Raw genomic sequence first — 114084 nt, 5'->3', positions numbered from 1 at the left:
AACCCCTGCCGGGCCAGGTCACGTAACCGTCCACTCGCGACGGTGACGTCCGGCAGCAACACACCCGGCCCGGGCGGCGGCAGCGCGCCGCGCGGCGGGCGTCCGGCGAACGGACGTCGCGGATCCGGCGTCGTCAACGGCGAGTCCGCGTACCAGAACGGTTCGGCGAGCCGTCCCGAGTCGACGTCGGCGTGGACACCCCCGGCCAGGACCCGGGCGCGGTGTTCGCGCCGGGCTTCGTCCTGGGGCACCAGGAAGTCCATCGTCGCCGTCGTCACCTCGGCGTTCTCCACGGCGGCCGCGTGCCGCTCGGTGTGGTAGCTCTCCAGCAGCTCCTCGCCCGCGTGCCCGCGCAGGACCCAGGCCAGCTTCCACGCGGCGTTCTCCGCGTCCGCGACCCCCGAGTTGAGCCCGCGGGCGCCGAACGGCGCGACCAGGTGCGCGCAGTCCCCCGCCAGCAGGACGCGCCCGACGCGCATCCGCTCGACCAGCCGCGTGTGGAACCGGTAGACCGACCGCCACACCACTTCGTACGGCCGGTCGCCGAGGATCGCCCGGATCCGCTTGTCCAGGGCGCCACCGGTTTCCTCGGCGGCGAGGTCGTAGTCGGCGGGGACCTGCCAGTCGACGCGGAACTGCGAGCCGGGGCACGGGTGGATCAGCACTTGGCGGCCCGGGTTCCACGGCGGGTCGAAGTAGAACCGCCGTTCCGCCGCCCAGCCCGGCAGGTCGGCCCGGATGTCGCAGATCAGGAACAGGTCCCGGAAGGACACCCCTTCGAGGCGCTGCCCGAGGGCGCGGCGCACCGCGTCACCGCGCGCACCGGTACACGCGATCGCGTAGTCGGCCTCGATCGTGCGTGGCCCGGCCGCGGTCTCGCAGCGGACTTCGACGCAAGCGCCCTGGGTCAGGCCGGTGACGCGGTGGCCGCGGCGGACGTCGATCAGCGGCTGCTCGGCGATCAGCCCGTCGAGGACCTCCTCGACGCGGGCCTGCGAGAGGTTGACGAACGGCGGCAGCGCGGACCCGCCGTCCGGCAGCTTCAGCGCGAACAGCTCGGTCTCGCGGTGGAAGGTCCGCGCGGTCGTCCAGGTCAGGCCTTCCTCGACGAGACAGCCGGCGCCGAGCGACGCCCAGACGTCAAGGGTGTCCCGTTGCTGGCAGATCGCCTTGGACCCGGCGGGATCGCGCACCGGGTGCTCGTCGAGGAGCACGACCGGCACGCCCCAGCGCGCGAGCAGCAGCGCGGCCGTCTGCCCGACCGGGCCGCTGCCGAGGACGGCGACGGTCATCGTCAGTCCTGCAGCTGGTCCCAGACTTCGCGGTCGCGTTCGGCGGTCCACACCACCGGCCGCTCGATCCCGCCCAGCTCGTCCCACAGGCGGGAGACGTCGAAGGGCAGGCAGTGCTCGAAGATCGGCCAGTGGCCGTACTGGTCTGCCAGCGCCGCGTGGGTGCGCTCGAAGGCCTGCTTGAGCGTGCCGCCGGCGTCGCGGACCGCGCCGACCTCGCGCAGCATCGTCGTCAGGAAGTGCCGGGTCTGCGCGATCGCGGCGTCGACGGCGTCCGCGCCGCGGCTCACCCCGCCGCGGCCACCGATCAGCGTCTCGGCCCCGAACTCGGCGACGCGGTCCAAAGTGGACGACGACCAGTCGCGGTGGAACGCGTCCCCGGTGTACAGCGCGGCTTCGGCCTCGACCAGGTCGCCGGCGTAGAGGATCTTCTGCCGCGGCAGCCAGGCCACGAGGTCGCCCTCGGTGTGGCCGCGGCCGCAGTACTGGAGCACGAGGTCGCCGCGGTCGCCGCCGAGGTCGATGGTGAGGCGGTCGGAGAAGGTGAGGGTCGGCCAGGTCAGCCCGGGCACCGATTCCGCGTTCTTCGCCAGCCGCGGCATCCGGCCGAACTCGCTCGCCCAGTCCTCCTTGCCGCGCTCGGCGACCAGGGCGCGGGTGTTCTCGTGCGCGACGATCACCTCGGCGTCGAACGCGGACGCGCCGAGCACGCGGACGGCGTGGTAGTGGCTCAACACGAGGTACCGCACGGGTTTGCCGGTGTGCTCACGCAGTTTCGCGAGCCATTCGCGCGCCGCGACGGGCGTCGCCAGCGCCTCGAAGCAGACGAGGAAGTCCTCGCCCTCGATCGCGCCGATGTTCGGGTCGCCCTCCGCGGTGAGCGCGTAGACGCCGTCCGCGAGGACCTCCAGGGTCTGCGCTTTCTCGGCCAGGTCCGCCGAGGAGGCAAAGGCTTTCTTCGTCACGACGAGCGCTCCTGTGATCAAAGGTTTGACCATCGGCCGCGGCCAGGCTAACCCGGCGGACGCCCGCGCGGAACCCCTCGTCGCCTAACCTGACCCGCATGACCGACCAGCCCGCCGACCTCGACTACCTCTCGTTCGTCGACTACGCGATCGGCAGGACGCAGGCCGAGCTGCCCTCGACGGACCCGGTCGCGATGCGCCTCGGCCTGACCCTGCACCGCCTGACGGGCGCGCTGGTCTACGACTGGGAGTCGACGGTCCATCGCCCCCGCGGCTTCAGCTGGGCGGGGTTCCGGGTGCTGTTCGTGCTCTGGCTGGCCGGCCCGCTGGAGTCACGCCACGTCGCCCGATTGGCCGGGATGAGCCGCGCGGCGGTGTCGGCGCTGGTCAAGACCCTGGAGCGGGACGGCCTGGTGACGCGCACCCAGGTCCCGCACGACCGCCGCGCGGTCAGCCTGGCGATCACGGAGAAGGGCCACTCGGCCGTCACCGACGCCTACCAGGCCCACAACGAACGCGAGCAGGCCTGGGCCGCCTCGCTGACGCCGGAGGAACGCACCGTCCTCATCGGACTGCTGGAAAAGCTCACCACCGGCCCCGCCGCGGCCAACGCCCCCCGCCTGACCTAGCCGAAGTCCGTGAATGCCACATTCACGGACACTATGTCCCTCGATGTGGCATTCACGGACTTCGGCAACCGGGTGCGCCGGGTCAGCTGGCGATGCCGGGCAGGCTGAGCGTGTGGCCGGTCTGCTCGGCTTTCGCGCGCAGGTACCGGACGTTGTTCTCCGTCGCGTACACCCCGGTCGCGATCTGGTCGCGCACCGCGATGCCGGCCGCGCGCAGCTGGGCGGCCTTGTCCGGGTTGTTCGACAGCAGGTCCACCCGGTCCACGCCCAGCGCGCCCAGCATCTGGGCGGCGACGGTGTAGTCGCGGGCGTCCTCGGGCAGGCCCAGCGCGGCGTTCGCGGCGTAGGTGTCGAGGCCGCCGTCCTGCAGCGCGTACGCGTCGAGCTTGTTGTACAGCCCGATCCCCCGGCCCTCCTGACGCAGGTACAGGAGGTACCCGCCGGCCTCGGCGATCCGCGCGACGGCCTCGGCCAGCTGCGGCCCGCAGTCGCAGCGCGCCGACCCGAAGACGTCGCCGGTGAGGCACTCGGAATGCGGCCGCACCAGCGGGACCTCGCCCGGCGTGCCCAGGACGAACGCGAGGTGCTCGCCGTCGTCGGCCAGGCCGCGGAACGTGACGGCCTCGGCGTCCACCGTGACGTCGCCGCCCAGCCGGAGCGGGATCCGCACCCGCGTCCGCACCTCAGCCGTCATGCTGTCTCCCCTGGAGTCGCCCACAAGATCGACCCTACACGAAGTTCAAATTCGAACAATCTTGATACCATGGACGCATGGGCGATCCCCGGTGGCTGACCGAGCGCGAGCTGAAGACGTGGCAGGGATTCCTGATGGCGGGCACGCTGCTGACCCGCAAGGTCGAGCAGCAGCTGCGTGACGACGCCGGGCTGTCGCACCCGCAGTACGAGGTCCTCGCCCGCCTGTCCGCCGCGGACGGCGAGCTGCGCATGACCGAACTGGCCGGCGCCGCGCTGACGTCGAAGAGCGGCCTGAGCTACCAGGTCGCCCAGCTGGAGAAGGCCGGCCTGGTCGGCCGCCGCTCCTGCCCCTCGGACGACCGAGGCGTCATCGCCTACCTCACCGAAGAGGGCCACGCCCGCCTGCGCGCGGCCGCCGAGGGCCACGCGGCCTTGGTCCGGACCCTGTTCGTCGACGGCTTGGCCCCGGAGCAGTTCACGGCACTGGCCGACGGCGTCGACGCCCTGTGCGGCCACCTCTGCACCGGGGAACCCTGCGTCGAAGCGAGCTGACTGGAGTCGTACATCGCGACGGATTGCTTTCCCTCGTGTTTCGAATACGAATCGAAGATGTCACCGACATCTGTCGCCGTAACGCTGTTCACATCTCGGGCGTCTCATCGCTCAGCCAGTGAACAGGAGACCGAACCATGACCGCAGACACCCCGCCACCTCAATCGCCACAGGCCGTCGGACGGAAACGCACAATCTGGCCATGGTTCGTGACTGGCGGACTTCTCTTCACCGGTCTGATCGTGGCCACCACTTATTTCGTCGTGACCAGCACAACCGCGAGCCCGTACAAGGCGGAGAGCACCACATCGACATCCACCTCTGCCTCCACGTCGACGCCGCCTGCCAGCGCATGGAGCAGCCCTGAGGGCTTACCCCGACAGTCTCTGCCCTCGATGCTGCGATCCCAGGTTCCGGCGGTCGCGACCGTTTCGGACGGCGGCTTGCTGAACCTCGCCGATTCCTACTGCTCCGCCTGGAATCGTGGCGCCGACGCGAAGACGATCTTCCAGAAAGGCATCGAGTCCGGGTTCAGCCAGGAAAACACGCAACTGCTGATGTCGATGGCAACCAGCGCGCTTTGTCCGCAGTACAACGACCACGTCACCTACGACGCTGTCGGCTGGCACCCCGGAACAACCGCGACGACCCCGACCGGACCCGCCACCAGTGTCGGCGAGGGCACCTACAAGGTCGGAGAAGACATGGAACCCGGGAGCTACAAGGCCACCTGTACCGGCCACGGTTACTGGGCGCGACTGCGTGACGATTCGGGCAACGACATCATCGCCAACGATCTCAAGACCAGCGGCGGGCCCATGCGATTCACGACGAAGAAGGGTGAGTACGTGGAGATCTCCGGCGGCTGCACCTTCACGAAGATCAAGTAGTCAGCCGAGCTGAAACCCGCTGGCGCCCGGCTCTATCCTCGGGTTCATGATCCCCGGTGCCACCGCCGCTTCGTTCCTGCTCGTCGTGATCCTGGGGGCGATGTCGCCCGGGCCCGACTTCGTCGTCGTCACGCGGTCTTCGCTCACCAGTGGGCGGCTGGCCGGGATCGCCGCGGGGGCCGGGATCGCGCTCGGCGTCTTCGCCTGGGTCGTCGCCATCGCGCTCGGCGTGGCGGCCGTGCTCACCGCGTCCGCGGTGGCCTTCACCGTCGTCAAGCTCGTCGGGGCCGTTTACCTGGTGGTGCTCGGGATCCGGGCGTGGCTGGCCGTGCGGCGCGGGGAGTACCGCGACCTCGGCGAGACGCCCGCCGTGAAGCCGAAGGGCGCCTGGGCGGCGTTCCGGCAGGGGCTGTTCACCAACCTGCTCAACCCGAAGGTCGCCGTGTACTTCCTGGCGCTGCTCCCCCAGTTCCTGCCCGCGGACGGCTCCACCCTGCAGACGCTCGAACTGGCCGCGATCGCCACCGCCGGCACCGTGCTGTGGTTCGTCACCCTGGCCGTCGTGGTCGGCGCGCTGCGGCGCTTCTTCAGCTCCGGCCGGGTGCGCCGCGGGCTGGACGCCGTGATGGGCACCGTGCTCGTCACGCTCGGGGTCCGGGTCGCCGTCGGCACCGCGTGACGCCGGGGGCCGCCGCCACGGCAGCCCCCGGCACCGCGGTCAGCCCAGCTTCTCGGCGGCCAGCTTCGTGCCTTCGACGCGGGCGGTGATCTTCGCGAACGCGATGTCGCGCGAGGTCGACGTGTCGTCGGCGAACGGCGAGAACCCGCAGTCGTCGCAGGTGCCGAGCCGGTCGGCCGGGATGTACTGCGCGGCGGCGAGCACCCGGTCGCGGACCTCTTCGGCCGTCTCGACGCGCGGGTCGATCGGGTCGATCACGCCGACGAACACCCGCTGCTCGGCCTTGCGGACGCCCTTGATCACCTCGAGCGCGTGCGACGGGTCGGCCTCGCTGGCGAGCTGGACGAAGAAGTTGCCCGCCTTGAGGTCGAACAGCGCCGGCAGCAGGCCCGCGTAGTCGACGTCGAGGCTGTGCACCGAGTCCTGGTCGCCACCCGGGCAGGTGTGGACGCCGATCTTCGCGCGCTCCTCGGCGGTGAACCGGTCGAGGACGGCGTTGTTCAGGTCGATGAACTGCCGCAGCAGCCCGCCGGACGGGTCGAGCTTCAGCGACAGCCGTCCCTCGGTGAAGTCGATCTGGACGCTGTCCGCGCCCGCGTCGAAGCTGCGGCGGATGTCCGCCTCGGCCTCGTTCACCAGGTCCGCGACGAACTGCTCCTGCGAGTAGCCCTCGATGCCGTCGCCCGGGTAGACGAGCGAGACCGCGGACGCGGCGATCACGGCCTGCTTGATCGGCTTGTCCGTCAGCGCCTTGGCCCGCGTCAGGTACTCGTCCGCGTGGGTCGCGTAGCGGAACGGCCCGGCGGTCAGCCGCGGCAGCTGCCGGGTGTGCCCGTCGGCGAACGGGATGACGACGCCGTCCGGCGCCAGGTCGGTGAGGCCGGCCAGCGGGTACGTCGCGAAGCTCGGCTTGCCCTGTTCGCCGTCGGTCAGCACGGGCGAGCCGGTCTCCTCGAACCGGCTGATCGTGTCGGCCAGCGCGCGGCCTTCCAGCTCGGCGAGCGCGGCGGCGTCGATCCGGCCGGCGGCGAAGTCCCCGAGCCCCGCAAGGAGGTAGCCGGGGCGGGGAATGCTGCCGATCGGTTCGGTGGGCAGGGTCATCAAAGGCCTCCAGCTGCTTGAGATGCCGGCCGGCCCCCGCCCGCACGACAGCAGGCAGCGGTCACCGCCCGCCCCCACGACCGCCCGTCTGCCGAGCGCCCCAGTCCGTCGTCCGGGCCGTGACCGGCCACGTTCGAAGGAAACCTAACGTGACCATGAGCCGTCACGGATCGGAGATCACCCGGTCGGCGCAACCAAAAGCACGAAATAAGACGTCGTTCGGCGGTTCGCCGGGAGGACGATTGGGTATCTGCTCTCCGGAACGGCGGGTTCGGCGCCGAAGGAGTACCCCGATGCTCAGTCACCACGAACGAACCGAGCTCGAGAAGATCGAGCGCAACCTCGAGCTCAGTGACCCCGACCTGGCCATCGCGTTGCGCGAAGGCCGGAGCCGGAAACCGCGCGCGCTCAAGACCGCGCTGCTGCTCGCCCTCGACGTCGCCGCCGTGCTGCTCCTGGTCGTCGGGCTGGTGCTGCCCGACCCGGGGGTCACCCTCTGCGGGATCCTCGCTCTGACCGGCGCGGTCTGGACCCACGTGGCGCGCCACCGCGTCTGAAGTCCTGAGGCAGACTGGGGCTGTGAAGTGGGTCCTGCACGTCGACCTCGACCAGTTCATCGCCGCGGTCGAGATCGCCCGGCGCCCGGAGCTGCGCGGGAAGCCGGTGGTCGTCGGCGGCTCCGGCGACCCGACCGAGCGCGCCGTGGTGGCGACCGCGTCCTACGAGGCCCGCGAGTTCGGCGTCCACTCCGGCATGCCGCTGCGGATCGCGGCGAAACGCTGCCCCGGCGCGGTCTTCCTGCCCTCCGATCCCCCGGCCTACCTCGAGGTCTCCGAGCACGTGATGACGACGCTGCGGGAGTTCCCGGTGGTCGTCGAGGTGATGGGCTGGGACGAGGCGTTCGTCGGCGCGACGGCCGACGACCCGGAGGCCTTGGCCGCGGACCTGCGCGCGGCGGTCCGGCGCGACACCGGGTTGTCGTGCGCGGTCGGGATCGGCGACAACAAGCTGCGCGCCAAGCTCGCCACCGGCTTCGGCAAGCCGGGCGGGATCTTCCGGCTGACGCAGGAGAACTGGTGGGAGGTCATGGCTTCCCGGCCGACCGACGCGCTGTGGGGCATCGGCGGCAAGACGACCAGGAAGCTCGCCGAGCTGGGCATCGAAACCGTCCTGGACCTGGCCGGCGCGGACGTCGCGGTGCTGGCGGCGCGGTTCGGCCCCAGGACGGGCCCGTGGCTGCGCCTGCTCGGCGGCGGCATCGGCGACGCCGAGGTGAGCGCGACGCCGTACGTGGCGCGCTCCCGCAGCCGCGAGACGACGTTCCAGCGCGACCTCACCGACCCCGCGGCGATGGCGGCGGAGGTGTCGGCGCTCGCGAAGCGCGTGGCCCAGGATGTCTTGGAGGAGGGCCGCCCGGCGGCGCGGGTCGCGGTGAAGGTCCGGTTCGTGCCGTTCACGACCCACACCCACAGCGTGACGCTGCCGTCGCCGACGTCCGACCCGGTCGAGCTGGACCGGGCGGCGCACGAGGTGCTGGGGATGTTCGAGCTGACCCGGGCGGTGCGCCTGCTCGGCGTCCGCGCGGAGTTCCTGCGCGAGGACTGACGCTCGTCGCGGCTTGTCGTGAGTGTTTAGGGCGGTTAGAACCGCCCTAAACACTCACGACAAGCCGTCCGGCAGGGGCAGCGGGCGCTCTGGGTCCAGTTCCACTCCGCCCGCCCGCAGCGTGTGGTCCAGCATCGCCCAGATCGTGCCCGTCAGCTGGGCGGTCAGCTGCGGCAGGCTCAGCGAGCCCGGGTGGTCGAGCCAGCGGGTCGTCGCCGATTCGACGTAGCCGACCAGGCCGAACGCGATCGTGTCCGCCGGGGCCGGGTCCAGGCCGAACGCGGCCAGGTAGCCGGTGAACAGGCGGCTGAGGTGCCGGGCGATCGCGCCGCGGACGTCGGTGCGGCCCGCCTCCGGCAGGCTCGGCAGCGTCCGGACCAGGTAGCGGTGCAGCTGGGCGTGCTCGGTCAGCCAGTGCAGGTGCGTCGAGATCGCCGCGTCGATCATCTCGCGCGGTGACCCCGACGGGTGCCAGAGCGGCTGCAGATCGGCCGTCACCAGCTCGGCCGCGCGCTGTGCGATCGCCCGCTGCAGGTCGGGGGCGCCGTCGAAGTGCCGGTACAGCCGGGTGCGGGCGACGCCGGCGCGTTCGGCGATCTGCTCGGTCGAGACGTCCGGGCCGTGCTCGGCGATGGCCTCCAGCGCGGCGTCGACGAACTCGGCGCGCCGCCGTTCCTGCTGGCCCGCCCAGCGCGCCGCCCGCCCGTCGACCTTGGTCACGGCGAAAGCCTACTCAGGACCCACCCGCCCGTGTACGCTGCCAAAATACCTAGTACATCGCGTACCCCCTACTTTCCGGAGGCCGCTATGGGCGTCGAGGCCCAGAACCGGGACATCACCGCGGCTCGCCTGCTCAAGAGCTCCGCGAAGAACTCCTACGACCCGTACGTGGACATCGACTGGGCCGCGCCGCTCGCCGAGGGCAAGGCGTACATGCCGCTCGAGCGCGTCTCCCTCTACGGCACCGACCTGTGGGCGAAGCTGACGCCGGAGCAGCGGATCGAGCTGTCCAAGCACGAGATCGCCAGCATCATGAGCGTCGGGCTGTGGTTCGAGATCGTGCTGATGCAACTGCTCGCCCGGTACGTCTTCGACCTCGACGCGCGCACCGAGCACGCGCAGTACGCGATGACCGAGATCGGCGACGAGACGCGGCACTCGGTGATGTTCGCCCGCACCGCCGAGCGGCTCGGCGTGCCGCGCTACGGCGTGCCGAACGCCGTGCACCGGGCGGCGAAGATCTTCGGCGCGACCGCGGCCGGGCCGTCGATGTTCGCCAGCGTGCTCGTCGCCGAGGAGACCACCGACCGGCTGCAGCGCTCGATGATGGACGACGACGGCATCCAGCCGCTGATCCGCTCGGTCAACCGGATCCACGTCGTCGAGGAGGCCCGGCACGTCCGCTTCGCCAAGGAGGAAGTGCTGCGGGAGACGCCGAAACTGTCGAAGGCGGGCCTGCAGCGCCACCGGCTGCGGACGGCGCTGGTGGCCTTCGGCGTCGTCGACAGCATGGTCGACCCGCGGATCTACCGGAGCGTCGGGATCGCCCCGCGCGAGGGGCGCGCCGCGGCGCTGGCGAACCCGCACTTCCACGAGACGCGCCACTGGATGGCGGAGAAGATCGTGCCGTTCCTGCGTGACGCGGGGCTGATCGGCGGCCGTTCCGAGGGCATTTGGCGGCGCGCGCATCTCATCTGAGCCCCTGTCCGCGGAATTCCCTTCACGCCGGATGCCCGGTTCCGCCAGGATTCTCCGGGTGACCACAGAGTTCCCGCCCGGACCCGAGCCGCAGCAGCCCGCGCAGCAGGAGCCGTGGCAGCAACCGATGCCGCCGGCCGCACCTCAGGCACCTCGGCGCCGTCCGCTGTTCGCGCGCCCGGCCCTCACGGCCGTGATCGGCTTCGTGGTGGGTGCCTTCGTGGTCGGCGTGCCGTGGCTGGTGATCGGCCTGCTCGGCGGGCCGAGCGCCCAGCCGCTGACGCTGCCGGACACCCTCGGCGGGTTCACGACCACGCAGGCCGCGGTCACGAAGATCGCCGACGGCCGCGAAGCCGGGAAGTCGCAGATCGAGCGGTCCGACAAGGCCGAGGGCGAGAACGCCTCGCGGATCTCGGCGGCCTACGACGGCGCGGCCGCCGTGTTCCGGTCCTACAGCGACGCGGGCCTGGAGAGCACGTTCCAGGTGGCCGCGGTCCGCGCGGACTCGCCCGAGCTGCTCGTCCAGTACGAGGACACCGCCGCGCTCGGCCTGGCGGTGCCCACGAACGAGCTGAAGCGGATCGGCGCCGTCCAGTGCCTGGTCCGCAACGGCACCACCCCGCTGGGCCAGCCGGTCGATCCCGAGCAGTCCGTCGTCACGAACTGTCAGCGCACCGGCGGCGGGCTGACCGTCCAGCTGCAGAACACCACCACCCACAACGCGCAGGACCCGGCGCGGTTCGCCGCGATCGTCCAAGAGGCGTGGACGGCGCTGGGCCGGTGATCGAAACCCGTGCGGCCACGGCCGCCGACGACGGCGCGCTGGCGAAGCTCGACGAGCGGACCTGGAGCCCGGAGACCTCCCCGGCGCCCGCTCCCCCGCCCGGCACGCCGTTCTTCGACGACGGCACCCGGCCCGATGACGTCATGGTGGCCGAGCACGACGGCGTGGTCGCCGGGTACGTCCGGCTGGACGAGGGGTTCGGCATCGCCGCCCACCGGCACGTGCTGGTGATCGGCGGGCTCGCCGTCGACCCGGACCGGCGCCGCCTCGGCATCGGCCGGCTCCTGGTCGACGCCGCCATCGCCGAGGCCCGCCGCCGCGGGGCGCGCAAGCTGAGCCTGCGCGTGCTCGGTCACAACACCGGCGCCCGGCGGCTCTACGCGAGCTGCGGGTTCGCCGTGGAAGGCGTGCTCCAGGACGAATTCCTGCTCGGCGGCGAGTACGTCGACGACCTTCTCATGGCCTGCGCGCTCGCTTGACAGGCTCCCGGCGCCTTTGCCATCCTGGACGACGGAAACCGCGTGCGCCGGCCTTCGGCGCGTTTCCGGGCCGAGAGGCGCTGCGACGGAACTTCTTCCGCCACGCTCGGCCCGGGGATCACGGACCCAAGGGCGCCTCCCACCACGGGAGGTGCCTTTTTTGTTCGTCCGGCAAGGAAACCCGGTCCCGCGCGGCCGCGGCTAGCCCCGCCGCCACACCATTTTCCCGGCACTCGCCGTGCCGTGATTCGTGCTGCCCTTTTGTCGAAACACACCGATTCCGGAGAGAACGCAAGAATGAGCGAGAAACTGCAGAGCCGCAACGGACTCGACTTCGCCGTCGCCGACCTCGCGCTGGCCGACGCCGGCCGGACGCAGCTGCGGCTGGCCGAGCACGAGATGCCCGGCCTGATGGCGATCCGCCGCGAGTTCGCCGCCGCGCAGCCGCTGAAGGGCGCCCGCGTCGCCGGCTCGCTGCACATGACCGTGCAGACCGCCGTGCTGATCGAGACCCTGGTCGCCCTCGGCGCCGAGGTGCGCTGGGTGTCCTGCAACATCTTCTCCACGCAGGACGAGGCCGCCGCCGCGGTCGTCGTCGGCCCCGAGGGCACGGTCGACGCGCCGTCGGGCACCGCCGTGTTCGCCTGGAAGGGCGAGTCGCTGGAGGAGTACTGGTGGTGCACCGACCAGCTCTTCGCCTTCGCCGGCGGCAAGGCGCCGAACATGATCCTCGACGACGGCGGTGACGCCACCATGCTCGTCCACAAGGGAGTCGAGTTCGAGGGGGCGGGCGCCGTCCCGCAACCGTCCGAAGAGGACCCCGAGGAGTACCGGATCGTCCTGGAGACGCTGCGCGCCAGCCTCGCCAAGGACGGCGACCGGTTCACCCGGATCGCCAAGGAGATCCGCGGCGTCACCGAAGAGACGACCAACGGCGTCAAGCGGCTCTACAAGCTCGCCAAGGACGGCGAGCTGCTTTTCCCCGCGATGAACGTCAACGACTCCGTGACGAAGTCCAAGTTCGACAACAAGTACGGCATCCGGCACTCGCTGGTGGACGGGATCAACCGCGCCACCGACGTGATGATCGGCGGCAAGCGCGTCCTCGTCTGCGGGTACGGCGACGTCGGCAAGGGCGCGGTCGAGGCGCTGCGCGGCCAGGGCGCCCGGGTGTCGGTCACCGAGATCGACCCCATCTGCGCGCTGCAGGCGGCGATGGACGGGCTCGACGTGGTCGAGCTGGACGACGTCATCGAGACCGCCGACATCTTCATCACGACCACCGGCAACTTCGGCATCATCTCCGCCGCGCAGATGATCCGGATGAAGCACAACGCGATCGTGGCGAACGTCGGGCACTTCGACAACGAGATCGACATGGCGGGCCTGGCGAAGCTGCCCGGCGTCGTCAAGAACGAGATCAAGCCGCAGGTGCACGAGTGGACCTTCGCCGACGGCCACGCGATCATCGTGCTCTCCGAGGGCCGCCTGATGAACCTCGGCAACGCGACCGGGCACCCCTCGTTCGTGATGTCGAACTCCTTCACCAACCAGGCGATCGCCCAGATCGAGCTGTTCACCAAGCCCGGCGAGTACCCCGTCGAGGTCTACCGGCTGCCGAAGCACCTCGACGAGAAGGTCGCCCGGCTGCACCTGGACGCCCTCGGAGTGCGGCTGACCCAGCTGACCAAGGCTCAGGCCGAGTACATCGGCGTGGATGTGGAGGGCCCGTACAAGCTCGACCACTACCGATACTGACCTTTTTCAGAGTTGCTCCATTTGCCGCAGTTTGGGAGACCTGGAAACTGGCCATCCTCTCCTCGAGAGCGCATCCGCCCGGACGGCACGGAGCCGGGCCGGGTCTCGTGCGAAGGAGTGTGTCAAGTGATCGTCCTCGGTGTTATTTTGCTGGTCATCGGGTTCATTGTCGGTATTCCGGTGCTGTACACGATCGGCATCGTGCTGGCCGTGGCCGGCGTGGCGCTGGCCATCCTCGGTGGCACGGGCCGCAAGATCGGCGGCCGCGCGCACTGGTACTGATCCCATGACCCCCGCCAACGGCCTGGCGCGCGTCAGCAGCGATGCTGACCGCGCCGGGCCGTTCGGCCGTCCGGGGCCGCTACGCCGCGGCAAAGCTCTGCTTGCGCCGTGACGTAGCCGGCGTATCCACAACGGACCGCCCCGGGAACGAAAAGGGTCCTCCGGCTCCGAGGGGGAGGGAGAGCCGAAGGACCTCGTTAGTGTTAGCACATCGCCCCGGCCGTGTACACAGATGCATACACGATCGGGTTACATCGCGGCTCGTCTCCGCACGCGGGAAGAATCCCGTTCGGACGGTCGAGCCCGCCTCTCCGCCGGGTCAGGCGGTCTTCTTCGGGGCACGTTTGCGCGCGGCCGGTTTCTTGGCCGGCTTCTCGTCCTCGGTGTCTTCTTCGGACACTGCCGCCTTCGACACCGCCGCCTTGGACGCTTTCGCGGGCTTCGCGGGTTCGCGGGACTTCTTCGCCGCGTCCACACTGGCCTGCAGCGCCGCCATCAGGTCGACGACGTCGGCCTTGGCGGTGACCGCCGCGGGCTTGGTCGTCTGCTCCCCCGCGACCTTGGCCTCGATCATCTCCTCGAGGGCCTCGCGGTAGTGGTCGCGATACTTCTCCGGCTCGAACACCGGCTCGCCCAGCGAGTCGATCAGGGAGCCGGCCATGGACAGCTCCTGCGGCCGGATCTGCGGCGGGTCGTCGCGCAGGAACGGGAAGTCGGGCTCGCGGACCTCGTCGGGCCACAGCATCGTCGTCATCACCAGGACGTCGGCGTGCACCCGCAGCACCGCCATGCTCTCCCGCTGCCGCACGGCGACCTTCGCGACGGCGACCTGGCTCGACTTGTGCAGCGCGTCACGCAGCACGATGTAGGGCTTCACCGCGTTCTTCTGCGGCTCCAGGTAGTACGTCCGGTCGTACTGGATCGGGTCGATCGACTCCAGCGGGACGAACTCGAGCACGTCGATCGTGCGCTGCGACGACAGCGGCAGCTCGGCCATCTCGGCGTCGGTGATCACGACCATCTCGCCGTCGGGCAGCTCGTAGCCCTTGGCGATCTCGGCGTAGGGCACCTCCGCGCCGTCGACGGTGCAGAACCGCTTGTACTGGATGCGGCCGCCGTCGGCCTCGTGCACCTGCCGGAGCGCGACGTTCTTGTTCTCCGTGGCCGCGTACATCTGGATCGGGATGGACACCAGCCCGAACGAGACCGAGCCCTTCCACATCGCCCGCATGCCACGCACCTCCCGATCGCACTCACGCTACGTAACAACCGTAGCCCGAAATGCCCGGCGGCGACAGCCCGGGGGGACGACGATCTAGACCTCTGCCAGGTATTTCTCCCAAAGTGCGGGGTCCATGAACCAGTGCCGGAAGTCGGTCGGATCGGTGAATCCGTTGGCGAACCGCCGGGCCACGGCCGGATTCTGCCCCGCGACGCCCAGGATCTGGAGCACGTGCGGGGGCGGCGGCTGGAGCAGCGCGTTGGTCCATTCGGTGACGTAGCGGGCGTACTCCCAGTAGCGCTCGAACGTGGCGTCCATCCACGCCGTGTCGAACGCCCGGTCGCCGTGCGCCACGATCGCGTCCAGATAGGTCGCCGCGCAGTGGCTCGCGTTGTTCGAACCCTGGCCGGTGATCGGGTCGTTCGCCACAACGACGTCGGCCATGCCCAGCACGGTCGCGCCACCGGGCAGCGTGCCGACCGGGTTGCGCACGACGGGCGTGTAGCCCCCGGCCAGCGTCGCCTTCGCGTCGGTCAGCTCGGCGTCCCGGCAGCGCTCGTACTCCCAGGGCACGAACCGCTTCATCAGGTCGAGGATGCGCGCGAAGTGGGCGGCCGGGTCCGGCCGGTCGTCGAAGCAGTCCAGCGGGCCGCCGGGGACGCCCTCGAAGAAGAGGATGTCGCAGTTCCCGCTCAGCGTGTACGCCGGGATCATGAACAGCTCGCCGACGCCGGGGACGATGTTGAACCGCACCGCCGCCTTCTCCGGGTGCTCCGGGCGCCGGTGCACACCGTGGGCGTAGGCCAGCGAGAGCGCGCGCTGCGGCTGCGTGTAGGGCGAACGCTCGGGCACCCGGTCGAACAGCTGCACCAGCTCGCCCTTGCCGGCCGAGATGATGACCAGGTCGTAGAGCCGCGCCAGGGCGTCCAGCTCGGACGTCATCACGCCGTGGATGACGAGCTTGCCGCCGCGCTCCTCGAACAGCTCGAGCCAGCCGGCCATCTTCACCCGCTGGTCGACCGACTGGGCGACGTCGTCCAGCTCGGCGAACCAGTCGAGCGCGCGGTCGCCGTCCGGCGCGGCCACCGAGACGCCGAGGCCCTCGACGTCCACCGCCTCGGCTTCCCAGAGGTTCACGCCGAGCTCGCGCTCGTGCCGCAGCGCGTCGTGGAACATGCACTGGGTCGACATCACGCGCCCGGACCGGATCTCGTCCGGGGTCCGCGCGGACATCACCGTGACGTCGTAGTCCCTGCCCAGCAGCCCGAGGGCCAGCTGCAGCCCGGACTGCCCGGCGCCCACGATCAGGACCTTGCGCATGCGGCTCTTCTCCTCCAGTCGGTCACGATCAGGCGTGCGGGGTGCTGCCGGCCAGCTCGCGCGGGCCCGAGAGGACGGCCAGCGACAGCGTGTGGCCGACCAGGTCGGTCAGGGCGGCGATCGTCGAGGCGCGGTCGCGGGCGTCGCAGGTGATCAGCGGGACGCTCGGGTCGAGGGCCAGCGCGTCGCGCACCTCGTCGAGGTCGTGCACCGGCATGCCCTCGAACTGGTTGACCGCGACGACGAACGGCAGCTCCGAGTCGTTCTCGAAGTAGTCGATCGCCGCGAACGACTCGTCGATCCGGCTGGTGTCGACCAGCACGACGGCGCCGAGCGCGCCGCGGCTGAGGTCGTCCCAGAGGAACCAGAACCGCGCCTGCCCCGGCGTGCCGAACAGGTACAGCAGCAGGTCCGGGCGCAGCGTGATGCGGCCGAAGTCCATCGCGACGGTCGTGGTCGACTTGCCGCCGGGCGGGACGTCGTCGATCCCCTCGCCGGCCTCGGTCATCCACGCCTCGTTGCTCATCGGCGGGATTTCCGACACCGCGCCGACGAAGGTGGTCTTGCCGACACCGAAGCCCCCGGCGACGACGATCTTCGCGGAGATCGTCAGCAGTCCGCCCTCAGACGGGGAGCCGCTTGAGCCCATCAAGGATCCTCTCGAGCACGTTCGTGTCGTGGTGGTAGGCGTGCGCCGTGGGGTGGACGAAGACCGCGCCCTGGGACGCGAGGTCGCCGATCAGCACCCGCACCACGCCCAGCGGCAGGTCCAGCCCGACCGACAGCTCGGCGATCGAGCACCGCACCCGGGCGCGTTCGTAGAGCGCGCGCGACTCCGGCATGAGCGTGTCGCCGAGCGACGGGTCGTAGCGGGGCACCGAAACCAGCGTCTCCACCAGCAGCTGGTGGCGGGTGCTGGTCCGGCCGCCGGTGAGCGCGTACGCGCGGATCCGGCGGCTGCGGCGCGGTAGCGGGGCGTCAGCGGGACTGTCCCGTGTGGACACTGGCATCACATCCTCGTGGGGCACGACCACCATCACACCCGGGGCCGGCGCGCGGTCAGCACCTGGCGCAGCTCGGCGCGCACCTCGGGGGTGAGCGCGTGGCCGGCGTTGGTGATGAACTGGGTCATCTCGTAGGCGACCACCTTCATGTCGGCCTCGCCCGCGGTCAGCACCGCCAGCCCGGCACCGGAACCGATGCCCATGAACAGGAAGTAGCCGTGGGTGAGCCGGATGATGATCTGCTCGCAGGCGCCCTTGCCGAACAGCGCCGCGCTGTTGCCGGCCAGCGAGAGCAGCCCGCTGGCGATGGCCGCGAGCTGCTCGGCCTCGGCCTCGCCGACGGAGTCGGACGCGGTGAGCGGGAAGCCGTCCACGCTCATGATGAGCGCGTGGCTGACGCCGTGGACCTTGCGCACGAAGTCGTCGAGCAGCCAGGCGAAGTTCGCCGGGGCCGGGTGCGGTGCGCTCACGAGGTGGATCCTCCGGGCGTTTCGTCGTGCGGGGTGCGATCGCGCCGGCGCTCGCTCAGCGCGGCCCGCTCGCCGTCGGCGAACGCGCCGAGGTCCGCGAGCAGCTTGTCGTGACCGGCGGACGCGGGCTCCGTGACCGGCGGCGGCGGTTCGGGCGCGGCACCGCGGATGCTGCCGGGCACGCGGCGCGGCAGGCCGTTCGTCGTGGTGCCGCCGTCGTGCTCGACCGGCCGGGGCCGGGGCGCGGGCCTGCGCGGCAGCGGCGCGGCGGGCTCCTCCCGCGGGAAGGCGCCCGGACGGCGGCGCGGCAACCCGCCCGCGGCGACCGGCTCGCCGGTGCCCTCGGGCTCGACCGGCTCCGCGGTGACGGTGCGGGTGCCCGACCACGCGCGTTCGGCGAGCTCGGTGACGATGCCGGTGGGCAGCAGCACGGTGGCGACCGTGCCGTGCGGGCTGCGCCGGTCGAGGCGGACGGTGACGTCGTGGCGGGCCGAGAGCCGGGCCACGACGGCGAGGCCCATGTGCCGCGCGGCGCCGTCGTCGAGGTCGCCGCCCGCGGCCAGGCGGGTGTTGAGGCCCGAGACGCGCTCGGGCGGGATGCCGATGCCCTCGTCCTCGATCCGGACGAGCACGCTGCCCTGTTCGGTCAGGTGGGCGCTGACGTGCACCGGGGAGCTCGGCGACGACTGGTTGGCGGCGTTGTCGAACAGCTCCGCGAACACCCGGCCCAGGTCCTCCGCGGCGAAGCCGACGACCCCGAGGTCGACGACCCGGCCGATGGTGATCCGGGCGTAGTGGTCGATCGAGGACATCGCCTCGCGCATGAGGTCGAGCATCGACGTGGCGCGCGCGGCCTCGTCACCGGTGTCGTTCCCGGACAGGAGGCGCAGGTTCTCGGCGTTGCGGCGCAGCCGGGTGGCGAGGTGGTCGAGCTGGTAGAGCTCGGCGAGGCGGTGGTGGTCCTCCTCCCCCGCCTCCAGCTCCTCCAGCCGCGCGAGCAGCTGGTCGACGAGGTTCAGGTCACGCAGGGCGACGCTGGCGCAGATCTCGGCCAGCACGGGCTGACTCGTCCCGGACGTCGGCTCGGGCCGCGACAGCGCGGCGATGGCCGGGCCGGCCGCGTACTCGTCCGGGGCATACCCGGTTACGTCGGCCTGGGGGTGCTTCGGCGGCGCCGTGAGGTACTGCGCGGCGGCGACCCGCGAGCGGTCCAGCAGGACGCGTGATCGATCCAGGATTTCCCGGGCCCGGCTCGCCATGTGGTCCCACTCTTCCTGCTCAGGTCTGGTCTCGGTGCGACGTGGCCGACCCCCGGCGGCGACGACGGACATGGAAGCAGAAAGGCTCGTTATGTGTCCACAAGCCGTACCCGCGCGATCGCGTCCAGTGAGCACGGATCGGCGGCGTTGGTCCTGGTGAGGGCAGTGGACTAGGCCATTCGGTGCAATTTTGCAAGTTGCACGATGCGACACCCCGGACACGGCGGCCGATAAGGCGGCCCGGCCGGACTCGCACCGCGGATTCCGGAGGACAGCCCGACGGGCGCCGATACCCGGGCAACCGGGCCGCCACACCCCAGCAGAGGCACCGGCGAGCCCCGCAATGACCGACACGCTGCCCGGAGCGGCCGCACACTGCCCCAGAATGGCGAACACGCCCGGTCGTCACCGTTGACCACTCCGGACGGCGTGTTGGCCGGTGGGCGACGCCCGGTTCGTCCGGATTTTGCGTAGCCCGCACTTTTTTGCGGGGCACGCAACTTTTTCGCTACACTCCGCCCATGCCGTCGCACGACCCACCCAAGCTGACCCTGCGGGAGCGCAAGAAGCGCGAAGCCCGCCGGGCCCTGGCCCAGGCCGCGTTGCGGCTCGCTCTGGACCGGGGACTGGAGAACGTCAAGGTGGAGGACATCGCGACCGAGGTCGGGGTGTCCCCGCGGACATTCAACAACTACTTCTCCAGCAAGGAGCAAGCGGTCTGCTCGATGGTCGTCGACCGCCACGAGGGGATGCACGAGGCGCTGCTCGGGCGGCCCGAGGGCGAGCCGCTGTGGGAGGCCGTCAAGCAGGCCGTGGTCGAACAATATTCACGTGAGGGCGAGCCGGATCGCGCGTATGTTGTGCGTCTCCGCGAGCTGATGGGGCAGCTGATGCTGCGCGGGGAGTTCCTCAACGCCCACGCGGCGGTCGAGCGCGTCCTCGCCGAAACCATCGCGAAGCGGGCGGGCGGCGCGGACCTGCTGTTGTGCCGGTTGATGGCCTCGTCGGTGGAAAGCGCGGTCCGGGTCGCCTTCGTCCACTGGTTCATGAGCGAGGGCGAACCGTTCCTGCCGACACTGGAACGGCTGCTGGACGAGCTCGCCACCGGCATGCCGGCCCTGACCGGCGACGGCACCGCACCGAATCCCGAACCGAACACCACCACTCTGGGGGAACCGTTGTGCTAGTCAAGCTCCTGCGCGCCTACCTGCGCCCGTACACGAAGACGTTGTGGGTGATCGTCGTCCTCCAGCTGGTGCAGACGATCGCCATGCTCTACCTGCCCACGCTCAACGCCGACATCGTCGACAACGGGCTGATCAAGGGCGACATGGACTACATCCTGCGCATCGGCGGCGTGATGCTCGCGGTGACCGTGGCCCAGATCGCCGGCTCGATCGGCGCGGTCTACTTCGGCGCCCGCACCGCGATGGCGGTCGGCCGGGACATCCGCGGCGGGATCTTCCACCAGGTGCAGGACTTCTCGGCCCGCGAGGTCGGCCAGTTCGGCACGCCGTCGCTGATCACCCGCACCACCAACGACGTCCAGCAGGTCCAGATGCTGGTGCTGATGACGCTGACGCTGATGGTGTCCGCGCCGATCATGTGCATCGGCGGCATCGTGCTGGCGCTCAACCTCGACGTGCCGCTCTCCTCGCTGCTGCTGGTCATCGTGCCGGTGCTGGCCGTGTCGGTCGGGCTGATCATCTCCCGGATGCGCCCGGCGTTCCGGCTGATGCAGGTCCGCCTCGACCGGATCAACAAGGTGCTGCGCGAGCAGATCATGGGCATCCGCGTCATCCGCGCGTTCGTCCGCGACTCCCACGAGCGCGCGCGGTTCGACGTCGCCAACGACGAGCTGCTGACCGTTTCGCTGCGGGTCGGCCGGCTGATGGCCTTGATGTTCCCGATCGTGATGCTGGTGATGAACGTCTCCAGCGTCGCGGTGCTGTGGTTCGGCGGGCAGCGCATCGACTCCGGCAGCATGCAGATCGGGGCCCTGACGGCGTTCCTGTCCTACCTGCTGCAGATCCTGATGGCGGTCATGATGGCCACCTTCATGTTCATGATGGTGCCGCGCGCGGAGGTCAGCGCCGAGCGGATCAGCGAGGTGCTCGACACCGAGTCGAGCGTCCGCCCGCCGGTGACGCCGATCCGGCCCGGCAAGGTGCACGGGCACCTGGAGCTGTCCGGGGTCGAGTTCCGCTACCCCGGTGCGGAAAAGCCGGTGCTGTGCGACATTTCGCTGGTCGGGCGGCCGGGCGAGACGACAGCGGTGATCGGCTCCACGGGTACCGGCAAGACCACGCTGCTCAACCTGATCCCCCGGCTGATGGACGCCACCCAGGGCACGGTGAAGGTCGACGGCGTCGACGTCCGCGACCTCGACCCGGCCCTGCTCGCCCGCACGGTCGGGCTGGTGCCCCAGAAGCCGTACCTGTTCGCCGGCACGGTGGCGAGCAACCTGCGTTACGGCAACCCCGACGCCACCGACGAAGAGCTGTGGCACGCGCTGGAAGTGGCGCAGGGCAAGGACTTCGTCGCGGCGATGGCCGAGGGCCTGGACGCGCCGATCGCCCAGGGCGGCACGAACGTCTCGGGCGGGCAGCGGCAGCGGATCGCGATCGCCCGGATGCTGGTGCACAAACCGGAGATCTACCTGTTCGACGACTCGTTCTCCGCACTCGACTACGCGACCGACGCGGCCCTGCGCCGCGCGCTGGTCCCGGAAACCGCCGAGGCCACGGTCGTCATCGTCGCGCAGCGGGTCAGCACCATCCGGGGCGCCGACCGGATCATCGTCCTCGACGAAGGCCGCGTCGTCGGCACCGGCACCCACCACGAACTCATGGACGGCAACGAAACCTACCGGGAAATCGTGCTGTCCCAGCTGACCGAACAGGAGGCGGCGTGAGCACCACGGAAGAGTCCGCCAAACCCGCCGTCACCGAGGCCGGCGAACGGCCCACCGCCCAGCGGCACCGGAACACCGGCGCCGCGACCGCGGGGCCGGGACGCATGATGGCCGGCGGCGCGCCGCCGGAGAAGGCCCTGGACTTCAAGGGGTCGCTGAAACGGCTGCTGCGCCTGCTGGCGCCGCAGCGGGCCGCCCTCATCGGCGTGCTCGTGCTGGGCGCGGCGAGCGTCACGCTGACCGTGATCGGGCCGAAGATCCTCGGCCAGGCCACCGACGCGATCCTCGCCGGCGTGCTCGGCAAGGCGGTGCCGCCGGGCGTCACCAAGGAACAGGTCGTCGCCGGGCTGCGTGCCCAGGGCAACGGCACGCTCGCCGACATCTACGGCCGCGTCGACCTCGTGCCCGGGGTGGGCATCGACTTCGACAAGGTCGGCCAGATCCTGCTGACCGTGCTGGCGCTGTTCGTCATCGCGTCGTTCTTCGGGCTGATCCAGGCCCGGCTGACCACGACGCTGGTGCAGCACGCGGTGTACCGCCTGCGCGAGCAGGTCGAGGAGAAGTTCGCGCGGCTGCCGCTGAAGTACTTCGACCGCCAGCCGCGCGGCGAGGTGCTGTCCCGCGTCACCAACGACATCGACAACCTGGCGCAGTCGCTGCAGCAGACGCTGTCCCAGATCGTCTCGTCGCTGCTGACCGTGATCGGCGTGCTGATCATGATGTTCCTGATCTCGCCGCTGCTCGCGCTGATCGCGCTGGTCACGGTGCCGCTGTCGGCGGTCGTGGCGGGCAAGGTCGGGAAGCGGGCCCAGCCCAACTTCATCAAGCAGTGGGCGACCACCGGCAAGCTCAACGCGCACGTCGAGGAGATGTACACCGGCCACTCGCTGGTCAAGGTGTTCGGCAGGCGCGACGAGTCCGCGGCGATCTTCGACCAGCAGAACGAGACGCTGTACCAGGCGAGCTTCCGGGCGCAGTTCATCTCGGGGATGATCCAGCCGGCGATGATGTTCATCGGCAACCTGAGCTACGTGCTGGTCGCCGTGATCGGCGCGCTGCGCGTCGCGTCCGGCAGCCTGACGCTCGGCGAGGTGCAGGCGTTCATCCAGTACTCGCGCCAGTTCAGCCAGCCGGTGACGCAGATCGCCAGCATGGCGAACCTGCTGCAGTCCGGCGTCGCCTCGGCCGAGCGGGTGTTCGCGCTGCTCGACGCCGAGGAGCAGGGCCCGGAGCCCGCGAACCCGGAACGCCCGGACGTCGTGCGCGGGCGCGTCGAGTTCCAGGACGTCTCGTTCCGGTACCTGCCGGAGAAGCCGCTCATCGACGACCTGTCGCTGACGGTCGAACCCGGCCAGACGGTGGCGATCGTCGGCCCGACCGGTGCCGGCAAGACGACGCTGGTCAACTTGCTCATGCGGTTCTACGAGCTCGACAGCGGGCGGATCACGCTCGACGGCGTCGACATCGCGAAGATGAACCGCGAGGTGCTGCGCGACCAGACCGGCATGGTGCTGCAGGACGCGTGGCTCTTCGGCGGCACGATCGCGGAGAACATCGCCTACGGCGCCGACGACCCGACCCGCGAGGAGGTCATCGAGGCGGCCACGGCGACCTACGTCGACCGGTTCGTGCGCACCCTGCCGGACGGCTACGAGACGATCCTCGACGACGAGGGCGGCACGGTCAGCGCCGGTGAGAAGCAGCTGATCACGGTGGCGCGGGCGTTCCTGGCCAAGCCGGTCATCCTCATCCTCGACGAGGCGACCAGCTCGGTCGACACCCGCACCGAGGTGCTCATCCAGCGGGCGATGAACGAGCTGCGCTCCGGCCGCACCAGCTTCGTCATCGCGCACCGGCTCTCCACGATCCGCGACGCCGACGTCATCCTGGTGATGGAGCACGGGCAGATCGTCGAGCACGGCGACCACGAAACGCTCCTGGGCAGCGGTGGCGCCTACGCCCGGCTGTACGCGGCGCAGTTCGCCGAGGCCATGGCCGAGACGGAGTGACGCGCGTGCCCTCCCGGAGCCGGCGCGCTCCGGGAGGGCACGACCGGAGGCGGGACCCGATGTGGCGGACGGTAACCTGGTGCCCTCCGAGTGAAGTGGGGGTGCCGGTCCCGCGATGGCCGACCGACTCGACGAGTACCGGCGCAAGCGCGACCGTTCCCGGACGCCCGAGCCGTGGCCGGACGGCGCCCCGGAGCCGGGCGGCGACGACCTGTTCGTGATCCAGGAGCACCACGCCAGCCGCCTGCACTGGGACTTCCGGCTGGAGCGCGACGGCGTGCTCGTGTCGTGGGCGGTGCCGAAGGGCCTGCCGCTCTCCCCCGGCGTCAACCGGCTCGCGGTGCACACCGAAGACCACCCGATGGACTACCTCTCCTTCGAGGGCGAGATCCCGGCGGGCGAGTACGGCGGCGGCTGGATGGCGATCTGGGACACCGGCCGCTACGAGACGCTGCACTGGAACAACCACAAGGTCGAGGTCGTCTTCCACGGCGCGCGGGCGAGCGGCAAGTACCTGTTCCAGAACCGGCACAACCCGGACGACGAAGGCGACTGGACCCTGCGCCGCCTCGACCCGGCCGAGGACGGCCACGAGGACGCCCCCGAGTTCCTGGAGCCGATGACGGCGGTCCCGGGCGAGCTGCCCGAGCCGGACGAAGACGCGGACTGGGCGTACGAGTTCGCCTGGGGCGGCGACCGCACGATGCTCTGCGTGTCGGGCGGGCGCATCACCGCGCACGACGGTTCCGGCGCCGACGTCACCGGCCGGTACCCGGAGCTGCACAAGCTCGGCGAGAGCCTGGGTTCGACGGAAGTCCTGCTGGACGGCGAGATCGTGGTCGTCCGCGACGGCCGCCCGGACCCGGAAGGCTTGAAGGAACGCAGTCGCTTCGAGGGCTACGACGCGAAGCGGATCATGAAGCACAAGCCGGCGTTCTTCTTCGCCTACGACGTGCTGCACCACGACGGCCGTCCGACGCTCGACCTGCCCTACGTCGAGCGCCGGTCGCTGCTCTCGGACCTCGGGCTCTCGGGTGGCACGTGGCAGGTGCCCCAGTACTTCCAGGGCAACGGCGAGGCCGTCCTGGGCGCGGCGCGCGAGCACGGGCTGGGCGGCATCTACGCCAAGCGCGCGGACAGCGAGTACGCCCCCGGCGAAGCGGACGGGACCTGGCGCCACATCGAGACGTGACCCGGCCCGCTCCGCGAGCTACAGCTTCTCCAGCAGCTTCAACGCTTTGACCGGCGACGCCGCGTGGTCGGCCATCCCGGCCCACGGATCCCCCTTGCGCGCCAAGCGGTCCTTGATGCGCTTGGGCGTCCAGCCGGCCGGCTCCGCCTTGCCCAGCTCCCGCCAGTCGATCGGGGTGGCGACGCCGGCCGAGGGCCGGGCCCGCAGGGAGTAGGGCGCCACGAACGTCGACGAGTAGCCGTTGCGCAGGATGTCGAGGTAGACGCGGTCGCCGCGCTGGGCCTTACGCACCGCCGTGGTCAGCCGGTCGGGGTCGAGCCGGACCAGCACCTCGGCGGCCGCCTTCGCCAGGTCGCGCACCTCGTCGTAGGTCCCGCTGGGCTCGATCGGCGCGACGACGTGGAACCCGCGCCCGCCGGTGGCCTGCAGGTACGCGGTGAGCCCGGCGGCCTCGTACACCTTCTTGACCAGCCGCGCGATGGCGCGCAGGTCGGCGACGGTGACGTCGTCGGGCGGGTCGATGTCGATCAGCACCGTGTCCGGGTGCTCCAGATCGTCCACAGTGGACGACCAGATGTGGAACTCGATCGCGGCCTGGTTGGCCAGGAACACCAGCGTCGCGGGGTCGTCGCAGATGACGTGCCGGACGTCGCTCGTCGCGCGCTGCGGGATCGCCTCGACGCGGATCCAGGAGGGCAGCTTCGGGCTGGCTTCCTTCTGGTACCAGGTCTGGCCGGCGATGCCGTTCGGGTAGCGGCGCAGGGTGAGCGGCCGGCCGCGCAGGTGCGGCACCATCACCTCGGCGACGGTCCGGTAGTGCCCGACCACGTCGCCCTTGGTCAGCCCGGCCTCGGGGTAGAAGATCTTGTCCGGGTTCGACGTGGTGATCTCGTCCGGGTCCACCGGGCCTCCCTCGGCCGGTCGGCGGCGGGCGGTCCACCCGCGCGTTCCGGCGTCGAGCCTGCCCCTCGGACCCCGCGGACGTCCACTCGGAGCATGCTCAGGCCCGGGTCAGCGCCACTCCGGCCAGCACCGCGACCACGGCGGCGACGACGTTGCCGACGATCGCGGCCGCCGACGGCCAGGTAACCCACGTCGGCCGCAGCGCCACGAGCGAGATCCCGGCCCACGCACCCAGCACCGGGACGACCCAGGTCAGCCGGCGCACCCGCGGCGTCGCCGTGCGGGCGATCGCCAGGGCCACCAGGACCAGCCCGGTGACGGTGTTGCTCAGGGCCAGGACCCCGGCCCCGCCGAAGTGGGCGAGCCACGGCGCCAGGACCAGGTACACCCCGGCCAGCAGCACGACTCCCGCGGCCACGCCCGGTGCGGGGGCGATGCGGTGCGACGTCATCAGGCACCTCCTTCCGGAGAGGTACCCGGGTGTCGCTCCCGGTAACCGTGCCCGGCCGGGACCTGCCCGCAGCCCTCATCACGGGCAGGCGCCGGCCGGGAAACTCAGCAACCGCAGGTGTAATAAGTCACGTCCCAATGATTGCCTTCGTCGCAGTAGAGGTTGCCGGAGCCGGCCTTCCACTGCGGGTAGCCGTCGCCGCGGAGGCCGTCGTAGCTGAAGGTGTTCTTGACGTAGCTGTCGAGGCAGCTGTTGTGCGCGATGTCCACCTTGTAGCCGTTGTAGTGGCTGTAGGTGCCCGACGCGTGCCCGACCTCGGTGCCGCCGGTGATGTTGACGGCGCAGCCGCTCGCCCGCTTCAGCGTGATCACGCCCGTGACGGTGGTCTGGTTGATCTGCTCGTAGGACGTGCAGGTCGAGTTCGACCTGGTGGTGCAGCCGCCGCTGGACGAGTGGGTCACCCCGGCCGCGGACAGCTGTGACGCGGCCGCCGACTGGCTGAGCTTGGTGACCTCGACCGCCGCCGAAGCGGTGCCGATGGTGGCGAACACCACCGCGGCCGAAGCGGTCAGCCCCACCGCCGCCCGCACGAGCATCCGTTGTCCCGACATGACTTGCCTCCTCGGTACGTCGATCCGACGGCGGCAGCCAAAAGGTCCCGACCATAACTTCGCCAAACGCGGGCGGGCGCGCGGCGGGTGCGGGCGGGTCAGGTCCTGATCTTCGTCAAGACTTCACGAGTTCGCTCCCGCTCCGGTGACGAGCTGGTGACGGCGTTGAGCTCGTGCAGCGCGCGCAGCTCCCACAGCGGGAAACCGAGGTCGCGGAAGACGTCGGCCGAGGTCCGCAGCAGCCGGACCGCCTGCGGCCCGGCGTCGTCGGCGGCCTGGGTCCGGCCGAGGCTGAGCAGGGCGTACCCGGCGCCGCGGCGGTCGCGCAGCTCGCGGAACACGCCCATCGCCAGCCGCAGGTGCCGTCGCGAGCCGGCGGCGTCACCGGCCCGGCGGCGGGCGTCGGCCAGGCTGCGGTGGGTGTAGGCGGCGGCGTGGCGGTGCCCGATCTGCTCGAACAGGTCCAGCGAGCGCGTCAGGCAGCGTTCGCCGTCGGCCAGCTCCCCCGCCTCGGCGTGCAGGTCGCCCAGGCTGCGCAGGACGTGCGCCTCCCAGTGCCGCTCCCGGGTGCGGACGGCGCCGCCGAGGGCGCCGGTGAGCAGGTCGGCCGCCTGGTCGCTGCCGCCGTGGCGGCGCAGGACGTCGGCGTAGCGCTTCGCGGCCTGGTCGTGCCAGCGCCCGTCTTCGCACTCGCGGGCGAGCAGCATGCTCACCTCGAAGCTCTCCACCGCGCCCCGGACGTCGCCGACGTCCTCGGCCAGCGAGCCCAGCTGGGCCGCCGCGGCCGCCTGCCCGCGGCGGTCGCCGCAGTCGCGCAGCAGGCCGAGGGCCTCCCGCAGCTCCGTCTCCGCGGCCCGGGCGTTGCCGTTGTCGAGGTGGACGTCGGCGAGCGCGGCCAGCACGGCGGCGGTGCCGCTCGGGTCGTCGAGGACCCGGAAGCGGTTCTCGGCCATCACGAAGTAGGTGCGCGCCTGCCGCCACCGGCCCTGCTGCCAGTGCACGGAACCCAGGGTGAAGAGCTTTTCCGCCTCCGCGTGCGGGTCCTTGCGGCGCCGCGCCGCGGCCAGCCCGAGCACGGACACGGCGCGGGCGGAGTGGTCGAGCCACGGCGTGGCCGCCAGGTCGGTGCAGGCGTCGGCGAGCCCGCCGGTCAGCTCGTGCCAGCCGTGCGCGCCGGCCAGCCGGACGGCGGCGGCGATGTGGCCGGACTCCTCGGCCGCCCAGCCCGCCGGGTCGGCCGCGACGCGGCGCGCCGTCGCCGGATCCGGCCTCGCCCCACCGGGTGACGGCCGGCCGCGGGCCCGCTCGGCGAGCGTCAGCGTCACCTCGCACGCCCGGCGCAACGCGACCTGGTCGGTCTCCGGCGGGGTGCCCTCGGCCAGCACGAGCCGGACGAACGGCGCCACCGCCCAGCGGGCGCCGTCCGGGACCAGCAGGTGCCCGGCGGCCAGCGCGTCGAGCCGGTCGCGCGCCTCGCCGATCGGCTTGTCCAGCAACGCGGCCACGCACCAGTCCGGGACGGGACCGTCGAAGGCGTTCAGCAGCCGCAGGAGGTACCGGTCGGCCGCCGGCCGCTCCCGCAGGGCCGCCGTCACGGCCGTCCGGACGCTCAGGTCCCCCGCGGTCAGCTCGTCGAGCCGCCGGCGGTCGTCGGCCAGCCGCACGGCGAACTCCGCGACGCGCTGCCGCGGCCGGCCGGCGAGCTTGGCCCCGGCGATCCGGACGGCGAGCGCCAGACCCGCGCAGTGGCCGAGAAGCCGTTGTGTCGCTTCGGGTTCCCCGTGCAGCCGCGGCTCCCCCACGATCGCCGCGAGCAGCGTCCGGGCGTCCTCTGTGGACAGTGCGGCGACCGGGACCGCGCGGGCGCCGCACAACCCGGGCAGCGCGCGGCGGGACGTCACGACGGTGGCGCAGCCCGGCCCGCTCGGCAGCAGGGCCCGGACCTGGGCCTCCGACGCGGCGTCCTCGAGCAGCACCAGCAGCCGCCGGTCGGCGGTGTAGCACCGCCACAGCCCGGGCAGGCCCGCCCGGTCGGCCAGTTCCGCCGGCGTCGCGCCGAGCAGGCGCAGGAACCCGGTCAGCACGGTCGCTGGGTCGGCCGGGCCGCCGAGCGAGGCGACCAGCTGCCCGTCGGGGAAGCGGCGGCGGGCGCGCCAAGCGGCCTGGACGGCGAGCGCGGACTTCCCGGCGCCGGCCGCGCCGTGCAGCACCACCGGGGCCGGCCCGCGCAGGGCCCGGGCGACGTCGGCGAGTTCGGCGGTCCGGCCGGTGAAGTCGGGCACGGCGGGCGGCAGCTGCGCGGGCGGCCCCGGCGTCGTCCACTCGGTGCCGGCGATCCGGCGGTAGACGTCGACGAGGTCCGCGCTCGGCCAGACGCCGGCCTCTTCCCAGAGCGCGCGGCGCGTCCGCCGGAGCACCTCCAGAGCCGACTCGCGGCGGCCGACGGCGCCGAGCGCGTCCGCGAGCCGCCCGGCGAAGCGCTCGTCGGCGGGCCGGGCCGCGACGACCGGATCCAGGCGTTCGACCACGGCCCCGCCGTCGCCGTCGGCGAGCTCCAGCTCGACCAGCTGCAGCAGGGCCGCCGAGCGCCGGTCCTCCAGCCACAGCTTGTGGGCCTCCAGCAGCGGCCCACCGGCGACGTCGGCGAAGGCGTCACCCCGCCAGCACGCCAGCGCCCGTTCGAGCGCGCGGCGGCGCTGTGCCCGGTCGTCCGCGCCCGCGGCCAGCAGCGTCAGGAAGTCGTCGGCGTCCAGCTCGCCGGGCTCGACGACCAGCGCGTAGCCGCGCGGGCCCGAGCGCAGGCGCTGCCCGGCCTCGGCGGCACCGAGGCCGGGTGAGAGCGTCTTGCGCAGCTTGGACACGGTGACCTGGACGATCGCCGCGGCGCTCGACGGCGCGCCGTCCGGCCACAGCTCGTCGACCAGCGTGTCGCGGCCGACGTACTGGCCGGCCCGCGCGAGGAGCACGGCGAGCAGCCGCCGGGGCTGGGCCGCCGAAGGCAGCGGGACGGCGGCCGTCAGAGGGCCGAGGACCTGGAACCGCACGGCTTAACACCCCACCCGCGAGATCACCTGATCGAGCGAGCTGACCCTAGCCGTCCGGGGCCATCCGGGAAGACCACTCACCCGGATGGCCGACGCCGTTCGCCTCAGGCGTGCGCGAGCAGCCTTTCCAGGAGCTTCGGGTGCTCGGCGAGGCCTTCGCGCAGTGTGAGCTCGCGAAGCGGCTTCAGGTCGCCGTAGGGCGGGTTGTCCCAGTCCAGGGCCCCCTGCGGCGGCTCCGGGTCGTACTCGATGCCGAACTGGACGGTCTTCGCGACCTCGCGCCCGGCCAGCCGTTCCACCAGGTGCAGGGCGAGGTCGATGCCGGCCGACACGCCCGCCGCGGTGATCACGTCGCCGTCCTCGACCCACCGCCGCGCGACCGGCGTCGCGCCCAGGCCGGGCAGCAGGTCGCGGAACATCCAGTGCGTCGTCGCCCGCTTCCCCTCCAGCAGCCCGGCCGCGCCGAGGACGAGCGAGCCGGTGCAGACCGACGTCATCAGCTCCGCTCCGGCGGCCGCGGTGCGCAACCAGGCCAACAGCTGCTCGTCGGCCATCGCGTGAATCGTCGGCACGCCGCCGCCGGGCACCAGCACCGCGAACGGCGCCGGCACCTCGTCGAACGTGTGGCTGGGCGCGATCCGCAGCGGGGTGTCCGTGGCGACGGGCTCCGTGGTGGCCCCGACGGCCACCGTCCGGTAGGTGGGGTCGATCTGGGCCAGCGCGCTCAGCACCTGCAGCGGGCCCACCAGGTCGAGCGGCGTCAGCCCGGGGTAGACGACGAAAGCGAGGGTCTTCTGCTCATCGGTCATGACCCCCACCTTGGCGGGGACGCCGTCCTGCCGGAGTCGTGATGTCCGGAATCCTGCGAACCGCGTCCGAGCGCCAGCCGGGGTGCTAGCGTCCGACCATGCCAGGGTCGCCCAGACGGGTCGTGATCGTCGGTTTTCCCGACGCCGAACTGCTGGACATCGCCTGCCCCGCCGATGTGTTCGACGCCGCCAACCGGCTCGGCGCCCGGCCGCCGTACGAAATCCGCCTCGCCAACCTCGACGGCCAGGCCATCCACACCGCCTCCGGCCTGATCCTGCAGCCGCACCTGCGGCTCGACCAGGTCGCCGCGGACCTGGACACCCTGGTCGTCGCCGGCGGCTGGGGCAGCACCGCCGCCGCGGCCGACGAGCGCGTCCTCGCCCACATCCGCCGGCTCGCCCGGACGAGCCGCCGCGTCGCGTCGGTGTGCACCGGCGCCGAGGTGCTCGCCGCGGCCGGCCTGCTCAACGGCCGGCGCGCGACGACGCACTGGCGGTACGCCGCGAAGCTGGCCGCGGACTACCCGAGCGTGACGGTCGACCCGGTGCCGCTGTACGTCCGCCACGGCAACGTCTACACCGCGGCCGGCGTCACCAGCGGGCTGGACCTGACACTGTCGCTGGTGGAGGCCGACCACGGCCCGACGCTGGCCCGCGAAGCCGCCCGCGCGCTGGTGACGTACCTGCAGCGGCCGGGCAACCAGGCGCAGGTGAGCCTGTTCCTGGCCGGGCCGCCGCCGGAGCACCGCGAGGTCCGCGACCTCACGGCGTACATCGCCGAGCACCTGGACGACGACCTCGGCACCCCGGCCCTGGCCGCCCGCGCCGGGATCAGCACCCGCCAGCTGACCCGCCTCTTCGACGCCCACCTGGGCACCACGCCCGGCCGCTACGTCCGCACCATCCGCACCGAGCACGCCGCGCGCCTGCTGTCGGGCACGGACCTCCCGCTGGCCACGATCGCCCGCCGCTGCGGCTTCGGCTCGACGGAAACCCTGCGCCAGGCCTTCCTGGACCACTTCGACACCCCACCGTCGGCGTACCGCCGAGTCCACGTCCGCCAGGCTTACAGCTAACGCCGAGCCGACCCCCCAGCCGACCCCCAGGCACGCGAACCGACCGTCCAGGCACGCCAGCCGACCCCCATGTACGTGAGTCGACCCTCCGGGCACGCGAGTCGTGCACCTGTGTACGTGTGTCGACCCTTCAATCACGCGAGTCGGCTCTCCAATCACGTGTGTCGGCTCTCCAATCACGTGTGTCGGCTCTCCAATCACGTGTGTCGGCTCTCCAATCACGCGAGTCGGCTCCGGATCGCGTGGGCCGGGGCGGTCGGCGGTCGTGATCGAAGGGTCGACACGCGTGATCAGCAGGTCGACACGCGTGATTGGGGGGTCGACACGGCGGATCCGGACGAACCGGGCCGTCGGCGGCCCGTTGCGTGGGCCGGGGGCTCCCGCTGTCAGGATGTGCGAGTGGACCGCCCCGACCTCGACGACGAAACCGGCCCGATTCGCCGGGTCACCGACGAGGTGCCCGTTTCCCCGGCCCGCGGGACCTCCGGAACGCCGGGCACGCCCCGGAAACCGGCCCGCCGGACGCCACCGGACGGAACGCCCGCGGCCCCGCGCCGACGCACCGACACCGGAGCGCAGCGGGTCCCCGGGAAGCCGACCGACACGGGAACCCAGCGGGTGCCACGAAAGCCTGCCGACACCGGGTCTCAGCGAACCTCCGGGAACCTGACCGACAGCGGCGCCCAGCGGATTCCCGGGAAGCCGACGGACACCGGCGCCCAGCGAATCCCCCGCCGGCCGGCCGACACGGGAGCCCAGCGGGTTCCGGCGGCTCCTGCCGACGCCGACTCCTCGCGGGGAGCGGCGAAACGAGGCGACACGGGGCCCCAGCGAGCCGCCCAGCGGGACGACACCGGGCCGCAGCGCGCCGCCCAGCAGGGCGACACCGGGCCACAGCGAGCCGCCCAGCGGGACGACACGGGGCCCGAGCGAGCCACCCGGCGCGGCGACACCGGGCCCCAACGAGCGGCGAAACGTGGCGACACCGGGCCCCAGCGGGTCGCCGAGGGCCGCGCTCGCCCCGCAAGTCGTGCCGTGGCACCGAAATCCGAGCCCGACGCCGGGCACGGCCATGGTCATGGGCACGGCCACGGGCCCGCCGCTCCGGCGTCACGGCGGGTCCGGCTGCTGCTGATCTGGATGCTCGCTCCCCTGGCGCTCGCCACCGTGGTCGGGATGCTCGTGCTGTACCCGTGGGGCAAGCCGTCGCCGACGAGTGTCGTTCCGCAGGGGACGCCGGTGAAAGCGTCCATCACCACCACCGCCACCGGGCCGTGCCTCGCTCAGGGTCAGGTCCAGGTCGGCGACCAGAGCGACCCGAACGCGAAGCCGTGCCTGACCGTCGCGCTCACCATGACCGACGGGCCGGCCACCGGGAAACCGTTGCAGCTGACCGTGCCGATCGAGCCCAGCACCCCGCGGTTCGCCGCGGGTGACGCGGTCGTGCTCGCCTACAACGGCGGGAACGCGGCCGACCCGTCGAGCTTCCAGCTGGTCGACTTCCAGCGCGGCACCCCGCTGCTCGTGCTGGCCGCGCTGTTCGCCGTCGCCGTCCTGGTGCTCGGCCGCTGGCAGGGCCTCGCCGCGCTCGTCGCGCTCGGCCTGTCCTTCGCGGTGATCGCGCTGTTCATCCTGCCGGCTGTCCTTTCGGGTGAAAACCCGCTGCTGGTGGCGATCGTCGGCGCGGGCGCGATCATGTTCATCGCGCTGTACCTGACCCACGGGCTGACGGCGAGAACGTCCGCCGCCGTGCTCGGCACGCTCGTCAGCCTCGCGCTGATCGGCGTGCTCTCGGCGATCTTCTCGGCCGCGGCGTCGCTGACCGGGCTCGACGACAGCACCTCGACGCTCATCGGCTCGCTCGGCCACGGCATCGACGCGCGCGGACTGCTGCTCGCCGGCGTCGTGATCGGTGCCCTCGGTGTGCTCGACGACGTCACCGTCACCCAGACCAGCGCCGTCTGGGAGCTGCGCCGCGCCAACCCCGACCTGAGCTGGCGGGAGCTGTACAGCTCGGGCCTGCGGATCGGCCGCGACCACGTCGGCTCGGCGGTCAACACCCTGGTCATGGCCTACGCCGGCGCCGCGCTGCCGGTGCTGCTGTACTCGTCGATCTCCGGGGTCGGCCTGGGTGCGCTGCTCGGCAGCGAGGAGATCGCGCAGGAGATCATCCGCACCCTCGCGGGCAGCGTCGGCATCGTGGCGGCCGTCCCGGTGACGACGGTCCTCGCCGCGCTGATCGCCTCCCGCGAGCCCGCGACGTACCTCAGCAGCACCACGAAAGCCGTTCCGTCCCACCCGTGACACCGGCGGGCCCCCGCCGCGACAACGGCGCCCGCACGCGGTAGGAAGGCGGTACCCGACCCGGGAGACGCCATGTCCGTGCTCGCCTGCCCCCGCCGGCTCGTGCGCGGCGCGCTGCGGCTGGTCACGGCCACCGTCCAGGCCGTCGAGTCGATCCCGCGCATCGCCACCGCCCTCGACGACGTCCGGGCGACGCTGCACCAGGTCGAACGCCTCACCGCGTACATCGCGCAGGAGGTCCCGGAGCTCGTCTACCAGCTCGAACAGCTCCGTGAGCCGGACAGCGACGTCAGTCGAGAGTCGCCACGAACCGGCTGACGGCCTCCATCGTGAACCGCTGCACGTACTTGCCCGACGGCGCCACCGACGCCAGCCGGTAGAGCGGGCGGTCCGCGACGCCGCCGCCGCGGGCCTCGGCCTTCAGCTCGGAGACCAGCAGCTCCCCGAAGACGAGGCCGTTCGCCTCGGTGTTGTTCATCAGCGCGTTGGCCAGCTTCCGCAGCTGCAGCACGCCCAGCTCGCGCCCGCCCGTGCCGGAGAACACCGCGAGGTCGACCTTCGCCACCTGCCGCCGGTTGCCCGCGTTGACCAGCAGGCTGACCGTGCGGGTGCCGCGGACGTCGCCGATCACGAGGTCGAGGCGAGTGGCGGTGACGAGGTCGACGCGCCGCAGCCCCCACGTGCGCACGATCAGCGTCGAGCCCTCGAGCCAGACGCGGCGCCGGATGCTGACCGCCATCACGTAGGCCAGCGGCAGGGCGATCACGAGGGCGACGACCAGGCCGATCACCGTGCCGCCGATCAGCCCGGCGACCCCGCCGAACGCGGCGGCGACGATCACCACGCCGATCAACCCGGAAATCCCGCGGCGACGGCGTCCGCGCGCGTCCTCCTCGAACAGCGGCAGCCGTTCCGGCGTCTCTTCCGCCATGCTCACGCCCCCGTCCCGGCGAGGAACGGGTTGCCCGCGCGTTCCCGCCCGATCGTCGTCGCCGGGCCGTGGCCCGGCAGCACCACCGTGTCGTCCGGGAAGCCCGCCAGCAGGTCCCGCAGCGACGCCTCGACGTCCCCGCGGCCGACCGACCCGGCGAACAGCGTGTCGCCGGTCAGGGCGAGCCGGCCGCCCTCCGCCGTCTCCAGCGCGAGGACGACCGAACCCGGCGTGTGCCCCGGCGCGGGCCGGACGTCGACGTCGAGCCCGGCGAGGCGGTGGGTGCCCGCCTCCAGCGGCACGCTCTCGCCGTCGTAGAGCGGGGCGTCGGCGGGGTGCAGGTGCAGCGGGACGCCGTGGGCGGCCGAGAGCGACGCGGCCGAAGCCACGTGGTCGGGGTGGCCGTGGGTGGCGACGAGCGCCGCGGGGACCAGCCGGTGCCCGGCGAGCGCGGCGGCCAGCGGCGCGGCCACCTCCTGCCCCGGGTCCACGACCAGACACGGCCCGCCGGCGGCCTCCGCCAGCAGGTAGCAGTTGGCCTGCAGCGGGCCGCTGCCGAAGCCGACGACGAGCACCGAACGCCTCCCGGACATCCGCGCCGGATGGCGCCGATCACGATCAGGTTGAGACTAGCGGGCCCTGTACATGGTCCTCACAGGCTGTGCCCATACACTGCCGCTACCTCAGACGTGTGACACGAGCGGAAACCTGGGAGGGTACGGGGTGGCGACCAACCAGCAGCGCCGCGAAGCTGCGAAGCGCAAGCTCGAGAGGCAACTCGAGCGCCGATTGGAGCAGCAGAAGCGACGCAGGAGAATCGGCGCTGGTGTCGTCGGCGTAGCTGTTCTCGTCGTCGCGGGCGTGGTGGTGTGGATCGTGAGCGCCAACGGCGGTGACAGCACCGCCGATCCGGCCGCGTCGTCCTCGGCCGCCCCGCCGCCGACCGAAGTCCAGATCCCGACGCAGCGCGCGGCGACACCGAAGCGGACGACGGCGCTGCCGAACCCGACGACGTGCGACTTCAAAGCGGACACGACGGGCAAGACGCCGAAGAAGGTGAACCTGCCCGACGGCAAGAACGTCCCGTCGACCGGCACGGTGAACGTGACGCTGAAGAGCACGGCGGGCGACATCCCGCTGACGCTCGACCGGGCGCTCGCGCCCTGCGCGGTGCAGAGCTTCATCAGCCTCGCGAAGCAGAACTTCTACAACGACACCATGTGCCACCGGCTCGGCACCGAGGGCCTGCAGATGCTGCAGTGCGGTGACCCCTCGGCCACCGGCGACCCGACGAACGACGGCCAGGGCGGCCCGGGCTACACGATGCCGGACGAGGCCTTCCCGGAGATCAAGTACGGCCGCGGCATCCTCGCGATGGCGAAGACGCAGGCCCCGAACTCCGGCGGCAGCCAGTTCTTCATGGTCTACGGCGACGCCGAGGGCCTGCCGGCCGACTACTCGGTGTTCGGCAGCATCAGCGACGACGGCCTGAAGGTGCTGGACGCGGTGGCCAAGGCCGGCATCGCGAACCCGAACCCGCAGGACGGCACGGGTGCGCCGACCAAGCAGGTGAAGTTCACGGGCGTCACCGTCCAGTAGTGCCGCACCGCATCGAGCTGAACGGGGACCCGCTCGGCCCGGGCGCCTTCATCGCGGGGATGACCTCCTACGGTCACTTCACCGCGATGCAGGTCCGGGACGGGCGGGTCCGCGGTCTTTCCCACCACCTGGACCGGCTGACCTCGAGCACCCGCCTGCTGTTCGGCGTGGAGCTCGACACGGACCTGGTGCGCTCCTACGTCCGGCGGGCGATCGCGGACGAAGCCGCGCTGTCCGTGCGGGTCCTGGTGCTCACGCGGTCCTTCGACGAGCCGCTGAAGCCGGAGATCCTGGTCCGGACGCTGCCACCGCACCCGGTCGACCCGGCGCCGCTGCGCCTGGGGACGGTCCGGTACGAGCGGGACCTGCCGCAGGTCAAGCACCTCGGCACGTTCGGCCTCATCCACCACGCCCGCCAGGCCGAGCTCGCGGGCTACGACGACGCGCTGTTCGTCGACCACCAGGGCCGGATCAGCGAGGCGTCCATCTGGAACGCGGGCTTCCTGGCCGGCGACACGGTCGTCTGGCCGGACGCGGCCGTGCTGCCGGGGATCACGATGCTCGTGCAGCGGGAAGCGCTGGCACGGCTCGGCGTCCCGCAGGAGACGCGCGAGGTCCGGCCCGCCGACCTGCCCGGGTTCGACGCGATGTTCGTCACCAACTCCGAGACCCCGGGCCGCCCGGTCACCTCCGTCGACGACTTCGTGCTGCCGCCCGCGGACCGCGCCGTGCGGCTCCTCGCCGAGGCCTACGAAACCGTGCCCTGGGACGAAATCTGAACCACGCCCCCACCCGCCCCGTGTAGAGGGGAACACCGGGGCCGTTTGTGCCACCGGGGAGAGGGTGGGCGACGATGGCCGAAAACCGGGTTCCCGCGGTGCGCCGCGTCCTCGGGCGCACCGGCCAGGCCGCCTGCGCCGGTGCCCTGTTCGCCGTGCTGGCCGGCGGGCCCGCGCTGGCCCAGTCCGCGCCACCGCCACCGCCGTCGGTGAAGTACTTCGTCGTCCCCCACGCCGCAAACCCCGACGACATCACGTTGTTCAAGATCGCCGAACAGGCGCTGGGCGACGGGAACCGGTTCCAGGAGATCTTCACGCTCAACCGGGGCCGGCCACGCCCGGACGGCACGCCGTTCGACGACCCCACGGCGATCGAGCCGGGCCAGGTCCTCCAGCTGCCCGACGACGCCCGCGACCCCGCGGTGAAGTTCGGGCCGCTCCCGGCCACCCCGGTGGCCGCCCCGCCCGCCCGGGCGGCAGCATCCCAGCCGGCCGAACCGGGGCTGGGGGCCGGGCTCGCGTCCGCGGTCAGCGGCACCGGCGGCCTGCTCACCGGGCTGATCGCCGGGCTCTGGTGGCGACGGCGGCCGCGGGTCGTCCCGCCGGTGCCGTTCGAGCCGGCCGAGCCTCGCGAGTCGTTCGAACCGGTCGAGCGGTTCGAGCCGCGCTGGCCCGAGCCGGACGACTACGACTACGACGACGGATCCGGCTCGGTCAGCGGCACGCTTCCGATCCCCGTGGTCGTCCCGTTGCCGCGGCCGGACCAGTCGTCCGACCGGCTGCCGGTGGTGCTGCGGCAGGAGCCGATCACCGCCGAGCACTCGATCATCTTCTTCGACACGGCCGACACCCAGGTGATCGCCGCGATCCGGCCCGGCTCGCAGTTCCGGTTCCGGCTCGGCCCCGCCCGCGAGCCGGACGGCGCCACCGTGCTCGTCGTGGACGACGAAAGCGAGTGACGCCGGGGCGTGCGTGCGGGCCGCGTCACTCTGCGCTGAACGGATCAACCGGCGCCGGAACACTGGCCATCGGCCCGCCGGGCCCGCGATAGTCGTCTGATGACCTGGGATCCCTTCGGCACGCTGCGGAAGGCGCTGTGGATCGGCGGCGCCCCGTGGACCGGGAAGTCCACCGTCGCCCGGCTGCTCGCCGAGCGGCACGGCCTGACGACCTACCACCACGACCACCGGACCCGGCCCGCCCCGGGCGGCGACGTCTCCGCCGGCGAGCAGCTGATGACCGAGGTGCGGCACGGGTTCGACTGCGCGCTGGCCGATCTGCGGGTGCTGACGTCGCCGCGGCCGATCGTCGCCGAGGGCTGGGGGCTGCGCCCGGAGCTGGTCGCGCCGCTGGTGGATTCGCCGGGCCGGATGGTCGTGCTCGTGCCGACCGAGCTGTTCCGCCAGCACCAGCTGCGGCACCGGCCGGAGGAGCCCGCGATCCCGGAGCAGCGCAGCGTGCTGACGCGGGACCGGATGCTCGCCGCGCAGGCCGTGCGGTCCGCGCGGGAGCTGGGCATCCGGGTCATCGAGATCGACGGCCGGCTCGGCCCCGCCGGCGTCACCGACGTCGTCGCCGAGCATTTCCGCGGCTACCTGGACGCTTGACGATATTATTAGTCCCGCGTTGTCCGGCCGTTTCCCCCCGCGGGCGGTTGACCGGCTCCGGAACGGTCGCGCAAGATCGATGACCGACACCGCCGCCGCTCTTTCCGCGCAGCAAAGGGGCTGGGTTCTTTGGCGTTCCGGAAAACACTTCGCGTCGTCCTCGCCGCCGTTCTCGGACTGACCCTGCTCGGGCAACCCGCCGAAGCCGCGCCACCCGACTGGTCGCGCGCCGTCGCCGACTCGACGATCGTCGCACACCCCGCCGCGTCGCTGGGGCTCGGCTACACCGACGCCCTGTTCCTGCTGGGCCTGTACCGCGTTTACCAGCGCACGCACGACGTCCGGTACCTGACCTACCTCGAAACCTGGGGTGCGGCGAAGGTGCGACCGGACGGCGGCACCGGCAACCCGTACAACGACCTGGACAGCATGCTGGCGGGCAACGTCTTCCTCGTGCTGGCCACCGAAACGGGCGACGCGCGCTACTCGCTGGCCGCGCGGCGGATCCACGACCGGCTGGCGACGTACCCGCGGACCACCGACGGCGGATTCATTCACAACACGGGATTGACCGGGCAGCTCTGGGCCGACGGCGCATTCATGCTCGACCCATTCCTGGCCCGGTACGGAAAGGCCGTCGGCGACGCCGCGAGCACCACCGAATCGGCCGAACAACTCGTCACCTATTTCACTCATCTGCGGCACCCGAGCGGATTGCTGTACCACGCGTACGACGAGCGCCGGAAGCAGAGCTGGGCCGATCCGGTGACCGGGTTGTCCCCGGACGTGTGGTGCCGCGCGGTCGGCTGGTTCGGCGCGGCCACGGTCGACGTCCTCGACGCGCTGCCCGCGGCGTCCCCGCAGCGCGGCGCCCTCGTCGGCATCGTCCGGTACCTCGCCCAGGGGTTCCGCCGCTGGCAGGACCCGGCGACCGGCCGGTGGTTCCAGCTGACCGTCAAGCCCACCGCCGCCGACAACTGGACCGAGACGTCGTGCTCCAGCCTGTACACCTACACGCTGTCCCGCGCGGTGCAGCGCGGGTACGTCGGCCCGGAGTACCGGCCGGTGATCGCCCGCGGGTACGCCGGTGTGCTCGCGAAGGTCTCCCAGGCCGCCGACGGGACCACCGCCATCACGGACATCAGCGTCGGGACCAACGTCGGCAACGGCCGCTACTACCTCGACCGGCCGCGCGCCACCAACGACTTCCACGGCCTCGGCGCATTCCTCTACCTCAACGAGCAGCTGGCCGGGGCCGGGCGATGAGGCGCGCCGCCGCGGGCCTGGTCTTGGCCGTGACGGCTACCCTGGTCACCACGATGCCCGCCGACGCCGCCGACCGCTGGACGGTCAGCCTGACCGGTGCGGTGACCGGTGCGGTGACCGCCGCGGTCACCCGCACCGGCGACGGCGGGCTGACCTTCGCGGCCACCCGGGGCGCCACCGCGGTGCTGGCGCCCGCGCCGCTGGGCGTCCGGACGAAGACCGCCGACCTGACCCGCGACCTGCGGTTCCTGCGCCGCACCGACCGGATCGTCGACGAGCGCTACACGATGACGACCGGCAAGCAGCTGCGCCGGCACGCACGGGCGGCGGAGACGACGTTGTCCTTCGCCGGCGCGGGCGAAATCCGGCTCGACGTCGTCGTGCGCGCGGCCGCCGACGGCGTCGCCTACCGGTACGTGCTGCCCGGCGCCGGGCCGGTGACGATCACCGGCGAGGCGTCGGCGTTCACCCTGCCCGCGGCCGCGCCCGCGTGGCTGCTGCCCTACTCCCCCAACTACGAGAACGTCCGCGTCGAAACCACCGCGAGCGGCGCGAAGGCGGGCGACTACGGCTTTCCGTCGCTGTTCGACACCGGCGACGGGAGCTACACGCTGCTCACGGAGTCCGATGTGGACGGTCGGTACTCCGGCGCCCGGCTGACGCACGCGGCGGGCAGCGCGGACTACGCGATCAAGCTGGCCGACGCCTCGATCACCGCCACCGGGCCGTTCGCGACGCCGTGGCGGGTCGCGATCACCGGCGACCTCGCGACGGTCACCGCGTCCACGTTGGTCGACGACCTGGCGCCGCCGTCGAAGCTCGCCGACACGTCGTGGATCCGGCCCGGCAAGGTGGCGTGGTCGTGGCTGTCCGAACACGACAGTCCGAGCGATCCCGTGCGGCAGAAGCAGTACGCGGACTTCGCCGCCCGCAACGGCTGGCCGTACCTGCTCATCGACGAGGGCTGGGACGCGTCGTGGGTCCCGGACGTCGTGCGGTACGCGCGGGCCCGCGGCGTCGAGGTGATCCTGTGGTTCCGCTGGACCACCCTCGACACGGCGGCCGAACGCGCGAAGTGGCTCCCGCTGGTCAAGTCGTGGGGCGCGGCCGGGATCAAGGTCGACTTCATGGACTCCGACACCCAGGCGCGGTTCCGGTTCTACGACGACATCGCGGCGGCCACCGCGCAGCAACGGCTGATGATCAACTTCCACGGCGCGACCATCCCCCGCGGCCTGCAGCGGACCTGGCCGCACGTGATGAGCTTCGAGGCCGTGCGCGGCGCCGAGCAGTTCAAGACGCGGGCCGCGACCAACACGATGTTCCCCTTCACCCGCAACGTGGTCGGCAGCATGGACTACACGCCGACGGCGTTCGTCGTGGCCGACCGGGACACCACGGACGCGCACGAGGTGGCGACGTTCTTCGTCTACGAGTCCGGCTGGCAGCACGGCGCGGACAAGCCGGAGAACTACGAGGCCCGCCCCGAAGCCCTGCACACGCTCGACCAGCTGCCGACGGTGTGGGACGAGACGCGGCTGCTGTCCGGCCGCCCCGGGCAGGAGGCGGTGTTCGCCAAGCGCTCCGGCGACCGCTGGTTCGTCGGCGGCATCGAGGCGGGCCCGGCCAAGACCGTCGACGCGCCGCTGGACTTCCTCGGCCACGGGCGCTGGCTCGCCGACACCCTGCGCGACGGCCCGGCCGGCCTGCTGCGCGAGAAGTCGGCGGTCACCGCGGGCGGCCGGCTGAGCGTGCCGGTCGCGAAGAACGGCGGGTTCGTCACCGTCCTCTGCCCCGCGTGGCCGGGCCGCACGACCTGCGACGCGGAGATCCGGCAGGTGCCGGCGACCAGCCTGAGCGTCACCCCGGCGACGGCGGAGGCGCACCCCGGCACGACCGTCGAGGTCGAGGCCACCTTCCGGCTGCCGGCGGGAGCACCGCTGCTCGACGTCGAACTCGGGCCCGTCGCCCCGGCGGGCTGGACGGTGACCGGACGCTCGGTCTTCCGGCCGGTGCTGTTGGCCGGACAGCCCGTGTCGGGCACCTGGCGGTTCACGGCGACCGCCGCGGCCGCGCCGGGCACGACCGACCTGCCGGTCGCGGCCACCTACCGCTTCCGCGGCCAGGCCGTTCACGTCGAGGGCGCGACCAGCGTGTTCGTCCCGCCGCCGGTACCGACCGGGACCGCGCAGGTCAGCGCGCTGCCGTTCCTGGCGTCGTCGAACGGCTGGGGCCCGGTGGAGCGCGACCAGTCCAACGGCGACACCGCCGAGGGCGACGGCCACCCGCTGACCATCGGCGGCACGGTCTACGCGCACGGCCTCGGCACGAACGCGCCCAGCTCCGTGACGGTGTGGCTCGGCGGCGCGTGCACGGCGTTCTCGGCGGTCACCGGCGTCGACGACGAGGTGAAAGCGCCCGCTTCGGTCGCGTTCCGCGTCCTCGGCGACGACGGCGAGCCACTGGCCGAGACGCCGGTGCTGCGCCCGGCCGACGGCGCCCACCCGCTGACGGCCGACGTCACCGGCGTCCGGCGCCTGACCCTCCAGGTGACCGACGGCGGCGACGACAAGGACTCCGACCACGGCGACTGGGCGGACGCGAAGCTCACCTGCGCCTGACCTCGTGAGTGTTCAGGGCGGTTCTAACCGCCCTGAACACTCACGACCACGTCAGCGGAAGGTGAAGTTCGGCGGGCGCCGGTCCAGGAACGCCGCGACGCCCTCCGCGTAGTCCTCGCCGTGCAGGGCTTCGGACCGCAGCTCCTCGACCTCCGCGTCCGGGCTCTCCTGGCCGGCGACGATCTTCTCGATGATCCGGTTCATCCCGCGGACCGACGCCTGCGAACGCGAGCACAGCGTCCGCACGAACTCCAGCGTCGAAGCTCCCAGCTCGTCGGCCGGGAAGACGTCGTTGAGCAGGCCGATCTCGCGCGCCCGGGCCGCCGTGATCAGCTCGCCGGAGAGCAGGAAGTACTTCGCGTGCGCCGGCCCGACCAGCGACACCAGCTGGCGGGTCGAGTCGAAGTGGTAGACGATGCCGAGCTTCGCCGGCGTGATGCCGAAGCGCGACCCCTCGGCGGCGAAGCGGAAGTCGCAGGCGACCGACACCTGGCAGCCGCCGCCGATGCAGTTGCCCTGGATCATCGCGACCGACGGCTTCCGCATCGACGTCAGCGCGGCCACCGCGCCTTCGACGGCCTTGTCGTAGCTCGCCGCGCCCTCGGCGGTGGTGCGCAGCTCGCCGAACTCGCTGATGTCCGCGCCCGCCGAGAAGTGCTGGCCGCCACCCGCGAGCACGAGCACCTTGAGCGTGGCGTCGGCCTCGACGTCGGCCACGACGTCCGGGATCGCCGACCACATGCCGTAGGTGATCGCGTTCATCTTCGCCGGCCGGGCGAAGGTCAGCCGCGCCACCTCGCCGTCGCGCGTGAAGTCGAATCCGTCGGTCATGTTCGGCACCCTAGCTTCTCGCCCTGAGCGAAACCCCGGGTGTGTGACGCGGTCGCGGCGCTAGCTTGGGCCCATGGCGACGATCGAGTTGAACGGGACCACGTTCGGGTACGACGAAGCGGGCGAGGGGCCCGCGGTCGTGCTGCTGCACGCGGCCATCGGCGACCGCCGGATGTGGGACGCCCAGTTCACCGCGCTCGCCGCCACGCACCGGGTGATCCGCTACGACCGCCGCGGCTTCGGCGAATCGGCCGACGGCCTCGGCGAGTTCGCCCACCACGAGGACCTGCTGGCCCTGCTCGATGCCCGGGGGATCGAGCAGGCCGCGCTGGTCGGGGCGTCGATGGGCGGCGCGGTCTCGCTGGACACCGCGCTCGCCGCGCCGGAGCGGGTCACCCGGCTGGTGCTGCTGGGCTCCGGGCTCAGCGGGCACACCTGGCCGGACCACATGCAGGCCGACATCGCCGAGCTGACCCGCGACGTCGACCCGGCGGACGTGAAGGCCATGTCCGAGGCCAACGTCCGGTACCTGGTCGCCGGGCCCGCACGCGAGGTGTCCGTGCTGCCGCCGGCGATGCTCGCGCGGGTCCGGGAGATGTGCGAGCAGGTGTACCACCGCCTGTCGACCGCTCCACAGTGGACGGAGCGGGTCCCGGACACCCGGCACCGGCTGGCCGAGATCGCCACCCCGGCCCAGGTGGTGATCGGCCTGTCGGACGCGCTCGGGCTGATCGAGCTTTCCCAGCACATCGCGAAGTCCTTGCCGGACGCCGAGCTGGTGGAGATCCCCGACACCGGGCACCTCCCCATGCTCGAGCGCCCCGACGACGTCACCGCGCTGCTGCGGAAGGTGCTCTGAGCGGGCAGCTCAGGTGAAGATCTTCTGCACCTGGTCGGAGATCTTCGCGACCAGCTCGGAGAACTGCACCACTCCGCCCAGCAAGCCCTTGACCTTCTCCCAGCGGCTGCGCACCACGGCCGGTTCCGCGGCGTCGCCCGCGCGCAGGTCGGCCGCCAGGTCGTCCAGCGTGTCCTCCAGGACCTCCTGCTTGGCCAGGTCCTGGCCGCGCACGTCGGCGGCCAGCCGCTCGACCAGGCCGAGCAGCGCGGGCAGGGCGGTGTCCGCGCCACCGCCGTCGATCCCGGTCTGGGTGATCGGCCCGGAGTTGTCCCGGCCGATGCTGACCTTGTTCGTGATGCGGGGTTCCATCAGGCCTCCGTCCGGGCCAGGCGGCCGGGTGCGCGGGGCGGGCGTGGCCGCGGGCCGCGCTGCCCGGTCTGGGTGATCGGGGCGCGGTTGTCGCCGCCGATGGTGATGTCGTTGTTGATCACGACCGCCGCCTGCTCCTCGAACTTCGCCGTCGAGAACCCGGCGTCGCCGAGCAGGCGACCGATCGCCGGCAGGAGCCGGCTTTCGATGATCTTTTCGTACCGCTCGATGTCGACGAGCTGGAAGTAGTCGGTGAACAGGTTGACCGACGCGAGCTCGCGCAGGGTGCTCGAGGCGCCGTAGCGGTCCGGGTCGAGGACGCCGGGCTCGCGCTTCGGCCGCCGGATCCAGGACGCGAGGTTCGCGATCCGGCCGGGCAGGCTCGCGGGCATCTCCAGCCACGCCAGGAAACCCTGGCCGAGCGGGCGCAGCGAGTCCGGCCGCATCTTGTCCACCACGCGGTACTCGGCCCGGATCGGCGGCAGCATGAACGGCGTCCACTCGACGTACAACGTCGTCTCGTCGACCGCTACGTGCAGGAACGTCGTGAGCACGAGATCCCGGTCCCAGGTCTCGACCTGGAAGCACAGGTAGTAGCGCGCCCATTCCTTCGGCTCCATCCGGAGCCGGTCGACGTCGGCCTCGGTGAGCCGGGTGTGCGGCGGGTACTCGATGTCGGGCAGGTACGCCGCGGCCTCCGGCTCGGCCAGGTGGTCGACGAGCTCGGCGGCCGGGGTGAACACCGCCTCGGTCACGGTCAGCCCGCCCAGCCGCTGATCCGGTGACAGCGAACCCGACCGGCGGAGGTTCCCGATCGCCTCGCGGATCCCTTCGTACAGCGTTTCGGTGGTGAGCTCCCGGCGCGTCGCCGGATCACTCTCGTCGTCCTCCAGCCGCTCCAGCGGGATCGCCATCGACCAGGCGTCGCGCCGGAAACCGGCCCCCACGAACGGGTTGTAGCCGCGGTAGACCACCAGCGGCGCGCCGGGCACGCCGGCGAACTCGTCACCGCGCTGGTACCGGGCGAGCTGGTCGCGGAAGTCCTCGGTGAACAGCCCGGTGAGACTTCCGTTGTCGGGCGCGGGGGTGGCGTGGCGCTTGAAGCGCGTCGTCAGCAGGTTCCACAGGGACCAGCGCTCCAGCGTGACGATCACCAGCACGACCAGGGCCAGCACGACACCGATGACGGTCCGGGCGGTGTCACCGCCCGTCGACGACGGCTCGTAGTCGTCGTAGTACCGGGAGGAGGACCGGCTCCCGGAATCGAAGAACTCGCCCGCATAGGGCAGCAGCACCGCCACGGCCAGGACGGCGAGGCCGAAGCCGATCACGATCTTCGGGTTGATCGACCGCTGGGCCCCGTACCCGGCTTTCCCCGAACGCGCGACCATCAGAATGGCCGACAGCAGGATCCAGCCGTAGAGCAGCGGGTTGTCCCACGACAGCCCGACGACGATGGCCATCAGCAGCACCAGCAGGCCGTCGTAGTTCTTCCGGCGGGCTCGCGCCCGCACCGCCTCCGCGAGCACGCGGCCCGCGTCGAGCCCCGTCGACGGCGGCACCGGGCGGGTGGGTTCGACGAGGAACTCGGTGATCGCCCGTTTGCTGTAGCCGGGGTCGAGGTAGGACGCCGCGCACAGGTAGCGCGTGGTGTCGTCGGCCGTGCCTGGGGACATTGCTGCTCCCTCGCGTTTCCGGAGGGTCGGGGCCGGGCGCACCGCTTCCGGACGGCTCCCTCACCTGCAATTTGCAGACCGTAGCATGCGCTCGAAGAACGCGGCACCGTATTTCCCGGGCCGGTTCCGGAAACCCGCCGGGAATGGACGCGGTCACAGATTCCGGGAATGGACCGGACCGACATTCGACAATTTCTTCGCGCCCGGCCGACGAGATCACGGCATGTCCAGTGTGGACAGTCCAGGAGGGTCGGCAGCCCCTGCCGCTCCGGTCGTGAGCGCGCGCTAGGACGCCGACGTCACGCGGTAGACGTCGTAGACGCCTTCCACGCCGCGGACCACCTTGAGGACGTGGCCCAGGTGCTTCGGGTCGCCCATCTCGAACGAGAACCGGCTGACCGCGACCCGGTCGCGGGACGTCGTCACCGAGGCCGACAGGATGTTGACCTTCTCGTCCGCCAGCACCTTCGTCACGTCCGAGAGCAGGCGGTGCCGGTCGAGGGCCTCGACCTGGATGGCCACCAGGAACACCGACGACGCCGACGGCGCCCACTCGACCTCGACCAGCCGCTCGGGCTGGGACTGCAGGTCGCCGGCGTTGGTGCAGTCGGTGCGGTGCACCGAAACACCGCCGCCGCGGGTCACGAAACCGAGGATCTCGTCGCCCGGGACCGGGGTGCAGCAGCGGGCCAGCTTCGCCCAGACGTCGCTCGCGCCCTTGACCACGACGCCGACGTCGTTGGAGCCGCGGCGCCGGGTGACGGTGGACGGCGTCGCGCGCTCGGCGAGCTCCTCCTCCGCCGCGTCGACGCCGCCGATGAGCGCGACCAGGCGCTGCACGACGTGCTTGGCGCTGGTATGGCCCTCCCCGACCGCCGCGTACAGCGACGAGATGTCGGCGTGGCGCAGCTCGGTGGCGATCGAGCCCATCGACTCCGCGGAGACCAGCCGCTGGATCGGCAGGCCGACCTTGCGGATCTCCTTGGTGATCGCTTCCTTGCCGCCTTCGATCGCCTCGTCGCGGCGTTCCTTGGCGAACCACTGCCGGATCTTCGCGCGCGCCTTCGGCGAACCCGCGAACTGCAGCCAGTCGCGGCTCGGGCCGGCGTTCTCCGCCTTCGAGGTGAAGATCTCGACGACTTCGCCGTTTTCCAGCTTGCGTTCCAGCGCGACCAGGCGGCCGTTGACGCGGGCGCCGATGCAGCGGTGCCCGACCTCGGTGTGCACGGCGTAGGCGAAGTCGACCGGGGTCGACTCGACGGGCAGCGTGATCACGTCGCCCTTCGGCGTGAACACGAAGATCTCGCGCGCGGCCAGCTCGTAGCGCAGCGACTCGAGGAAGTCGCCCGGGTCGGCCGCTTCCCGCTGCCAGTCGAGGAGCTGGCGCATCCACGCCATCTCGTCGACGTCCACGGCGTTGCCGTTGTGCGTGCCCTTGGTTTCCTTGTACCGCCAGTGCGCGGCGATGCCGTACTCGGCGGTGCGGTGCATCTCGTAGGTGCGGATCTGCACCTCGAGGGGCTTGCCGTCCGGGCCGATCACCGTGGTGTGCAGCGACTGGTAGACGCTGAACCGCGGCTGCGCGATGTAGTCCTTGAAGCGCCCGGGAACCGGCTGCCACAGCGCGTGGACGACGCCCATCGCCGCATAGCAGTCGCGGACGTCCTCGACCAGGATCCGCACGCCGACCAGGTCGTGGATGTCGTCCAGGTCGCGGCCGCGGACGATCATCTTCTGGTGGATCGAGTAGTAGTGCTTCGGCCGGCCCTCGACCTTCGCGGTGATCCGCGACGACACGAGGTTGCTGGTCAGGTCGGTGATGACCGAGCGCAGGTAGATGTCGCGCGAGGGCGCGCGGTCGGCGACCAGGCGCACGATCTCGTCGTACTTCTTCGGCTGCAGGATGGCGAACGCGAGGTCCTCCAGCTCCCACTTCACCGTGGCCATGCCGAGGCGGTGGGCCAGCGGGGCGAGGACCTCGAGGGTCTCGCGCGCCTTGCGGGCCTGCTTCTCCGGCGGCAGGAAGCGCATCGTGCGCATGTTGTGCAGCCGGTCGGCGAGCTTGATGACCAGCACCCGGGGGTCCTTGGCCATCGCGATGACCATCTTGCGGATGGTCTCGGCCTCGGCGGACGTGCCGAGCTTGACCTTGTCCAGCTTCGTGACGCCGTCGACCAGCTCGGCGACCTTCTCGCCGAAGTCGGCCTTCAGGCTCTCGACGGCGTAGCCGGTGTCCTCGACCGTGTCGTGCAGCAGTGCCGCGACGAGCGTCGTGGTGTCCATGCCCAGCTCGGCGAGGATCGTGGCGACGGCCAGGGGGTGCGTGATGTACGGGTCGCCGGACTTGCGCCGCTGGCTCCGGTGCAGCTCCTCGGCGACGTCGTAGGCGCGCTGCAGCAGCCCGAGGTCGCCGTTGGGGTGCAGCTCGCGGTGGATGACCGCGAGGGGTTCCAGGACCTGCTTGACCGGGGCGGCGCGCTGGGCGGTGATCCGCCGCGCGAGACGGGCGCGCACCCGCCGGGTGGCGGACGGGTTCGGCGCCGCGCCGTTCGGCTTCGGCGACGCGGGCTGTGCCGCCGCCTGCCCGTTCTGCGGGGCGCCCTCTTGAGCGGGCACCGCGGCGTCGAGCTCCTGGCTCACCCGCACCTCCTGCTGCTCGTGCGGCCTTCGAACCCCCAGGGTAGCCGCTCGGTCCTGCGACCCCGCCGGGTGCGCCCATTGAGGGTGATCACAACGCCCTGACCAGGGAGTTCCGCTCTCGCCGCCGCCCTCGTGAGTGTTTAGTCGGGTTAGAACCCTACTAAACACTCACGACAAGCAGCGGCAGGCAGGTTCAGCAGACCTGCAGTGCGTGGATCTTCCGGTCCCCCAGCACCTGACGGCCGCCGAGGGCCGCCAGTTCCAGGACCACCGAGACGCTGTCGACGACCGCGCCCGCGTCTTCCAGGAGCTTGCCGGTCGCCGCGACCGTGCCGCCCGTGGCCAGGACGTCGTCCAGGATGGCGACACGCTGGCCGGGGTGCACCACGCCCGCCGGCAGCTCGACCGTGGCCGTGCCGTACTCCAGCGCGTAGTCCACCCGGCCCGCGACCAGCGGGAGCTTGCCCGGTTTGCGGATCAGCACCACGCCGAGGCCGCGGGCGTACCCGACGGCCGCGGCGAGCAGGAATCCGCGGGCCTCCACGCCGGCGAGCGCCTCGACCCCGGGGTCGATGGTGCTCGCCAGCGCGTCGGTCACGGCCTTGAAGGCGCCGGCGTCCGCGAACATCGGGCTCAGGTCGCGGAACAGCACGCCGGGCTCGGGAAAGTCCGGCACCTCGGCGATCAGGCCGAGGGCCTTCTCCAGCTCCACGTCAGCGCTTCCGCTTCCCGGCCGGCTTGCCCGCGGGACGCTGCTTCTGGATCCGGGCGGGCACGCTCGACGCGGCGGCGTACGCCTTCTCCTTGCGCAGCTCCGCCGCCAAGGCGTCGTCGTCCGAGGCGTCGAAGTCGCCGCTCGCGGCCTTGCGCTCCTGGTTGGCCCGGCGCTGCTGGACCCGCTCGGCCTGCTGCCGGTACTTCGGGTCGCGCATCTTGAAGTCGACCAGCAGCGGCGTCGCCAGTGCGACCGACGACAGGACGCCGACGATCGTGCCGGTGAGCTGCACGAGCGCCAGGTCCTGCAGCGTGCCGGAACCGAGCAGCACGTACCCGACGATCAGCAGGCCGAGGATCGGCAGCAGCGCGATGAACGCGGTGTTGAACGACCGCATCAGGGTCTGGTTCAGCGCCAGGTTCGCGGCTTCGCCGAACGTGCGGCGGGTCAGCCCGAGCAGGCCGCGCGTGTTCTCGCGGACCTTGTCGAACACCACCACCGTGTCGTAGAGCGAGAACCCGAGGATCGTCAGCAGGCCGATCACCGTCGCCGGCGTGACCTCGAAACCGATCAGCGAATACACACCCGCGGTGACGAAGATGTCGTGCAGCAGCGAAACCAGGGCCGCCGACGCCATCCGCAGGTCGAAGTAGATCGCCAGGAAGATGACCACCGCGACGAGGAACACGATGAGGGCGATCAGCGCCTTCTGCGAGATCTCCCCGCCCCAGGACGCGCTGACCGCGCTGTCACTGATCGCCTGCACGCTCGGCTGCTTGTTGCTGCCGATCGGCCCCAGGTCCTGGAACAGGGTCTGCTTGAGCTTGGCGACGTCCGCCGCGTCCAGCGTCTCGGTGCGGATCTGGATGGTCGACGCGTCGCCCGTGCCGACCTTCTGCGTCTCCGCGGCCGGGTGGCCGAGGGCCTTCTCGAACGACGCCTTGGCCTGGTCTTCGGTGATCACGCCGTGGATGCCGTTGGCCGGCATCTGCAGCTGCGTGCCGCCCTCGAACTCGATGCCGTAGTTGAAGCCGCGGAAGATCATCGACGCGAGGCACACGAGCACCAGCGCGGAGAAGAAGATGTACCAGCGCTTGCGCTTGCCGACGACGTCGAACGCACCGCTGCCGACGTAGAGACGGCGGAAGATGCTGTCCTTCTTGCCGGGTTTCGCCGCGGCCTTCATGTCGCCGTCGGCGTCCCTGCCCAGTTCTTCGACGCCCACGTCAGGCCTCCTTCACGTTCGCGCGGCCGACCGAGGTCGACTTGCGCTGCGAACCCACTTGCTGCACGGCACCCAGGCCCAGGTACTTGGGATTGGACAGGAACTTCGACTTCGACGTGGACGCGATCGCGACCAGCGGGTGCGTCACCAGGTAGACGATCACCAGGTCGAGCACCGTGGACATGCCCAGGGTGAACGCGAAGCCCTGGACGTCGCCGACCGCGATGATGTACAGGATCGCCGCGGCCAGGAAGCTCACCGCGTCCGAGGCCAGGATCGTGCGCTGGGCACGGGTCCAGCCGCGCGGCACCGCGGACCGGAACGTCCGGCCCTCCCGGATCTCGTCCTTTATTCGTTCGAAGTAGATGACGAACGAGTCCGCCGTGATGCCGATGGCGATGATCAGGCCGGCGATGCCCGCCAGGTCCAGCGTGTAGCCGATCCAGCGCCCGAGCAGCACCAGCACCGCGAACACCAGCGAGAACGACAGCCCCAGCGACAGGATGGTGAGCACACCGAGCAGCCGGTAGTAGAACAGGCAGTAGATGAAGACGACCAGCAGGCCGATGCCGCCGGCGATCAGGCCGGCCTGCAGCGACGCGAGGCCCAGCGTGGCCGACACCGTGGTCGCGTCCGAGGAAGCGAACGACAGCGGCAGCGAGCCGTACTTCAGGATGTCCGAGAGGTCCTTCGCCTCGGTCTGCGTGAACTTGCCGGTGATCTGGGTGTTGCCGTCCAGGATCGCGACCTGGATGTTCGGCGCGGACACGACCTGCGTGTCGAGCACGAACGCGGCCTGCTGGTTGGTGTTCTTCGAGGTGAAGTCCGCCCAGATCTTGGTGCCCTCGCTCTTGAAGCTGAGGTTCACCACCCACTGGCCGCGCTGCTGGTCGTAGCCCGAGCTCGAGTCGGCGATCTCGGTGCCCGGCAGGAACTCCGGCTCCAGCAGGTACTTGTACGTGTCGTGGTCACCGCAGGCGACCAGCGGCAGCTTGGGGTCGTCGTTGCCCTCGAGGGGGTCCTTGGCGTTCGGCGCGCAGGTGATCGACGCCATCGCCTGGGCGACGAGCTCCTGGTTCGGGTTGCCGTCGGCGCCGATCATCTGCGGGTTCTGCCGCACGGCCTTCGCGGCCTGGATCTGCTTCGCGGTGTCGGCGTCGACCGAGCCGTCCACCGGGGCCGGGGCCTGGCTCGTCGCGGGCGGCGGCGTGCTGCTGCTCGGCGGGGCCGGCGTGGTGCTCGGCGCCTGCGCGGGCGCGGCGGCGGGGGCACCGCCACCACCGGCGGCCGGGCTGGACGGCGGGACGCTCGAAGCGGCCGTCGGCGCGCCGGAGGACGCCGGGGGCGTGCTCGGAGCGCCCGACGTCGGGGCCTGCGTCCCGGTCGGGACGCCGGTCGGCGGCGTGGTCTGCGGGGGCACGACCGGCTGCGTCGCGTTGGCGACGACCTTCCGGAAGCCCAGCTTGGCCGTCTTGCCCAGGTTCTTCGCCTGGTCACCCTGCTCGCCGGGGACCGTGATCACGACGTTGTTGCCGTCGAGGAGGACCTCGGTGCCACCGACGCCGATCCCGTTGACGCGGCGCTCGATGATCTGGCGCGCCTGGTTCAGGGACTCCCGGGTCGGCTGGCCACCGTCCGGGGTGCGGGCGGTGAGCGTGACCCGGGTGCCGCCCTGCAGGTCGATGCCCAGCTTCGGGGTCGGCTTGTGGTTGCCGGTGAGGAACACCAGCGCGTACAGCACGATCACGATCAAGGCGAACAGGGCGAGATAGCGTCCCGGGCGGAGATGCCCGGCCGATGCTGCCACGGTGCTTCGGTCTCCTCGGACTGGGTGGGAACCCCGACGTTGCGGTGCCCGCCCGGAGGGTTTCCGGGCCGGGACTGTGTGCGATTCACTCCCGGGCACGGGTATGACGGCGGACACGCACGCAGCACCGAGACACTACTCGGTGCTGCGTGAGCCCGGCGTTGCGGCCACACCGACTTTCGTCGGGGGTTTCGCGCCCTGCCCGGGGATGCCGCGGGGCCTTACTTCTTGCCGTGCTCCAGCGGGGGCGCGACCTGCGCGGTCGTGGCCGGCTCGTCGTCCTTGATGCCGGAGCCCGACTCGATGATCGACTCTTCGGCCGGCGCGTCCGACGACAGCTCGTCGGCCGGGGTCTCGTCGGTCTCGACGACCGGCTCGACCTTCTCGCGGACCGCGAGGCGCAGCCAGGTGGTGACGACGCCCGGGGCGATCTCGATGTCGATCGTGTTGTCGCCCGAGGTGTCGGCGACGGTGCCGTAAAGACCGGAAGTGGTCATCACGCGGTCACCGGGCGCCAGGCTGCTCTGCAGGTCCTGCTGCGCCGCCTGCTGCTTCTTCTGCTTGCGCGAGCTCATCACCAGCGGCACGGCGAGGACGAGCACGAGCAGCAGTGGCAGCAAAAGGTTTTGCATGATTCTCCGTTCGACGGACTCCGGGCCCAGCCGAAATGTCCGGTTTTTGGGTGGTGTGCTCCTGTCAAGTGTGCCAGGTACCGGCGCGGACGCCAGCACCCACCCGCCGGTACGGGCCGCTCAGTCCTGCTGGAACGGCGCCGATCCGCCCTGGTCGGGGCGCCCCGGGTGGTCGGCGGGGGGCACCAGACCGAGGTGTTCCCACGCGGTCGCGGTGGCGACCCGGCCACGCGGGGTGCGGGCGAGCATACCGGCGCGCACCAGGTAGGGCTCACACACCTCTTCCACGGTGGTCGCCTCCTCCCCCACGGCGACCGCCAGGGTCGAGATGCCGACCGGCCCGCCGCCGAACGACTTGGTCAGCGCGGTGAGCACCGCCCGGTCCAGCCGGTCGAGGCCCAGCTCGTCGACGTCGTAGACGGCCAGCGCGGCCCGCGCGATCTCGACCGTCACCTTGCCGTCGGCGCGGACCTCGGCGTAGTCACGGACGCGCCGGAGCAGCCGGTTCGCGATCCGGGGCGTGCCCCGCGAGCGGCCGGCGATCTCCTGGCAGCCGTCACGGTCGATCGGGATGTCGAGGATCGTCGCGGCCCGCCGGACGATCAGCTCCAGCTCGGTGTCGCTGTAGAACTCCATCTGGCCGGTGAAGCCGAACCGGTCGCGCAGCGGCCCGGTCAGCGAGCCGGACCGGGTGGTCGCCCCGACCAGCGTGAACGGTGCGATCTCCAGCGGGATGCTCGTGGCGCCCGGGCCCTTGCCGACCACGACGTCGACCCGGAAGTCCTCCATCGCCAGGTAGAGCATCTCCTCGGCGGGGCGGGCGATCCGGTGGATCTCGTCGATGAACAGGACGTCGCCGGGCGCGAGGTTGGACAGCATCGCGGCGAGGTCGCCGGCCCGTTCCAGGGCCGGCCCGGAGGTGATCCTGAGCGCCGCGCCCAGCTCGGCCGCGACGATCATCGCCATCGACGTCTTGCCCAGCCCTGGCGGGCCGGACAGCAGGACGTGGTCGGGCGGCACCCCGCGGCGCCGCGCGCTCTCCAGCACCAGCTCCAGCTGCTCGCGCACGCGCGGCTGGCCGACGAACTCGTCGAGCCGCCGGGGCCGCAGCGTGCCCTCGACGTTCTCTTCGCCGGTCTGGGCCCACGCGGAGAGGGCGTCGTCCTCTTCCTCGGTCACGGCGTCATGGTCCATCAAGGCGTCCTACCGCTTCCGGCCGAGGGTGGTCAGCGACGCGCGCAGCACGCTGGCCGTCGTGTGGTCGTCGCCGTCGGCGAGCACCTTGTCCACGGCCAGCTCGGCCTGCTTCGCCGGGAACCCGAGCCCGGCCAGCGCCTCGACGACCTCCGCGCGCAACGCGCCGGGCGCCGTCACGGCCGGCGCGTCGCCGGAGCCGAGCGCGGTGACCTTGTCGCGCAGCTCCAGGGTGAGCCGCTCGGCGCCCTTGCGGCCGATGCCGGGCACCGAGGTGAGCACGGTGATGTTGCCTTCGACCAGCGCGCCCCGCAGCTTGCCGGGGTCGAGGACGGCGAGGGTGGCCAGCGCGAGCCGCGGCCCGATCCCGGACACCGTCTGCAGCAGCCCGAACAGCTCGCGCGCGTCGACGTCGGCGAACCCGAACAGCGTCAGCGAGTCCTCGCGCACGACCAGGGCGGTGTGCAGCCGGGTTTCCTCGCCGCGGCGCAGGGTGGCCAGGGTCGCCGGGGTGGCCTGCACGGCGAAGCCGACCCCGCCGACCTCGACCACGACGTGGTCCAGGGCGACCGACAGGACTTCTCCGCGTACCGACGAGATCATCGTGCTGCTCCAGGCTTCTTCACGGCGGGCTTCACCGCCGGCTTCTTGACGGTGGCTTGTTTCGCGGCCGCGGCCAGCCGCAGTTTGTGCGTGCGGGCCATCTCGGCCGCGCGGGCTTCGGCCTCGGCGAGGCGGGCCCGCATCGGCTCCCGCCAGAGGTGGCAGATGGCGAGTGCGAGCGCGTCCGCGGCGTCGGCGGGGTGCGGGGCGACCTCGAGGTTCAGCAGCCGCATGACCATGGCCGTGACCTGGGCCTTGTCCGCCCGGCCAGAACCGCTGACGGCCGCCTTGACCTCGCTGGGGGTGTGGAACACGACCGGCAGGCCCCGGCGCGCGGCGGCCAGCGCGACGACGCCGCCGGCCTGGGCGGTGCCCATCGCGGTCCGGACGTTGTGCTGCGCGAAGACCCGCTCGACGGCGACCGCGGCCGGCTTGTACTTGTCCAGCCAGCGCTCGACCTCGTCGGAGATGCCGAGCAGGCGGTGCGCCAGATCCGCGTCGGGCGGCGTCCGCACGACGTCCACGGCCACGCACCGGACGGCCCGGCCCTTGCCGCCGTCGACCACGCCCAGCCCGCACCTGGTCAATCCGGGGTCGACCCCGAGCACCCGCACGCCGTTTCCCTCCCGCCGCGAACATCAGTTCGAGCCTGAGGCTACTGGGCACGGCTGCGGCAGGATGGCTGACATGCCGGAGCCGTCGGATTTCGTCACCCACCTGGGCCTGCAGCCGCTGCCCGTCGAAGGCGGGCGGTGGGCGCAGAGCTGGCGCTCCGCCACCGGCTCGGCGATCTACTACCTGCTCGTCGCGCCGGAGTTCTCCGCGCCGCACCGGCTGGACCGGGTGGAGGTGTACGCGCACCACGCGGGCGCGCCGGCGGCGATACTGCTGCTCCACAGGGACGGCTCGGTCGAGCGGCCGGTGCTCGGCACCGACGTCGCGGCCGGGGAACGCCCGCAGGTCGTGGTGCCCGCGGGGACGTGGCAGGCGACGGTCACGCTGGGCGCATGGAGCCTGCTGGGCACGGTCGTGGTGCCGCCCTACCCGGACGACTGCATCGAGTTCGCCGCGGCGGCCGATCTCGCGGTGGAGTACCCGGCCGCTGCCGCCGACCTGCGGAAGTTCTGACTCAGGGGCCGTCGACGCCCGGGGTCCAGCTCTCCGGGTCGCCGCTCTCGGTGAGCACGAGCTGCCACTTCGCGAAGCCTTCGGGCGCGTCGGGGTGCCACGGGAACTTGCCTTCCGGCGTGGCGACGATCAGCTGCAGGGCCGGGAAGTCGCCGTCCGGGTAGATGAGGAACGCGGTGCCGAAGTACTCGGGGTAGTGGCCCTTGGCGACCCGCTCGAGGACCACCGGGACGCCGTCGAAGAAGTTGTCGTAGCGCCGGCCGACCTCGAAGATCTCGCCGTTGGCGGCCCGGTCGACGTACGCGTCGAGCAGGACCTGGCCCATCTGGTCGGGCAGCCCGACGACGACGGCCTCGGGCACGTTGTGCAGCGCCCACGCGCAGGCGGTGAAGCAGTAGCCGGCGCCCTCGTCGTCCCCGGCGACCGTGACGACGGCGTTGCCGCGTTCCTTGGCCTGCGTCTCGATCCATTCGACCAGGCGCTGTTCGTCCGCCGTCAGGTCGGCGGCGATTTCGGCGGAGGCGGCGGGCGTCGTCGAGGTCACGGCCCACATTGTGCCCGACGAGCCCGCCGCAGCCCAGTACCCGGGCCCCGAATGTCGCCGGATCGGAGCGGGATGCGTTGCGGGGCAAGGGAAAAGAAATGCGCCGCGAGTATCACCCGCGGCGCATTTCTTTTCGCTGTCGTCGTGCTCCGGTCGTCAGTCGACCTCGGCCAGCACCTCGTCCGAAACATCGAAGTTGGCGTACACGTTCTGGACGTCGTCGCAGTCCTCGAGCGCGTCGATCAGCCGGAAGACCTTCTTCGCGCCGTCGACGTCCAGGGGGACGCTGACCGACGGGAGGAACGTCAGCTCCGCCGACTCGTACTCGAACCCGGCCTCCTGCAGCGACTTGCGCACCGGGACCAGGTCGCCACCCTCGGAGACGATCTCGAAGGTCTCGTCGAGGTCGTTGACCTCCTCGGCACCCGCGTCGAGGACCGCCATGAGGACGTCGTCCTCCGTGGCGTCGGCCTTCGGCATGATCACGACACCCTTGCGGGTGAACATGTACGCGACCGAGCCCGGGTCGGCGAGGGAGCCGCCGTTGCGCGTGAGCGCGGTGCGGACCTCCATCGCGGCGCGGTTCTTGTTGTCGGTGAGGCACTCGATCAGCACCGCCACGCCGTTGGGGCCGTAACCCTCGTACGTGATGTTCTGCCAGTCGGCGCCGCCGGCCTCTTCACCACCACCGCGCTTGCGGGCGCGCTCGATGTTGTCCTGCGGAACCGAGTTCTTCTTCGCCTTCTGGATGGCGTCGTAGAGCGTGGGGTTGCCGTCCGGGTCGCCACCACCGGTGCCGGTCCGCGCGGCCACCTCGATGTTCTTGATCAACCGAGCGAAGAGCTTGCCGCGCTTCGCGTCCAGGTTGGCCTTCTTGTGTTTCGTGGTGGCCCACTTGGAGTGGCCGCTCATCTCTCCTCCATCTGTTCCGTACCCCGGCCGGGCACCGCGTCTCAAGCAGCCTTGCGCACGAGGTCGACGAACAACCGGTGCACCCGCACGTCGGGCGTCAGTTCCGGGTGGAACGCGGTCGCCAGCACCGCCCCTTGCCGGACCGCGACGATCCTAGCGGCCTCGTCTCCCAGGCCGGGCACGCCGCTGACCGTGGCGAGCACCTCGACGCCGTCACCGGCCTTCTCGACCCACGGGGCCCGGATGAACACCGCGTGCACGCCGCCACCGTCGACCCCGGCAAAGGCAAGGTCGGCTTCGAAGGAGTCGACCTGCCTGCCGAAGGCGTTGCGCCGGACGACCACGTCGAGCCCGCCGAGCTGCTGCTGGTCCGGCCGCCCGTCGAGGGTCTGCCGCGCGAGCAGGATCATCCCGGCGCACGACCCGAACGCGGGCAGCCCGCCGGCGATCCGAGCGCGCAGCGGTTCCAGCAGCTCGAACGTCTCGAGCAGCCGCGACATCGTGGTCGACTCGCCGCCGGGCAGCACCAAACCGTCCACTTCGGACAATTCAGCGGCCCGGCGCACCGGCACCGCCCGCGCGCCCGCTTCTTCCAGCATCGCGACGTGCTCGCGCACGGCACCCTGCAGGGCGAGCACACCGACGACCGGCTTCGACGACACCCAACCTCCCGAAAGACCCTTCCCACCAGCCTAGACGCTGACCCGCGGCGGCGGAGCGGCAGGTCAGCCCGGTCGAACCGCCGTCAGGGCCACCTTGCGGGCGTCCGACGCCCGAACCGGCACGATCGGTGGGTCAGGGGACGCCGGCGAGGCGCAGCAGCGCGGCCGTCGCGGCGGCCGCGACGACGACCACCACGAACGGGGCCTTGCGCCAGGCCAGCACTCCCCCGACCAGCACCCCCGCCGGCCGGGCGAAGCCCGCGAACGAGTGGCCCTCGGTCAGGGCGCTCACCGCGACCAGCGCCGCGAGCAGCACGACCGCGCCGAGCACCATCAGCCGTTCGGCGCGCGGCGACAGTTTCACCCGCTCGCGCAGCAGCGGTCCGGCGAGCCGGAAGGCGTAGGTGCCCACGGCCAGCACGATCGTGCCGATGAGCAGTTCGGTGCCGTCCATCAGCAGGCCTCCTGCGGCTCGGGTTCCGGCGCGGGCTGGGGCTTGGGCTCGCGCGCCGCGGCCCCGGCGAGCACGCCGACCAGGGCGAGCAGCACCGGCAGGCCCGCGGGCAGGAACGGCGTCGCGACCAGGGCGGCGAGCACGCCGAGCAGCACCGGCAGCCGGGCCGCCTTGTCACGCAGGGACGGCAGGACCAGCGCCAGCAGCACGGCGGGGAACGCCGCGTCCAGGCCGAAGACGTCGGTGTCGCTGATCGCCGACCCGGCGAACGCGCCGACCAGCACGCCGGCGTTCCAGCAGACGAAGATCCCCAGCCCGCAGGCCCAGTAGGCCGCGCGGCGGCGCCGGACCTCGTCCTGGGCCAGCGCGAACGCCACCGTCTCGTCGCTCATCAGGTGGCTGCCGGCCAGCCGCGCGCCCCACCGCTTTCCGAAGACGTCGCCGATCGCGAACCCGAACGGCAGGTGCCGCGTGTTGACGAGCAGCCCGGCCAGCACCGCGGCGAACGGGTTGCCGCCGGCGGCCACGATGCCGACGAACATGAACTGCGACGCCCCCGCGAAGACCAGCAGGGACATCACCATCGGCGCCCAGACCGGGAAGCCGGAACCCACCGCGATCGCGCCGTAGGACACCCCCACGAGACAATCGGCCAGGCAGACCAGGCCGATGTCCCGGGCGAGGGCCCGATCGAGTGTTCGCCATATCGAACGCATGTGTTCTATAGTGAACAGACGCACCCGTGTTCGTCAAGGCGAACAGACAGACCGATGGAGCGAACGGCATGTCGCAGGAAACCACCGGCGCGCCGCTGGAGATCATCGCGGCGTCGCTGCGCCGCGAACGGAACCGAGCGGGCTTGTCCCTGACCGAGGTGGCGCGCCGCGCCGGCCTGGCCAAGTCGACGCTCTCGCAGCTGGAGTCCGGCACCGGCAACCCGAGCGTCGAGACGCTGTGGGCGCTCGGCGTCGCGCTCGACGTGCCGTTCTCGCGGCTCGTGGAGCCGGAACGGCCGAAGGTCCGGGTGATCCGGGCCGGCAACGGGCCCACGGTGTTCGCCGAACACGCCGACTACGCGTGCACGCTGCTGTCGGCGTGTCCCCCGTCGGCCCGCCGGGACATCTACGTGATCCGCGGCGAGCCGGGCACGCCGCGGCGGTCCGACCCGCACATGACCGGCGTGATGGAGCACATCGTGCTGTGCGCGGGACGCGCCAGGGTGGGCCCGCAGGAGGAGCCGGAGGAACTGCTCCCCGGCGACTACATCTCCTACCCCGGCGACGTCCCGCACCTCTTCGAAGCCCTCGAGCCGGGCACTTACGGCGTCGAGATCTCCGAATACCTCTAGGAAGTCACCAGCCGCGGTCGGCGAGGCGGTGGGGCTCGGGGATCTCTTCCACGTTGATGCCGACCATGGCCTCGCCCAGCCCGCGCGAGACCTTCGCCAGCACGTCGGGGTCGTCGTGGAACGTCGTGGCCTTGACGATCGCCTCCGCGCGCTGGGCCGGGTTGCCGGACTTGAAGATGCCGGAGCCGACGAACACGCCCTCGGCACCGAGCTGCATCATCATCGCGGCGTCGGCCGGGGTGGCGATGCCGCCCGCGGTGAAGAGCACCACCGGCAGCTTGCCGTTCGCGGCGACCTCCTTGACCAGCTCGTACGGCGCCTGCAGCTCCTTCGCCGCGACGAACAGCTCGTCCTCCGGCAGCGACGTCAGCTTGCGGATCTCGCCGCGGATCTTGCGCATGTGGGTGGTGGCGTTCGAGACGTCGCCGGTGCCGGCCTCACCCTTGGAGCGGATCATCGCCGCGCCCTCGGTGATCCGGCGCAGGGCCTCGCCGAGGTTGGTCGCGCCGCAGACGAAGGGGACGGTGAACGCCCACTTGTCGATGTGGTTGGCGTAGTCGGCCGGGGTCAGCACCTCGGACTCGTCCACGTAGTCGACGCCCAGGGACTGCAGCACCTGCGCCTCGACGAAGTGGCCGATGCGGGCCTTCGCCATGACCGGGATCGAGACGGTCTCGATGATGGCGTCGATCAGGTCCGGGTCGCTCATCCGCGCGACGCCGCCCTGGGCGCGGATGTCGGCGGGCACGCGCTCGAGCGCCATCACCGCGACCGCGCCGGCGTCTTCGGCAATCTTCGCCTGCTCGGCGGTGACCACGTCCATGATCACGCCGCCCTTGAGCATCTCGGCCATGCCGCGCTTCACCTTGGCGGTGCCGGTGACCGACTGGACGGAGCCGTTCTGGGGGGTGGTCTGCTGCTCGGGCACGACGAGGCCTTTCGACACGAGATCGGGTGGTTGCTCGTCCGAGCGTAGGTCGGCGGTGGCCTCTTCAGGCAGGCCAGTACACGGGTATCTCAGCAGTCCACTTCGCCCGCGCCCGCGACCAGGACCTCGGCCGCCCGGGTGCGGGTGTAGAGCACGTGACGTCCGGCACGGTGCCCGCTGACCAGGCCCGCGGCCTTGAGGACGCCGAGGTGCTGCGACACCGCCCCGGCGCTCAGCCGGGTGCGGCGGGCCAGCTCCGAAGTGGACGCCGGCGCGGCCAGCTCGGCCAGCAGCATCGCCCGGCCGCGGCCCACCACGGCGGCCAGCGCGCCCGGGGCGACGGCGGTGCCGGCCTCCCACAGCGTCGCGATCCCGCGCGGCGGGTACCGCAGCACCGGCTGCCAGCGCGGGTCGGTCTTGGAGAACACCCGCGGCCAGACGAACGCCGAGGGCACCAGCACCAGGCCGCGCCCGTCGAGCGGGACGGCGGCGTGCAGGTGCCGGTGCGCCACCGTGAGCGTGCCGCCCTGCCAGCGGACCATCGGCGTGAGGTCGTTGAACAGCTCGGCGGCGCCGCCGCGGGCCAGCAACCGCGACCGGTGCAGCACGTCCGCCTCGAGCAGGGCGCGGATCCGCGGCCACTCCGGGGCCAGCACGAGCTCCCAGTACCGCTCCATCAGCGTCGCGAGCCGGTCGAGGCCCGCCTCCGGGTCGCGGTGGAAGCGGTTCAGCGCGAGCGAGCGCGGCCCGGTCATCGCGTCCAGCTCCCGCCGGACGAAGCGGGCGGGCACGTCGCGCAGGTCGGCGAGCTCGTCGGCCAGCTCCGGCACCGGCGTCGAGGGGGTGCCCGCCAGGAAGCCCGGGAGGTGCCGGACGGGCACCAGCTCACGCAGGAGCGCGATGTCCAGCCCGGCCTCGCCGAGTGCCGCGGTGGCCCGCTTGACCCACGGCAGGTGCAGGGCGTGCTCCCCCGGCTGGTTCAGGACGCGGACGCTCGCCACGATCTCCCACGCGGGCGAGAACGCGAACCGGGTGTGGGCCAGGTCCTCTGTGGAGAATGCCAGGTCGAGCACGCTGCCTCCTGCCGCCGGAACGGCTCCAGGTTAGAGCGCTCCCTTGTGGACAGTCGAGTGGGGCTCGGAAAGTCCTTGCGGGAAAGCGAAAATTCCTCGCGGGTCGTACTTCCGGGCGACCGCGCGCAGCCGCGGCAGGTTCGGCCCGTAGTACGCCACCGGCCAGTCCGGCAGCTCCGGGTCGAGGTAGTTGACGTACCCGGTGGTGCCGAACTCCGGCCCCAGCCCGTCCCGCACGGCCGCCAGCGACCGCCGGGCGCCGGCCTCGCCGCCCTCGCCCGGTTCGGCGCTGTGCAGGAACTGCAGGCTCGCCAGTGCGTGCCGGTGCGGGAACGCCGTGTCCCGGACGCCGACGCGCGCGATGGCGCCGCCGCCGGCGTCGATGATGGTGTCGACGCCCGGGTCCCGGATCAGCACGTCGACGACCGCCGCCGGGTCGGCGGCCGGCCGCGTGAGCATCCGCGAGGTCCCGACGTAGGCCGCCCGGGCGGCGACCGCGCCGGGCCGGGACTCCCGGTCGTCGAACGAGCGCATCGCGGACAGGTGGTCCGTGGTCCGCCGCCGCTGCTCGGTCGGCGGCGTGCCGACCCGGCGGATCAGGTCGTCGAGCAGCTCCTTCAGCCGGGCTTCGGGACCGAGGAACGTGCCGCCGAGGCTGGCGTGGTCGTCGCCGAGGCCCATCCCGGACCACAGCTCGTCCGGCATCGCCGGCTGCCACTCCTGCCAGGCGGCGAACAGCGCGGCCTGCGTGCCCACCGGGAAGGACAGCTGGAAGGTGGCGACGTCGGCGATCGGCACGGTCCGGAACGTGAACGCGGTGACGATCCCGAAGTTGCCGCCGCCCCCGCCGCGCAGCGCCCAGAACAGGTCCGGTTCCGCCGTCGCCGAGACCGTGCGCGCCCGGCCGTCCGCCGTGACGATCCGCGCGGCCTCCAGGTGGTCGCACGTCAGGCCGTACTTCCGGTCCAGCACCCCGACGCCGCCGCCGAGGGCGAGCCCGGCGATGCCGACCGTGTCGCAGCTGCCCGCGGGCAGCACCCGGCCGGCCGCGGCGAGCGTCGTGGCGATCGGTCCCAGCCGCGCCCCGGCGCCGATCACCGCACGGCCGCCGGTGCGGACCTCGATGCCCGCCAACCGGCTCAGGTCGACCACGATCCCGCCGTCCACAGTGGAATAGCCGGGATAGCTGTGGCCGCCGCTGCGCGCCGCGATCGGCAGGTCGTGCCGGGCCGCGAAGCCCACGGCGGCCTGGACGTCCTCGATCCGCGTCGCGCCGATGACGGCCGCCGGCACGCGGTAGTCGTACATCGTGAAGTAGCCCTGTTTCGCCTCCGGGTAGCCCGGATCGCCCGGCCGGAACAACGGTCCGGCCAGTTTCCGCCGGAGTCGGTCCCATTCGTCTCCTGGCAGCCCGCCGGCCAGACCGGCCACCGGAACCGCCCCCGAAATCCGCAGAAAAGTCCGCCGGTTCACCGTCACCAAACTCCCCCTCGCCCCGCTCCCCCGGGCATTCGGCTGGTCCCGGGACCCGTGCCTTGCCGTGACCAGGGTAGCGGGTGTGTGATCGAGGACACATCTCGTACGTCCGCCGTTCGCCGAGGAGCCGTCATGGCCGACCGACAAGCCAAGAACGCCGACACCGGGGCCGCCGTCGCTGTGAACGACCCCGCCAAGGTCCGCAACGTGGTGCTAGTCGGCCCGTCGGGCTCGGGGAAGACGACCCTCACCGAGGCCCTGCTGGCCGCGTCCGGCACGGTGTCGCGCGCCGGCTCGGTGGTCGACGGGACGACGGTGTGCGACCACGACCCGGCGGCGGTCCGCCAGCAGCGTTCGGTCGGCCTTTCGGTGGCGCCGGTGCTGCACCAGGGCCACAAGATCAACCTGATCGACACCCCCGGGTACGCGGACTTCGTGGGCGAGCTGCGGGCCGGGCTGCGCGCGGCCGACGCGGCACTGTTCGTCGTCTGCGCGGCCGAAGGGGTCGACGCGGCGACCGTCGCGGTGTGGGAGGAGTGCGCCGCCGTCGGCATGCCGCGCGCGGTCGTCGTCTCCCGGCTCGACCACCACCGGGCGGACCCGATGGCCGAGATCGCCGCCTGCCAGGCCGCCTTCGGCGCCGGCGTGCTGCCGCTCTACCTGCCCGCGGCCGACGGCCTCGTCGGGCTCATCACCCAGCGGTACTTCGACTACTCCGGCGGGCATCCGCCGAAACTCGGCGAACCCGACCCGGCCGACCTCGAACGGCTGGCCGAGGCCCGCAACGAGCTCATCGAAGGGATCATCGCCGAGAGCGAGGACGAAACCCTGATGGAGCGCTACCTCGGCGGCGAGGAGATCGCCGAGGAGACGCTGATCGCCGACCTGGAGACGGCCGTCGCGCGCGGCACCTTCCACCCGGTCATCCCGGTCTGCTCGACCACCGGCACCGGCCTGGCCGAGGTGCTGGACGGCATCGTCCGGGCGTTTCCCTCCCCGCTCGAACACGCCCCGCCCGACGTCACCACGCCCGACGGCGACCCGCACGCCGGGCTGACCGCCGACCCCGCGGGCCCCCTCGCCGCGGAGGTCGTCCGGACGGCCGTCGACTCCTACGTCGGGCGCGTCTCCCTCGTCCGGGTGTTCTCCGGGACGCTGCGGCCCGAGCGGCCGGTGCACGTGTCCGGGCACGGCCTCGCCGAGCGCGGGCACGAGGACCACGACGCCGACGAGCGCGTCGCGCACCTCTACTCCCCGCTCGGCGCGAACCTGCGCGAGGTGCCCTACTGCGTCGCGGGCGACCTCTGCGCGCTGACGAAGGTCGGTTCGGCGGAGACCGGCGACACCGTGTCGTCCCCCGAAGAGCCGTTGCTGATGGAACCCTGGACGATGCCGGAGCCGTTGCTGCCGGTGGCCGTCGTCGCCAAGACCCGCAGCGACGAGGACACCCTCGCCCGCAACCTGTCCCGGCTCGTCGCCGGCGACCCGACACTACGGCTGGACCGCAACGCCGAGACCGCCCAGCTGGTGCTGTGGTGCATGGGCGAGGCGCACTCCGACGTCGTGCTGTCCCGGCTGCGCGCGGGCGGCGCGGACGTCGACACGGAGCCGGTGAAGGTCAGCCTGCGCTCGACGTTCGGCAAGCTCGCCAAGGGCCACGGCCGGCACGTGAAGCAGTCCGGCGGCCACGGCCAGTTCGCCGTCTGCGACATCGAGGTCGAGCCGCTGCCGCGCGGTGGCGGGTTCCAGTTCGTCGACAAGGTCGTCGGCGGCTCGGTGCCGCACCAGTTCATCCCGAGCGTCGAGAAGGGCGTGCGGGCCCAGCTGCAACGCGGGCTCGGCGACGGGCACCCGGTGGTCGACATCAAGGTGACACTCGTCGACGGGAAGGCGCACAGCGTCGACTCCTCCGACGCGGCGTTCCAGACGGCCGGCGCGCTGGCCCTGCGGGAGGCCGCGGCGAACGGGCACATCACGATGCTCGAGCCCCTGGAGGAGGTGGCGATCCGGCTGCCGGACGAGCACCTCGGCACGGTGCTCGGCGACCTGTCGTCCCGCCGGGGCCGGGTGCTGGGCACGGAAGCCGGCGACGGCGGCCGGACGATGATCAAGGCCGAGGTCCCGGCGACCGAGCTGCTGCGCTACCTCATCGACCTGCGCTCGATGACCTCGGGCACGGCGACGTTCAGCCGTCACCACGCCCGCTTCGAGCCGATGCCGGAAGGCATGGCGGTCCACTAGCCGGGTCTGCCGCGGCCGGTCGTGAGTGTTTAGGGCGGTTCTAACCGCCCTAAACACTCACGACGGGTCTGGGCGCTCAGAAGTCGAAGCCGCCCGGGCGGTTGTTGCGGTCGGCCAGCAGGCCGGCGAGCGTGGCGATCGCGATCTCCGGTGGCGTGCGCGAGCCGATGTTCAGGCCGACCGGGCGGTGCACGCGGGCGATCTCGGCGTCCGGCACGCCGAGGCCGCGCAGCGCGGCCAGGTGCGGGCCGGGGTGGCGCGGGTTGCCGAGCACGCCGATCCAGCGCGGCTTCTCCTCGAGCGCCGCCTTGAGCACCGCGCCGAGCTCCGGCCGGTGGTGGTCGGTGACGACGACGTCGGCGGACCCGTCGAGCGGCGGGAACGTCGTCGCGGCCTCGAACCCGTCCGGGACGTCGGTCGCGCGCGCCGCGTCCGGGTCGACCAGCGCGACGTGGAACCCGAGGTCCCGCGCGAACTTCAGCAGGTACCGCGACACCGGCGAGGCGAAGACGGCCACCAGGGTCCGCACGCCGGAGTCCGGTTCGGCGGCGCCGTGGGCGACTTCACAGGCCTCGGGTTCACTCATGCCGCCATTGTGCCCCCGCTCAGCGCACTTCCTCGCCCAGCGAGACCCGGAACTGGTACGTGTCCGTCTTGCCCTTGACGAGCACCAGGTACCCGCCGGCCACGCGCAGCACCGTCCGGCCCTGCGGCGACCACGGCCGCGCCGGCCGGTGCTGCTTGGCCAGCAGGTACGCCTCGTCCTCCGCGCTCTCGCGGTCGGGGTAGCGCTCCGCCTCCGCGACCGACCAGCCCCGGGCGTCCCCGGCGCCGCCCTGCTCCTCGACGACCACCCACCAGATCGAACTCATGCCCCTTCGACGCGGGCGGGCGCCGATCCGTTTCAGATCTCTTCGCCCACCGTCAGCCGGAAGTGGAACGTCGAGGTGCGGCCGTCGACGATCACCAGGTAGCCGCCCGCGACCCGCAGCACCCGCCGCGACTTCGGCGACCACGGGTAGGCGGGCTGGTACTCGCGGGCGAGCCGCAGCGCCTCGGCCTCCGCGGTCGCCTGGTCGGCGCTCCGGCCCTCACCGGTGCCGCGCTGTTCCTCGACGACGACCCACCAGCTCACGGCGTCAGACCTCCGGCTCGGCGAACTCGAAGTACTCCGGCACCGGCGCGGTCCCGGCCAGCCGGAAGTAGCGGACCTTCCGGCGCCGCCGCAGCCGCAGGGTGTCGCGGACGGCGTCGTTGTGGACGCGCCGCGCGATGATCACCCGGTGCTCGGCGTCGGTCAGCTCCTCGGCCAGCTCGGGCAGCAGGCCCGCCCGGTCGACGCGGCTCAGCTCCCGGGTCAGCTCGTTCTCCTCCGTCTCGCGATCGGGCCGGGGCGCCGCTTCGGCGCGTTCGGCCGACGTCCGCAGCTCCGCGTCGCCCAGCACCACGGCGACCGCCCGGGCCACCACCGCGCGGCGGGCCAGCGCCGCGTCGAGGGCCGCCCAGCCCGCGTCCATCCGGACGTGCAGCCGGTCGAGCCGGTTCGCCGTCGCGACCAGGAACAGCCCGCCGAGCACGACGATCACCGCGAGCACCGGCAGCAGCCAGCCGAGCACGCTCACCGGGCGAACTCCCGCTCCGGCGCCGCGACGCGCCGCGGGTCGGCGGCGACGGCCGTCTCGTAGACGCGCAGCACCTGCGTGGCCACCACGGACCAGTCGAACATGGTGACGCGCTCCCCCGCCGCCGCGGCCAGCGACGCCCGGCGCGCGGGGTCGCCGAGCAGCTCGCGCAGCCCGTCGGCCAGCGCGCCCGGGTCGCCGGTCTCGACGAGCATCCCGGCCCGGCCGTCGTCGAGCACCCGGCGGAACGAGTCGAGGCCGCTCGCCAGCACCGGCGTGCCCGCGGCCATCGCCTCGGTGAGGATCATCCCGAAGCTCTCGCCGCCGGTGTTGGGCGCGCAGTAGACGTCGACGCTGCGCAGGGCCTGGGCCTTGACCGCGTCGGTGGCCTGGCCGAGCAGCTCCAGGTGCGGCGCCAGCTCGGGACCGGCGTCGCGGCGCAGCTGGTCCTCGTCACCGCGGCCGACGACCACCAGCCGCAGGTCCTCGAACTCCGGCAGGATCCGCCGCAGCGCCTCCAGCAGCACGCCCATGCCCTTGCGGGGCTCGCCGAACCGGCCGACGAACCCGACCGTGCCGCCGGCCCGCGGGTAGCCCGGCAACGGCATCGCTGAGGAGAAGAACTCGACGTCGACGCCGTTGGGGACCTCGACGGCGTCACCGCCCGCGTGCTCCACCTGGACCCGGCGGGCCAGCGCGGACACCGCGATCCGCGCGGTGATCTTCTCCAGCAGCGGCCGCAGCACGGGCTGGAACGCCGAGAGGGTGCGCGACCGGGTCGTCGCGGTGTGGAAGGTCGCGACGATCGGGCCGTCGGCGATGAGCAGCGCCAGCAGCGACAGGCTCGGCGCGGCGGGCTCGTGCAGGTGCAGGACGTCGAAGTCGCCTTCGCGGATCCAGCGGCGCACGCGGGCGTAGGACACCGGGCCGAACTGCAGCCGGGCGACCGAGCCGTTGTACCGGATCCCGAGGGCCTTGCCGGCCGGGTGCACGAACTCGGGCAGGTCCGCGTCGTCGTCGGCGGGCGCGAGCACGGAGACCTGGTGCCCACGCGAGATCAGCGCCTTCGTCAGGTCGATCACGTGCCCCTGGACGCCGCCGGGCACGTCGAAGGAGTAGGGGCACACGATCCCGATCCGCATCGGTCGCGCGGTCACGGCTCAGCTCGCTTCTTCGAGGCTGCCCGGCTCGGCGGCCTCCATGTCCGCGGGCCAGAACTTCTGCACCATGTGCCAGTCGGCGGGGTGCGCGGCGATGTCGCCGGCGAAGATGTCGGCCAGCGCCTGCGTCGCGGCCGGGACCTCGGCCCGCGCGGTGACGCGGATGCGCGGGTGCAGCCGGACCTGCCAGCCGTCCTCGGTGAACCAGCAGCCCGCCGGGATCAGCGCGGCGCCGGTCGTCGCGGCCAGCCGCGCCGGGCCGCCGGGCATCCGGGCCGGCTCGCCGAAGAACTTCACGGGGATGCCGTTGTCGGTCAGGTCGCGGTCACCGACCAGGCAGACGGCCTTGTTCTCGCGCAGCCGCTTGAGCAGCACGCGCATCGCGGAGCTGTCGCCGGTCAGCGGGACGATCTCGAACCCGAGCGACTCGCGGTAGGAGGCGAACCGGCGGTAGAGCGACTCGGGCTTCAGACGCTCGGCGACGGTCGTGAACCCGCCGAGGTAGTCGGCCAGCCAGACGCCGGCGATATCCCAGTTGCCGCTGTGCGGCAGCGCCATCACGGCGCCGTTGCCCTCGGCGAGAGCCGCGTCGAGGTTCTCGACGCCGGTGATCGAGGCCGCGACCTTGCCGCTGACCTGCTTCTGGTCCATCGACGGCAGCCGGAACGTCTCGTGCCAGTAGCGGGCGTACGAGCGCATCGCGCGCCGGGTCAGCTCGTCCAGCTCGGCCGGGTCGGCCTGCGGCACCACGCGGGCGAGGTTCGTGCGCAGCTGCCGCACGCCCCCGGCGTCACGGCGGACGGCGAGGTCCGCCCCCAGCGAGAACACGGTGCCGCCGAACCCGGCGGGCAGCCAGCCGGCCAGCCGCCACGCGGCGGCGTACCCGAACTCGCTGAGCCTGCCGGACACCTTGCTCATACCGGCTGCTCCCCGGCGGCGGCCTCACGGGCCGCTTTCGCCACACCGGCGAAGCGCTGCAGCAGCGTGATGACCGACAGCACGGCCAGCAGCCAGAGCGAGATGTCCACGGTCCACGGCACGCCGAGGCCGTGCAGCCCGGTGCCGACCAGCGCGATGATGAGCCGCTCGGCGCGTTCGACGAGACCGCCGTCGACCGGCAGGCCGGACGCGTCGGCGCGGGCCTTGACGTAGGAGATGACCTGGGCGAGGACCAGGCACAGCAGGGCCGCCGCGGCGGCGGGGTGGTTGTCGTCGACCACGAAGCACCACCAGGCGATCGCGGCGAACAGCGCGCCGTCGACCAGCCTGTCGCAGGTGGCGTCGAGCACTGCCCCGAACGGGGTGCCGTAGCCGCGGGCCCGGGCCATGGCGCCGTCGAGCAGGTCGAGCATGGCGAAGCCCCACACCGTGAAGGTGCCCCACAGCAGGAAGCCGTTCGGGAAGAAGACCAGGGCACAGGCGATCGCGCCGGCGGTGCCGAGCACGGTCATCGCGTTCGGGGTCAGCCCGGCGCGGACCAGCGCCTGGCCGATCGGATCGGTGACGCGGGAAACTGAGGCACGCGCGAAGATATTGAGCATCGGTTCGTCTGAGGCACCTGGCTACGAGGGTCGGGTGGGCGATGGCAGCCTATCGACCCGCCCCGGTGAACCCGACGCGCCGCCCCGCGTCAGCCCGATTTCGGCAGCCGGACGACCTCGCCCGGGTACTCGCGAGCTTCTTCGGCGGCCTGCGCCGCGGCGCATTTCGGCGACAGCCCGTTGCGGATCGCGGCGCTGATCTCGCCCAGCGCGGCCACCTGCTCCGGCGTCAGCGGGTCGAACAGGCTCTCCCGGACGGCCTCGACGTGCCCGGGGGCCGCGGCTTCGAGGGCGGCGAAGCCTTCCTTCGTCAGGACGGCCCACGCGCCGCGCTTGTCGGTCGGGCAGGCCTCGCGGCGGACCCAGCCGTTGGCCTCCAGGCGCGCGACGGCGTGCGAGAGCCGGCTGCGCGACGCCTGGCGCGCGTCGGCGAGCTCACTCATCCGCAGCCGGCGGCCGGGCGCCTCCGACAGCGAGACGAGCACCTCGTAGTAGGTGTGGGGCATGCCCGAGTCGTGCTGGAGCTGAGCCTCGAGGTGCGCGCTGAGCATGCGCGTGGCCAGGTTGAATTCACGCCAGACGCGCTGCTCGTCGTCACTGAGCCATCGAGTATCGGACATACCCCCAGCATACCCCTGGTTGAACCCTCAACCAGGGGTTGCCGGTTACGGGTTCACCAGGCGTCGGCCAGCAGGTCGCGCGTCTCGCCCAGCAGCTGCGGGAGCACCTTCGTCTGGCCGATCACCGGCATGAAGTTCGCGTCGCCGCCCCAGCGCGGCACCAGGTGCTGGTGCAGGTGCGCGGCGATCCCGGCGCCCGCGATGACGCCCTGGTTCAGCCCGATGTTGAACCCGTGCGCACCCGACACCTCGCGGATCACCTTCATCGCGTGCTGGGTGTACTCCGCGACCTCGCGCGTCTCCTCCGGCGTCAGGTCGGTGTAGTCCGCGACGTGCCGGTAGGGCACCACCATCAGGTGCCCCGGGTTGTACGGGTAGAGGTTCAGCACCGCGTACACGACCTCGCCGCGCGCGACGATCAAGCCGGTCTTGTCGTCCATCGCCGGGATCCGGCAGAACGGGCAGCCGGGCTCCTCGTCGCCGTCCGGCTTGTCGTGGCCCTTGATGTAGGCCATCCGGTGCGGGGTCCAGAGGCGGTGGAACGTGTCCTGGACCCCGACGCCCTGCTGCTCGACGAGGTCGGGACCGGCTTCGGGACCGTCGCTCACCGGACGACCGCCGCCAGCGCGTCGGCCGAGGGCGACGCGTTCTCGCGGCCCTCGATCCAGCCGGCGATGGCGGCGACGGCGTCGGCCACCGGCACCCCGTTGATCTGCCCGCCGTCGCGGAAGCGGAACGACACCGCGCCCGCCTCGACGTCCTTCGCGCCGGCCAGCAGCATGAAGGGCACCTTCTGCGTGGTGTGCGTGCGGATCTTCTTCTGCATCCGGTCGTCGCTGGCGTCGACCTCGGCGCGGATCCCCTTGGCGCGCAACGCCTTCTCGACGTCACGCAGGAAGCCGACCTGGTCGGCGGTGATCGGGATGCCGACCACCTGCACCGGCGCCAGCCACGCCGGGAACGCGCCCGCGTAGTGCTCGGTCAGCACGCCGAAGAAGCGCTCGATCGAGCCGAACAGCGCGCGGTGGATCATCACCGGCGTCTGCCGGGTGCCGTCCGGCGCCGTGTACTCCAGCTCGAAGCGCTTGTTCTGGTTGAAGTCCAGCTGGATGGTCGACATCTGCCAGGTGCGCCCGATGGCGTCCTTGGCCTGCACCGAGATCTTCGGGCCGTAGAAGGCCGCGCCGCCCGGGTCCGGGACCAGCTCGAGGCCGGAGTCGACGGCGGCCTGCCGCAGCGTCTCGGTGGCCTCCTCCCACTCCCAGTCCTCGCCGATGAACTTCGCCGAGTCGCCGCGGGTGGACAGCTCGAGGTAGAAGTCGGAGAGGCCGTAGTCGGCCAGCAGGTCGAGCACGAACTTCAGCAGCGACCGGAGCTCGCCCGGCATCTGCTCCTTGGTGCAGTAGATGTGCGAGTCGTCCATCGTCAGGCCGCGCACGCGGGTCAGGCCGTGCACCACGCCCGACTTCTCGTAGCGGTACACCGTGCCGAACTCGAACAGCCGCAGCGGCAGCTCGCGGTAGGACCGCCCGCGCGAGCGGAAGATCAGGTTGTGCATCGGGCAGTTCATGGCCTTGAGGTAGTAGTTCTCCTCGTCGAACTGCACCGGCGGGAACATGGTGTCCGCGTAGTAGGGCAGGTGGCCGGAGGTGTGGAACAGCTCGCCCTTGCTGATGTGCGGGGTGTTCACGAACTCGTAGCCGGCCTCCTCGTGGCGGCGGCGCGAGTAGTTCTCCAGCTCCCGGCGGATGATGCCGCCCTTGGGGTGGAACACCGGCAGGCCGGAGCCGATCTCCTCCGGGAAGGAGAACAGGTCCAGCTCGGCGCCGAGCTTGCGGTGGTCGCGGCGCTCGGCCTCGGCGATGCGCTCGAGGTGGGCGTCCTGCGCCTCGGCCGACTCCCACGCCGTGCCGTAGATCCGCTGCAGCTGCGGGTTCTTCTCGCTCCCCCGCCAGTACGCGGCGGCGACGCGGGTCAGCTTGAACGCGGGGATGAACTTGGTGGTCGGCACGTGCGGACCACGGCAGAGGTCACTCCAGACACGTTCCTTGGTGCGCGGGTCGAGGTTGTCGTAGATGGTGAGCTCGCCCTCGCCCACCTCCATCACCTCGGAGGTGTCCACTTCGGACTTGAGGTCGACCAGCTCGAGCTTGAACGGCTCGTCCGCCAGTTCCTTCTTCGCCTCGTCCACGGAGTCGAAAACGCGCCGCGAGAACTGCTGGGCGCCCTTCACGATCTGCTTCATGCGCTTTTCGAGCGCCTGCAGGTCTTCCGGGGTGAACGGGGTTTCGACGGCGAAGTCGTAGTAGAAACCGTCCTTCACCGGCGGGCCGATACCGAGCTTGGCCTGCGGGAACTGCTGCTGCACGGCCTGGGCGAGCACGTGCGCGGCCGAATGGCGGATGACGCTGCGGCCGTCCTCGGTGTTCGCGGCGACCGGCTCGACCTCGGCGTCGGCTTCCGGGGCCCAGGCGAGGTCGCGCAGCTTGCCCTCGGCGTCGCGCACGACGACGACCGTGTCCGCGCCCTTGGTCGGCAGGCCCGCTTCGCGGACCGCCGACCCCGCCGTAGTGCCCGCCGGTACCACCACGCGGGAGGCGGCCACGGGGGAAACGGGGGACGGCTGCGACACGATCGGCTCCTCGAACTGGAGTGACAAAGACGACTCCGACGATGCTAGTCGGCGGCCGGTCCGCGCCTCACCCGCGTCCGGGAATGCCGGACGGGCCGCCTCCACGCCGGAGGCGGCCCGCCCGATCGGGTTAGTCAGTTCAGAGGGTCTCGACGACCTGGTCGAAGTCGAGCCGCGGCAAACGGTCGAACCACGGGTTCTCGCCGGGCTTGCCGACGTTGACGACGACCAGCGAGCGCAGCGGCTTGCCGTCGAAGAACTCCTTGTCGACACCGGCGGCGTCGAAACCGGTCATCGGGCCGGCGGCCAGCCCGGCGGCGCGGACGCCGATGATGAAGTAGCCGACCTGCAGCAGCGAGTTCAGCTTGGCGAACTCGACGCGGCCGTCCTCGTCCGAGAAGCTGTCCTTCGCTCCCGGGGCGTGCGGGAAGACCTGCGGCAGGTTCTCGTGGAAGTCGACGTCGGCGGCGAGCACGACGGTCAGCGGCGCGGCCTCGGTCTTGCCGCGGTTGCCCGGGGCCATGTGCGGCAGCAGGCGGGCCCTCGCCTCGGCGGTCCGGAGCACCAGCACGCGCAGCGGCTGGGTGTTCTTCGACGTCGGGGCCCACTTGACGAGGTCGTAGATCGCGCGGACCTGCTCGTCGGTCACCGGCTCGGAGCTGAAGCTGTTCGCCGTGCGCGCCTCGCGGAACAGCAGGTTCTGGACGTCCGCGGGCAGCTCGAGGGCCTGGTCCTGCTCGGCAAAGGTGGTCATGCGCGGGTTCCTTCCGTGGGTGGGTCACCCCGTCCAACCTGATTGAGCGTTGAACTATTTCGCGCTCGGCCCTCCCGCGCCGGTGAAGTGGATCACCAAACCCGGGAACAGGCACGGCCGCCGATCCCCCGCGGCGGGGATCGGCGGCCGTGGCGCGGAAAGCGCGGTGGTAAACCGGACGGGTCAGTAGGCGCCCTGACCGCCCATCACCGCGCGGAACGTCTTCCAGAGGATCACCAGGTCCAGCGCGAGGGACCAGTCCTCGACGTAGCGCAGGTCGAGCCGGATGCTCTCGGCCCAGGTGAGGTCGGAGCGCCCGCTCACCTGCCAGAGCCCGGTCAGGCCCGGCTTCACGAGCAGCCGGCGGCGCGCGTCCGGCGCGTACTGCGCGGTCTCCTCCGGCAGCGGCGGACGGGGCCCGACGAGCGACATCTTCCCGGAGACGACGTTGAACAACTGGGGCAGCTCGTCGAGCGAATACCGGCGCAGCAAACCACCCACACGGGTGATACGCGGATCCCGTTTCATCTTGAACAACGGGCCCGCGCCCTCGTTCTCGGCCTGGAGCTTTTTGCGGATCTCGTCGGCGTTCGTCACCATCGTCCGGAACTTCAGCATGGTGAACACGGCGCCGTCACGACCGACGCGGTGCTGGCGGTAGATCACCGGGCCGCGGTCGTTCAGCTTGATCGCGACGGCGATCGCGAGCAGCAGCGGGGACATCATCGTGAGCAGGAACGCCGAGCCGGCGCGGTCCACGATCTCCTTCACCACGCGGCGCCCGCCGGTGAACATCGGCGCGGTGACCCGCAGCAGCGGCATCCCCAGCACCCCGGTGACGTTCAGCCGGGGCCCGGCCACCTCCATCAGCACGGGCGCCACGACCATCTCGGCGCCGGTGCCCTCCATGTCCCAGGCCAGGCGCTGCAGGCGCTTCGGGCTCCAGTACTGGTCCGCGGTGATCGCGACGACGCGGTAGCCGCCGCGGCGCACGTGCCGGGACAGCTCCTCCAGCCGCCCGACCACCGGGACGCCGTCGATCTCCCCGCTGTCGCGGTCGGCGCCGTGCCCGGTGAACGTGCAGGCCGCCTCGACGCGCCACCCGACGTGGACCTCGGACCGCGTGCGGGCGATGAGGTCCGCGACGGTCTCGGGGCTGCCCGCGGCCATCACCGGCAGCAGGCAGAGTCCCTTGGCGCGCTTGCGGTGCAGCACCTGGCGCAGCAGGTAGCGCTGCGGGAACGCGACGAGCGCGATCGCCGGGACGACGACGAACACCCAGACCTGGACCTCGAGCGCGCCGAACAGCAGCCCGCCCAGCGCCACGAGGACGGCCGCGGTGATGAAGCCCCGGCCCAGGGTGCGGTACTCCTCCGCTCCTTCGCCGAGCACGCGCGGGCTCCACGCCCGGCTCACCGGCAGGGAGACGAAGATCGCGAGGATCGTGCCGAACGCGTGCATGTCGTGCGGAGCCACGCGGTCGATGACGAACGCGCTGATCGCGATCACCAGCAGCGTCACGAAGACGTCGCTGCCGATGACCCAGGCTCTGTATCTGGCCTCCCAGGCCGCCGGTAGCGCCTTGGGCGACGGGGTGCCGGCCGGTTCTATGGCCGGGGCCCCGTCCCGCTTGGCGGGTCGCGGGATGGCTTGGAGGTCGATGTGCGGCGGTGGCTGGGCCACCGTGTACGAAGGCCGCACCGACTCTTCCATCAGACCTCCCGGAAACAGGAATCGGAGTTGTAACCGCGGGCACACTGCGTCACCGAGAGTGATTTCGGAGAGTGATGGCAAACTCGGTGGTCGCGCTGGGGCCGCGGAAGCTTCACAAGGCAAGGTATCGGCGACTCTCTCAGCATCGTTACAACGATTTCGAGCCACATGCTGTGCGTCTTCCCCGCCAGAAAATGGCCGCAAGATAACAAGATGATGACGATGGGTAATAGCGCGTATCCCGAGGAAAACTACGCAATGTAGCCAAAAATGCGATACCCGCACCCGGGTGGACGCCGCCCGCCCGAACGGCCGAGTGGCCGGCGGAATCCACTGTGGACATCGCGAGGGACTGGCGGTCCACAATGGATCGAACGGCGCCGTGCCGGGCCCGGGCGGTCCGCCGGGTGATCACGCGGTGACGTTCGTCGCCAAGTCGTCACTCGTGCCGGTTTCCGTCACGGATCACCCTGCGCGAGCGGACCACGGCCCGAACGCGGCCGAGCCGGTGATCCACCGGCTGCGCACCGTGACCACGCGGTCACAGCGGGACGGCCCGGCGCGATCGCGCCGCCGTCGCGTGCCGAGGATCACACCACCACCTCCCAGCGTGGCCCGGTTCGACAGAAAGCCACCGACACGGCAGCTTCCGGAAGAAAGTCCCACCGGGCCCGCGACACCGGGCCCGAAGCTCTGTTGACAGCTCATACGGCGCAGTCGCGGGGACAGTTCACTCCGGATCGCACGCCTACCCGCACGGGGGATGGCCGCACTCCGGAGGCCACCGCGAAAAGTGACCACACGCTGGAGGTCCGGGACCCGCCTCAGCGGAGCGCGGTCGCCACCGGACACAACGAGAAGAGCCCCGCCTGCGTTTCCGCAAACAGGGCTCTTCCGCGATTCGGGTGGGCGATACTGGGATCGAACCAGTGACCTCTTCGGTGTGAACGAAGCGCTCTCCCCCTGAGCTAATCGCCCGCTCGGGGTGTTGGGGGTAACTGTAGCGCACGACTTCAGAACGCCTGCAAACGGGTGGTCCTGAGCGACCACACTCCGCTTACCGACGAGTACGGAACGAACAACCCCGAGCTAACCGGGGTTGTGAGGCCCGGGGGCCGCCCGACACGACGTTCGACATCCGTGCGACGGTGCTACCACGCGGCGATCAAACCGCGCAGTATGGACAGGTGGGACCCTCGCGGGCGCGTCCGTCGTACTGCGTGCCGCGGGTGAACCACGGACGACAGACAGGGGCCGATGCGCCCGGACGGGTGATCTGCGGCTTACCCGCGACGGAATCGGCCTCCCGGTGCGTCCCAGTGGTGACGCCCTCGGCCAGGCCGGGCCGGGAAGGGAGACGAGGGGTAGGACGATGCGCAACGATCACGTGACGCTCCGCTCGACGGCGGTCTTCGACCTGCTGGCGCCGCGGACGCCCGCGGTTCCGGTGAAGGTGGAGCTGCGCTACGACACACGCGACCCGTACGCGGTCGTCGCCGCCTTCCGCACCGGCCGCGCCGGCTGGGTCGAGTGGGTGTACGCCCGCGACCTCCTCGCGGACGGCCTCCTGGCCGACGCGGGCGACGGCGACGTCCGCATCCGACCGTCGGTCGAGGACCCGGAATCGGTGCTCATCGAGCTGAACTCGCCGTCCGGGCACGCCATGTTCGAGGCGTCCGCCCAGGAGCTGGCCGACTTCCTCGACCGCACCTACGACGTCGTGCTGCCGGGCAACGAGCACCTGTGGGTGGACGTCGACGACGCCCTGACCCACCTCATCCCGCACGATCTGGCCTGATCACGGCGCCGCAACGGCCAAGTGACACCCCGGTGTCAAAGCCGTTTGCGGGGTTCGATATGGTTTTTGCACACCACGGCGACGGGGTGAGGCGCACAGCCTCAAGGACCCGAAGCTGCGGAGTGCGGATGTAGCGCAGCTGGTAGCGCATCACCTTGCCAAGGTGAGGGTCGCGGGTTCGAATCCCGTCATCCGCTCGGTAGGCTTCTCGAGGCCTGGCACGGTGGAGTGGCCGAGAGGCGAGGCAACGGCCTGCAAAGCCGTGTACACGGGTTCGAATCCCGTCTCCACCTCGCGCGATTAGCTCAGCGGGAGAGCGCTTCCCTGACACGGAAGAGGTCACTGGTTCAATCCCAGTATCGCGCACCACCTGAAACTGCAGGTCTGAAGCCCTGTCCCTCCCCGGAGGGGCAGGGCTTCTACTCGTCAGTCGGCGATAATCCGGCGACGGCACCCAGCGCCGGGATGGCCCTCCCGGACCGCAGGTGCGGGAACCAGGACACCAGCTTCGCCCGCTCCCCCGGATACAGCGACGCCAGCGACCGCAGCCAGCGCTCCTCCAGGACGTCCAGGATCTGATTCACCATCGCCGGCGTCACGTGGTCGTAGACGCGGGCGATGCCCTTCATCTTCTGGCCCAGCCGCGCCCGCCGGGCGACCTCCGGGATTCCGTCTTCGGTCAGCCACGTCGCGTGCGTGTGCCGTCCTTCGTGGAACGTAAACGTCGGCAGGATCGGCGGCCGCCGCTCCCCCGCACCGGCGTCGTCCAGCTCGACGCCGTCCCATGCCGGTCGCCAGAACCGGATCCGGAAGTTCGACCGCCGCCACGGGTGCCCCTCGGGCGTGCACATCACGAACGGCTCTCGATGTGAGTCCATCAGCTCTTCGTAGAGCACCGCGATCCCCGGCGGCAACGCCACGAACCGAGTCCCGGCAGGGGTTTTGGTTCGTCCTTTCTTCGGCCGGGAGTTCCCACGCCTCGTCGGTGGCCGGTTCCGACCTTCCGAATGGTGATGATCATCACTCTTCCGGCCTCCTTTGTAGACCTTCCCTGCCACCTCCTTCAGCGGCGTCCGGATCTCGATGCCACGCTTCTCAGAGTCGTACTCGTGCCGCTGCTGCCCGACGAGTTCACCCCATCGGGCACCGGTATAGAAATCCATCAGGCACAGCACGAACCCCGACATCCCCAGACCCTGCTGACCCTGCTCATAAAGCCGTATCGCGGCCCGCAGCGCCTGCGCCGGCGTGGCCACCAACCGCTCAGCGTCGAACTCACCCTTCGACACGCGGACGCCGTTGCACGGGTTGGCCGGGATCATCCGAGCCCGCACGGCGCCATTGAGGATCGTCGAGAACAAAGCGAAGTACGAGGACACCGACGACTCGGCATAGTCGTCATGCAACTCAGAAAGCCACCGCTCGATCTCGACGTACCCGTTGAAGATCGCGATCAGCGGCCACGCCTTCCACTGCGGAAGCAGCTGGCGGTCGAGGAACGACCGGTACTTCGCGACCGTGTTCAGCTCCAGCCGCGGAGCCACCGCACCGAGCCACTCCTCGGCGAAGTCCTCGAACTGGGTTTCGCCATCACGCGGGTCCAGCCACAGGTTCCGGCGGATCAGCGCTTCCTGCTCAAGGCCCCAATCCTGAGCCGCCTTCTCGGTGGGGAACCCTGATTTGCTCCCCCACGTCCCGTCGGGACGCTTGTACCGGGCACGCCACTCCCCCGTGCCGGGGCATTCCTGGCCATAGGCCATCCTTCGCTCCTCTTCTTCTCTGTTACTCCGCCCGCCTCACGCGGCGCGGAAGTCCTGGGCAACGTCCGCAACGGACACCCGCCGCCGGGCCGGGTTCACCGGCGCGGCGCTGAGCCGCACGATCTCGGTCACGTCGTCCCGGGTGAATCGGTAGTGTTTGCCGAACCGGCGATGCGGCAGCACCCCGACGGCGGCCTGGTCCTTCAACATCCTCGGCGACAGCTGCAGCAGCTCCCCGGCCTCTTCCGCGGTCAACAACGCATCCGGATCCGCCGGCGCCTCCGGCGCGGTCGCGCGGACCGCCGCCGCAAGCTCCCGGATCGCAGCAGCGACCGCACCACCACCTGCGCCCCCATGGTCACGTTCGACACCCATCACATACTCCAATTCCTCATCAAGTAATCGAGTCAAATCAGGGAAGTGTTCGCCGCAGCACATGCCTATCCATGCCTACATGATCGCCGATGGTCAATAGTTTCTCTAAAGAACCTCAAAGAGACTCGTCAACGCGCAGACCCGCTGTTGCCACAGGTTTTACGAACGCTACTATTCGGCCGATCGATCACACGAATCAGCGACCGAACGAAAGGTTCCAGAGATGGCCAAGAAGGTCACCATCGAGATATTCGACGACACAGACGGCAGTCAGGCGGAGCAGACCGTCCCCTTCGGACTCGACGGCGTTTCGTACGAGATCGACCTGTCCATCCCGAACTCCGACGGTTTGCGTGAAGCGCTGGCGCCCTACGTGTTGGCCGCCCGCCGAACCGGAGGACGCCGCATCAAGGTCGCGGTCGGCCAGCCGACCGACAGCACCAAAGAACAGTCCCAGCAGACCGCCAACTACTCGGCGGCTCACGACATCCGTTCATGGGCCCAGGAAAACGGCTACGAGGTGGCCGATCGCGGGCGGATCCCCACTTCAGTAGTCGACGCATACCACGCATCTCGCGAAGACGACACTTCGAGGACCTCCCGCAAACCCCGACTCCGATCGAGCTCGAAGCGAGGTACCAGGAATAGCAAGTGACGATCGGTCTCATAACGAAGACGTTCAGCAAGAATCGAAGAGTCATCGGCTCCATCCTCAGGTAGCGGACCGGCGCCTGACTCTGCACCGGTGACGCCTCTAACTCCGGAAGTACGCTCGGTTGGAGACAAGCTATTCAGTATATTTCTCGCAGGCTGAGCACCTCGCCACGCGGAACTGCACGATCAGGCGGCGGCACCCAGCGGCGGGCGCATCCACTCACCAAGACAGCTAGGTTGCCCTTCCGCGCGAAAGCAACCGGGGACGGCCGTCATCTTGCCGACTACAGCCAGGCACGCACGCGCCCGCGGTCCAGCGCGTCGCGCGACAGGGTCTTCGCCGCCGAGGGGATCAAGCTGCGCATACCCGCCCAGCCGAGCACCACTCCATCGCGCCAGCCCAGCGTCTCGACGAGGCGGAACTCGACGCCTGCCCGAGCCGTTCCTCGAACCACCGCCGCTGCAGACCGCGATGGTCGTGCACAGCCGATTCGTGACGTCGGGCACGGCTGAGGATGTCGCGGTCCCCTCACAGATCGTCGGCGCAGGAGCATGGCCAGACTCGCATGCCTCAGCCGACGGCCCTCACTGCGTTGTCGATGTTCGATGGCAGGCAATCCAGCTGTGTTCAGATGCGGTGAGCTCGCCGTCCACGGCACGGGTTGCCATAGCTGTCGTTGTGAGGACGCATCACCGTCGAAGCCCCGGTCCGGTCGAACTCGCGTTGACAGGAAGCGCACCGGACCCTGTAACGGGCCTGTCGGTGCGGGCGCGCCATACCAGATCTTCCCGCGCGAGATCGCGGGGATGAGAATGTGGTGCGTTCGCCATATTCTCCGGCTTTGGCGAGTTCGATCTCGTACCGGGGCTCGAACGTGACGTCAGTCGTCTCCAGCGAGGTGATCTTCCAGTTGAACCAGCTCTTTATGCCCGGGCCTGAGCGACCGCCGGTCTGATCCCAGACGTAAAGGTACTCCTGCCCGGCCCCGCGCTTACTCCACTTGAAGGCCAGCGAATACGGCTCAACCAGTCGAGGTATCCCGTCGTAGGTAATGCGCAGCAGGGTCTGCGCCTGCCCGGCTTGCATGATGGGCGTGCGCAGCTCTGCGGGATAGAACGCGAGCTGGTTGCCCTCACCGCGCCGGAACGACGAGAACAGGGCCTGTAGCTCGTCGGTGAAAAGCTGGACTGCCGCGGTGAAGTCCATCCGGCTGGCCGCAGCGCAGACGATCTTTTTCCAGTACCGGCGCATGATTTCGAACGGCACCGCGAGCAGCAGTTTGAGCGCGGCCTGCGGGCTGGGCTCGAAGATGGTTTTGCGCAGGAACGTGGTCACGAACAGCGTTTTGTCGACAGCGATGTCGTTGTTGATGAAGATCGCGTAGACCAGATCGAACAGGTCGTTCGACGAGTGCCGTTGCAGCAGGCATTTAAGCTTGTCGGCCAGGGCCTCCTCGATGCTCACGACCGCGAGTGTGGTCGCGCAGTCGGCCTGGTCGGAGTAGGGGTGGATGAGGTTGCGTTGCTGAATCGGCAAGTACAGGCGTCCGAACTCGGTGACATCCATCCGGAGCGCGATCGTCATCGTGCTGGTCTTGCCGTAGAAGTTCTTGAAGTACAACGTGAACTTGTACACGGTCTTGCTACTGTCGATGCTGCGCTGACCGGTTTGCGCGTTGCGTCCGATGTCGAACTCGACGCCGGTACGGGCCTGGATCATCCGGCAAGCGTTGTTCAACACGTCAAGGAATTGGTCAGCGTCCAACCCGGTCGGGGCAGCGAAGTCAAGGTCACCGGAGAACCGGGTGTTGGCGAAGTAGCCCTTGCGAAACGCGTTGCCGCCCTTGAGGACGAGCCGGTCACCAGCGAGTGGGCTATCACCGTATAGACCGGCCAGCAGCCATCCGTACAGGTAGTCGCGCTGCACGTCAGCCGCATGAACTCCAAGGAACTCACAGGTTGCGTCGATCTCATCCCGGTCGATCACCCGGCGATTCTCCTGCCTGCGCTCCCGGTCCGCCATTCGATCACAGGCGGGTGTTGAGCGAGCACTACCGGGTGGGTGGTTCACCGCCGGGACCACTGCGGCCGGGGAGTCGGCGCCGTGGACTGTCGGTGACGAGCGTTACCGTGGGTGCCGACTCGCATGAAGGCGCAGGTCGGTGTGTGTTTACGGCAGCTTGCCGGAGGGATGTGGACAGGTGACAGGCCAGGAGTTGTTGTTCTCGCGGAGTTACCTGCGGACGTGGCTGGAGCAGCGGCACCGCGACGCGCTGGCCGAGGTGGAGCGAGTCAGCGCCGATGAAATCTTGGAGCGTCCGCACGAACAGATCTCCGAGGAAATCGTCGACCGCTATCGGGTGCCCGAACCCCGACTGGACCACGCCGGCGTCACCGGCAGCGTCACCGACCAGCAAGTCGACATCTCCCGCGACCCGATGCGCGTAGTGTCCAACCGGTCCGGTCCGGTCCGGTCTACGTGGCCGGCAGCCGGATCACTTACCGCGTGCCGTACGCGGGCCTGGTGGACGTGCTACGAATGCAGGCCAGCACCTCTTCGTTCAACCCACCGCAGGCCAGCATCACCAACGGGAGCATCAGCGTCTTCCAGGATGTCCCGGCCGACGTCCTGGAACGTGACCGCGGCAACATCGTCACCGCGCTGAAGGCCGAGATCGACAAGATCGAGACCTACCTCAAGTACAGCCGCAGCGATATCGCCACAGCGAACGAGCAGCTGCGCACGGGAGTACGCGGTGCGGCTGCAGCCCGCCGCACCAAGGTGCTGGCCGATCGGGAAACCGAAGCCATCCTCGGCGTCCCGCTACACCGCGACCAGGAGGCCGCGAAGACTTACCGGGTCCAGCCCGTCACCCGGCGACGGATCACACCGACGCGGCAAATACGGCCGCATCAGCCGTTCGCCCCGGAGCCCGCCATCACCCCTGAGGACTTCGCGTACATCATCGGCGACATCGTCGCGGCCACGCGCATGTTCGAGCGCCTTGCCGTCACCTACGCCGACCAGCGGGAAGAACGCTTGCGTGACCAGATTCTGACGGTGTTGCACAGCATCTACGGCGCGGCTACCGGGGAAACGTTCAGCAAACGCGGCAAGACCGACATCTACCTGCCCTGGGATGGCGGAGCGGTGTTCCTCGCCGAGTGCAAGTGGTGGTCCGGGCCGAAGAACTTCGCCGAGCACGACCTGCCGCAACTCCTGGACCGCTACATCACCTGGCGTGACACACACGCCGCGATGGTGGTGTTCATCCGCAACAAGAACGCCACCGCGGTCATCGCCGAGGCCGAGAACATCGTCCGCTCCCATCCTCGCTACCTGCGCGACGCCCACTCGATCAATGGCACACCGACGTTCGTGACGCACAAGGACGGCGACCGAGACCGCGAGATCACCCTGGCGCTTGTCACGGTCGCTATCCACGAGTGACATCCTCGCTTGATGACGAGGAGAGGCCGGAGAACTCGAAGAACATCACCCCGGCATCGACAGTCCCGACCTGCACCCGGAGGTCGCGGCGGCGTGGAAGCAGCGCGTGGGCCTGCTCCGGCTGGGTCCAGGAAGGGTCAGGACCGCTACAGCATCCTGTTTGCCGTCCGGGCGCTCTATCTCGAAATCACCCAGTGGGCGGTGGGGTGTCCGAGCTGGGCGCCGTGGGCGGTCCGCTGCTCGGACCGAGTTGATCTATAACCCCACGCTGAAGTTCGCCACTGACCTGCAGCTTGAGTGACCCGCCTTCGAGCGGAAGATTTCCCACGTTTGCGTGTTCAAAGGGGGGACTCGAACACGTGTTCGTAGCATCCCTGCGCAGGATGCGTGTTCATGCGACAAACCATAGCGCTGCACTGCGGCCGTACGCCGGCCGGCTCACGTCAGCGTCTGCCGAGGGCTACCAGTTCTTGGACGACGCCCGAGGTGACGCCATGACCGCCCGACCACCTATCACTGGCGGGATGACAACCCATACCCATGGCTAAGCCTCGACCACGCCGACGTTTCCCTCCAGCTCGTCGCCCGCGATGCGCATCCTTCGCCTTCACACTCCCCCTGAGGTCCGCCCGCAGTGCCCGAGCAACAAATTCCAAGGTCTCGTAGAGCCGCCACGTCGCGCCCCCGTAGCCCAACTGGCAGAGGCAACGGATTCAAACCCGTGTAGTGAGAGTTCGAATCTCTCCGGGGGCACCACCTCCGAACTGCGAAAACAGGCTTCTGGGCAGGCTCGATTGAAACGCCGTTCCAGTCCGGGATGTCCGGTTGTGTACGGCTGAAGCCGGTGGTCTGCGGCCAGTCGCGGTCTATTCGCGGTCTACTTTTTGGCGGATCCGAGGCCTCGGACGAGCGGCGAGCCGGCCGCCTGCCCGTCATCCGGCGAGCCGGAGACGACGGTAGCGGGCGGCTGCGTCCTGAACGGAGCGAAGGTGACGCTGGTCCGCTGGCGCCGACGCCGGCGACCCGATGCCCGACGTAGGCAGTGTCCCGCGCGCGGACCCAAGGAATCGCGACGACGAGCGCAGCCGCGTCCGACCGGCCGACGTCGCGTTGCTGCTGGAGCGCCACGAGGGACCGAGGACCCGCCATGGTTCTGGCCGGCGCTCAACTACAACCAGCGGCTTGCCCTGATGCGGACGTGCCAGGTCTACGTGGCCTCCCGCAACGCCGTGCATGGTCGGGCCGCCCGACAGTAACGCCCGCGTGCCTACCCACCGACCTCATGGTCATGGTCCGTGCTGCAGATACGCCCGATCCGCTGACGCCTCAGGAACAGCGCCTAGGAGCTGTCCTGTAAGTCATCGGAGCCAGAGCACGATCGCCGCGATGGTGAGTTCGGCCTGGTAGTAAGCAGCGCGTTTGGCATAGCGGGTCGCCAAGTCGCGGAACTGTTTGAGGCGGTTGAAGCAGCGTTCAACCACGTTGCGCTGCTTGTAGACCTCGGCATTGAAAGCTGGTGGTCGCCCGCCACGGGAGCCCTTGGCCGCTCGGCGGGCGATCTGGTCATCCCGCTCGGGGCTGACGAAGCTGATCCGCCGGTCCCGCATCGCGCGGCGGGTCGAGGGATGCGAATATGCCTTGTCCGCGATCACCGTCTCCGGCCGGCACCGCGGACGCCCTGACCCGATCCGGTCGACGCTGATGCCGTCCAGCAGCGGCAGCAACTGCGGATTGTCCCCGGCTTGGCCCGCGGTGAGCAGGAACCGCATGGGCAGGCCACGCCCGTCCACGGCCAGGTGGATTTGGTGCTCAGCCCGCCGCGGGACCGGCCGAGTCCTTCGCCGTCGACGGCGAGGGCTTCGATGTCGCCTGCGCATCCCCTTTTTTCCGGGCGCCAGCGGAGTGCTGGTGCGCCCGGACCACGCTGGAGTCGATCGAGATGATCCATTCGAGGTCGCCGACGGCGTCGTCTTTGACGATCACCCGGTCCAGGATCCGAGCCCAGGTGCCGTCCTTGGTCCACAACCGAAGCCGCTCATGCGCAGTCTTCCACGGACCGTAACGTTCGGGCAGGTCGCGCCACGGAGCACCGGTGCGCAGCTTCCACAGGATCGCGTTGATCACCTGACGGTGATCCCGCCACCGCCGCCCACCGCCTTGCTGAGGCGGCAGCAACGGCTCGATCACCGCCCACGCCTTCTCCGTCAACTCACCGCGACCAACCACGTTCGCAATCCAACCGGACCGCAGCTAGATCACTTACAGGACACTCCCTAGTCCCTGGGCCACGCCCACCCTCGTGGTCGGCTCGTCGTCGATGCGGCTGCCGCCACGGCGCAGTGCCTTGCGCACCGGTTCGACCGCCTGGTCGTCGAATTCGTCCATTAGCCACCCACAGCAGCTGTGACCTCGGTGTTGTCAGGATTCGACCAGGTTGACCTCGGTGAACGAGTTGAGAAATTTTCCGGCGGTCAGCCGTGCCTGGGTGAGCTGCACCGACACTCCCTGCTCGTCGTACCAGCGGCCTTGCCCATCAGCCAGCGCCACGGCAAACGACCGCACCGCGGCCTTGAGCTCGTCGAGTTTGGCGGCCGTGATCACTCGCATTCCGGGCACTGGCGTTCCCTGGTGATTCACGATCCGGCTGGGGTGCACCATGATCGGGATGCTGGTGATGCCAGGGTGGTTGTCCTGGTCCCAGCGGACGGAGCCGCCGAGCTGGTCGACGTCCTTCTTCGCGATCATGTCGGTGGTGCAGCCCGTCTTCATCTCGATGACAGCGTGGCGGTCTCCGGCCAGTGCCCAGAGGTTGTCCGGGCCTTTGCCGTACAGCTTCTCCGGCCGGGTCGACGTGAACCCCAGGTGCGATCCGAGCCGTTCCCAGGCAGCTTCTGCCTGGGGTGTGCGGTCTTCGTCCCACTCGATGTCGGCGAGGGTGGCGTTGATGCCGAGCACCAACTGCACGCCGTCGGTGCCGTACTCGGCGGTGAGGAACGCGGCGGCGGCCTGGGCCTGCGCGACAACAGCCTGGACTCGCACGGTCGTCACCCCGACCATTGGCTTGAGCAGTGCGCCGTTCTCCTGGACGGCGAGGCCTTGCTGCTGCTGGGCGAGCTGAGGGTTGACGTGGTGCAGGTAGCTGGCCTTCTGTTCGCGCAGCAGGCCCCGTAGCAGCGTGTCCTCGATGCCGTTGATGGCACGCTGGATCTCATCGGCCGCCGCGCTGTACTGGCCGGCGGAGGCCAGGTCGAACGCAGCGCGGATCGCGATGGCCTCCGGGCGGATCGTCCCGGTGTCGACGTAGCGGATCTCGGCCAGCGCGCGACGGCTGCGTTCGACCCAATTTGGGTCCCGATCCAGGCACGCAGTCAATGCCGATCGGACGGCGTCGAGACCCTGGCCCTTGAGCTGGACCGCGACCTGGTTGCTGAGATCGAGCTGCGCGCGGGTCGCCGGGGAGAACAGCTTCTTCCAGTCCGGGTCGCGAGTGGCCATGGCCAGCTTCGAGCCGACCAGTAGTACCGCGCAGTGGTCGTCGCTGTCGCGGACCCCGCGGCCCATGCCCTGCTCGATGCGCTGCACTTCGCGGATCCGGCGCGTGGGGCTGTTGGCCAGCGCGGCAGCCTCGCGCTGCTCGACGCCGTCCATCGGTTCGGGGATGCCATCGATGATCAACAGCTCGCAGGCTTTTTTCGGCAGGTCGACGCCGTCGTACTTGTTGATCAGCACGACAACACCGACGTGGCCCGCGCGCAGCTCGGCGACGCCGGCTTCGAGGGTCTTGACGTTGAAGGTGCGGTCGGCGAACCGCTCCCAGGTCCTCGCGACCTTGGCGCTGGGCACCAGGACGACCACGTTGACTGACCGGGAGTCCACGAACCCGTCGCCGTTGCGGTCGCCGAGGGAGAACTGCTTGGCCAGCATCCGGATCGCCTCGGGATCGAGGGACGAGTTCAGCGCGATGGGGGCCAAGATCATCCGGTCGCCGAGGTCGGCGGCACTGCCGGGCGTCACAGCCCGGGATAACAGCGCGGGATTGGCGTCGAGGTCGGTGACCAGAATGCTGTCGTCGGCGAGGGTCGCGGTCAGGTACACGCGCCGGCGGGCGTTGGTGAAGGAAGGGATTTTGCTGATCGAGGGAACCGGCGGTCGGATCTCGATACCGCGGCTTGTGACCGTCGCGGCGCAGAGGTGCAGCACGTCGGCGATCAGCGGCCACTCGAATTTGAACGCGTCCTCCAGCCGGTGCGGGTAGAGGATCGACATCACCTGGCTGATCTTGGTGGCCCAAGCCCAGGACGGGATTCGCTGCGCGGCGGTGTAGTCACCGTACTGAATGTCTTCCCACGCCTTGATCGACTGCTGTTTCAGGTCGTCGGCGAACAGGTCCAGCAGGGCGTTGTGCGCGTCGTGACCGGGCGGGACCTTGAGGCGGAACTGGTCTTCTGTCGTGGCCAATGCCGCGTGGGCGTCGTCGACGATGACGACGCCAAGATCGAGCGGCTCGCGGCCGTCGCCGGTGACCCCGAATCGGGACTTGCCGTTGACCAAGGTCTGGAACGTCGTGACAAGAATGGCTTGCCGACCATGGAAGTCGGGGTCATCGGGGTCGTTGACCACGGGCAGGCCAAGCCGACTCGCCTCCTGGCGGACCCGGGTGGCGAGGTAGGTGTCAGGGGCGAGGTACACGGCCCGGCCGACGCCTTCGTTCAGCGTGCTCTGCGCGATCAGCAGCCCAGCGACGGTCTTGCCGCCGCCGGTGTTCTGCTTGATCACGATGTCGCGGTCGTCCTTGCGGAGGTACCACTTCTCCAGCACCTCGCCTTGTTCCTGCCGGAGGTAGGGCCACGGCCGGTGCGGCAGAGCGGCGTAGATGTCGCGGGGGCGCAGCAACGGTTCATGCCCGTTCGCCCCGATCTTGGACCAGTCCAATGTCATGCGCCGACATCCCTTCTCGATGCCAATCAGCGTCCCACGCCTGCATTGCAGGGCCGAGTTCGCCAGGGTCAACCGACGCTGCGAAAAGTAGTTGAGACCTGTCGCACAGCAACTAAGGGGCGGTGCGAGACGCGGCGAACGAAGGGCCCGGTCGTGCGGTGACAACTACCGTGGTCGTTTGGTGACAACAGCTGCTGCCAACAGGATCTGAGACGCCTGGTCGAACCTCCCAGACGATGACAGGCAACGTGGTCGGTCACAGTAGCGCCTGCTGGGGTAGTGCATGTATTCGAAGGTGCGCTATTCCAGCGGAGGCCCTCGCTTGTTCGAGGCACTGCATCTCGTCGTGGCGGTCTGGCAACCTTTGCCCACCACCGTCCCTCGCTGGGCCAATCGAGTGGCAGGCAGTGCGCACCGGAACATGGTCAGCGCGACCAGCGATCACCAGCCATGGCGCACCGTAGACTCGTGCGCTCTCGCGATGGGAGGCGTGGTGGGGCGGATCGTGTGCATGCACGGAATCGGCCAGCAGGTCGCCAGCGAGCAGTCACTGTTGCGGGAATGGACGCCCGCACTGCTGGACGGGCTCACCCGCGCCGGTCACGGCGACTCAGCTACCGCCGACGACATGTCGATGGGCTTTTACGGGGACCTGTTCCGCCCGGCCGGGGAGATGCTGGCGGTCGGGGACCCGATGTTCACCGCGGCCGACGTCGACCCAGGTCTGGAAGAAGAACTGCTGCTGGCGTGGTGGCGGGGGGCCGCGAGGGTGGATCCGAAGGTGGCGCCGCCGGAGGCGGACACGCTGGTGCGTGCGTCGAGCTCGGTGCAGGCGGCGCTGCGGCAGCTGTCCCGATCGCGGTTCTTCGGTGGCTTGGCGTTGCGGGCGTTGGTGTTCGACCTCAAACAGGTCCGCCGCTACCTACAGGACCAACAACTGCGAGACGCAGCGCGAGCAGCGGTCCGGAAGCTGATCACAGCAGACACCCAGGTCGTCGTGGCGCACTCACTCGGATCAGTGGTCGCCTACGAAGCCCTGGCGGCGATGCCGGACCACCAGGTACAGGCGCTGGCGACTCTCGGGTCACCGCTGGGAATCGCGAACCTGATCTTCGGCCAGCTGGACCCGCGACCACGCGACGGGCTCGGCGCCTGGCCTGGCTCAGACACGCTGGTGTGGACGAACGTGGCCGATTACGGGGATGTCGTCGCGCTCGAGAAGGACCTGCGACCGGGGTTCGGCCCGCGGGTGATCAACGCCGTGGTGCACAACGGCGCTCACGCCCACACCGTCACCGCCTACCTCACCGACAAACTCACCGGCGCCGCGATCGCGGGAGGCCTGGGTGCACGATGACGGCGATCAGCCGCGGCGCTACTTGATCGCGACAGCCGTCGCGCAGTATCCGATGGCGCCGCAGTGGGACCGGCCCGGGCTGGTCAAGGCCTGCGACGAGATCATCAAGCTGTTCACCGACGACCTTGGCTACCAGCACGTCAGCACCCTGGGACTAAACCCGACCCGGGAGCAGCTGACCACCTTGTTGCGTGCGTTCTGCCGTGACAAGGCCCGACAGCCCGACGACATCGTGGCCGTCTACATCGGCAGTCACGGCGAGGTCCTCGACGACACCCACGAACATGTGCTGCTGACCACCGACGTCGATCCCGATGACGTCGAGGACGCGCTGCCCACGGCGGAGCTAGCCCGCAAGATGTTGCTCAAGACCGGGGTCCGCCGGGTGCTGCTCATGCTGGACACCTGCTACTCCGGCCGGGGTGGCAGCGAACTCACCGCAGCCGCCATCACCACCATGACTCGCAGCTGGGGCAACGACCATGGCGCGGGCCTGGCTGTGATCACCTCCGCGCAGTCGTATGAGCAAGCCGCAACGGGAGCGTTTCCGCGGTTGCTGCGCGACGCCGTCCGGGCCTTGCCGACCGCCGGTCACAACCCGTCGACCTTGCCGCTGGACTCGATCGTGAAAGCGATGAACACCAGCGAAGACAAACCCAGCCACCAGACAATCGGCCACACTGTCACTGGTTTGAGCGGGGAGATCCCGCCGTTCCTGCCCAACCCACGCCACGACCGGCGGATGACCGAGGTCGACCTGGCCATCCAGCACGCCAGCGAATTCGAGGCCCAGGCCGAGCGCCGTGACGTCGAACTCCGGACGCGGCTGCTGGTCCGGGCGATGGGTGGTAGCAGCAACGGCACCGGCAGCTGGTGGTTCGCCGGCCGCCACGCCGCACTGCTCGACATCACCGCCTGGCTGCACCACCCCGACCCGTCCCGGCCGCTGCAGGCCGTCACCGGCAACCCCGGATCCGGCAAGACCGCCGTTCTCGGCCTGATCGCCACCCTCACCCACCCCCAGCGCCGCGCCACCGTTCCGCTGCACACACTTGGGCTTCCCTCCGCGGCCGTCCCCGCACCCGAAGCGGTGGATGTCGCGATCTATGCCCAGAGCCTGACCACCGACCAGGTGCTGGCCGGCATCGCGGCCGCCATCCACGTCCGCGCCGCTACGCCCGGCCAGCTACTAGAAGCGCTCGAAGACACCAGCAGCCCGCTGACCGTGCTCATCGACGCCCTCGACGAAGCCGCCGACCCCGACCACCTCACCCGCCGCCTACTCCGCCCCCTCATCGACCACGGGGCGGGGAAAAATACGGCTGCTGATCGGTACCCGGGACTTCTTGCTCGACCGTCTCGGACTACGACGCGAGGACACGGTCGATTTGGACGCCGACCGGTATGCAGACCTGCCGGCGCTTACCACCTATGCCGCCCGTGGCCTGCTCGAAGCCCACCCGGACAGCCCTTACCGCAATGGGGGACCTCAGCCACTGCGTGCGGTCGCGGACGCGGTCGCCGAGGCCGCCCACCCCTCCTTCCTGGTCGTGCGGATCACCAGCGCCACCCTCGCCGCCCAAGACCGGGCCGCCGACCCAGGTGATCCTGCCTGGCGCCGGACTCTTCCCCAGCTGCCGGGCGAGGCGATGCACCGCGACCTCGAAACCCGCCTCGGCGACAATGCCACCAAAGTCCGCAACCTTCTCCGCCCACTCGCGTTCGCCCAAGGCCAGGGACTTCCGTGGGAAGACATCTGGGCCGCGGTCGCCTCCCGAGCAGCTGGCACTGCCTACAGCGACGAGGACCTGCTCTGGCTACGCGAACACGCCGGCTCCTATGTCGTGGACCGCTGAGGATGGCCGCTCCACCTACCGGCTCTACCACCAAGCCCTCGCCGACCATCTCCGCGATGGCATCGACGCCACGGCCCTGCATCACGCCATCGCCGAGGTCCTGCTCACCCGCGTACCAGGCACCCTCGACGGCCACCGGGATTGGACCCGCGCCCACCCTTACACCCTGCGGCACCTCGCAACCCACGCCGCCCTCGCAGGCGAGATCGACGCCATGGTCCCCGACGCTGACTACCTCGTGTACGCCGAACCCGACACGCTCCTTCAGGCCCTACACCAGACCAGCACCGATACCGGCGTACTCACCTCCGCGGTCTACCGCTGCACCGCCGACCTCCACCGCCATCTACCACCACCGCGACGCCGCCAGGTCCTCGCTGCCGACGCCACCCGGTTCCGAGCCACACGACTCCAGCACGATTTGTCCGCACCGCTGATATGGCGACCACGCTGGGCAACCGGACAGCAAGCCGTCCCGGCCCTGTACACCACTTTCACCGGCCACACCTGGCCGGTCCAGGCGGTGGCCTGCATCAGCCTCGACGGCCGCGCGGTCGCCGTCACCGCCAGCGACGACAACACCGCACGGGTCTGGGACCTCGCCACCGGCGAACAACTCACCACCTTCACCGGCCACAGCGGCCCGGTCCATGCGGTGGCCTGCACCAGCCTCAACGACCACCCCGTCGCCATCACCGCTGGCTACGACACCACCGCACGGGTCTGGGACCTCGCCACCGGCGACGAGGTCGCCGTCTTCGACTTCCGCGGGATCGGCGCCGCGGCATTCGGGCCTACCGGGGAGCTCATGATCGCGACCGGCTGGGACCTCGTCGTGTTCGACCGCACTGCCAGACACTGACCCCGCTCTGTAGAGGCGCGGCTAACTGTTCAGAAGCCGGCTGCGGAAGCAGCAAAGTCGTTGTACGACGGCAACGTCGCCCAATTTGCTGGTGCAGTGCACGTATTCGATCGTGCGGTATTCGCTCCAGGATCGCCAGCCATCCGGATCTGCGTCTGTCGGTTTCGGCAGCCGGCGATTCGTTGGGCAGGCTGGCCATCTGACCGTTTCGTGGTTTGTCTCCGGAGAGCCGTGTTGCAAGTCGTGTGCGAGGTGCGACTGTGGGTGTATGGAGATTGAGTCGACGAACACAGCAGCCTCGGCGCGGGACGAGCCAATGCCGGCGCCGACGCGGGTGCCCGGGCCGGGGATCTCCTGGTCGCCGGTGACCACGCTCAGTCGGTGGGGCCGGCGAGGTGCCTGGCCACGTTGAACGCTGAACGGCACTCGTGGGGTGCGGGAGAGGGTCACCGCGGTCACCGGTCCGGGTGGGCCGGGGTCGGGTTATGAGGTCGCACCGGGTCTGGTTTGACCTCGGCGCATGTAGTGGCCACGGTCCGGGCGCCGGTGTCGGTGTTCCACCCGGGCCGACCGCGGGTGTTCACCGGGACGGTGGTCTGGTGCGGCATTTCGGGCGGAACGGACGACGCGGCTTTGGTCGCGGTCAACGATTGAGGTTCCCCCGGTTGTCCGGACACATCGCCGAAGCCAGCCGATGGGCAGGCCGCTTCATCCACCGACCATTCCACATCCTCAACCTCACCAAACGATCTTGAAACAGCCCCGCGTGGCCGGCAGACCCGAACACGCCAAGATTTGTGACGGCCCGAAGCGCAACATTCACCGGAGCACAGACTGCGTGAAATGCCAGCACACGGTCAATGTGGCACGTCACCTGGGACGCAAAGTGCATCCGCCGATCTGGACCACCATGGGTGCTGCGCGGGCAAACGCGAAAGGCATTTGCTCGCACTGCTGGTCCTGACACGTATGGGGTGAGGAACGCGCGGCGAGCTGACAGGTGCGGAATGTTGGCAGCAAGTAGGTGGCACCGCCTGAACGCGATGACTTTGGGTACGGCGAGCGGGTGCGTCGGGCTTCTGACACGGAGCCCGACGCATCCCGCCAGCACCCGGGCCGGACCAGTCGTCCTCCAACAGTGATGGCGCCGCCGGCGTCATCGCCGCCTAAACCGCAGCAGACGCTGAGGCGGCCGCTGCCACCGGATTCAGCCCGTCATTGACACCAGGGCGATCACAACGGCGGCCGCCATCACCGCCAACGCCGAAACCTCCGTCAGCAGCGAGGCGAATAGGCGCCGGCTCGGGCGCGGGCGGTCTTGGAGTCGCCGTCCTCCCCGCGGCGGTGAGCTCGCCGGCATCTACGATCGGCGGCCGAGCGGGTAGGTTTCACCAGCAGGCTGGCCGCAGCCGCGACGATCAGCCCGCCCAACGCCACCACGAGCGGCACTACGACCGCAGCGCCGAGCACGTACGTCGGCGCACGGGTCGCGAGCGCGACGAACCCACCGGGTCAACCTCACCCACTCGCAAGAACGCACCAAGATGGCTTGCTGGGCGGGGGACTGTTCCTACGAGACGCACATCCTGACCCTGCGCCGATTAATCACTCGTTTACCGCGTTATCTAACAAACTCTCAACTCCATTCTGCAACTACCCGGTCACACCTCGTATAGAATTTTGATCATTACTGAGGCCGGAGCACTACAACCATCGGGTGACCGAACTTTCTGTCGCGTAACAACGGTCCTTGACGGAACGAGACTACTCGCGCGGATCGACAAATTCGGGGGGGGCCAATGGAAGATCACTTACAGCGGTCAGCAATGTCACACGCACCCACGGAAACGACCCGACGGCCAGCGGACCCCGATCACATCGCAGATGTCCTGCACGATCTCGTTGGCCACCACTTGGTCCTACTCACAGCGCAGACCAGAATCTGGCAAGAAAAGGGCCACAGCTGCAGCGGGGCCGACCTGACGCTCGTCACCGAGATCGCCGAGTCGGCACTACGGAATCTACGGCGAGCGTCGAGCCTGCTGCACTCAAGTGACGTCGAGAGGCCGTCTCCATACGGGATCGCACACTGGATAAAGGGACTCCCTGGGCGGATTCCACGCGAGGTGGCTGACGTCTCGACGACGGTGAACGGACCCGACCTAACGGACATTTCGCCAATTCAGGAACTTCTACTCGAACGCGTGGTAATGGAAGGCGTGACCAATGCAGCACAACACCGAACAGGCGGACGGCTGTCGATTAGGTGCGCATTCGGCGACGAGATCGTGGTGACGATTGTGAGCTTTGGCGCACCCGAACGGCCGGTGCTCGACGATCTCCATCGCGGCCACGGTCTACGTGGCCTGGCCCTGGATGTGACCCGATGCGGCGGCCGCCTCACCACACGTCGAAAATCCGCCAAAAGATTCACCATCGAAGTGTCCCTCCCCCGGTGAGCCGACAGCCATGATCCGAGTGTTGCTCGTGGACGACCTGCAACTGGTCCGCATCGGGTTACGCAGCGTGCTATGCGAGCGCGCCGGGATGAGTATCGTTGGCGAGGCCGAGGACGGTGCGCATGCGGTAGACCTGTGCCGCCGACTCAAGCCGGATGTCGTGCTGATGGACATCCGTATGCCCGGCATGGATGGCCTGGAGGCGCTGTCACACATCAACGGCCCCGGTGGTTGCGACGGCGTGAAGGTCGTGATGTTCACGATGTTCGACCACGATGAGTACCTGTTCACAGCGCTGCGCCGAGGCGCAGCTGGCTTCATCGTGAAAGATTCGTCGCCGGACAAAATTATCTCGGCACTGCGGGCTGCGCACTCCGGCGAAGCACTGCTTTCTCCCAGCTCCACAGTACGACTCATCGCCGCGTTCGTATCCCAACTGCAGCCGGGTGAGACCGCCAAGAAACCTGCCAGCATCACCGAACGAGAGTCGGAAGTGCTGCAGTTAGTTGTCTCCGGACTGCGCAACGAGGAAATCGCCGAGCGCCTGATGATCAGCTACACTACAGTGAAAAGCCATGTCCGGCACCTGCACGAAAAGCTGGGCTGCCACGACCGGGTACAGCTGGTCATCTACGGGTTCGAGCACGGCGTCCGGCACTGGTGAGCGAACTGCTCAGTCAGCCATCCCCGCAGTGCTGCTTCCCACACGGGTCGGTGGTTGAAGCACATGTGGTCGCCCGCCGGGTAGACGACGACGCTGGCCCGCTTTCCCAGGGCCGCCTGCACGGGCGCGATCTGACTAATGGGGACTGTGCCGTCCTGCCTGCCGTGCACCTGCAGCACCGGGCAATCGATGTCGCCGAGCATCGGCACCGCATCAAAGGCGCGCAGGGCTTGCCGGGCTGTCTTATCGGACTCGGTGCCCAGGTTGTACCGGATGGTGCGGGGAATCGGTTCCGGCGCGGACTCGTAAACGTCCAAAAGTCGCACCGGCGCAGAGATCACCGCACAGCCGGCAATCCGATGGTCGGTGGCGGCGACCCGTAGGGCGAAGTAGCCGCCTGCGCTGCCACCGACCACAATGATTCGGCGCGGATCGATCTCCGGCATTGTGACCAGCTCGTCGATCACCGCCGACACGACAGTCTCCGCGTCCGCCCGCCAGGGCACGCCGCCGAACCGACGTAGCTCTCCCTGGCCCGGCAGGTCGAGCGCTACCCCGGCCCAGCCCCGGTCGGCGTAGGCGGCCAGCAGAGCGAAGAATTCCTCCTTCACACCGTCGACGCCACCCAAAGTCAACACGCATGGCGCGGGTTCTTCAGTTGGTGGAAGGCTCAAGAAAGTGGGAACCGGCATTTCCCGTCGCATCACCTGCGGTGTGCTGTGCTCTGCGACCAGCCCGGCTACAGCCACCAGACGCGACCACAACAGGCGCCGCGCCGGTTCATCGACCTCGAGGTACTCCGCGACCCGCAGGTACGCCACGGCGCGGGTCAGGCTCTCCACTGCGCCGACCGAGTCGCCGCGGTCGACGGCGAGCCGCCCCAGCTCCTCGTGCCGATCGCTGAGGGTGGTCCACTCATGCACCCAGCCGGACGTGGACCTGATGCGCCGCAGAGCGTCAACCGCCTCACCGGGGTCGGCACCCATGAACAGCAGGCGCGGCAGCAACGGTTCTCCCTGCCGCAGGCCGAGCACCTTCAACGCGCCCAGGCCCCGCAGCGCCAGCCGGAAAGGCAGAGGGAAGTGGCTCATAGCGCGCCTGCGACCTCGTTCATGTAGCGGAGCATGGACTGTTCCACCAACTCCTGCGGCTGGCCGAAGTCGAAGGTGGCGGCGATGGAAGTGCAGTGCAGCTGATCGACCAGGCTGCTGAGGATGTGCCGGCAGTTCGTGGGCGAGCCGACGGCCACCGCACCGCGTTTAACGGCGCCACGCACCGTGAAGTCGAACCAGCGTTTGCCCAGTGCCGGATAGTGCTTGAAGTCTGCGGGTACGCCGTCGCGGTGGAAGGTGGCGATCGCCGAAGCACCGGCGGCGCGGGTCTCGTCCACGTACCGGCCCAGGTGCGCCTCGGCCTCGGTCAGCGCTTGCTCGTCTTCTGCGGCCACGTGCACGTGCACATTGGCGATGATCTGAGGCGGGTCCGACTTGGTCCACGCGTTCAGGTATAGGCTCACCTTCTCGCCGAGCGACGGCAGGTCGGGCGACAGCAACGGCGCGACCATCAGGTTGAAGCCGTTGCGCCCGGCCCACTCGAACGTCTCGGGAGTGGTCGCCGCCGCAACCCACACCGGTGGCGGCTCCTGCACGCACGGCGGCTCCACGTGCAGCTCGGGGAACTGGAAGAACCTGCCGTCGTGGGCGAATTCCTTACCAGTCAGCGCGGTCACGATGACCTCAACGCCTTCGTTGAACCGAGCGCGACTCTCCGTCATCGGGATGCCGAAACCGTCATATTCACACTTGAGGAATGCCCGCCCCAGCCCAAGCTCGACCCGGCCCCCGGTGACCTGGTCGAGGGTGGCGATCCGTTCCGCGACAGACAGCGGGTGGTGATACGGCACCTGAACGACGCCGAGCCCGAACCTGATCCGCGGCGCGCGCTCGGCCAAGGCGGCGATCAGCACATCCGGCGCGGACAGGATGCCGCCGTGCGGCTGGAAGTGGTGCTCGGCAAACCACGCGCGACTAAAGCCCAGCCGGTCAGCGAGTACGGTCAGCTCGCTGATCCGCTTAAACATCGCGGTGGGAGACCCGTCCACGGACCCGGCGAAGGTGGGGAGCGAGAAAACGTCGGAACTGATGGCCACGGGCCCTATCCCTTCATCGCTGCGAGAAGTCGCTTCGTCTGCTCGGCGCGCATATCTTTGAGGTGGCGGCAGGCACGGGTGATTACCCAGGCGGCCTCGGGCTCCTGGGACCACTCGCTCAGTGACGCCAAGGTCAGGTCGGGATGGGTCTTGCTGATGTCGGATAGGGAGTTCCCGACAGACTTTCGCACGTATTCACTGGGGTCGGCACGCAGCCGCCCCAGCAGCTCCAGGGCATCGTCTGGGTGGTCGGCGAAGTACGGGCGTTTGGTCCACACGCGCGGACCCTCAGCCGCGGCTCGGCGCACATGGTGATGCTGATGTTGCAACCACTGCTCGATTACCTGCTGGGACTTCTCCCAGCCGCGTACCGCACAAAGCCAGTCGAACCCCTTTGCCAGCGCCTCCTGCACGCGCCAGTCGTCGTCCTCGGGCACTGTGCCCAACAGAAACTCCATCGCGTCGGGGACGGTGTGTGCGGCCGGTCCCAGTGTCATGGCGATGCCCATGCGCACGTTGGTGTCGGCTGCCCCCGTCCACAGACCGATCAACACCGCGGTCACGGCCGCGGGATCGCCCTGGTGACGCTTCCAGAACCCGGCGGTGTTCTTCCGCAGTTGCGGAACCGACACATCGACGGTGGTCTCCTTGAACTCCTGGCGCAGCGGGGAAGCGCTCATCCGGAAACCGCCTTCGCCGGCACGCCACGCAGCGGCAGGGCCAGCTGCATCGCGAGCACGCCGGCCGCGGCCAGCACCCAGAACCTGGCGTCGATGCCGAGCTGCTGCACCAGGAGGCCGCCCACCAGCGGGCCGAGGATCGGGCCGACGCCCTGGACCAGCCGGTTGGCGCCGAGCGCGGAGCCAACCCGGCGCGGGTCCAGCGCGAGCACCTCGTCGGTGACCATGGTTGTGGTCATAGAGATGGCCGGTCCCTCGGCCAATCCGACGAAGGCGTAGATGATGGCGACGCTGACCACCGACACACCGGCCAGCGGCAGCAGTGCCAGCGCCAGTACGACCAGCGCAATGCAGCCGATCAGCACCGACTTGCGGCCGATCTTGTCGGAAATCGCACCGGCCACCGTTGTGCCTATCGAGGCCACCACCTCATACGGGATGAAGACGAACGCGATGAGCCAGGCCGACGCGTTGAGGGCGGTGAGGCTGAACGGGACCAGGAAGGTGGCGGCTACGCCGACAGCGAACGCGACACCGGCGACCAGCCCGGACAGCACCACGGTCTTGTTGGTGAACCAGCCGAAAGTCTGCGCGAACGCCTTAGGCAACGTGTTCGGCAGTTTTTCCTGCAGACTCTCCGGCAACATCGCTGCAACAACGGTGGCGATCACCAGGAGCACGCCATCCACCCACAGCACCAGCTGCCAGCTCCCGCCGGCCGAGAGCACACCTCCGAGCACGTAGCCGATGACTGAGCCCGCGCCGATACCACCGGCGAGCACGCCGATCGCTTTGCCACGCTGCTGGAACGAGAACAGGTCGGCTGGCACCGTGAAGGTCGGCGACATGAATAAACCGCGGCCGACGCCGAATATCAGCCATCCGATGATCAACAAAGCCGGCCCGGACCAAGGCAGTCCCGCCAAGATGATGCCGACCGCACTGAGCGCGAGACCTGCGGTGATCGGTGGCTTGCGGCCGTAGCGGTCCGCCAGCACCCCCGCCGGCACGCTCAGCACCGTCATCACCAATGACGACACCGCGAGCAGTACGCCCAGGCCTGCCGAATCGAAGCGGAGTGCGGCGGCGATGTGCGGCAACGCCGGGAAGACCGACATCATCACTGCCCAGACCAGCACCACACAGCCAGTGAGCACGATGAGGGTGTTGCGGTGCGGCGACTGCCACACGCTGTCCGGCCTCGCCTCGCCAGCAGTTCGCTCGGCCATGCTCTCTCCTTTCGCACGGAAGCCTTCACTACTGGATCGAGGCGCCCGCGTAGCGCGTTACTCACTCGATGGTGGAGGAGAGCCAGTCTCTGATCGACAATGCAACCTCAACGGGGTGTTCCAAGAACATGAAATGACCAGCGTCTGAGATCACGAGCAGTTGTGCGTCGGGGATGCGTTCCACCAACAGTTCAGCGCCGCTCACCGGTGTGCTCCGGTCCTGATCGCCAGCGATCACCAGGGTGCGGGCGGTGATGCCGGCGATGCGCTCCCGCAGATCCGGGTGACGTAGTTTGATGAGGTTGCGGTGCACGGAAAAGGGCACCCACGACCAGCTCGCGATTACCCGCGCTGCCACCTTGGGATACTGCGGCAGGAAGAAAAACGGTCCGGCCCGCTCATTCGACTGCGCGATCACCTCCCGATAAGTATCCTCAGTCACCGGTGGCCGCTGCCACTTCATCTCGTAGTGCGCAGCTGACCCCATCAGCACCAGCGAGCTGACCCGGTCGGGGTGGTCCAGCGCGAACAGCATAGCGGCCACCGAGCCCAAGGAGTGCCCCACCAGGACAGCCCGCTGCCAACTCAGTTTGTCCAGTACGGCCACGAGATCGTCGGAGCACTGTTGCGCGGACAGCGGTACGTCCTCCTTCGAAGACAGCCCATGCCCGCGCAGATCAACACTGGCACAACGACGTTCCCCAGATAGCAGCGCTGCCAGTTCCACAAAATGTGTGTGGTTGTCGCGGTTTCCGTGGAGGAACACCATCGGCGGTGCCTCCGGGTTACCCTCGTCCACCCGGACGAAGAGCTGCGCGCCGTCTGGCAGCGTGATCACTGTGGCCCGGGCGGGCACGGTGGTGCACGCGGTCACCTCTCCCGTCATTTTGGTTCTCCCATCCCGATCTGTACCGAAACCGGTCCTGGGTCGGCGATATCCTTACTCACGGCCAGCACTTCGGTGACGGCGTCACGTGTGGTGTGCGTCCCGGAGATCTGCCGCACCATCCGGCCCAGGCGGTCAACCACGATCAGGTGTGGCTCCACGTTCGCGGACAGACCCAGCTCGCCGCCGAACCGCCGTTCCCAGTCCATCAGCACCGGGAACGGATGTCGTTGCTCTGCGATCTTGCCCTTCACGAAATCCCTGGTGATGAAGTGCGGCAACTGGTCTACCGCCGCCACCAGACGAACGTCCAGCGCCGGAGCTAGCTTGCGGATGCGCCCAACACGTTCCAGAGCTTCTTCGCTCTTCGTCTGTCCGGCGACCACAAGCACGGTGAGATCGCCGGGACCGTCGGAGATGTCTGCTGGCCGATCGTCCAGGTCGGTCAGCAGAGTCAGATGGTCGCTGATATCCCGGTTGACACTGCCGCCCAGCCGAGGTGACGAGCCGTTCACGTTGAACGTTGAGAAGCCGATCGCGTTGGCCACTCGGCGACCGATCTGCCGGCTGATCTCGATGGCGTACTCTGCGTTCTCCACGCCTTGACCCCACGGCTTGGTGCGGATGCCGGGCTGCTCGTCGAATTCGATCAAGCTGAGGCCAACGCTGGCGATCACCGACAGTTTCACGTTGGTCCACAATGGCATCAGGCTGGCCATCGCCCACTCTTGCCCGATCCCGGCCGAGGTCACAATCTGCGCAGCCACCTTGCCCTGGAACGCGGAGCCTTTGACATCCGCGGCCACCTCGTAGTTGTAGTACTGGTACTGAAGCTCGTCTGCGTTGGCCGGTTCGCACCGATCCAGCCACTGTTTCCAGGTGAACGGCAGGCCCAGCGCATACACCGGGGAAGCAAACACGAACGCGTCAGCCCACTTGATGTTCTTATAAAGCTGGATATAGCGGTCTTCTGGTCGCTTGAACAGGTGACATGGCGTCCGGTTCATGCAGTCACCGCACCCGTCGCAATCGACGATCGGGTAATCGATCAGCCGGATAACACGAGTGGTGGCGCCGACCTCCTCTGCGCCTCGCATCGCCTGTCGACAGAGGAACTCGCTGGCGCTGGGAGCACCGGTTTTGGGCGAGCCGCAGATGCCTAGTACGTTCTTCGTACCCATGTCAGCGGTCCAACCGCTTGGGCATCTTCTGTCCCTCTTTGAGTAACCGGCCACGGGCGAGAACCTCCCGCGGGATGGCCTCGACCTGGGCGAACCGCTCGGAGAAGAATTCGCGGCAGACGTTGTTACCCCAGAAAACTCCCTCTTCCGTGAGTGCGATCGCGTCATCGGTAACGGTGAGCAGACCCTGAGCGGTCAGTCGGGCGACTTGATCTGCGAACACATCTACGGCATCGCGGTCAAAAAGCTCCCGGAACATGTGTCGGTCCACGCTAAACAGACGCAACCCTTTGGCCATCTGGCCGCACATTTCCTCGCCGCGGTCAGCCTTGGAGCCAATCAGCACCGGCAATCCGCCGTCGTCCACGCAGCCCTCGTACTCGGCCAACGGACCCTTGTTGACGTACATGTACCGTCCCAGATAGCCGAACGCGGCGGCGCCGACGCCCAGCAAGTCCCGTTGCTCGGAGAAGTACAGCACCGCGTGCTTGTTGATCTTTCCTGGAAGGGCGAAGTCATACACTGAGTACTGTTCGTAGCCGGCATCGCGCAGCATCTGGGATGCCAACCGGTACAGCGTCACCTCGTGCTCGTGGTCGCCGGGGCGAGCGAGCTTGCTGGTGTCGATCAGTGAGTGCAGCCGCGTGAACGGCGGGATGATCAAGGAGAACAGCGTGACGTGGTCGTAGCGCCAGTCGATGGCCTCCTGCACGTCGGCTCGCCACTGCTCGACGGTCTGACCCGGCAGGTTGTAGATGAGGTCGATGCCTACATTGTCATAGCCTGCCTTGCGGGCCAGTCGAGTCGCCTCTCGCGATGTCTCCGGCTCCTGCGGAATCTCCAGCGTGGCCGCGAACGAATCGTTGAACGTTTGCACGCCGAAGCTGATCCGGTTGCAACCGGCTGCGCGGGCAGCCACCAGCTTCTCGTAGGTGAAGTTGGACGGGTTTCCCTCGATGCTGAACTCCGCGTCGTCTGCGAATCGCAGCTTGTCTTGGCAACGTTCCAGGAATCCGGCCATCTGGCCGGCGGTCATGCAGCTGGGCGTGCCTCCACCGATCGCCAGCGACCCGAACGTCATCGATGACACCCGCCTGGTCCCGGCGTAGCGGGCAACCTCGGCGTTCAACCTCAGCAGGTAGGCGTCCATCTTGGCTTCGTCCATCAGCTGCTTGTTGAACGGGCAGAAGTTGCAGATCTTGTCGCAGAACGGGATGTGCACGTACATCGCGTTCTGACCCGGCCGGGAGTTCGGCTGGTCAAGCTCCATCAACGCGGCCAGGCTGGACTGCTGCGGCGGGGTCTCCGGCAGAGGGTAGTGCGATACGCAAATCCGTTCGCGGCTGGCGTAGGGAATGGTCGGCGTGCTCACGCGGCACCTCCAGAGGCATTGAGTTCCAGGTCGATCACGTCTCGTTTACGGGCCAGCGATTCGGCGAGCTTCTGCCCGACGGCTCTGATCTGCTCGGAGTAAAAGGCCTTGGCCACGTCGTAGCCGAACAGAGTGCCGGTGGACGTGAGCCGCACGCCCTCGTCGTCGACGGTGATCAGGTCCCGGTCGACAAGCCCGGCCAGCAGCGGGCCGAACAGGTCCTCGGGCTGCGCGCCGTGCCTGGCAACGAAGGTGGCGCGCTTAACCTCGAGCATGCGCAGGCCCATCGCCATGGTGGCGCGGGGCTTCTCCGACTCGGGCGTCTGCTGACCTGCGTTGATCGGCGGCAGACCCTGCTCGGTGAGCTCACGATAGCGTTTGAGCTCGGCCACGTTGACGTAGGTGTAATCGTTGACCGTGCCCATTGCGCCGGCGCCCAGGCCCAGTAGGTCCTCGAACTGCTCGAAATGGATACGCGCGTGTCGGTAGGTGACCTCGGGAAGCGAGAAGTCCGGCACGGACGTCTGCACCAGGCCGAGTTCGCCGAGATGGTCGGTGGCGGCACGGGCCAGCTCCAGCTCGTGGTCGAGGTCGCCGATACGGGCTACCTTGCGCTCGTTGACGTCGCGGAAAAGCTTCGTGTGGGGCATCACCGACAGCGGGAACATCGTGACCTGCTTGACCCCGACGGCCAGCGCGCTGTCGATGTCCGATCGAACGTGCGCAACAGTCTGGCCAGGTAGGTTGTAGATCAGGTCGATGCTGACGTGCTCGATGCCGGCCGACCGCGCCCAGCCGATCACCTGCCGCGAGGTGTCGCCGTCCTGAGCGACATCGCTGGCCCGGCCGATCTCGTCGTCGAACGTCTGCACGCCGAAGCTGACCCGGTTCACCCCGGCCGCTGCCACCTGCCGGAGCTTGTCCTCGGTTACGGTGATCGGGCTGCACTCGAGTGTGATCTCCGCATCGTCGGCGAAGGTGAACACGCGCCGCGCGTGACCGACCACGTCGGCTACCTGCTCCGGTTCGAGAATGCTGGCGGTGCCGCCGCCCATGTAGAGCGAGCCGAACGCGGCACCACCGAAGTACGGCGCGGCGGCGTAGCTGTCCATCTCGCGCTTGAGGTTGATCAGATACTGCCGGATGCGCTCAGTGTCCTGCTTGTACTTGACGAACGGGCAGAACCCGCACAAGTACTGGCAGAACGGGATGTGCATGTACATCGCCTTCAGGCCACGGGCCGGGGACGGTGCGTCCAGCCCCATCTGGTCGGCGACAGTGGAATGATCCGGCGAGGCCCACGGCATCGGATAGCACATGATGGGGTAGCGATCCCGCGCCGGGAACGGCAGCGCGGGTTTCCGAGTTACTGTCATCGACTCACCTCTGTGTTGTGGAGACACGCAGCGAACTGGCTGCCACCTCGGTCGCGAGCTTGTTCTGATCGAAGTTCATCCGCACCATCACCTCCGGGTGATCGGCGATGAAGGTGTTGATGAGCTGAAGGATCTGCGTGCACTCGTCCCCGCCGAGCGCTTCGTCGACGTAAAACAGCGGCATGAGCATGTCCACGCGGTCGGACGGCGTTCCCAGAGCCTGCCACAGCGGGGTCTGGGGGTAGAGCCGGATACCGAAGGCAATGGTGAGCACGTGCGGCCGGCACAGGGCCATAGTTTCCAGAGTGGACCTGACGGTTTCCACGGTCTCGCCGGGGCCGCCCAGGAGCAGCGAATGCACGATGCGGAGCCCGGATCGATCGGCGCAGGCTGTGGCGTTGAGGATGTCCGCGCGGCTGAAATCCTTCTGCAGGCTGGTGAGCATTTCGTCGCAGCCGGCATCCAGACCGAAGTTCAAGGTCTCGCACCCGGCCTGTTTGAACAGGTCGGTCAGCTCGTCGTCGTACTGCAGCGGGTTGGTGTAGGCCATCCAGCCCACGCCGAGGTCAGCGTTGATCAGCTCGCGGCACACGGCGATAGCGTGGCGCCGGGGAAGGTTGAAGATGCTGTCGGTGATGAAGAACCGCCGCACCCCGGCCCGGTCTCGTACCTGCCGCATCTCGTCCACGATCTCGCGCGGCGAGCGCAGTCGGAAGCGTTTGCCCTCGATCGCCGGGACCGGGCAGTAGGAGCAGCGGAAGGTGCAGCCGCGCTTGGTCTGGATGCCGTACGTCGGCTGTGGTCCGACAACCTTTGTGCTGAAGTAGCGCGGATCAGGCATGAACGTACGGGGGGCCCGGATGCTGGCCGGGTCGGCGACGCGCGCCGGCTCGGCGGCAACCAACTCGTTGTCGATCAGCCGGATCAGGCCTGGCGCGCTGTCGATCGGCTCGCCCTTGCCGATGGCGTCGGCCAGCGCCACGATCGCAGGCTCGCCCTCGCCGACCACGCCGAGGTCGATGTCCAGCACCTTCATGATTTCCGTCGGCATCAGTGAAAATGCCGAGCCGCCGAGCACCACCGGGGCGGCCGAGTTGTCCCGGCAAGCCGCGATCACCATCTGGACGTCACCGAGATTGCCCCGGTACCGCAAGTAGGTCTCGTTGTCCACGTTGCGGATAGACACCCCGATCAGTGCCGGGGCGAACTCCCGCACGGTGTCGGCGACCAGAGGCCCGAGCCGCTCGTCCGGCTCGAAACACAGGTCCAGGATCCGCGGCTCGTGACCCGCTTCGAGCAGGGCATCCTGCAGGTAGGCCACTCCCGCAGGCACCGCGTAGGACGGGCGGGCCTCCCGGTTGGTGGCGATCAATAGGACACGCATGTCATCCCTCACTGGCGTCAGCGGACACGAGGGCGACCGGCCGCGCCCAACCTGCTCCGGCGTCTCGAACATTGATCGGCAGGCAGCACACGGTGAAGCCAGTGGGCCGCGACAATTGGTCGAGCCCTCCCATCCGTTCAATCTGCAGGTATTCGCGTCGGCGGCCGAACAAGTGGCACGGCCACAGATGCGCCCGGTCGCCGGTGCGGTAGTAGCGTTCGATCATCACCCCGGCCGGCAGATCGAACCCGGCGGTGTCGGTGCCGATCACCTTGATTCCGCGGTCCAGCAGAAACTCCAGGGCAGGTACGGTCATGCCTGGGTGTCCGCCGAAGTAGGCGGGCGTCGGCCACAGCCGGTCCGATCCGGTGTGCAAAAGCACGATCTCCCCGGGCCGGAGCTCGTGGCCGATGCGGGCCAGTTCGCCGGCGAGGTCATCGACGGTGATCGACTCACCGGCCTTGCGTTGAGTGAGTGTCAGCAGCACGCCAGGACCGACACACCATTCCAGTGGGATCTCGTGGATTCGCTTGGCAGCGCTGCCCTCACAGTCCGGTCCGTAGTGGAACGGTGCATCCATGTGAGTGCCGGCGTGCACCGACAGCGTCAGGAACTCATTGCCCAGGAACAGCCCGTCCGGGAAGCTGCGCTCGTCGATACGCCGACGGCCCGTTACATAGCCGACCGCACGGCGCACCCGTGTAGCGAAGGGCAAGTGCCGGCCGAAGGCCGCCTTCCGCCCGATCCGGCGCGGGCCCTCGGCATGCGTCCACGGCTCAATCCGGACCACGCCCGGGTCGAACGGGAGGTTCGTCACCGGCATGCTGAGGTCGATGATCGTCGCTGTGCCGCCCGCTGTGATCATGCTCGGCACCCAACCGACTTGAGCACGGCCGCTGCGTTGAAACCGCCAGCACCCCGTGCAATGACCAGTGCGGTGTTCAACCCCGCTGCGAAGCACGGCTCGGCCACCACTGCCAGCGGGCCAGCGGTGTCGCCCAGGGTCGGGGGTGCGATGTCATGGGCCAGGGCCTGCGCGGCCCAGCACAGGTCCATCAGGGCGCCAGCGGAGTTGAGACGGCCGGTCATGGTTTTGGGTACCGCGACGGGGATCTCGACGAAGCGATGGCCGAAGCAAGTCCGCAGGGCTGCGATCTCCAGGGCGTCCCAGTCCGCGGCGCCGTTGCCATCGACGAAGATTACATCGACCTCATCGGGCATGACGTCGGCTCGAGTCAGAGCGCGGCTGATCGCCACGGCGAGAGCATCAGGGTTGGGCGGCGCTAGGCTCTGGTCGTAGGCATCGTGGGTACTGGTCACAGCGGCCAACTCGGCGTAGTGACCGGGCGCACGCCGCGCAGTCGCCGACTCCAGAGTTTCGAGGAGCAGGGCTGCGCCGCCCTCACCGAGCACACCACCGGTCGCGGGTGTGCGGAAGGGCTCGTAGTCCTCCGATCTGCTCAGATCGGCCCGCTGTTGGTGGCAAACCATAGAGTACGGCGAGAACGGCGCCTCGCCGCCGGCGACGAGTATCCGTTGGCCCGGGTCGGTGCGCAGCATCCGTAGGGCTGCGCCGGCGGCGGCCAGACCGCCGGCGCCGTCGGCGACGGTCACGGCGCAGCGGCCTTTCAAACCATGTCGAATGGACAGTTGCCCGGCGCTGGCGGCGTAGAACCAGGCGATGGACTGGTAGGCGGAGACAGCCCGTGGCCCCTTCGACCAGAGCGACTGCAACTCCCGCTGACCGAAGACGTTGCCGCCAGTGGAACTCGGCGTGACCACCGACAGGCAACAGGGATCGACGAGGTTGAGGTCGAGGTCAGCATCGGCGAAACAGAGTTCGGTGGCGGCTAAGCAGAACCAGGTCCACCGGTCGGTCTGTACCCGTTGCGGGGCTGGAACAAACTGGTCGGCGTCGAACCCGGACACCTGGCCGCCGACCCGCAGCCCGGACGTACCTCGCACATCGACCGACAGCGGCGCGATGCCACTCTGCTTGGCCAGCGTGGCCTTCCACTGCTGCTGGGTACCAATGCCGTTCGGCGCAACGACGCCCAGGCCGGTAATCACGATCGGGTTCGGATTCACCAGTCACCGCCGGAAAGCTCGGAGAGCACCATCGCCGCCTGGAAGCCGCCGAATCCGCTGCCGACCGACAGCGCGTGCCGGACAGGGTGCCGTCGCGCGACAAGCGGCACGTAGTCGAGGTCGCATTCGGGCGACGGCGTCCGCAGGTTTGCGGTAGGCGGCACTATGCTGTCGCGAATCGCCAGCCCACAGGCGGCCATCTCAAGGGCCCCGATGGCACCGAGCGAATGCCCCACCACAGCTTTGATCGAGCTGATCGGCGTGCGGCGGGCGTGGTCACCAAGGGCCAGCTTGAAAGCGGCGGTCTCATGCCGGTCGTTCTGTCTTGTGCCGGAGCCGTGCGCGCTGATGTAGTCGATCTGCTCTGGGCGTAGGCCGGCGAGCTGGAGGGCGGCTCGGATTGCCGCGGCCATCTCGGATCCATCCGGTTTGAGGCCGGTCATGTGGAACGAATTGGCGCGACCGGCGTAACCGGCCAACTCGCAGTAGATACGTGCACCCCGCCGCCGTGCCGCCGACAGTTCCTCCAGCACCAGCACAGCCGCGCCTTCGCCGAGCACGAACCCCTCCCGGGTGGCGTCGAACGGCCGCGAGGCTCTCGCCGGGTCGTCGTTGAGCGGGCTGGTGGCGCGGATGGCGTCGAACGAGGCTGCAGTGATCGGCGTGATCGGCGCGTCGGACGCGCCGGCGACCACGAAGTCCGCTTCGCCGTCCAAGATCAGCTCGTGGGCTAAGCCGATAGAGTCGATGCCGGACGTGCAGCCTGTGGACACTGTCATGACCGGTCCGCAGGCGTGCAGACGGATCGCCAGCTCGGCGGCAAGGCTGGACGGCACCAGTGCCGGATACAGGTCGCCTGCCACGCGTGAGCCGTTCATTGTCCAAGTCCGCCCGTTGCCGCTGGCCAGTGCGTACTGTTCCTCCAGCCGAAGCGATGCGCCGACGGCCGTGCCCATGCTTACCCCGATGGTGAATGGATCCAGTCCGGACAGTTCGATCGCGGCGTCTGCGACCGCTTCGTCCGCGGCAGCCAAGGCCAACGCAATGTATCGGTCCTCGTGCAGCTCGGGCACGTCGTCGCACTCCGCTGCAATCCGGGACCGAAAGCGCGACGGGTCGAACGCGGTGATCGTGCGGATCGCCGGGCGGCCAGCCAGCACACGCTGCCAGAAGGCCTCTCGGGTCGGGCCGCCTGGCGCGATCACGCCGATGCCGGTCACGGCGGTGCGACGCGTCATCATTGTGCTCCGGCCTCGGTGTCCACGTGTCCGAGTTCCGGTCGCGGCGCAAGCGGGCTCAGCGCGAACACCGCCACCAGCGGTTCGTCACCGGTGTTACGCAGCCGGTGCCGCCGGTTGCGTGGTACCAGCAGCCCCTGCCGGGTTCCCAAAGCGATCGTCGTGTCGTCCACGTCGATCTCGCCCTGCCCGGACACCACGAGCAGGTGCTCCTCGGAGTAGGGGTGCAGGTGCTCGGCGATCCGCTCGCCGGGCGCTAGCTCGACGAATCCGCTGATGCCGTACGCCGATCCGCAAGCCGCTGGTCCGATCAGTGTCCGCATGTCACCACCGCGCCCGCGCACGGAAGGCGTGTCGTCCCACGTGCGTCGGCCGTGCCTGCGCTGTTCAAGCTGGCGGGCGATAAAATTCATCTGGGCCACGGAATTCGTATCGATCCGGCGGGCCATCTCGGCGTCGCCTAGCGGGGCGGTGGGCTTCACCCGAAACTCCTGCGCCCACGTCATCCGTGTGCGGTCCTCAGCCAGCGGCTCGAACGTCCAGCGCAACCGCATGAACTCGAAGTTGCCGCGCTCGATTCGCCACGCCCGAACCGTCCAGTCGTTCCGATTCCAGCGGCGGCGCGACACCCAGGACCAGCTGACTCCGTCCGAGTCGGGGTGCAGGGTCAGCCGGAAGGTCACCCAGCTCTCGCCCTCGGCCAGTATCTCCACCGCGGCGTACTCAGTGAAGAGCTCGGGCCACTGGCGCACATCGTTGACCGCGGCCCACACATAGCCGATCGGGGCAGCGATCTCCACGTGGTTCTCAGTGCGGGCCGGCCGTCGCCGTGCAGTCAGACCACCGATGATCTCCCCCAGTGCGACCGGCGTCGTGTTATCGGTCAGCAGTTCCTCGATGTCGCTGCCGTAGCGGTCCTGCACCCGTTTGGAGATCTCCAAACGGGCCAGTGAGTCCACACCGAGTTCGCCGAAGGACGTTGCCCCGTCCCGCGCCAGCACCGTCGTCCCCACCGCGCGGAGCAGGTCCCCGACCTCGTCCGCCGCGGTACTGCCGCTGTCGGTCGCTGCCACTGCAGATCCCCTTCCTGCCAGGGCGCTGCGCGCACCACCGAACTGGGAAGAGCCTCTCAGTCGCAGGTTCATCCGGCATCGCCCGCTGGTCGGCCAAACGGCGACCGCGCGGAGGAGAAACGGAGGGTGGTCTACTCCCTCCGGAGGAGGTCAGTCCACCGCCGAGGTCTTACGGCCGAGGAAGCCGATCAAGCGGTCCAACAAGGGCGCGTCGCCGGGCACCTGCACCTGCGCAGCAAACATGTACGGCTGACGCAGGACCTGCTCGCTATGGTCACGGGCTATGGCGTCCACTGCCCGGACCAGCTCGTAACTGAAAGGGATGTGCTGTCTGGTAGTAGTGGCCAGGTCCCAGCCGTGTACCACGTGTTCCAGCACTAAATAGCCGAACAGGTCACGGCCGGGCATCAGCCCCCACGGCATCGGGTGCTCGGCCGCGATCACGCCGTCCCGTGACCACACACTGATCGTTCGCACGGCCGCCGCACGGTACGCGGCGAACACGTCAGTGTCTGCGAGTTTAACTGTCACGTCAGGGTCAAAGCGGTTGATGTTCACCAAATCGGCGTATTGGGTCAAGCTTTCCACCACGTGCTCGACAACCGCCAAGGCGGTGAAGTCCGGGCACGGCGTAGGTAACCGCCACTGGCCCGGCGCCACTGTGCGGACGAGGCCGCCGAATCCCTCGGCAGCCTCGTCGAGCATGTCCACCAGCGCCGTCACGGCGCTACTGAATCACCCGGCGACGGCCGGGTCAAGCCTCCTGTGCAAGCACGGATTCGATCACGTGCAGGCCGTGCAGCACCGGCGTGAACGCGTTAACGCATAGGCCAACCCGGCTGAGCAGGGCACAGAACCCAGCGTCGGTGCGCTCACGGCCGTCGGTGCCGACCAGCATTATTAGATCCGACAGGGCAAACGCCAGATCCGGCTCGCCGATAACCACCCGTTCGAGTAACAGGAGCTTGCCGTCCGGCTTCATCGCCCGGTGACAGCAGACGAGGATGTCCACCGTACGCTCGTCGTCCCGCTTGAGCCGGTTGCGATCCTCGCTCGGCGTCCGCAGCGAGCGCTGCCTCTGGATGACCAGGCAGTTTCTCAACAATGGGACAGGCAGCCAAGCCAGCATCCCGATTATTGAGATGACACGCCGACTCCACCTTCGGAACCGGTCGGCGAGTTCCCCGACGCTACGCGTTCCGAACCGACCCGTCCGACATGCCACCCCACCTTCGACACCAGTCACGGCCGTTCCCGTACCTGCGGTGCAACGACCGTGCGCCGACGGCACCCGGAGCGGCACGCCCGGTCCGGCGACGAGCACATCCTCTGGACCGATCCGGTTTCGGCTTCTGTCTCCCGCCGCCGTCCGCACCGACGAACCCTCAAGGCCACGACGAGATCGAGGGCAACCAGAACGGTTCGCCGACTCGCGCTGACACGCAGGCAAACACCGGGCCCCAGAAGTTGCGGTCAGCACGTCCGTATCTCGTGCGAGATGCTCGTTACCTCGATGCCGTCCGCTACGCCGAACGGCTACTGGTACCGGATCGCCAGCTCCCCTGTGGAATAACCGATTCCACTCTGTTGCCAACACCTTCACCAAGGGTGACTCGCCTTGCTCACCGGGAAGCCACAACACCTGCTGGCCTTCCCCGACTGCTGAGCCATCCGGCCGACTTTATCCGGCGGGCAGAACCTACCAGGCCATTTACTGACCGACAATGCGAACAGCCGTACCTGAAGCTGGGCCCGAGTACGGTCACAGCAGGCGAAGTCGACGACCTGGTCGCGCAGTCCCCCAACTCGATCAACTTGCGAACAGGGGTCAGTGTTGCGGTCCGAGCGCCGCGTCCTGAAGGTGCCCTACGCGGAGATGCTGCGCCCTGCACGTACAAGCTTCACCAAGGTGCGCGACCGCTCTGCCCCTACCCCCAGCGCCTTCCGGAGACTCTCCGCGGAGACCGGACGCTGATACAGCTCACGATGCCGCCGATCCTCACACCGCGCCCGCTCCAGCAACTCAGCATCCACGTTCACACCTTCTCTCCGCTCCGCCGCAGCGCTGTATGAGTCGGCTGTCTGGGCAACGCCAGGCGGTTGCCCAGTGGCAGATACGGCAGCCAGCGCCTGCAGCAGGACCGGCCCCACCTCAGCCCAGCCGATCAGCAACAGCGGACCCACCTCGACGCCAACAACAACCGCCGCGCTGGCCGGATCACCTCAACAGGAGCGCCTCGCAACGACAGGGACCGAATGGCGAGCAGCAGCCCGACCACCGACAGATCCACTGCAGGCGCAACCAGCGGCGCCACCCAGACCGGCACTCCCAGCCGAAGGGCCAACGTGAGCACGTTCCCGAAACCGAACAGGAAGGTCAGCGCCACGATGATTCCCACGATCAGCGTGACCGCCGAGAGCACCGGATCACGGCCCTCGCTCGGGCTCAACACAGCAATCACCTTGCCCCGCCGTCCGCACCACGAACCACGATCGACCTGCACGAACAGCTCGGCAGATTCCGGCACGCACGTGCCCGAGAAGTGCCCGAGAGGTCTCGTACACGACGACAGAACGCGGTATAGTTCGACACAAGTGATGTCCAGTGACCAGCCGAAAAGGTCTTGTCCGACATCACTCGGCATCACCCGACACCCCAAAACGCGTTCTATTAACCAGCGGGTTCAAATTCCACCGGTATTTGAACCCGTTCAGTCGAGCCTCGGCGATCCTCAGCCGGCCGCAGACGTGTCCACCTCGCACTCCGCACGGACGATCCTGACGAGCCGGCGCGCTCGCCCGGCACCGATCCGCAGGCGAACCCGCAGCGTGTCGGCAGATATCGGCCTCTGGTAAGTCGCGCGATGTGCCACATCTTCTTGCCGAGCGCGGTCCAAGAGCGCCTCCAGCGGGCGCACGGCCATCACCGGACGACCGTCGACCTGCCCCGTAGCGTCAAACTGAGCACTCGCCGAGTTGTCCAACTTCTCCTGTACTTGCCCAGCCACCTTGACTACGCCAACGACAACATCAGGGCTTTGCGACTGACTCGCTGCACCGATCGCTTGCAGCAAGCCGGCACCGACCTCCGCCCAACCGATCAGCAGCAGCG

The 114084-nt window shown here is 69.8% G+C and carries 108 protein-coding genes, 5 tRNA genes, 1 pseudogene and 1 riboswitch (2 of these 115 cut by a window edge); of the genes and pseudogenes, 41 read left to right on the top strand and 73 right to left on the bottom strand.

The annotated features are described in order from the left end of the window. Positions 1-1292 carry the 5' portion of an FAD-dependent monooxygenase gene (locus OHS58_RS10725; protein ID WP_328648105.1) on the bottom strand. It extends 199 nt beyond the left edge of the window, so the window shows 1292 of its 1491 coding nt (coding positions 1-1292); it begins with the start codon at positions 1290-1292; its stop codon lies beyond the left edge, outside the window. A 2-nt stretch (positions 1293-1294) separates the two neighbouring features. Next, complete coding sequence (locus OHS58_RS10720; RefSeq protein ID WP_328648104.1) at positions 1295-2257, bottom strand: MBL fold metallo-hydrolase; 963 nt, start codon at positions 2255-2257, stop codon at positions 1295-1297. 98 nt (positions 2258-2355) lie between these two features. On the opposite strand from OHS58_RS10720, the gene OHS58_RS10715 reads away from it, so the two are divergent. Beyond that, on the top strand, positions 2356-2886 hold the full coding sequence (locus OHS58_RS10715) for a MarR family winged helix-turn-helix transcriptional regulator (protein ID WP_328648103.1): 531 nt from the start codon (positions 2356-2358) through the stop codon (positions 2884-2886). Between the two features lie 82 nt (positions 2887-2968). On the opposite strand, the gene OHS58_RS10710 is transcribed toward OHS58_RS10715, so the two are convergent. Further along, positions 2969-3580 (bottom strand): GTP cyclohydrolase II, encoded by a 612-nt coding sequence (locus tag OHS58_RS10710; RefSeq protein WP_326949996.1) that lies wholly within the window; start codon positions 3578-3580, stop codon positions 2969-2971. A gap of 77 nt (positions 3581-3657) precedes the next feature. Between OHS58_RS10710 and OHS58_RS10705 the strand changes: the two genes are divergently transcribed. From OHS58_RS10705 to OHS58_RS10695, 3 genes are all read left to right on the top strand, one after another. Then, a complete protein-coding gene (locus tag OHS58_RS10705) occupies positions 3658-4134 on the top strand; it encodes a MarR family winged helix-turn-helix transcriptional regulator (protein WP_328648102.1) in 477 nt (158 codons plus the stop codon). 137 nt (positions 4135-4271) lie between these two features. Further along, positions 4272-5024 carry a hypothetical protein gene (locus tag OHS58_RS10700; RefSeq protein ID WP_328648101.1) on the top strand — a complete coding sequence of 251 codons (753 nt, stop codon included), beginning with the start codon at positions 4272-4274 and terminating at the stop codon, positions 5022-5024. A gap of 46 nt (positions 5025-5070) precedes the next feature. Further along, positions 5071-5703, top strand: a complete 633-nt coding sequence (locus OHS58_RS10695) for a LysE family translocator (RefSeq protein WP_328648100.1) — start codon at positions 5071-5073, stop codon at positions 5701-5703. 39 nt (positions 5704-5742) lie between these two features. Here OHS58_RS10695 and OHS58_RS10690 read toward each other — a convergent pair whose 3' ends face one another. Further along, positions 5743-6804 carry a cobalamin-independent methionine synthase II family protein gene (locus tag OHS58_RS10690; protein ID WP_326949999.1) on the bottom strand — a complete coding sequence of 354 codons (1062 nt, stop codon included), beginning with the start codon at positions 6802-6804 and terminating at the stop codon, positions 5743-5745. A 293-nt stretch (positions 6805-7097) separates the two neighbouring features. On the opposite strand from OHS58_RS10690, the gene OHS58_RS10685 reads away from it, so the two are divergent. Together OHS58_RS10685 and OHS58_RS10680 are read left to right on the top strand one after the other, a co-directional pair. Further along, positions 7098-7361 (top strand): DUF3040 domain-containing protein, encoded by a 264-nt coding sequence (locus OHS58_RS10685; RefSeq protein WP_326950000.1) that lies wholly within the window; start codon positions 7098-7100, stop codon positions 7359-7361. A gap of 22 nt (positions 7362-7383) precedes the next feature. Then, the gene (locus OHS58_RS10680; RefSeq protein ID WP_328648099.1) at positions 7384-8409 is read left to right on the top strand and encodes a DNA polymerase IV; all 1026 of its coding nucleotides are present in this window, start codon (positions 7384-7386) and stop codon (positions 8407-8409) included. A 54-nt stretch (positions 8410-8463) separates the two neighbouring features. Here OHS58_RS10680 and OHS58_RS10675 read toward each other — a convergent pair whose 3' ends face one another. Beyond that, on the bottom strand, positions 8464-9129 hold the full coding sequence (locus tag OHS58_RS10675) for a TetR/AcrR family transcriptional regulator (protein ID WP_328648098.1): 666 nt from the start codon (positions 9127-9129) through the stop codon (positions 8464-8466). 87 nt (positions 9130-9216) lie between these two features. Here OHS58_RS10675 and OHS58_RS10670 point away from each other — a divergent pair, with 87 nt between their 5' ends. The 5 genes from OHS58_RS10670 (at position 9217) to OHS58_RS10650 (ending at position 13410) form a co-directional block, all read left to right on the top strand. Beyond that, a complete protein-coding gene (locus OHS58_RS10670) occupies positions 9217-10107 on the top strand; it encodes an AurF N-oxygenase family protein (protein ID WP_328648097.1) in 891 nt (296 codons plus the stop codon). Positions 10108-10165: 58 nt separating this feature from the next. Further along, a complete protein-coding gene (locus OHS58_RS10665; RefSeq protein WP_328648096.1) occupies positions 10166-10891 on the top strand; it encodes a hypothetical protein in 726 nt (241 codons plus the stop codon). Next, complete coding sequence (locus OHS58_RS10660) at positions 10888-11370, top strand: GNAT family N-acetyltransferase (RefSeq protein ID WP_328648095.1); 483 nt, start codon at positions 10888-10890, stop codon at positions 11368-11370. Before OHS58_RS10665 ends, OHS58_RS10660 begins: the two co-directional genes overlap by 4 nt. A 66-nt stretch (positions 11371-11436) precedes the next feature. Next, a riboswitch (S-adenosyl-L-homocysteine riboswitch) is annotated at positions 11437-11515 on the top strand. A gap of 152 nt (positions 11516-11667) precedes the next feature. Next, positions 11668-13128: an adenosylhomocysteinase gene (ahcY, locus tag OHS58_RS10655; RefSeq protein WP_326950006.1), complete on the top strand. Its 1461-nt coding sequence runs from the start codon at positions 11668-11670 to the stop codon at positions 13126-13128. 126 nt (positions 13129-13254) lie between these two features. Next, positions 13255-13410, top strand: coding sequence for a hypothetical protein (locus tag OHS58_RS10650; protein WP_247052228.1), 156 nt, complete (start codon positions 13255-13257; stop codon positions 13408-13410). A 319-nt stretch (positions 13411-13729) separates the two neighbouring features. Here OHS58_RS10650 and ku read toward each other — a convergent pair whose 3' ends face one another. The 6 genes from ku to OHS58_RS10620 all read right to left on the bottom strand — a co-directional run bounded on the left by ku (position 13730) and on the right by OHS58_RS10620 (position 18685). Further along, on the bottom strand, positions 13730-14641 hold the full coding sequence (gene ku, locus OHS58_RS10645) for a non-homologous end joining protein Ku (RefSeq protein ID WP_328648094.1): 912 nt from the start codon (positions 14639-14641) through the stop codon (positions 13730-13732). 84 nt (positions 14642-14725) lie between these two features. Beyond that, positions 14726-15952, bottom strand: coding sequence for a styrene monooxygenase/indole monooxygenase family protein (locus OHS58_RS10640; protein WP_328648093.1), 1227 nt, complete (start codon positions 15950-15952; stop codon positions 14726-14728). 28 nt (positions 15953-15980) lie between these two features. Beyond that, a complete protein-coding gene (locus OHS58_RS10635; protein ID WP_247052231.1) occupies positions 15981-16601 on the bottom strand; it encodes a GTP-binding protein in 621 nt (206 codons plus the stop codon). Continuing rightward, a complete protein-coding gene (locus tag OHS58_RS10630) occupies positions 16576-16962 on the bottom strand; it encodes a DUF742 domain-containing protein (RefSeq protein ID WP_326950009.1) in 387 nt (128 codons plus the stop codon). Before OHS58_RS10630 ends, OHS58_RS10635 begins: the two co-directional genes overlap by 26 nt. A 26-nt stretch (positions 16963-16988) precedes the next feature. Further along, a complete protein-coding gene (locus OHS58_RS10625; protein ID WP_326952982.1) occupies positions 16989-17426 on the bottom strand; it encodes a roadblock/LC7 domain-containing protein in 438 nt (145 codons plus the stop codon). Next, positions 17423-18685 (bottom strand): sensor histidine kinase, encoded by a 1263-nt coding sequence (locus tag OHS58_RS10620; RefSeq protein WP_328648092.1) that lies wholly within the window; start codon positions 18683-18685, stop codon positions 17423-17425. The genes OHS58_RS10625 and OHS58_RS10620 overlap by 4 nt, the downstream gene beginning before the upstream one ends. A 521-nt stretch (positions 18686-19206) precedes the next feature. Here OHS58_RS10620 and OHS58_RS10615 point away from each other — a divergent pair. The 4 genes from OHS58_RS10615 to OHS58_RS10600 all read left to right on the top strand — a co-directional run bounded on the left by OHS58_RS10615 (position 19207) and on the right by OHS58_RS10600 (position 24800). After that, entirely contained in the window at positions 19207-19872 is a 666-nt protein-coding gene (locus OHS58_RS10615; protein WP_328648091.1) for a TetR/AcrR family transcriptional regulator, read from the top strand. Beyond that, entirely contained in the window at positions 19866-21599 is a 1734-nt protein-coding gene (locus OHS58_RS10610; protein WP_328648090.1) for an ABC transporter ATP-binding protein, read from the top strand. The genes OHS58_RS10615 and OHS58_RS10610 overlap by 7 nt, the downstream gene beginning before the upstream one ends. A 107-nt stretch (positions 21600-21706) precedes the next feature. Then, on the top strand, positions 21707-23608 hold the full coding sequence (locus OHS58_RS10605) for an ABC transporter ATP-binding protein (protein ID WP_442788340.1): 1902 nt from the start codon (positions 21707-21709) through the stop codon (positions 23606-23608). A gap of 115 nt (positions 23609-23723) precedes the next feature. Next, positions 23724-24800, top strand: a complete 1077-nt coding sequence (locus tag OHS58_RS10600) for a DNA polymerase ligase N-terminal domain-containing protein (protein ID WP_326952979.1) — start codon at positions 23724-23726, stop codon at positions 24798-24800. An 18-nt stretch (positions 24801-24818) separates the two neighbouring features. Here OHS58_RS10600 and ligD read toward each other — a convergent pair whose 3' ends face one another. From ligD to OHS58_RS10575, 5 genes are all read right to left on the bottom strand, one after another. Continuing rightward, a complete protein-coding gene (gene ligD, locus OHS58_RS10595) occupies positions 24819-25703 on the bottom strand; it encodes a non-homologous end-joining DNA ligase (RefSeq protein ID WP_328648089.1) in 885 nt (294 codons plus the stop codon). 97 nt (positions 25704-25800) lie between these two features. Then, positions 25801-26154 (bottom strand): SPW repeat protein, encoded by a 354-nt coding sequence (locus OHS58_RS10590; protein WP_326950015.1) that lies wholly within the window; start codon positions 26152-26154, stop codon positions 25801-25803. 104 nt (positions 26155-26258) lie between these two features. Further along, positions 26259-26765 carry a hypothetical protein gene (locus OHS58_RS10585; protein WP_326950016.1) on the bottom strand — a complete coding sequence of 169 codons (507 nt, stop codon included), beginning with the start codon at positions 26763-26765 and terminating at the stop codon, positions 26259-26261. A gap of 98 nt (positions 26766-26863) precedes the next feature. Continuing rightward, the gene (locus OHS58_RS10580; RefSeq protein ID WP_328648088.1) at positions 26864-29809 is read right to left on the bottom strand and encodes an AfsR/SARP family transcriptional regulator; all 2946 of its coding nucleotides are present in this window, start codon (positions 29807-29809) and stop codon (positions 26864-26866) included. Positions 29810-29913: 104 nt separating this feature from the next. Further along, positions 29914-30618 carry a DJ-1/PfpI family protein gene (locus OHS58_RS10575; protein WP_328648087.1) on the bottom strand — a complete coding sequence of 235 codons (705 nt, stop codon included), beginning with the start codon at positions 30616-30618 and terminating at the stop codon, positions 29914-29916. Between the two features lie 98 nt (positions 30619-30716). Here OHS58_RS10575 and OHS58_RS10570 point away from each other — a divergent pair, with 98 nt between their 5' ends. From OHS58_RS10570 to OHS58_RS10560, 3 genes are all read left to right on the top strand, one after another. Next, a complete protein-coding gene (locus OHS58_RS10570; RefSeq protein WP_247052243.1) occupies positions 30717-31694 on the top strand; it encodes a GlxA family transcriptional regulator in 978 nt (325 codons plus the stop codon). 726 nt (positions 31695-32420) lie between these two features. Next, a complete protein-coding gene (locus tag OHS58_RS10565; protein WP_442875560.1) occupies positions 32421-33998 on the top strand; it encodes a YibE/F family protein in 1578 nt (525 codons plus the stop codon). 72 nt (positions 33999-34070) lie between these two features. Beyond that, a complete protein-coding gene (locus tag OHS58_RS10560; protein WP_328648085.1) occupies positions 34071-34316 on the top strand; it encodes a hypothetical protein in 246 nt (81 codons plus the stop codon). Here OHS58_RS10560 and OHS58_RS10555 read toward each other — a convergent pair. Next, positions 34288-34929 carry a hypothetical protein gene (locus OHS58_RS10555; protein ID WP_247064347.1) on the bottom strand — a complete coding sequence of 214 codons (642 nt, stop codon included), beginning with the start codon at positions 34927-34929 and terminating at the stop codon, positions 34288-34290. The two genes, OHS58_RS10560 and OHS58_RS10555, sit on opposite strands and share 29 nt — an antisense overlap. 2 nt (positions 34930-34931) lie before the next feature. Continuing rightward, positions 34932-35504, bottom strand: coding sequence for an MBL fold metallo-hydrolase (locus OHS58_RS10550; protein WP_326951554.1), 573 nt, complete (start codon positions 35502-35504; stop codon positions 34932-34934). A gap of 148 nt (positions 35505-35652) precedes the next feature. On the opposite strand from OHS58_RS10550, the gene OHS58_RS10545 reads away from it, so the two are divergent. From OHS58_RS10545 to OHS58_RS10520, 6 genes are all read left to right on the top strand, one after another. Continuing rightward, positions 35653-36528 carry a peptidylprolyl isomerase gene (locus OHS58_RS10545; RefSeq protein ID WP_247052246.1) on the top strand — a complete coding sequence of 292 codons (876 nt, stop codon included), beginning with the start codon at positions 35653-35655 and terminating at the stop codon, positions 36526-36528. Then, the gene (locus OHS58_RS10540; RefSeq protein WP_328648084.1) at positions 36528-37307 is read left to right on the top strand and encodes an aminotransferase class IV family protein; all 780 of its coding nucleotides are present in this window, start codon (positions 36528-36530) and stop codon (positions 37305-37307) included. Before OHS58_RS10545 ends, OHS58_RS10540 begins: the two co-directional genes overlap by 1 nt. 74 nt (positions 37308-37381) lie before the next feature. Then, positions 37382-38266: a LysM peptidoglycan-binding domain-containing protein gene (locus OHS58_RS10535; protein WP_328648083.1), complete on the top strand. Its 885-nt coding sequence runs from the start codon at positions 37382-37384 to the stop codon at positions 38264-38266. A 99-nt stretch (positions 38267-38365) separates the two neighbouring features. After that, entirely contained in the window at positions 38366-38914 is a 549-nt protein-coding gene (locus OHS58_RS10530; protein ID WP_247052249.1) for a hypothetical protein, read from the top strand. A 129-nt stretch (positions 38915-39043) separates the two neighbouring features. Continuing rightward, complete coding sequence (locus OHS58_RS10525; RefSeq protein ID WP_328648082.1) at positions 39044-40180, top strand: glycoside hydrolase family 88/105 protein; 1137 nt, start codon at positions 39044-39046, stop codon at positions 40178-40180. 29 nt (positions 40181-40209) lie between these two features. Next, the gene (locus tag OHS58_RS10520) at positions 40210-42801 is read left to right on the top strand and encodes a glycoside hydrolase family 97 catalytic domain-containing protein (RefSeq protein WP_328648081.1); all 2592 of its coding nucleotides are present in this window, start codon (positions 40210-40212) and stop codon (positions 42799-42801) included. A gap of 51 nt (positions 42802-42852) precedes the next feature. Here OHS58_RS10520 and OHS58_RS10515 read toward each other — a convergent pair whose 3' ends face one another. Continuing rightward, complete coding sequence (locus OHS58_RS10515; protein WP_328648080.1) at positions 42853-43632, bottom strand: enoyl-CoA hydratase-related protein; 780 nt, start codon at positions 43630-43632, stop codon at positions 42853-42855. Positions 43633-43705: 73 nt separating this feature from the next. Between OHS58_RS10515 and OHS58_RS10510 the strand changes: the two genes are divergently transcribed. Continuing rightward, positions 43706-44491, top strand: coding sequence for an alpha/beta fold hydrolase (locus OHS58_RS10510; protein ID WP_328648079.1), 786 nt, complete (start codon positions 43706-43708; stop codon positions 44489-44491). A gap of 9 nt (positions 44492-44500) precedes the next feature. Here OHS58_RS10510 and OHS58_RS10505 read toward each other — a convergent pair whose 3' ends face one another. The 10 genes from OHS58_RS10505 to ruvC form a co-directional block, all read right to left on the bottom strand. Beyond that, the gene (locus OHS58_RS10505; protein WP_326950029.1) at positions 44501-44842 is read right to left on the bottom strand and encodes a hypothetical protein; all 342 of its coding nucleotides are present in this window, start codon (positions 44840-44842) and stop codon (positions 44501-44503) included. After that, on the bottom strand, positions 44842-46518 hold the full coding sequence (locus OHS58_RS10500) for a hypothetical protein (RefSeq protein WP_328648078.1): 1677 nt from the start codon (positions 46516-46518) through the stop codon (positions 44842-44844). Before OHS58_RS10500 ends, OHS58_RS10505 begins: the two co-directional genes overlap by 1 nt. 285 nt (positions 46519-46803) lie before the next feature. After that, positions 46804-49158 carry a RelA/SpoT family protein gene (locus OHS58_RS10495; protein WP_247052257.1) on the bottom strand — a complete coding sequence of 785 codons (2355 nt, stop codon included), beginning with the start codon at positions 49156-49158 and terminating at the stop codon, positions 46804-46806. Between the two features lie 193 nt (positions 49159-49351). After that, positions 49352-49870 (bottom strand): adenine phosphoribosyltransferase, encoded by a 519-nt coding sequence (locus tag OHS58_RS10490; protein ID WP_326952966.1) that lies wholly within the window; start codon positions 49868-49870, stop codon positions 49352-49354. Between the two features lies 1 nt (position 49871). Next, positions 49872-51098 carry a protein translocase subunit SecF gene (gene secF, locus OHS58_RS10485; protein ID WP_328648077.1) on the bottom strand — a complete coding sequence of 409 codons (1227 nt, stop codon included), beginning with the start codon at positions 51096-51098 and terminating at the stop codon, positions 49872-49874. Between the two features lies 1 nt (position 51099). After that, positions 51100-52905 carry a protein translocase subunit SecD gene (gene secD, locus OHS58_RS10480; protein ID WP_326952964.1) on the bottom strand — a complete coding sequence of 602 codons (1806 nt, stop codon included), beginning with the start codon at positions 52903-52905 and terminating at the stop codon, positions 51100-51102. A gap of 221 nt (positions 52906-53126) precedes the next feature. Further along, positions 53127-53537 carry a preprotein translocase subunit YajC gene (gene yajC / locus OHS58_RS10475; RefSeq protein ID WP_247052261.1) on the bottom strand — a complete coding sequence of 137 codons (411 nt, stop codon included), beginning with the start codon at positions 53535-53537 and terminating at the stop codon, positions 53127-53129. A gap of 120 nt (positions 53538-53657) precedes the next feature. After that, positions 53658-54731, bottom strand: coding sequence for a Holliday junction branch migration DNA helicase RuvB (gene ruvB, locus OHS58_RS10470; protein ID WP_328648076.1), 1074 nt, complete (start codon positions 54729-54731; stop codon positions 53658-53660). 9 nt (positions 54732-54740) lie between these two features. Continuing rightward, positions 54741-55334 (bottom strand): Holliday junction branch migration protein RuvA, encoded by a 594-nt coding sequence (gene ruvA / locus OHS58_RS10465; protein ID WP_247052263.1) that lies wholly within the window; start codon positions 55332-55334, stop codon positions 54741-54743. Continuing rightward, entirely contained in the window at positions 55331-55948 is a 618-nt protein-coding gene (gene ruvC / locus OHS58_RS10460) for a crossover junction endodeoxyribonuclease RuvC (protein ID WP_326950035.1), read from the bottom strand. Before ruvC ends, ruvA begins: the two co-directional genes overlap by 4 nt. A gap of 73 nt (positions 55949-56021) precedes the next feature. On the opposite strand from ruvC, the gene OHS58_RS10455 reads away from it, so the two are divergent. Beyond that, positions 56022-56462, top strand: a complete 441-nt coding sequence (locus OHS58_RS10455; protein WP_328648075.1) for a cupin domain-containing protein — start codon at positions 56022-56024, stop codon at positions 56460-56462. A 1-nt stretch (position 56463) separates the two neighbouring features. Here the strand turns inward: OHS58_RS10455 and OHS58_RS10450 are convergent, their stop codons facing one another. From OHS58_RS10450 to OHS58_RS10430, 5 genes are all read right to left on the bottom strand, one after another. Next, positions 56464-57015, bottom strand: coding sequence for a DUF4262 domain-containing protein (locus OHS58_RS10450; protein ID WP_326950038.1), 552 nt, complete (start codon positions 57013-57015; stop codon positions 56464-56466). 147 nt (positions 57016-57162) lie between these two features. After that, on the bottom strand, positions 57163-57918 hold the full coding sequence (locus tag OHS58_RS10445) for a YebC/PmpR family DNA-binding transcriptional regulator (protein WP_326950039.1): 756 nt from the start codon (positions 57916-57918) through the stop codon (positions 57163-57165). Between the two features lie 41 nt (positions 57919-57959). Next, complete coding sequence (gene pdxT / locus OHS58_RS10440; protein WP_326950040.1) at positions 57960-58580, bottom strand: pyridoxal 5'-phosphate synthase glutaminase subunit PdxT; 621 nt, start codon at positions 58578-58580, stop codon at positions 57960-57962. Between the two features lie 133 nt (positions 58581-58713). Further along, positions 58714-59034 carry an AzlD domain-containing protein gene (locus OHS58_RS10435; protein WP_328648074.1) on the bottom strand — a complete coding sequence of 107 codons (321 nt, stop codon included), beginning with the start codon at positions 59032-59034 and terminating at the stop codon, positions 58714-58716. Then, complete coding sequence (locus OHS58_RS10430; protein ID WP_328648073.1) at positions 59034-59750, bottom strand: AzlC family ABC transporter permease; 717 nt, start codon at positions 59748-59750, stop codon at positions 59034-59036. Before OHS58_RS10430 ends, OHS58_RS10435 begins: the two co-directional genes overlap by 1 nt. A gap of 68 nt (positions 59751-59818) precedes the next feature. Between OHS58_RS10430 and OHS58_RS10425 the strand changes: the two genes are divergently transcribed. Further along, a complete protein-coding gene (locus OHS58_RS10425) occupies positions 59819-60382 on the top strand; it encodes a helix-turn-helix domain-containing protein (protein ID WP_247052270.1) in 564 nt (187 codons plus the stop codon). 4 nt (positions 60383-60386) lie between these two features. Here OHS58_RS10425 and pdxS read toward each other — a convergent pair whose 3' ends face one another. From pdxS to OHS58_RS10410, 3 genes are all read right to left on the bottom strand, one after another. Next, entirely contained in the window at positions 60387-61310 is a 924-nt protein-coding gene (pdxS, locus tag OHS58_RS10420) for a pyridoxal 5'-phosphate synthase lyase subunit PdxS (RefSeq protein WP_328648072.1), read from the bottom strand. 89 nt (positions 61311-61399) lie between these two features. After that, positions 61400-62383, bottom strand: coding sequence for an ArsR/SmtB family transcription factor (locus OHS58_RS10415; protein ID WP_328648071.1), 984 nt, complete (start codon positions 62381-62383; stop codon positions 61400-61402). Positions 62384-62413: 30 nt separating this feature from the next. Further along, a complete protein-coding gene (locus OHS58_RS10410) occupies positions 62414-63856 on the bottom strand; it encodes an FAD-binding oxidoreductase (RefSeq protein ID WP_328649790.1) in 1443 nt (480 codons plus the stop codon). Positions 63857-63991: 135 nt separating this feature from the next. On the opposite strand from OHS58_RS10410, the gene OHS58_RS10405 reads away from it, so the two are divergent. Beyond that, positions 63992-66100, top strand: coding sequence for an elongation factor G-like protein EF-G2 (locus OHS58_RS10405; protein ID WP_326950045.1), 2109 nt, complete (start codon positions 63992-63994; stop codon positions 66098-66100). A gap of 76 nt (positions 66101-66176) precedes the next feature. Here OHS58_RS10405 and OHS58_RS10400 read toward each other — a convergent pair whose 3' ends face one another. From OHS58_RS10400 to OHS58_RS10340, 13 genes are all read right to left on the bottom strand, one after another. After that, positions 66177-66686, bottom strand: coding sequence for an XdhC family protein (locus tag OHS58_RS10400; protein ID WP_328648070.1), 510 nt, complete (start codon positions 66684-66686; stop codon positions 66177-66179). Positions 66687-66705: 19 nt separating this feature from the next. Beyond that, a complete protein-coding gene (locus tag OHS58_RS10395; RefSeq protein ID WP_326950047.1) occupies positions 66706-66972 on the bottom strand; it encodes a hypothetical protein in 267 nt (88 codons plus the stop codon). A gap of 32 nt (positions 66973-67004) precedes the next feature. Next, complete coding sequence (locus OHS58_RS10390; RefSeq protein WP_328648069.1) at positions 67005-67235, bottom strand: hypothetical protein; 231 nt, start codon at positions 67233-67235, stop codon at positions 67005-67007. A 4-nt stretch (positions 67236-67239) separates the two neighbouring features. Then, positions 67240-67722 carry an NUDIX hydrolase gene (locus OHS58_RS10385; protein ID WP_247052277.1) on the bottom strand — a complete coding sequence of 161 codons (483 nt, stop codon included), beginning with the start codon at positions 67720-67722 and terminating at the stop codon, positions 67240-67242. Further along, positions 67719-68864 (bottom strand): glycosyltransferase family 4 protein, encoded by a 1146-nt coding sequence (locus OHS58_RS10380; RefSeq protein WP_328649789.1) that lies wholly within the window; start codon positions 68862-68864, stop codon positions 67719-67721. The genes OHS58_RS10385 and OHS58_RS10380 overlap by 4 nt, the downstream gene beginning before the upstream one ends. An 18-nt stretch (positions 68865-68882) precedes the next feature. After that, positions 68883-69800 carry a phosphatidylinositol mannoside acyltransferase gene (locus tag OHS58_RS10375; RefSeq protein WP_326950049.1) on the bottom strand — a complete coding sequence of 306 codons (918 nt, stop codon included), beginning with the start codon at positions 69798-69800 and terminating at the stop codon, positions 68883-68885. Then, positions 69797-70423 carry a phosphatidylinositol phosphate synthase gene (gene pgsA, locus OHS58_RS10370; protein ID WP_247052279.1) on the bottom strand — a complete coding sequence of 209 codons (627 nt, stop codon included), beginning with the start codon at positions 70421-70423 and terminating at the stop codon, positions 69797-69799. Before pgsA ends, OHS58_RS10375 begins: the two co-directional genes overlap by 4 nt. A gap of 89 nt (positions 70424-70512) precedes the next feature. Then, positions 70513-71043 (bottom strand): MarR family winged helix-turn-helix transcriptional regulator, encoded by a 531-nt coding sequence (locus OHS58_RS10365; protein ID WP_247052280.1) that lies wholly within the window; start codon positions 71041-71043, stop codon positions 70513-70515. 53 nt (positions 71044-71096) lie between these two features. Continuing rightward, the gene (locus OHS58_RS10360; RefSeq protein ID WP_328648068.1) at positions 71097-71651 is read right to left on the bottom strand and encodes an HIT family protein; all 555 of its coding nucleotides are present in this window, start codon (positions 71649-71651) and stop codon (positions 71097-71099) included. After that, entirely contained in the window at positions 71648-73675 is a 2028-nt protein-coding gene (gene thrS / locus OHS58_RS10355) for a threonine--tRNA ligase (RefSeq protein ID WP_326950051.1), read from the bottom strand. Before thrS ends, OHS58_RS10360 begins: the two co-directional genes overlap by 4 nt. Before the next feature lie 139 nt (positions 73676-73814). Next, complete coding sequence (locus OHS58_RS10350) at positions 73815-74429, bottom strand: malonic semialdehyde reductase (RefSeq protein ID WP_326952957.1); 615 nt, start codon at positions 74427-74429, stop codon at positions 73815-73817. A gap of 183 nt (positions 74430-74612) precedes the next feature. Beyond that, on the bottom strand, positions 74613-76142 hold the full coding sequence (locus OHS58_RS10345) for a sugar transferase (RefSeq protein ID WP_328648067.1): 1530 nt from the start codon (positions 76140-76142) through the stop codon (positions 74613-74615). Positions 76143-77048: 906 nt separating this feature from the next. Then, positions 77049-77120 (bottom strand) — tRNA-Val (locus tag OHS58_RS10340). 394 nt (positions 77121-77514) lie between these two features. Between OHS58_RS10340 and OHS58_RS10335 the strand changes: the two genes are divergently transcribed. The 4 genes from OHS58_RS10335 to OHS58_RS10320 all read left to right on the top strand — a co-directional run bounded on the left by OHS58_RS10335 (position 77515) and on the right by OHS58_RS10320 (position 78309). After that, complete coding sequence (locus OHS58_RS10335) at positions 77515-77940, top strand: SsgA family sporulation/cell division regulator (protein ID WP_033293569.1); 426 nt, start codon at positions 77515-77517, stop codon at positions 77938-77940. A 124-nt stretch (positions 77941-78064) separates the two neighbouring features. Further along, positions 78065-78137: transfer RNA gene (locus OHS58_RS10330), tRNA-Gly, on the top strand. Positions 78138-78162: 25 nt separating this feature from the next. Further along, a tRNA-Cys gene (locus OHS58_RS10325) sits at positions 78163-78233 on the top strand. Position 78234: 1 nt separating this feature from the next. Beyond that, positions 78235-78309 (top strand) — tRNA-Val (locus OHS58_RS10320). A gap of 50 nt (positions 78310-78359) precedes the next feature. Here the strand turns inward: OHS58_RS10320 and OHS58_RS10315 are convergent. Both OHS58_RS10315 and OHS58_RS10310 read right to left on the bottom strand, forming a co-directional pair. Then, a complete protein-coding gene (locus OHS58_RS10315; protein WP_328649788.1) occupies positions 78360-79544 on the bottom strand; it encodes a tyrosine-type recombinase/integrase in 1185 nt (394 codons plus the stop codon). A gap of 192 nt (positions 79545-79736) precedes the next feature. Beyond that, the gene (locus OHS58_RS10310) at positions 79737-80075 is read right to left on the bottom strand and encodes a helix-turn-helix domain-containing protein (protein WP_328648066.1); all 339 of its coding nucleotides are present in this window, start codon (positions 80073-80075) and stop codon (positions 79737-79739) included. Between the two features lie 223 nt (positions 80076-80298). On the opposite strand from OHS58_RS10310, the gene OHS58_RS10305 reads away from it, so the two are divergent. Beyond that, positions 80299-80730 (top strand): histone-like nucleoid-structuring protein Lsr2, encoded by a 432-nt coding sequence (locus OHS58_RS10305; RefSeq protein ID WP_328648065.1) that lies wholly within the window; start codon positions 80299-80301, stop codon positions 80728-80730. A 627-nt stretch (positions 80731-81357) separates the two neighbouring features. On the opposite strand, the gene OHS58_RS10300 is transcribed toward OHS58_RS10305, so the two are convergent. Further along, positions 81358-82716 carry a nucleotidyl transferase AbiEii/AbiGii toxin family protein gene (locus OHS58_RS10300; RefSeq protein WP_328648064.1) on the bottom strand — a complete coding sequence of 453 codons (1359 nt, stop codon included), beginning with the start codon at positions 82714-82716 and terminating at the stop codon, positions 81358-81360. Positions 82717-83208: 492 nt separating this feature from the next. Between OHS58_RS10300 and OHS58_RS10295 the strand changes: the two genes are divergently transcribed. Together OHS58_RS10295 and OHS58_RS10290 are read left to right on the top strand one after the other, a co-directional pair. Further along, positions 83209-84180, top strand: a complete 972-nt coding sequence (locus OHS58_RS10295) for a hypothetical protein (protein WP_328648063.1) — start codon at positions 83209-83211, stop codon at positions 84178-84180. Positions 84181-84860: 680 nt separating this feature from the next. Next, positions 84861-84936, top strand: a tRNA-OTHER gene (locus OHS58_RS10290). Positions 84937-85538: 602 nt separating this feature from the next. On the opposite strand, the pseudogene OHS58_RS10285 reads toward OHS58_RS10290, so the two are convergent. From OHS58_RS10285 to OHS58_RS10275, 3 genes and pseudogenes are all read right to left on the bottom strand, one after another. Further along, positions 85539-86406, bottom strand: a pseudogene (locus tag OHS58_RS10285) (IS5 family transposase). A gap of 33 nt (positions 86407-86439) precedes the next feature. After that, positions 86440-86565 carry a hypothetical protein gene (locus tag OHS58_RS10280; protein WP_328648062.1) on the bottom strand — a complete coding sequence of 42 codons (126 nt, stop codon included), beginning with the start codon at positions 86563-86565 and terminating at the stop codon, positions 86440-86442. A gap of 33 nt (positions 86566-86598) precedes the next feature. After that, positions 86599-89118, bottom strand: coding sequence for a DEAD/DEAH box helicase (locus tag OHS58_RS10275; protein WP_328648061.1), 2520 nt, complete (start codon positions 89116-89118; stop codon positions 86599-86601). A 322-nt stretch (positions 89119-89440) separates the two neighbouring features. Here OHS58_RS10275 and OHS58_RS10270 point away from each other — a divergent pair, with 322 nt between their 5' ends. The 6 genes from OHS58_RS10270 to OHS58_RS10245 all read left to right on the top strand — a co-directional run bounded on the left by OHS58_RS10270 (position 89441) and on the right by OHS58_RS10245 (position 96316). Beyond that, entirely contained in the window at positions 89441-90475 is a 1035-nt protein-coding gene (locus OHS58_RS10270) for a hypothetical protein (protein ID WP_328648060.1), read from the top strand. Further along, a complete protein-coding gene (locus tag OHS58_RS10265; RefSeq protein ID WP_328648059.1) occupies positions 90465-92081 on the top strand; it encodes a caspase family protein in 1617 nt (538 codons plus the stop codon). Before OHS58_RS10270 ends, OHS58_RS10265 begins: the two co-directional genes overlap by 11 nt. Before the next feature lie 43 nt (positions 92082-92124). Next, on the top strand, positions 92125-92331 hold the full coding sequence (locus OHS58_RS10260; protein ID WP_328648058.1) for a hypothetical protein: 207 nt from the start codon (positions 92125-92127) through the stop codon (positions 92329-92331). After that, positions 92315-93193: a WD40 repeat domain-containing protein gene (locus tag OHS58_RS10255; RefSeq protein ID WP_328648057.1), complete on the top strand. Its 879-nt coding sequence runs from the start codon at positions 92315-92317 to the stop codon at positions 93191-93193. Before OHS58_RS10260 ends, OHS58_RS10255 begins: the two co-directional genes overlap by 17 nt. A gap of 2126 nt (positions 93194-95319) precedes the next feature. Then, positions 95320-95652 carry a hypothetical protein gene (locus OHS58_RS10250; protein WP_328648056.1) on the top strand — a complete coding sequence of 111 codons (333 nt, stop codon included), beginning with the start codon at positions 95320-95322 and terminating at the stop codon, positions 95650-95652. A gap of 28 nt (positions 95653-95680) precedes the next feature. After that, a complete protein-coding gene (locus OHS58_RS10245; protein WP_328648055.1) occupies positions 95681-96316 on the top strand; it encodes a response regulator transcription factor in 636 nt (211 codons plus the stop codon). Here the strand turns inward: OHS58_RS10245 and OHS58_RS10240 are convergent. From OHS58_RS10240 to OHS58_RS10160, 17 genes are all read right to left on the bottom strand, one after another. Next, the gene (locus tag OHS58_RS10240; RefSeq protein WP_328648054.1) at positions 96283-97407 is read right to left on the bottom strand and encodes an alpha/beta hydrolase family protein; all 1125 of its coding nucleotides are present in this window, start codon (positions 97405-97407) and stop codon (positions 96283-96285) included. The genes OHS58_RS10245 and OHS58_RS10240 overlap by 34 nt on opposite strands. Next, on the bottom strand, positions 97404-98465 hold the full coding sequence (locus OHS58_RS10235; RefSeq protein ID WP_328648053.1) for an LLM class flavin-dependent oxidoreductase: 1062 nt from the start codon (positions 98463-98465) through the stop codon (positions 97404-97406). The genes OHS58_RS10240 and OHS58_RS10235 overlap by 4 nt, the downstream gene beginning before the upstream one ends. A gap of 5 nt (positions 98466-98470) precedes the next feature. Then, on the bottom strand, positions 98471-99145 hold the full coding sequence (locus tag OHS58_RS10230; protein WP_328648052.1) for a DNA alkylation repair protein: 675 nt from the start codon (positions 99143-99145) through the stop codon (positions 98471-98473). Continuing rightward, entirely contained in the window at positions 99142-100374 is a 1233-nt protein-coding gene (locus OHS58_RS10225) for an MFS transporter (RefSeq protein ID WP_328648051.1), read from the bottom strand. Before OHS58_RS10225 ends, OHS58_RS10230 begins: the two co-directional genes overlap by 4 nt. Before the next feature lie 61 nt (positions 100375-100435). After that, positions 100436-101260 (bottom strand): alpha/beta fold hydrolase, encoded by an 825-nt coding sequence (locus tag OHS58_RS10220; RefSeq protein WP_328648050.1) that lies wholly within the window; start codon positions 101258-101260, stop codon positions 100436-100438. Next, the gene (locus tag OHS58_RS10215; RefSeq protein ID WP_328648049.1) at positions 101257-102441 is read right to left on the bottom strand and encodes an NAD(P)H-dependent oxidoreductase; all 1185 of its coding nucleotides are present in this window, start codon (positions 102439-102441) and stop codon (positions 101257-101259) included. Before OHS58_RS10215 ends, OHS58_RS10220 begins: the two co-directional genes overlap by 4 nt. 1 nt (position 102442) lies before the next feature. Continuing rightward, positions 102443-103813, bottom strand: coding sequence for a radical SAM family heme chaperone HemW (gene hemW, locus OHS58_RS10210; protein ID WP_328648048.1), 1371 nt, complete (start codon positions 103811-103813; stop codon positions 102443-102445). Beyond that, positions 103810-105189 (bottom strand): coproporphyrinogen-III oxidase family protein, encoded by a 1380-nt coding sequence (locus OHS58_RS10205; protein ID WP_328648047.1) that lies wholly within the window; start codon positions 105187-105189, stop codon positions 103810-103812. The genes hemW and OHS58_RS10205 overlap by 4 nt, the downstream gene beginning before the upstream one ends. A gap of 4 nt (positions 105190-105193) precedes the next feature. Next, the gene (locus OHS58_RS10200; RefSeq protein WP_328649787.1) at positions 105194-106573 is read right to left on the bottom strand and encodes a B12-binding domain-containing radical SAM protein; all 1380 of its coding nucleotides are present in this window, start codon (positions 106571-106573) and stop codon (positions 105194-105196) included. 1 nt (position 106574) lies between these two features. Continuing rightward, the gene (locus tag OHS58_RS10195; protein WP_328648046.1) at positions 106575-107438 is read right to left on the bottom strand and encodes a cyclase family protein; all 864 of its coding nucleotides are present in this window, start codon (positions 107436-107438) and stop codon (positions 106575-106577) included. Further along, positions 107435-108661 carry a beta-ketoacyl synthase N-terminal-like domain-containing protein gene (locus tag OHS58_RS10190; RefSeq protein WP_328648045.1) on the bottom strand — a complete coding sequence of 409 codons (1227 nt, stop codon included), beginning with the start codon at positions 108659-108661 and terminating at the stop codon, positions 107435-107437. Before OHS58_RS10190 ends, OHS58_RS10195 begins: the two co-directional genes overlap by 4 nt. After that, complete coding sequence (locus OHS58_RS10185) at positions 108658-109899, bottom strand: beta-ketoacyl-[acyl-carrier-protein] synthase family protein (protein WP_328648044.1); 1242 nt, start codon at positions 109897-109899, stop codon at positions 108658-108660. Before OHS58_RS10185 ends, OHS58_RS10190 begins: the two co-directional genes overlap by 4 nt. Next, entirely contained in the window at positions 109899-110972 is a 1074-nt protein-coding gene (locus tag OHS58_RS10180; protein WP_328648043.1) for a cupin domain-containing protein, read from the bottom strand. Before OHS58_RS10180 ends, OHS58_RS10185 begins: the two co-directional genes overlap by 1 nt. A gap of 150 nt (positions 110973-111122) precedes the next feature. Then, positions 111123-111695 (bottom strand): TIGR03086 family metal-binding protein, encoded by a 573-nt coding sequence (locus tag OHS58_RS10175; RefSeq protein WP_328648042.1) that lies wholly within the window; start codon positions 111693-111695, stop codon positions 111123-111125. A 31-nt stretch (positions 111696-111726) separates the two neighbouring features. Continuing rightward, a complete protein-coding gene (locus OHS58_RS10170) occupies positions 111727-112101 on the bottom strand; it encodes a methyltransferase (protein WP_328648041.1) in 375 nt (124 codons plus the stop codon). Between the two features lie 1036 nt (positions 112102-113137). Continuing rightward, positions 113138-113500, bottom strand: coding sequence for a hypothetical protein (locus OHS58_RS10165; RefSeq protein ID WP_328648040.1), 363 nt, complete (start codon positions 113498-113500; stop codon positions 113138-113140). A gap of 204 nt (positions 113501-113704) precedes the next feature. Further along, positions 113705-114084, bottom strand: partial view of a hypothetical protein gene (locus tag OHS58_RS10160; protein WP_442875559.1) — the 3' portion only. 361 nt of this gene lie beyond the right edge of the window; the window shows 380 of its 741 coding nt (coding positions 362-741); its start codon lies beyond the right edge, outside the window; its stop codon occupies positions 113705-113707.

The sequence above is a fragment of the Amycolatopsis sp. NBC_00348 genome (genome assembly GCF_036114655.1).
In the GTDB taxonomy this organism is placed as follows: Bacteria; Actinomycetota; Actinomycetes; order Mycobacteriales; family Pseudonocardiaceae; genus Amycolatopsis.
The sequence above is the reverse complement of the archived record's forward strand: the minus strand, read 5'-3'. Positions and strand labels throughout refer to the sequence as shown.

Excerpts from the sequence above, each read along its gene's own strand:
- OHS58_RS10715 (WP_328648103.1), top strand. The coding sequence starts at position 2,356 with ATGACCGACCAGCCCGCCGACCTCGACTACCTCTCGTTCGTCGACTAC.
- OHS58_RS10710 (WP_326949996.1), bottom strand. The coding sequence starts at position 3,580 with ATGACGGCTGAGGTGCGGACGCGGGTGCGGATCCCGCTCCGGCTGGGC.
- OHS58_RS10705 (WP_328648102.1), top strand. The coding sequence starts at position 3,658 with ATGGGCGATCCCCGGTGGCTGACCGAGCGCGAGCTGAAGACGTGGCAG.
- OHS58_RS10700 (WP_328648101.1), top strand. The coding sequence starts at position 4,272 with ATGACCGCAGACACCCCGCCACCTCAATCGCCACAGGCCGTCGGACGG.
- OHS58_RS10695 (WP_328648100.1), top strand. The coding sequence starts at position 5,071 with ATGATCCCCGGTGCCACCGCCGCTTCGTTCCTGCTCGTCGTGATCCTG.
- OHS58_RS10690 (WP_326949999.1), bottom strand. The coding sequence starts at position 6,804 with ATGACCCTGCCCACCGAACCGATCGGCAGCATTCCCCGCCCCGGCTAC.
- OHS58_RS10685 (WP_326950000.1), top strand. The coding sequence starts at position 7,098 with ATGCTCAGTCACCACGAACGAACCGAGCTCGAGAAGATCGAGCGCAAC.
- OHS58_RS10670 (WP_328648097.1), top strand. The coding sequence starts at position 9,217 with ATGGGCGTCGAGGCCCAGAACCGGGACATCACCGCGGCTCGCCTGCTC.
- ahcY (WP_326950006.1), top strand. The coding sequence starts at position 11,668 with ATGAGCGAGAAACTGCAGAGCCGCAACGGACTCGACTTCGCCGTCGCC.
- ku (WP_328648094.1), bottom strand. The coding sequence starts at position 14,641 with ATGCGGGCGATGTGGAAGGGCTCGGTCTCGTTCGGGCTGGTGTCCATC.
- OHS58_RS10640 (WP_328648093.1), bottom strand. The coding sequence starts at position 15,952 with ATGCGCAAGGTCCTGATCGTGGGCGCCGGGCAGTCCGGGCTGCAGCTG.
- OHS58_RS10635 (WP_247052231.1), bottom strand. The coding sequence starts at position 16,601 with ATGGGCTCAAGCGGCTCCCCGTCTGAGGGCGGACTGCTGACGATCTCC.
- OHS58_RS10630 (WP_326950009.1), bottom strand. The coding sequence starts at position 16,962 with ATGCCAGTGTCCACACGGGACAGTCCCGCTGACGCCCCGCTACCGCGC.
- OHS58_RS10620 (WP_328648092.1), bottom strand. The coding sequence starts at position 18,685 with ATGGCGAGCCGGGCCCGGGAAATCCTGGATCGATCACGCGTCCTGCTG.
- OHS58_RS10615 (WP_328648091.1), top strand. The coding sequence starts at position 19,207 with ATGCCGTCGCACGACCCACCCAAGCTGACCCTGCGGGAGCGCAAGAAG.
- OHS58_RS10605 (WP_442788340.1), top strand. The coding sequence starts at position 21,707 with ATGGCCGGCGGCGCGCCGCCGGAGAAGGCCCTGGACTTCAAGGGGTCG.
- OHS58_RS10600 (WP_326952979.1), top strand. The coding sequence starts at position 23,724 with ATGGCCGACCGACTCGACGAGTACCGGCGCAAGCGCGACCGTTCCCGG.
- OHS58_RS10590 (WP_326950015.1), bottom strand. The coding sequence starts at position 26,154 with ATGACGTCGCACCGCATCGCCCCCGCACCGGGCGTGGCCGCGGGAGTC.
- OHS58_RS10585 (WP_326950016.1), bottom strand. The coding sequence starts at position 26,765 with ATGTCGGGACAACGGATGCTCGTGCGGGCGGCGGTGGGGCTGACCGCT.
- OHS58_RS10575 (WP_328648087.1), bottom strand. The coding sequence starts at position 30,618 with ATGACCGATGAGCAGAAGACCCTCGCTTTCGTCGTCTACCCCGGGCTG.
- OHS58_RS10570 (WP_247052243.1), top strand. The coding sequence starts at position 30,717 with ATGCCAGGGTCGCCCAGACGGGTCGTGATCGTCGGTTTTCCCGACGCC.
- OHS58_RS10560 (WP_328648085.1), top strand. The coding sequence starts at position 34,071 with ATGTCCGTGCTCGCCTGCCCCCGCCGGCTCGTGCGCGGCGCGCTGCGG.
- OHS58_RS10555 (WP_247064347.1), bottom strand. The coding sequence starts at position 34,929 with ATGGCGGAAGAGACGCCGGAACGGCTGCCGCTGTTCGAGGAGGACGCG.
- OHS58_RS10535 (WP_328648083.1), top strand. The coding sequence starts at position 37,382 with ATGGCCGAAAACCGGGTTCCCGCGGTGCGCCGCGTCCTCGGGCGCACC.
- OHS58_RS10530 (WP_247052249.1), top strand. The coding sequence starts at position 38,366 with ATGACCTGGGATCCCTTCGGCACGCTGCGGAAGGCGCTGTGGATCGGC.
- OHS58_RS10515 (WP_328648080.1), bottom strand. The coding sequence starts at position 43,632 with ATGACCGACGGATTCGACTTCACGCGCGACGGCGAGGTGGCGCGGCTG.
- OHS58_RS10510 (WP_328648079.1), top strand. The coding sequence starts at position 43,706 with ATGGCGACGATCGAGTTGAACGGGACCACGTTCGGGTACGACGAAGCG.
- OHS58_RS10505 (WP_326950029.1), bottom strand. The coding sequence starts at position 44,842 with ATGGAACCCCGCATCACGAACAAGGTCAGCATCGGCCGGGACAACTCC.
- OHS58_RS10500 (WP_328648078.1), bottom strand. The coding sequence starts at position 46,518 with ATGTCCCCAGGCACGGCCGACGACACCACGCGCTACCTGTGCGCGGCG.
- yajC (WP_247052261.1), bottom strand. The coding sequence starts at position 53,537 with ATGCAAAACCTTTTGCTGCCACTGCTGCTCGTGCTCGTCCTCGCCGTG.
- ruvB (WP_328648076.1), bottom strand. The coding sequence starts at position 54,731 with ATGGACCATGACGCCGTGACCGAGGAAGAGGACGACGCCCTCTCCGCG.
- ruvA (WP_247052263.1), bottom strand. The coding sequence starts at position 55,334 with ATGATCTCGTCGGTACGCGGAGAAGTCCTGTCGGTCGCCCTGGACCAC.
- OHS58_RS10455 (WP_328648075.1), top strand. The coding sequence starts at position 56,022 with ATGCCGGAGCCGTCGGATTTCGTCACCCACCTGGGCCTGCAGCCGCTG.
- OHS58_RS10450 (WP_326950038.1), bottom strand. The coding sequence starts at position 57,015 with ATGTGGGCCGTGACCTCGACGACGCCCGCCGCCTCCGCCGAAATCGCC.
- OHS58_RS10445 (WP_326950039.1), bottom strand. The coding sequence starts at position 57,918 with ATGAGCGGCCACTCCAAGTGGGCCACCACGAAACACAAGAAGGCCAAC.
- OHS58_RS10435 (WP_328648074.1), bottom strand. The coding sequence starts at position 59,034 with ATGGACGGCACCGAACTGCTCATCGGCACGATCGTGCTGGCCGTGGGC.
- OHS58_RS10430 (WP_328648073.1), bottom strand. The coding sequence starts at position 59,750 with ATGCGTTCGATATGGCGAACACTCGATCGGGCCCTCGCCCGGGACATC.
- OHS58_RS10425 (WP_247052270.1), top strand. The coding sequence starts at position 59,819 with ATGTCGCAGGAAACCACCGGCGCGCCGCTGGAGATCATCGCGGCGTCG.
- OHS58_RS10405 (WP_326950045.1), top strand. The coding sequence starts at position 63,992 with ATGGCCGACCGACAAGCCAAGAACGCCGACACCGGGGCCGCCGTCGCT.
- OHS58_RS10400 (WP_328648070.1), bottom strand. The coding sequence starts at position 66,686 with ATGAGTGAACCCGAGGCCTGTGAAGTCGCCCACGGCGCCGCCGAACCG.
- OHS58_RS10395 (WP_326950047.1), bottom strand. The coding sequence starts at position 66,972 with ATGAGTTCGATCTGGTGGGTGGTCGTCGAGGAGCAGGGCGGCGCCGGG.
- OHS58_RS10380 (WP_328649789.1), bottom strand. The coding sequence starts at position 68,864 with ATGCGGATCGGGATCGTGTGCCCCTACTCCTTCGACGTGCCCGGCGGC.
- OHS58_RS10375 (WP_326950049.1), bottom strand. The coding sequence starts at position 69,800 with ATGAGCAAGGTGTCCGGCAGGCTCAGCGAGTTCGGGTACGCCGCCGCG.
- pgsA (WP_247052279.1), bottom strand. The coding sequence starts at position 70,423 with ATGCTCAATATCTTCGCGCGTGCCTCAGTTTCCCGCGTCACCGATCCG.
- OHS58_RS10365 (WP_247052280.1), bottom strand. The coding sequence starts at position 71,043 with ATGTCCGATACTCGATGGCTCAGTGACGACGAGCAGCGCGTCTGGCGT.
- OHS58_RS10350 (WP_326952957.1), bottom strand. The coding sequence starts at position 74,429 with ATGACCACCTTTGCCGAGCAGGACCAGGCCCTCGAGCTGCCCGCGGAC.
- OHS58_RS10345 (WP_328648067.1), bottom strand. The coding sequence starts at position 76,142 with ATGGAAGAGTCGGTGCGGCCTTCGTACACGGTGGCCCAGCCACCGCCG.
- OHS58_RS10335 (WP_033293569.1), top strand. The coding sequence starts at position 77,515 with ATGCGCAACGATCACGTGACGCTCCGCTCGACGGCGGTCTTCGACCTG.
- OHS58_RS10310 (WP_328648066.1), bottom strand. The coding sequence starts at position 80,075 with ATGGGTGTCGAACGTGACCATGGGGGCGCAGGTGGTGGTGCGGTCGCT.
- OHS58_RS10305 (WP_328648065.1), top strand. The coding sequence starts at position 80,299 with ATGGCCAAGAAGGTCACCATCGAGATATTCGACGACACAGACGGCAGT.
- OHS58_RS10280 (WP_328648062.1), bottom strand. The coding sequence starts at position 86,565 with ATGGACGAATTCGACGACCAGGCGGTCGAACCGGTGCGCAAGGCACTG.
- OHS58_RS10275 (WP_328648061.1), bottom strand. The coding sequence starts at position 89,118 with ATGACATTGGACTGGTCCAAGATCGGGGCGAACGGGCATGAACCGTTG.
- OHS58_RS10260 (WP_328648058.1), top strand. The coding sequence starts at position 92,125 with ATGCACCGCGACCTCGAAACCCGCCTCGGCGACAATGCCACCAAAGTC.
- OHS58_RS10255 (WP_328648057.1), top strand. The coding sequence starts at position 92,315 with ATGTCGTGGACCGCTGAGGATGGCCGCTCCACCTACCGGCTCTACCAC.
- OHS58_RS10240 (WP_328648054.1), bottom strand. The coding sequence starts at position 97,407 with ATGAGCCACTTCCCTCTGCCTTTCCGGCTGGCGCTGCGGGGCCTGGGC.
- OHS58_RS10230 (WP_328648052.1), bottom strand. The coding sequence starts at position 99,145 with ATGAGCGCTTCCCCGCTGCGCCAGGAGTTCAAGGAGACCACCGTCGAT.
- OHS58_RS10225 (WP_328648051.1), bottom strand. The coding sequence starts at position 100,374 with ATGGCCGAGCGAACTGCTGGCGAGGCGAGGCCGGACAGCGTGTGGCAG.
- OHS58_RS10220 (WP_328648050.1), bottom strand. The coding sequence starts at position 101,260 with ATGACGGGAGAGGTGACCGCGTGCACCACCGTGCCCGCCCGGGCCACA.
- OHS58_RS10215 (WP_328648049.1), bottom strand. The coding sequence starts at position 102,441 with ATGGGTACGAAGAACGTACTAGGCATCTGCGGCTCGCCCAAAACCGGT.
- OHS58_RS10205 (WP_328648047.1), bottom strand. The coding sequence starts at position 105,189 with ATGACAGTAACTCGGAAACCCGCGCTGCCGTTCCCGGCGCGGGATCGC.
- OHS58_RS10200 (WP_328649787.1), bottom strand. The coding sequence starts at position 106,573 with ATGCGTGTCCTATTGATCGCCACCAACCGGGAGGCCCGCCCGTCCTAC.
- OHS58_RS10195 (WP_328648046.1), bottom strand. The coding sequence starts at position 107,438 with ATGATCACAGCGGGCGGCACAGCGACGATCATCGACCTCAGCATGCCG.
- OHS58_RS10185 (WP_328648044.1), bottom strand. The coding sequence starts at position 109,899 with ATGACGCGTCGCACCGCCGTGACCGGCATCGGCGTGATCGCGCCAGGC.
- OHS58_RS10170 (WP_328648041.1), bottom strand. The coding sequence starts at position 112,101 with ATGCTGGCTTGGCTGCCTGTCCCATTGTTGAGAAACTGCCTGGTCATC.